At 62.5% G+C, this 84,672-nt stretch carries 78 protein-coding genes, 2 tRNA genes and 2 pseudogenes; 47 read left to right on the top strand and 35 right to left on the bottom strand.

The genetic code is table 11. From position 1 onward, the window contains the following. Both Q8O35_RS12220 and Q8O35_RS12215 read right to left on the bottom strand, forming a co-directional pair. A pseudogene (locus Q8O35_RS12220) lies at positions 1-257 on the bottom strand (transcriptional repressor); the annotation flags it as partial. Between the two features lie 15 nt (positions 258-272). Further along, positions 273-1,166: a metal ABC transporter solute-binding protein, Zn/Mn family gene (locus Q8O35_RS12215; protein ID WP_305573696.1), complete on the bottom strand. Its 894-nt coding sequence runs from the start codon at positions 1,164-1,166 to the stop codon at positions 273-275. A gap of 114 nt (positions 1,167-1,280) precedes the next feature. On the opposite strand from Q8O35_RS12215, the gene Q8O35_RS12210 reads away from it, so the two are divergent. Continuing rightward, positions 1,281-2,225: a permease gene (locus tag Q8O35_RS12210; protein ID WP_305573694.1), complete on the top strand. Its 945-nt coding sequence runs from the start codon at positions 1,281-1,283 to the stop codon at positions 2,223-2,225. Continuing rightward, positions 2,225-3,076, top strand: coding sequence for a hypothetical protein (locus Q8O35_RS12205; RefSeq protein ID WP_371133128.1), 852 nt, complete (start codon positions 2,225-2,227; stop codon positions 3,074-3,076). Before Q8O35_RS12210 ends, Q8O35_RS12205 begins: the two co-directional genes overlap by 1 nt. A gap of 72 nt (positions 3,077-3,148) precedes the next feature. On the opposite strand, the gene leuB is transcribed toward Q8O35_RS12205, so the two are convergent. From leuB to Q8O35_RS12135, 14 genes are all read right to left on the bottom strand, one after another. Beyond that, positions 3,149-4,219 carry a 3-isopropylmalate dehydrogenase gene (gene leuB / locus Q8O35_RS12200; RefSeq protein WP_305573690.1) on the bottom strand — a complete coding sequence of 357 codons (1,071 nt, stop codon included), beginning with the start codon at positions 4,217-4,219 and terminating at the stop codon, positions 3,149-3,151. Between the two features lie 23 nt (positions 4,220-4,242). After that, positions 4,243-4,743, bottom strand: a complete 501-nt coding sequence (locus Q8O35_RS12195) for a 3-isopropylmalate dehydratase small subunit (RefSeq protein ID WP_305573688.1) — start codon at positions 4,741-4,743, stop codon at positions 4,243-4,245. A gap of 24 nt (positions 4,744-4,767) precedes the next feature. After that, positions 4,768-6,027: a 3-isopropylmalate dehydratase large subunit gene (gene leuC, locus Q8O35_RS12190; RefSeq protein WP_305573686.1), complete on the bottom strand. Its 1,260-nt coding sequence runs from the start codon at positions 6,025-6,027 to the stop codon at positions 4,768-4,770. After that, positions 6,012-7,565, bottom strand: a complete 1,554-nt coding sequence (locus Q8O35_RS12185) for a 2-isopropylmalate synthase (protein WP_305573684.1) — start codon at positions 7,563-7,565, stop codon at positions 6,012-6,014. Before Q8O35_RS12185 ends, leuC begins: the two co-directional genes overlap by 16 nt. Before the next feature lie 482 nt (positions 7,566-8,047). Next, positions 8,048-9,283 carry a phenylacetate--CoA ligase family protein gene (locus tag Q8O35_RS12180; RefSeq protein WP_305573682.1) on the bottom strand — a complete coding sequence of 412 codons (1,236 nt, stop codon included), beginning with the start codon at positions 9,281-9,283 and terminating at the stop codon, positions 8,048-8,050. Between the two features lie 24 nt (positions 9,284-9,307). Then, positions 9,308-10,126: an ABC transporter ATP-binding protein gene (locus Q8O35_RS12175; RefSeq protein ID WP_305573680.1), complete on the bottom strand. Its 819-nt coding sequence runs from the start codon at positions 10,124-10,126 to the stop codon at positions 9,308-9,310. A gap of 2 nt (positions 10,127-10,128) precedes the next feature. Then, positions 10,129-11,337 carry an ABC transporter substrate-binding protein gene (locus tag Q8O35_RS12170; protein WP_305573678.1) on the bottom strand — a complete coding sequence of 403 codons (1,209 nt, stop codon included), beginning with the start codon at positions 11,335-11,337 and terminating at the stop codon, positions 10,129-10,131. 43 nt (positions 11,338-11,380) lie between these two features. After that, complete coding sequence (locus tag Q8O35_RS12165) at positions 11,381-12,427, bottom strand: branched-chain amino acid ABC transporter permease (protein ID WP_305573676.1); 1,047 nt, start codon at positions 12,425-12,427, stop codon at positions 11,381-11,383. A 2-nt stretch (positions 12,428-12,429) separates the two neighbouring features. Beyond that, positions 12,430-13,317 carry a branched-chain amino acid ABC transporter permease gene (locus Q8O35_RS12160; protein ID WP_305573674.1) on the bottom strand — a complete coding sequence of 296 codons (888 nt, stop codon included), beginning with the start codon at positions 13,315-13,317 and terminating at the stop codon, positions 12,430-12,432. 6 nt (positions 13,318-13,323) lie between these two features. After that, the gene (locus tag Q8O35_RS12155; protein ID WP_305573672.1) at positions 13,324-15,228 is read right to left on the bottom strand and encodes an AMP-binding protein; all 1,905 of its coding nucleotides are present in this window, start codon (positions 15,226-15,228) and stop codon (positions 13,324-13,326) included. Between the two features lie 23 nt (positions 15,229-15,251). Beyond that, positions 15,252-16,046 (bottom strand): ABC transporter ATP-binding protein, encoded by a 795-nt coding sequence (locus Q8O35_RS12150; protein ID WP_305573670.1) that lies wholly within the window; start codon positions 16,044-16,046, stop codon positions 15,252-15,254. Further along, positions 16,046-16,699: a CBS domain-containing protein gene (locus Q8O35_RS12145; protein WP_305573668.1), complete on the bottom strand. Its 654-nt coding sequence runs from the start codon at positions 16,697-16,699 to the stop codon at positions 16,046-16,048. The genes Q8O35_RS12150 and Q8O35_RS12145 overlap by 1 nt, the downstream gene beginning before the upstream one ends. 457 nt (positions 16,700-17,156) lie before the next feature. After that, entirely contained in the window at positions 17,157-17,930 is a 774-nt protein-coding gene (pssA, locus tag Q8O35_RS12140; protein ID WP_305573666.1) for a CDP-diacylglycerol--serine O-phosphatidyltransferase, read from the bottom strand. Positions 17,931-17,957: 27 nt separating this feature from the next. Beyond that, on the bottom strand, positions 17,958-18,596 hold the full coding sequence (locus tag Q8O35_RS12135) for a phosphatidylserine decarboxylase family protein (RefSeq protein ID WP_305573664.1): 639 nt from the start codon (positions 18,594-18,596) through the stop codon (positions 17,958-17,960). A 152-nt stretch (positions 18,597-18,748) separates the two neighbouring features. On the opposite strand from Q8O35_RS12135, the gene Q8O35_RS12130 reads away from it, so the two are divergent. Next, a complete protein-coding gene (locus Q8O35_RS12130) occupies positions 18,749-19,840 on the top strand; it encodes a metal-dependent hydrolase (RefSeq protein WP_305573662.1) in 1,092 nt (363 codons plus the stop codon). A gap of 20 nt (positions 19,841-19,860) precedes the next feature. Next, positions 19,861-20,370, top strand: a complete 510-nt coding sequence (locus Q8O35_RS12125; protein ID WP_305573660.1) for a nitroreductase family protein — start codon at positions 19,861-19,863, stop codon at positions 20,368-20,370. Positions 20,371-20,379: 9 nt separating this feature from the next. Here the strand turns inward: Q8O35_RS12125 and nhaA are convergent, their stop codons facing one another. Both nhaA and Q8O35_RS12115 read right to left on the bottom strand, forming a co-directional pair. Further along, complete coding sequence (nhaA, locus tag Q8O35_RS12120) at positions 20,380-21,708, bottom strand: Na+/H+ antiporter NhaA (RefSeq protein ID WP_305573658.1); 1,329 nt, start codon at positions 21,706-21,708, stop codon at positions 20,380-20,382. 66 nt (positions 21,709-21,774) lie between these two features. Next, the gene (locus Q8O35_RS12115; RefSeq protein WP_305573655.1) at positions 21,775-23,112 is read right to left on the bottom strand and encodes a UDP-glucose/GDP-mannose dehydrogenase family protein; all 1,338 of its coding nucleotides are present in this window, start codon (positions 23,110-23,112) and stop codon (positions 21,775-21,777) included. A gap of 220 nt (positions 23,113-23,332) precedes the next feature. On the opposite strand from Q8O35_RS12115, the gene Q8O35_RS12110 reads away from it, so the two are divergent. The 10 genes from Q8O35_RS12110 (at position 23,333) to Q8O35_RS12065 (ending at position 34,590) form a co-directional block, all read left to right on the top strand. Beyond that, a complete protein-coding gene (locus tag Q8O35_RS12110) occupies positions 23,333-24,058 on the top strand; it encodes a pyridoxine 5'-phosphate synthase (RefSeq protein ID WP_305573653.1) in 726 nt (241 codons plus the stop codon). Between the two features lie 10 nt (positions 24,059-24,068). Further along, positions 24,069-24,452 carry a holo-[acyl-carrier-protein] synthase gene (locus Q8O35_RS12105; protein WP_305573651.1) on the top strand — a complete coding sequence of 128 codons (384 nt, stop codon included), beginning with the start codon at positions 24,069-24,071 and terminating at the stop codon, positions 24,450-24,452. Positions 24,453-24,487: 35 nt separating this feature from the next. After that, entirely contained in the window at positions 24,488-26,080 is a 1,593-nt protein-coding gene (locus tag Q8O35_RS12100; RefSeq protein ID WP_305573649.1) for an NAD(P)H-hydrate dehydratase, read from the top strand. Continuing rightward, positions 26,074-26,532: a CBS domain-containing protein gene (locus Q8O35_RS12095; protein ID WP_305573647.1), complete on the top strand. Its 459-nt coding sequence runs from the start codon at positions 26,074-26,076 to the stop codon at positions 26,530-26,532. Before Q8O35_RS12100 ends, Q8O35_RS12095 begins: the two co-directional genes overlap by 7 nt. An 8-nt stretch (positions 26,533-26,540) precedes the next feature. Continuing rightward, positions 26,541-27,047 carry a tRNA (adenosine(37)-N6)-threonylcarbamoyltransferase complex ATPase subunit type 1 TsaE gene (locus tag Q8O35_RS12090; RefSeq protein ID WP_305573645.1) on the top strand — a complete coding sequence of 169 codons (507 nt, stop codon included), beginning with the start codon at positions 26,541-26,543 and terminating at the stop codon, positions 27,045-27,047. After that, positions 27,023-28,255, top strand: a complete 1,233-nt coding sequence (locus tag Q8O35_RS12085; RefSeq protein ID WP_305573642.1) for an aspartate kinase — start codon at positions 27,023-27,025, stop codon at positions 28,253-28,255. Before Q8O35_RS12090 ends, Q8O35_RS12085 begins: the two co-directional genes overlap by 25 nt. A gap of 21 nt (positions 28,256-28,276) precedes the next feature. Beyond that, positions 28,277-29,905 (top strand): citramalate synthase, encoded by a 1,629-nt coding sequence (gene cimA / locus Q8O35_RS12080; RefSeq protein ID WP_305573640.1) that lies wholly within the window; start codon positions 28,277-28,279, stop codon positions 29,903-29,905. A 5-nt stretch (positions 29,906-29,910) separates the two neighbouring features. Continuing rightward, complete coding sequence (locus Q8O35_RS12075; RefSeq protein ID WP_305573638.1) at positions 29,911-30,726, top strand: MBL fold metallo-hydrolase; 816 nt, start codon at positions 29,911-29,913, stop codon at positions 30,724-30,726. A gap of 110 nt (positions 30,727-30,836) precedes the next feature. Next, positions 30,837-32,006, top strand: coding sequence for an alcohol dehydrogenase-like regulatory protein ErcA (gene ercA / locus Q8O35_RS12070; RefSeq protein WP_305573636.1), 1,170 nt, complete (start codon positions 30,837-30,839; stop codon positions 32,004-32,006). Further along, positions 31,996-34,590, top strand: coding sequence for an EAL domain-containing protein (locus Q8O35_RS12065; protein WP_305573633.1), 2,595 nt, complete (start codon positions 31,996-31,998; stop codon positions 34,588-34,590). Before ercA ends, Q8O35_RS12065 begins: the two co-directional genes overlap by 11 nt. Here the strand turns inward: Q8O35_RS12065 and Q8O35_RS12060 are convergent. After that, positions 34,565-37,084 carry a DNA internalization-related competence protein ComEC/Rec2 gene (locus tag Q8O35_RS12060; protein ID WP_305573631.1) on the bottom strand — a complete coding sequence of 840 codons (2,520 nt, stop codon included), beginning with the start codon at positions 37,082-37,084 and terminating at the stop codon, positions 34,565-34,567. The genes Q8O35_RS12065 and Q8O35_RS12060 overlap by 26 nt on opposite strands. Positions 37,085-37,119: 35 nt before the next feature. Beyond that, a complete protein-coding gene (murA, locus tag Q8O35_RS12055; protein WP_305573629.1) occupies positions 37,120-38,373 on the bottom strand; it encodes a UDP-N-acetylglucosamine 1-carboxyvinyltransferase in 1,254 nt (417 codons plus the stop codon). A 109-nt stretch (positions 38,374-38,482) separates the two neighbouring features. On the opposite strand from murA, the gene Q8O35_RS12050 reads away from it, so the two are divergent. Next, positions 38,483-38,558: transfer RNA gene (locus Q8O35_RS12050), tRNA-His, on the top strand. A 156-nt stretch (positions 38,559-38,714) separates the two neighbouring features. On the opposite strand, the gene selB is transcribed toward Q8O35_RS12050, so the two are convergent. The 4 genes and pseudogenes from selB to Q8O35_RS12030 form a co-directional block, all read right to left on the bottom strand. Next, the gene (gene selB, locus Q8O35_RS12045; RefSeq protein WP_305573627.1) at positions 38,715-40,640 is read right to left on the bottom strand and encodes a selenocysteine-specific translation elongation factor; all 1,926 of its coding nucleotides are present in this window, start codon (positions 40,638-40,640) and stop codon (positions 38,715-38,717) included. A 10-nt stretch (positions 40,641-40,650) separates the two neighbouring features. Further along, on the bottom strand, positions 40,651-42,045 hold the full coding sequence (locus Q8O35_RS12040; RefSeq protein WP_305573625.1) for an aminopeptidase: 1,395 nt from the start codon (positions 42,043-42,045) through the stop codon (positions 40,651-40,653). A 36-nt stretch (positions 42,046-42,081) separates the two neighbouring features. Further along, positions 42,082-43,497, bottom strand: a pseudogene (selA, locus tag Q8O35_RS12035) (L-seryl-tRNA(Sec) selenium transferase). A 3-nt stretch (positions 43,498-43,500) separates the two neighbouring features. Further along, positions 43,501-44,850, bottom strand: a complete 1,350-nt coding sequence (locus Q8O35_RS12030) for a folylpolyglutamate synthase/dihydrofolate synthase family protein (protein ID WP_305573623.1) — start codon at positions 44,848-44,850, stop codon at positions 43,501-43,503. A gap of 67 nt (positions 44,851-44,917) precedes the next feature. Here Q8O35_RS12030 and Q8O35_RS12025 point away from each other — a divergent pair. The 5 genes from Q8O35_RS12025 (at position 44,918) to Q8O35_RS12005 (ending at position 49,240) form a co-directional block, all read left to right on the top strand. Further along, positions 44,918-44,994, top strand: a tRNA-Arg gene (locus Q8O35_RS12025). An 841-nt stretch (positions 44,995-45,835) separates the two neighbouring features. Further along, the gene (locus tag Q8O35_RS12020; RefSeq protein ID WP_305573621.1) at positions 45,836-46,912 is read left to right on the top strand and encodes an ABC transporter permease; all 1,077 of its coding nucleotides are present in this window, start codon (positions 45,836-45,838) and stop codon (positions 46,910-46,912) included. Further along, positions 46,909-47,709 carry an ABC transporter ATP-binding protein gene (locus Q8O35_RS12015; RefSeq protein ID WP_305573619.1) on the top strand — a complete coding sequence of 267 codons (801 nt, stop codon included), beginning with the start codon at positions 46,909-46,911 and terminating at the stop codon, positions 47,707-47,709. Before Q8O35_RS12020 ends, Q8O35_RS12015 begins: the two co-directional genes overlap by 4 nt. Next, positions 47,706-48,608: an MlaD family protein gene (locus tag Q8O35_RS12010; protein WP_305573617.1), complete on the top strand. Its 903-nt coding sequence runs from the start codon at positions 47,706-47,708 to the stop codon at positions 48,606-48,608. The genes Q8O35_RS12015 and Q8O35_RS12010 overlap by 4 nt, the downstream gene beginning before the upstream one ends. Beyond that, positions 48,608-49,240, top strand: a complete 633-nt coding sequence (locus Q8O35_RS12005; RefSeq protein ID WP_305573615.1) for a membrane integrity-associated transporter subunit PqiC — start codon at positions 48,608-48,610, stop codon at positions 49,238-49,240. The genes Q8O35_RS12010 and Q8O35_RS12005 overlap by 1 nt, the downstream gene beginning before the upstream one ends. A 296-nt stretch (positions 49,241-49,536) precedes the next feature. Here Q8O35_RS12005 and Q8O35_RS12000 read toward each other — a convergent pair whose 3' ends face one another. The 7 genes from Q8O35_RS12000 to Q8O35_RS11970 all read right to left on the bottom strand — a co-directional run bounded on the left by Q8O35_RS12000 (position 49,537) and on the right by Q8O35_RS11970 (position 54,091). Beyond that, positions 49,537-50,211: a hypothetical protein gene (locus Q8O35_RS12000; protein ID WP_305573613.1), complete on the bottom strand. Its 675-nt coding sequence runs from the start codon at positions 50,209-50,211 to the stop codon at positions 49,537-49,539. Between the two features lie 103 nt (positions 50,212-50,314). Next, positions 50,315-51,274, bottom strand: a complete 960-nt coding sequence (locus Q8O35_RS11995; protein ID WP_305573611.1) for a peptidoglycan-binding protein — start codon at positions 51,272-51,274, stop codon at positions 50,315-50,317. 69 nt (positions 51,275-51,343) lie between these two features. After that, on the bottom strand, positions 51,344-51,853 hold the full coding sequence (locus Q8O35_RS11990; protein WP_305573609.1) for a DUF2589 domain-containing protein: 510 nt from the start codon (positions 51,851-51,853) through the stop codon (positions 51,344-51,346). Between the two features lie 81 nt (positions 51,854-51,934). After that, a complete protein-coding gene (locus tag Q8O35_RS11985; protein ID WP_305573607.1) occupies positions 51,935-52,378 on the bottom strand; it encodes a hypothetical protein in 444 nt (147 codons plus the stop codon). Positions 52,379-52,412: 34 nt separating this feature from the next. Further along, positions 52,413-53,060, bottom strand: a complete 648-nt coding sequence (locus Q8O35_RS11980; RefSeq protein ID WP_305573605.1) for a hypothetical protein — start codon at positions 53,058-53,060, stop codon at positions 52,413-52,415. A gap of 16 nt (positions 53,061-53,076) precedes the next feature. Further along, positions 53,077-53,334: a hypothetical protein gene (locus tag Q8O35_RS11975; RefSeq protein ID WP_305573602.1), complete on the bottom strand. Its 258-nt coding sequence runs from the start codon at positions 53,332-53,334 to the stop codon at positions 53,077-53,079. Positions 53,335-53,443: 109 nt separating this feature from the next. Then, entirely contained in the window at positions 53,444-54,091 is a 648-nt protein-coding gene (locus tag Q8O35_RS11970) for a DUF2589 domain-containing protein (protein WP_305573600.1), read from the bottom strand. Between the two features lie 517 nt (positions 54,092-54,608). On the opposite strand from Q8O35_RS11970, the gene Q8O35_RS11965 reads away from it, so the two are divergent. From Q8O35_RS11965 to Q8O35_RS11955, 3 genes are all read left to right on the top strand, one after another. Further along, on the top strand, positions 54,609-55,598 hold the full coding sequence (locus tag Q8O35_RS11965) for a chemotaxis protein (RefSeq protein ID WP_305573598.1): 990 nt from the start codon (positions 54,609-54,611) through the stop codon (positions 55,596-55,598). Continuing rightward, positions 55,591-55,974 carry an Hpt domain-containing protein gene (locus Q8O35_RS11960; RefSeq protein WP_305573595.1) on the top strand — a complete coding sequence of 128 codons (384 nt, stop codon included), beginning with the start codon at positions 55,591-55,593 and terminating at the stop codon, positions 55,972-55,974. Before Q8O35_RS11965 ends, Q8O35_RS11960 begins: the two co-directional genes overlap by 8 nt. Positions 55,975-56,121: 147 nt before the next feature. Next, the gene (locus Q8O35_RS11955) at positions 56,122-56,763 is read left to right on the top strand and encodes a lipid-binding SYLF domain-containing protein (protein WP_305573593.1); all 642 of its coding nucleotides are present in this window, start codon (positions 56,122-56,124) and stop codon (positions 56,761-56,763) included. 7 nt (positions 56,764-56,770) lie between these two features. On the opposite strand, the gene Q8O35_RS11950 is transcribed toward Q8O35_RS11955, so the two are convergent. Then, entirely contained in the window at positions 56,771-57,331 is a 561-nt protein-coding gene (locus tag Q8O35_RS11950) for a DedA family protein (protein ID WP_305573591.1), read from the bottom strand. A gap of 125 nt (positions 57,332-57,456) precedes the next feature. Continuing rightward, positions 57,457-57,747 (bottom strand): twin-arginine translocase TatA/TatE family subunit, encoded by a 291-nt coding sequence (gene tatA, locus Q8O35_RS11945; protein ID WP_305573589.1) that lies wholly within the window; start codon positions 57,745-57,747, stop codon positions 57,457-57,459. A gap of 930 nt (positions 57,748-58,677) precedes the next feature. Between tatA and Q8O35_RS11940 the strand changes: the two genes are divergently transcribed. After that, on the top strand, positions 58,678-60,252 hold the full coding sequence (locus Q8O35_RS11940) for an ammonium transporter (protein ID WP_305573587.1): 1,575 nt from the start codon (positions 58,678-58,680) through the stop codon (positions 60,250-60,252). Positions 60,253-60,269: 17 nt separating this feature from the next. After that, complete coding sequence (locus Q8O35_RS11935; RefSeq protein WP_305573585.1) at positions 60,270-60,608, top strand: P-II family nitrogen regulator; 339 nt, start codon at positions 60,270-60,272, stop codon at positions 60,606-60,608. A gap of 133 nt (positions 60,609-60,741) precedes the next feature. Here the strand turns inward: Q8O35_RS11935 and Q8O35_RS11930 are convergent, their stop codons facing one another. After that, a complete protein-coding gene (locus tag Q8O35_RS11930; protein WP_305573583.1) occupies positions 60,742-61,380 on the bottom strand; it encodes a CerR family C-terminal domain-containing protein in 639 nt (212 codons plus the stop codon). A gap of 173 nt (positions 61,381-61,553) precedes the next feature. On the opposite strand from Q8O35_RS11930, the gene Q8O35_RS11925 reads away from it, so the two are divergent. The 4 genes from Q8O35_RS11925 to Q8O35_RS11910 all read left to right on the top strand — a co-directional run bounded on the left by Q8O35_RS11925 (position 61,554) and on the right by Q8O35_RS11910 (position 65,447). Beyond that, positions 61,554-62,999 carry a menaquinone biosynthesis decarboxylase gene (locus Q8O35_RS11925; RefSeq protein WP_305573581.1) on the top strand — a complete coding sequence of 482 codons (1,446 nt, stop codon included), beginning with the start codon at positions 61,554-61,556 and terminating at the stop codon, positions 62,997-62,999. Positions 63,000-63,234: 235 nt separating this feature from the next. Then, the gene (locus tag Q8O35_RS11920) at positions 63,235-64,062 is read left to right on the top strand and encodes an endonuclease (protein WP_305573579.1); all 828 of its coding nucleotides are present in this window, start codon (positions 63,235-63,237) and stop codon (positions 64,060-64,062) included. Between the two features lie 124 nt (positions 64,063-64,186). Beyond that, positions 64,187-64,753: a UbiX family flavin prenyltransferase gene (locus Q8O35_RS11915; RefSeq protein ID WP_305573577.1), complete on the top strand. Its 567-nt coding sequence runs from the start codon at positions 64,187-64,189 to the stop codon at positions 64,751-64,753. 13 nt (positions 64,754-64,766) lie between these two features. After that, positions 64,767-65,447, top strand: a complete 681-nt coding sequence (locus tag Q8O35_RS11910) for a metal-dependent hydrolase (protein WP_305573575.1) — start codon at positions 64,767-64,769, stop codon at positions 65,445-65,447. A 238-nt stretch (positions 65,448-65,685) separates the two neighbouring features. On the opposite strand, the gene uvrC is transcribed toward Q8O35_RS11910, so the two are convergent. Next, entirely contained in the window at positions 65,686-67,521 is a 1,836-nt protein-coding gene (gene uvrC / locus Q8O35_RS11905; RefSeq protein WP_305573573.1) for an excinuclease ABC subunit UvrC, read from the bottom strand. Between the two features lie 248 nt (positions 67,522-67,769). On the opposite strand from uvrC, the gene Q8O35_RS11900 reads away from it, so the two are divergent. From Q8O35_RS11900 to Q8O35_RS11815, 18 genes are all read left to right on the top strand, one after another. Next, positions 67,770-69,215 carry an outer membrane homotrimeric porin gene (locus Q8O35_RS11900; RefSeq protein WP_305573571.1) on the top strand — a complete coding sequence of 482 codons (1,446 nt, stop codon included), beginning with the start codon at positions 67,770-67,772 and terminating at the stop codon, positions 69,213-69,215. A gap of 271 nt (positions 69,216-69,486) precedes the next feature. Continuing rightward, entirely contained in the window at positions 69,487-70,974 is a 1,488-nt protein-coding gene (locus tag Q8O35_RS11895; RefSeq protein ID WP_305573569.1) for an outer membrane homotrimeric porin, read from the top strand. 181 nt (positions 70,975-71,155) lie between these two features. Beyond that, the gene (locus Q8O35_RS11890; RefSeq protein ID WP_305573567.1) at positions 71,156-72,634 is read left to right on the top strand and encodes an outer membrane homotrimeric porin; all 1,479 of its coding nucleotides are present in this window, start codon (positions 71,156-71,158) and stop codon (positions 72,632-72,634) included. Positions 72,635-72,808: 174 nt separating this feature from the next. Next, positions 72,809-74,122, top strand: a complete 1,314-nt coding sequence (gene hisD / locus Q8O35_RS11885; protein WP_305573565.1) for a histidinol dehydrogenase — start codon at positions 72,809-72,811, stop codon at positions 74,120-74,122. 21 nt (positions 74,123-74,143) lie between these two features. After that, positions 74,144-75,052 (top strand): phosphoribosylaminoimidazolesuccinocarboxamide synthase, encoded by a 909-nt coding sequence (locus Q8O35_RS11880; RefSeq protein ID WP_305573563.1) that lies wholly within the window; start codon positions 74,144-74,146, stop codon positions 75,050-75,052. Between the two features lie 442 nt (positions 75,053-75,494). After that, a complete protein-coding gene (gene rpsF, locus Q8O35_RS11875; RefSeq protein ID WP_305573561.1) occupies positions 75,495-75,818 on the top strand; it encodes a 30S ribosomal protein S6 in 324 nt (107 codons plus the stop codon). Between the two features lie 3 nt (positions 75,819-75,821). Further along, positions 75,822-76,082, top strand: coding sequence for a 30S ribosomal protein S18 (gene rpsR / locus Q8O35_RS11870; protein ID WP_305573559.1), 261 nt, complete (start codon positions 75,822-75,824; stop codon positions 76,080-76,082). A gap of 14 nt (positions 76,083-76,096) precedes the next feature. Continuing rightward, on the top strand, positions 76,097-76,579 hold the full coding sequence (gene rplI / locus Q8O35_RS11865; RefSeq protein WP_305573698.1) for a 50S ribosomal protein L9: 483 nt from the start codon (positions 76,097-76,099) through the stop codon (positions 76,577-76,579). Next, a complete protein-coding gene (gene dnaB / locus Q8O35_RS11860) occupies positions 76,536-77,993 on the top strand; it encodes a replicative DNA helicase (protein ID WP_305573557.1) in 1,458 nt (485 codons plus the stop codon). Before rplI ends, dnaB begins: the two co-directional genes overlap by 44 nt. Positions 77,994-78,048: 55 nt before the next feature. Next, a complete protein-coding gene (locus tag Q8O35_RS11855; protein ID WP_305573555.1) occupies positions 78,049-79,344 on the top strand; it encodes a phenylacetate--CoA ligase family protein in 1,296 nt (431 codons plus the stop codon). After that, positions 79,341-79,853, top strand: a complete 513-nt coding sequence (locus tag Q8O35_RS11850) for a DUF456 domain-containing protein (protein WP_305573554.1) — start codon at positions 79,341-79,343, stop codon at positions 79,851-79,853. The genes Q8O35_RS11855 and Q8O35_RS11850 overlap by 4 nt, the downstream gene beginning before the upstream one ends. Positions 79,854-79,886: 33 nt before the next feature. Then, positions 79,887-81,332 carry a threonine synthase gene (gene thrC, locus Q8O35_RS11845; protein WP_305573553.1) on the top strand — a complete coding sequence of 482 codons (1,446 nt, stop codon included), beginning with the start codon at positions 79,887-79,889 and terminating at the stop codon, positions 81,330-81,332. A gap of 13 nt (positions 81,333-81,345) precedes the next feature. Further along, a complete protein-coding gene (locus Q8O35_RS11840; RefSeq protein ID WP_305573551.1) occupies positions 81,346-82,104 on the top strand; it encodes a TlyA family RNA methyltransferase in 759 nt (252 codons plus the stop codon). Between the two features lie 159 nt (positions 82,105-82,263). Further along, entirely contained in the window at positions 82,264-82,590 is a 327-nt protein-coding gene (locus Q8O35_RS11835; protein ID WP_305573549.1) for a hypothetical protein, read from the top strand. 250 nt (positions 82,591-82,840) lie between these two features. Then, a complete protein-coding gene (locus tag Q8O35_RS11830; protein ID WP_305573547.1) occupies positions 82,841-83,284 on the top strand; it encodes a YqaA family protein in 444 nt (147 codons plus the stop codon). 115 nt (positions 83,285-83,399) lie between these two features. Continuing rightward, positions 83,400-83,978, top strand: coding sequence for a dihem cytochrome c (locus Q8O35_RS11825; RefSeq protein ID WP_305573545.1), 579 nt, complete (start codon positions 83,400-83,402; stop codon positions 83,976-83,978). A gap of 37 nt (positions 83,979-84,015) precedes the next feature. After that, positions 84,016-84,318, top strand: a complete 303-nt coding sequence (locus tag Q8O35_RS11820; RefSeq protein ID WP_305573543.1) for a zf-TFIIB domain-containing protein — start codon at positions 84,016-84,018, stop codon at positions 84,316-84,318. 83 nt (positions 84,319-84,401) lie between these two features. Beyond that, on the top strand, positions 84,402-84,672 hold a 271-nt coding region (locus Q8O35_RS11815; RefSeq protein WP_305573541.1), incomplete at its 3' end, for a cation-transporting P-type ATPase.

Genomic DNA, 84,672 nt, shown 5'->3' with positions numbered 1-84,672 from the left:
TGGGCGTGCCCCGCTGCGCCCGAACGCAGGCAGTAGCGGAAGGCGCGTTCGCCTGCGTTGTGCCTGGTGGCGGCCTTGTGCTCCACCAGCAGGTCAAGAATCCGGTACAGCGTCACGCGGTTCAAATGCGCGCCAAGCTTCGCCAACAGTTCCTGCGGCGTTGCCGGCCCCCCGGCCTCGGCCAAGGCCTGAACCACGAGCACGCGCTTGCCCGTGGGCGCAAGGCCCGCGCGCGTCAAAATATCCTGTCCGTTCATGCGGTCTCCCGGCGGCTACTGCAACGCTTCACGGAACCCCGTGGCGACCTTCAGGAGATTGGTTTCCCAATCTTCGGCCAGGGGATCGGCGATGACCAGCTTCGCGCCAACGGCCTTGGCGATGGTGCCGGCGGTGCGATGACTCATCTGCGGCTGCACAAAGATGACCTTGGCCCCCTTGGCCTTGGCTTGGCTGACTATGGCGGCCAGACGCCGAGGCGCAGGCTCCTTGCCCTCGAACTCGATGGATGTCTGGGTCAGGCCATAGTCCCTCGCAAAGTATCCCCAGGCGGGGTGAAAGACCAGGAAGGTGCGCTTGTCTGCGGGGATGCCTGCGAACAGGCCCTTCAACTGCACGTCCAGGGCGTCGATCTCCTTCAGGAAGGCCGCAAGGTTGGCGGCATAAACCTTTGCGTGCACAGGGTCGGCCTTTGAGAACGCCTCGGCGATCCTGGCGCTCATCTGACGAACCTGCGCTGGAGAGACCCAAACATGCGGGTCCATGTCCGCCTCGTGCCCATGATGGCCCTTGGCGCCAGCCTTGTGGGCATCGGCGTGGCCTTCGGGCATGGGCAGCTTTTTCAAATCCGCGTCCGTATGCACGAAGAGCAGCTTGGGGTTCGCCCCCTTGAGCCGAGGCTCCCAGGCTTCCTCAAACTCCAGCCCGGCGGAAAGGTACAGGGTCGCGCCCGCTATGGCGCGCATCTGTGATGGCTTGGGCTCATAGGTGTGCGCGTCGGCTCCGGCAGGCACCAGCACCGTGGTGGCGATGAGCTCACCGCCTATCTTTTTGGCAAAATGATCGACTGGCGCAACCCCTACGGCCACCTGCACTTTCCCGGCAAAAGCCAGAACCGGCAAGGCGCAAACAACCAGGACAACACACAAAAGTCCAAGCACTTTTCTCATTGCGGGTACTCCATGTTTCAGCTAAACCCCAAGGCGATGCAACTCTGTTGCACACCAACTGCAACAAAGTTGCATCACTGTCAATACGGGCCTACTCAAGGGTTCAAGGAAACCATGGACCAGAGCGCTTTCGCCATCTTCTCGGCCATCGTCACCTCCATCGTACTGGAGGCCGCGCCGTTTTTGCTGCTGGGCTCTCTGCTGTCGTCCATTCTGGCCGTATATCTGAGCGACGACGCCCTGGGGCGGCTGGGCCGCAAGCACCTTTCCGCCCAGATCGGCCTGGGCCTTGTGGCCGGGCTCATCCTGCCCACCTGCGAATGCGGAGTGGTGCCGGTGACGCGCAGGCTGCTGAAAAAAGGCGTTCCCGCCGGGGCGGCCATTCCCTTCATGCTGGCGGCTCCGGTCGTGAACCCAGTATCGCTGGCCTCCACCTGGGTGGCCTTCCAAGGCGATTGGCAGATGGTGGCCGGTCGCGTGGCTTTGGTGGTTTTGCCCGCTGCCGCCCTTGGCTGGGCTCTGGGCAACAGCAAGGGCCTGGATCTTCTGCGGCCCGCCGCTGGCAATGGCCTTGTCATGGCGCATGAAGCTCCCCACGACGCCGGGTGCGGCTGCGGTTGCGGGCACAAGGGCAAGCGCCCCGGCCTGGCCCAAGGCGTGCTCGACGTGCTGCGCGGCACGGGGCGGGAATTCTTGGACATGAGCCTGTTCCTGATCGTTGGAGCATGCGCCGCCGGACTGTTCAAGGTCTTCCTGCCGCAGGAATGGCTCACCCTGGTTTCCGCCAACCTCTGGCTGGCTGTGCCCGCCATGATGCTCCTGGCCGTGCTCATGAGCATCTGCTCCGAGGCCGACGCCTTCGTGGCCGCCAGCCTGTCCATGTTCCCGCGCCCGGCGCTCCTGGCCTTCCTGGCCCTCGGCCCCATGCTGGACTTGAAGCTGCTGCCCGCGTTCCTCTCTGTGTTCCAACGGCGCGTGGCGCTGGCGGTCATCCTGGTCCCAGCTGCTACGGTGTACGTGCTGGCCATGAGCCTGGGGCTGACCGGGGTGTTCAAGTGATGTCTCTGGCGGACTTCCGCGCCAACTTCCAGGTCCGCGTACAGGACCGCGTGGACGGGCTGTGCCTGCTCTCGCTCGGCGGACTCATGTTCGCCTTGGCGCGCTCCGGCCTGTACTGGTATTTCCTGAACCCGAGGTTCAGCACCATCACCCTCGCCGCTGGCGCGCTGCTGGCCCTCACCGGGCTTGTGCTGATTGTGCGGCCAGCACCCGGCAAGCCCACCACTGCGCGGCTGTGTCGGCAGGCTGTGCTTTTAGGCTTTCTGTCCCTGGCTGCAACCTCATGGGGCCAGGCGGCCAGCGAGCCCTTGCCAGGGGCCATGAGCCCCGCCGCGTCCGACAACATAGGCGCAGCGCCTGAGGCAGAGACCACGGTGGACCCGCGGCCCATCAAAAACGGCTCGGCTTACCTACGCCTGAATCTGGCCGAGCTGTATATCATGCTGGACAAAGGCCGCACTGACTATCCGCCACGCTTCGCCCTGCGCGCCGTGGTGGTGCGGACCCCGGAGCTGGATGCACGCGGATATGTGCTGCTCAAGCGCACGGCCATGGTCTGCTGCCTGGCCGACAGCATGGAGCTGAGCTTCGTCACTCGTGGGCCAGACCTGGACGCCCTTCAAACCGGCGACTGGGTGGAGGTGTTCGGACGCCTGGAGCCGCTGGATGTCTGGGATGACGGGAAAGGCGCGGACCAGGGCCTGGTGAAGGCTACGCCAAAAAGCGAAGGGCCGTCCCTTTCGCTGACCAATCCGAAATTGCGCATCCAGGCCGAAGCCGTGACGCCTATCCAGATGCCGGCCTTCCCCTATCTCTTCGAGTTCCGCGAACAGGAGCCCTTTGCCTGGTAAAAACCAGTCGGACGCAAAAACGGGGGACCGGTCGCCCGATCCCCCGCCTCAATCGCGTGATGCTCTGACCCGCTACATGTTCGCCAGCACGGCGTCGCCCATGGCCACGCAGCCCACGAGCTTGCAGCCTTCCTCGCGGATGTCGCCGGTGCGGTAGCCCTGCGAAAGGGTCTTCTGCACCGCGGCCTCGATGGCTGCGGCCTGCTGGTCCATGTCGCCCGCGCTGTAGCGCAGCATCATGGCCACCGAGAGGATGGTGGCCAGAGGATTGGCCTTGTCCTGCCCGGCGATGTCCGGGGCGGAGCCGTGAATGGGCTCGAACAGGCCGGGGTTCTTCTCGCCCAGGCTGGCCGAGGGCAGCATTCCGATGGACCCGGTGATGACCGAAGCCTCGTCGGACAGGATGTCGCCGAAGAGGTTCTCGGTGACGATGACGTCGAACTGCGAGGGGTCGCGCACAAGCTGCATGGCCGCGTTGTCCACGTACATGTGGCTCAGTTCGATGTCCGGGTAGTCCTGGGCCACCTCCAGCACGATCTCGCGCCACAGGCGGGACACATCCAGCACGTTGGCCTTGTCCACGCTGCACAGCTTCTTGCGGCGCTTGCGCGCGGCCTCGAAGCCCACCTTGGCGATGCGCCGGATCTCATGCTCGGCGTAGATCATGTTGTTGAAGCCCACGCGCTCGCCATCGCGCACCTCCACGCCCTTGGGCGTGCCGAAGTACGCGCCGCCGGTAAGCTCGCGCACCACCAGCAGGTCAATGCCCTTAGCGACGATGTCCGGGCGCAGGTAGCAGGCGTGCTTGAGCTCCGGAAACAGGCTGGCCGGGCGCAGGTTGGCGAAGAGCCCCAAAGCCTTGCGGATGCCGAGCAGACCGCGCTCCGGGCGGATTGCCGGATCGATGGTGTCCCATTTGGGGCCGCCCACCGCGCCCAGCAGCACGGCATCTGCCGCCTGGCACAGCCGCACCGTGGCATCAGGAAGAGGACCTCCCGTGGCGTCGATGGCGCTGCCACCGATGAGGGCTTCCTCGATCTCAAAGCCGGTGCCGAACTTTTCCGTCACCTTGGCCAGCACGCGCAGGGCCTGGCCGATGATTTCCTTGCCGATGCCGTCGCCGGGCATGACACAAATTTTCATATTCTTTCCCATCCTCGCCGCCCTTACTGCCTGTCCGCCAGGCGTTTTTTCACGTAGGGCACCAGTCCGCCAGCGTCGAGGAGCTCCTGCATGAAGGCGGGCACCTTGGCGCAGATGATGGTCTCACCCGTGGTCAGGTTCCTGATCTGCCCATTGCCGGTGTCCACCTCAAGCTTGTCGCCGTCGCTCAACTTGGCGATGTCGTCGCCCACTTCCAGAAGCACCAGGCCCATGTTGAACCCGTTGCGGTAGAAGATGCGGGCGAAACTTTTGGCCACAACCACGGGGATGCCCGCGCCCAAAATGGCGATGGGCGCGTGTTCGCGGCTGGAGCCGCAGCCGAAGTTCTCCTCGGCCACCATGATGTCGTTCTTGCTCACGCGTTTGACCCAGCCGGGCTCAAGCCCTTCCATGCAATTGCTTCCCAGAACCTCGGAATCCGTGGTCACCAGAAACCTGGCCGGGATGATGGCGTCGGTGTCGATATGCGCCCCGACCTTGTGCGCCTTGCCTGTGACGAGCATGTGTGTCTCCTTGTGGTTCGAGGCTTACAGCTTCGCGGGGTTCATGATCTCGCCAGCGATGGCGCTGGCTGCGGCCACAGCCGGACCGGCCAGGTAGACCTCGCTTTCCAGGCTGCCCATGCGGCCCCGGAAATTGCGGTTGGTGGTGGCGATGCAGCGCTCCCCCCCGGCCAGAATGCCCATGTGGCCGCCCAGGCACGGGCCGCAGGTGGGCGGGCCGACCACGGCGCCTGAGTCCATGAAGATGCTGAACAGGCCTTCATCCATGGCCTGCCGCCAGATTTTCGGCGTGGCGGGCAGGATGATGAGCCGCACGTTCTTGTGGGCCTTGCGGCCCTTGAGGATGGCTGCGGCTTCGCGCAGGTCCTCAATGCGGCCATTGGTGCAGGAGCCGATGACCACCTGGTCCACGCGCAGGCCCTTGAGCTCATCCACACCGCGAACGTTGTCGGGCAGGTGCGGGCAGGCCACCTGGGGCGGCATGCCGGTAACGGACAGAGTAAAGTCCTGCTCGTACACAGCGCCGGCATCGGCCTTGAGGAGCGTGTCGCCGTTTCTACCAGCGGCTTTGCAGTAGGCCAAAGTCTTTTCGTCCACCGGGAACAGGCCGGCCTTGCCGCCCGCCTCGATGGCCATGTTGGCCATGGTCATGCGGCCTTCGATGGACAGGGCGTCGATGACCGGCCCGCCGAACTCCAGCGCACGATAAAGTGCGCCGGAAACGCCGAGGCGGCCAATGAGGTGCAGGATCAGGTCCTTGGCTCCCACGAAAGGCTCAAGGGTTCCTTCAAAGGCCGCGCGGATGGTGGGCGGCACCTTGAACCAGGTTTCGCCCAGGGCCATGGCTCCAGCGATGTCCGTGGAGCCCATGCCAGTAGCGAAAGCGCCAAGGCCGCCGTAGGTGCAGGTGTGGCTGTCCGCGCCAACGACGATGTCGCCGGGGCCAACCAGGCCGAGCTCGGGCAGGAGCGCGTGCTCAACGCCCACGTTGCCGCCCTCGTAGTAGTGGGTCACCCCCATCTGCTGGGCGAACTCGCGCACCACCTTCACCTGTTCGGCGGAGTCAATGTCCTTATTCGGCGTGAAGTGGTCGCACACGAGCGCCACCTTGTCCTTGTCGAACACCTTGCCCGCGCCCATGGCCTTGAAGGACTTGATGGCCAGGGGGGCGGTGATGTCGTTGGCGAGGACCAGCGACACGCGACAGTTGACTATCTGCCCGGCGCGGGTGATTTCCTCGTCCGTGTGCGCCTGCAGGATTTTTTCGGCTAAATTGTGGGACATTCGTCTTTCTCCTCTCTCATTTTCTCCAAACGGTTGAGCGCGTTCAGGAAGGCCATCGCGCTGGCCACGAGGATGTCCTCGTTGGTGCCCCGGCCTACGGATTTCTTCGATTCGTGCGCAATGCGCACGGTCACAGTGGCCTGGGCGTCGGTTCCGCCTGTGACGGCGTTTATCTGGAAGCGATCAAGGGCGGGCGCGTAGCCCACCATCTCGCCAATGCACTTGAACAACGCATCCACCGGGCCTTCACCAAAGGCGGAGTGGCGCTTCTCCTCCACGATCTTCTCGCCGTCCAACACTTCCAGCACCATGGCCGCATGCGGCGGCACGCCGTGGGTGCCGGAGAAGATGCTCATGTCCTTCATGCGGTACTTATCGCGACGGCGGTAGACCTTCTCAAGGACAAGCGCCTCCACGTCCTCGTCGAACACGCGCTCCTTCTTGTCCGCCAGCTCCTTCACAGCCGCGAAGACCACGGCGAGCTGCTGCTCGTCCAGCGGATAGCCCAGCTCCACAAGCTTTGACTTGATGGCATGGCTGCCGGAGTGCTTGCCGATGATCATCTCCGTGCCCTTGCGGCCCACGGATTCGGGCGTCATAATCTCGTAGGTCAGCGGGTTCTTGAGCATGCCGTCCTGGTGGATGCCGGACTCGTGCGCGAAGGAATTGGTGCCCACGATGGCCTTATACGGCGGGATAGGCTGGCCGATGATCTGCGAAAGCCTGCGGCAGGACGGATAAAGCTGCCGGGTGTTGATCCCGCAGTCGATCTGGTACAGTTCGCGGCGAGTGTGCAGGGCCATGACCAGCTCTTCCAGGGAGGCGTTGCCCGCGCGCTCGCCGATGCCGCACAGGGTGACCTCGGCCTGCCTCGCACCAGCGCGGATTGCGGACAAACTGTTGGCCACGGCCAGGCCCAGGTCGTTGTGGCAGTGCACGCTGAACACGGCGTCCTTGGCGTTGGGCACGGTCTTGAGCAGATAGGCGATGAGCTCGCCGAACTCGAAGGGCTGGGCGTAGCCCACGGTGTCCGGGATGTTCACGGTGGTGGCGCCGGCGCGAATGACGGTCTCGCACACCTGGGCCAGAAACGCCCAGTCGGAGCGCGAGGCGTCCTCTGCGCTGAACTCCACGTTGGGGCACAGGCTCGCGGCGTGCTTCACCGCGGCCTCGGCCATTGTGAGCACCTCCTCGCGCGATTTGCGCAGCTTGTGCGCCATGTGGATCTCGCTGGTGGCCAGAAAGGTGTGGATGCGGGGGTGGGCGGCGTCTTTGATGGCCTCCCAGCCGCGGTCGATGTCCTTGTTCAGGGCGCGGCACAGGGCGGCCACCTGCACGTTCTTCACAGCGCCGGCGATGGCCTTGACGGCCTCGAAGTCGCCATGACTGGCGGCGGGAAAGCCCGCCTCGATAACGTCGACGCCGAGAGTCTCCAGCTGCTGCGCCAGGCCGACTTTTTCCTCAAGGCTCATGGTGGCGCCGGGAGACTGCTCTCCGTCGCGGAGGGTGGTGTCGAAAATATATACGCGGTCAGACATGATATCCTCCTCGCTCGAATTTGTGAACCTATCCGGTTCATGGATGGCTTGCAAGAATGCCAAAAAGCGCACTGCGGGCGCATGCCCGCGCAGGGGATGCCGTCCCAGAAGGGATGCTCTTTCAGCCGAAGAAGGGAAAAGTGGAAAGAATCGGCTTACAAGTGCCCCGTCTGGGACTCTCGTAGGCTCGCTAGGGCGAGGAAAAGCGAAAGGTTCGCTATGGCGGAAGGCTGGATACGGGTCATCCTGTCGTCTCCTGCATTCTGGCACGGCCTTGAGGCAACGTCACCTCTGGTCGAGGGAGCAAGCTGCCGTGGCTTTCCAGGACGCATTATCAAAACCTAAAAACTCTGAAATGGAGTTTGCCATTTCATGCCCCGGCTTGTCTAGTGCATGAGCACAGATTTCATGAGCCAAAGCCGCAAACCGCCCGCAACACTGTGGCACAAGCCAAAGCGCACACCTGCGTTTGCGCCAGATGGCTAGAACTCCCGGTTGTCCACAAGGCGCTTGGCCTCCGGTGCGATGCCCTCCGCCCCCACCAGCTCAACAACGGGCCTGAGTTTGAGCACAGCCTGGAACGCGGTTCCAAAGGCCCCAGTGTCCAGATCACCGGAAACGGCAAGCCGCACGGTGAGCTTGTCCTTGCCGCCGGGGTTGCTCACCACTATCTGCCAGGCGCGGATTTGCGGGAACTGGCCAGCCACCTGCGCAGCCTGCGCCGGGTATATGAACTGCCCCTTGACCTTGGCCGTATCGTCGGCGCGTCCAAGAATGCCCTCCAGCCTTGCCGAAGTGCGCCCGCATGCGCAGGACGACACGTTCAGCCGCGACAAATCTCCCGTGGCCAGCCGGATGAGGGGGTATTCGCGCGCAAATGGCGTCACCACAACCTCCCCCACTTCCCCCGCAGGCAAGGCACAGCCGGTCTGCGGATCACAGATTTCCACCAGGGCGCGGGAGGACAGATGCATTCCTTCTGCCTCTGCGCATTCATAGGCGATGCAGCCCACATCCGCCGTGCCGTAGCCCTGGCGCACCGTGCAGCCGAACATATCCTCAACCTCGGCGCGCAGCGCAGGAGAAAGGCGCTCCGCAGCCACAAAGGCCTTGCGCAGGCTCAGGTCCTTGCTGGGGTCCAGGCCCAGGCTCCGCACCTTTTCGCCAATCACCTTGAGATAACTGGCCATGCCCACAAAGCCCGTAACGGGCAGCCGCCGCATGAGCTCCACCTGAACCTCAGTATTGCCAGGACCGGCGGGAATCACCGCGCAGCCCAGTTCGCGCAGGGGCTCCTCAAGCATGAGCCCCGCCGGGGTCAGATGGTAGCTGAATGTCATCTGGGCCAGGTCGCCCTTCGCAAAACCTGCGGCATGAAAAGCCTCGGTCCAGCCCCAGTAGTCGCGCCGGGCGCCTTCAGGATCGAAAAGCGGGCCAGGGGATTGGTAGATGCGGCGCAACTCCCCCGGGCGGCAGGTGAGCAGCCAGTCGAGGCCGCGCTCCTCCTGGAGCGCCATGAGTTCCTTCTTGTGCAGGGGCGGCAGTGAGGCAAAGCCCTCAGGGGTAGCTGCAGCGCGGGCGGAGAGCCCCGCAAGGGCCAGCCGCGCCCGGAACTCTTGAGAATGCCTGGCGGCTTTGGCCACAAGACTGCGCACAGCCTTCCATTGCGCCTCCCGGCGCTTGTCCGGGGCTGCGCCCTCCAGATGATTATGGAACATCGCGTCTCTCCTTGCCCCTGCGGGCTAGCCCAGCCAGCGTTTGCGCCGCCTGTAGTGCTTCACGTCCCGGTAGCTGCGCTTGTGGCCGCTAGAGCCCATGCCCAGGTAGAACTCCTGCACGTCCGGATTGTCCAGCAGACTCTTTGCCTGCCCCTCCATGACGATGCGGCCATTCTCCATGATGTAGCCCTGCCCGCTCACTGTAAGCGCGGCGCGGGCGTTCTGCTCCACCAGCAGCACGGTCACGCCCTCATTGGCGTTGATGCGCATGACGATCTCGAAGATTTCCTCCACCAGCAAAGGGGCAAGCCCCAGGCTCGGCTCGTCGAGCAGCAGCAGCCGGGGCCGAGCCATCACCGCGCGGCCGATGGCCAGCATCTGCTGCTCGCCGCCGGACATGTACCCGGCCTGCTGCTTGCGGCGCTCCTTCAAGCGCGGGAAGTAGGCGTAGACCTTCTCCAGGCTTTCCGGGATCTCGCCGCGGGGCCTGGTGTGCGCTCCGCAGCGCAGGTTCTCTTCAACCGTGATGTCCACAAAGATGCGCCGACCCTCCATGACCTGGAAGATACCCTGGCGCACGATGCGCTCCGGCGCCAGGGTGTGGATTGGCGCACCGTCGAACAGCACCGACCCGGCTGTGACCTCTCCGTTTTCCGAGCGCAGGAGCCCGGAAATGGCCTTGAGCGTAGACGACTTGCCTGCGCCGTTGGCGCCGAGCAGGGCCGTGATGCCGCCCTCGCGCACGTTGAGGGAAAGCCCCTTGAGCACGAGGACGACGTCGTTGTACACGACCTCCAGGTTCTCCACCCGGAGCAGATCTTTTGCGGGCGCAGTTTCCGTCATTGTTACTTACCGAGCCACTCCGCCTTGCGTTCCAGGCTCTCCTGCGCCACGAAGGCGAGTTTGCCACCGCTGATCTTGTAAAGGAACACGGCCATGCTGGGGCGGTGGTCCGCAGGCAGGAAGCTGACCTTGGGCGCCAGGCCCATGGGATCAAAGTCCGTCATGCCCTCAAGGGCGGCCTTGATGCTCTTTCCGGTGAGGGGGCCCTTGGCTGCGGCCTGACGCAGGCCCTCGCCCATGACCAGCATGGAGACGAAGCCGCGCACGTAGTGGGTCATCTGCGGCTGATTCTTGGCGGTCTCCATCAAGGCCTTCATGCCCGGCACGTCCTGACCATACACAGCGGCGGCCTGAAGGCTGTACGCACCCTCGCAGGCATCGCCCGCCATCTTGATCAGGTTCTCGTCGGAACCCCAGATGTTGGTGAGGAAGGTGGCCTTGAGCCCGATTTTCTTGGCGTCCTTGAGGATGACCGCTGTGGAGGGCGTGGTGCCGCCGATCCAGATGAAGTCCGGCTTCTTGTCCTTCAGGGGCAGAAGCTGGGTGGTGGCGTCAATGGCCTTCAGATCCACGGCGGCCTCGCCCACGATCTCGAAGCCAAGCTCGGCGGCATACTCCTTGGCGGCGGGAATGGGCGCCAGGCCATAGGGATGATCGGGATACAGGAACGCCAGTTTGGGCGCGCGCGCCTCCTTCCAGTTGGCCTTGAAGTGCTTGAGTCCGGCACGCACCTGGGTGGAGTAGTCCGCCGAGGTGAAGAAGTTGTAGGGTGCAGTCTTGGGATCCGTCAGGTGCGCGGAATAGGACGCCGAGAAGTAGGGGATCTCGTCCTTGGCCGCCATGCGGGTCAGGGCCTCGGTAACGGCGGTGCCGTAGCCCTGTATGGCCGCCACCTTCTCTTGGGCGAACTTTTTGTAGATGGAGAGGCCCTGCTGCACGTTGTACGCGTCGTCCTGCACATCGAGCACGATCTTGGCCCCGCCGATGCCGCCGTTGGCGTTGATGTACGCGGCTCCGGCCTTTACGCCCTCGGCGTAGGGCACGCCCACGGACGAAGTGGGGCCGGAAAGGTCGATGATGCCGCCGATGCGGATATCGCCGCCCGGCTTGACCGCAGCCGCGTCATCCTTCTTCTCGCCGCCGCAGCCGCCTGCAGCCAGGGCCAGGCTCAAGCCAAGGCCCAGAAGCATCGTCACGAATGTCTTTTTCATAATGTCCCCCCCTTGATGCGAAACGTGGTTCTCCCCGGCCCCCCTAGTGGGCGAAGGGGTACAATTTCCAGTATGACTTGACGAGCCGCCAGCGGTTGGCAAGGCCTTCCGGCTCAAAGATCAGGAAAAGCATGAGGGTGAGGCCGAACACGCCCTCCCGCAGGGCCGCCAACTGGCTGCTGATGTCCGGAAACACGCCGGTGAGCGAACGAGTCGCCGCCGTGAGCACCTCAGGCAGAAGGGTCATGAACACTGCGCCCATGACCGAGCCGACAATGCTGCCCAAGCCCCCGATGACGATCATGGCCAGATAGGTGATGGACAGCCCGATGCCGAACTGCTCACCGGAGAGGAACAGGGTGTAATGCGCCCAGAGCCCCCCGGCCACGCCAGCCAGGAACGACGACAGGCCGAAAGCGACCAGCTTGTAGGCGAAGAGGTTCACCCCAGCTATTTCGGCGGAAAGGTAGAAGTCGCGGATGGACACGAAGGCCCGGCCATGACGCGTGCGCATGACGTTGGCGACGACGGCGAGGGTGCAGGCGGCCACCGCGAACAACAGGTAGAACATGCGGCGCTCGCCCTCGAAGGAGAAGCCCAGAATCTTCGGAGGCTCAAGCATAAGCCCGCGCGAGCCGCCCGTGGCGGTCTCCCAGTGCAGGAACACGTATTCGAGGATGAGCTGCGCCGCCAGGGTGGCGATGGCCAGGTAAATGCCCTTGAGCCGCAGCGAAGGCACGCCGAAGAACATTCCCACTAAGGCCGACGCGCCGCCGCCCAGAAGAAGCGCGGCCAGGAAGGGCACGCCGTTCAGCGTGGCCTGTGCCGCCGCATAGGCTCCCACCCCGATGAACGCCCCGTGGCCCAGGGATATCTGGCCGCAGATTCCGGTGAGCAGATTGAGCGACACCGCGCCGATGACCGCGATGCACATGAGGTTAAGGACGGAGAGAAGATAAGTGTCCAGCACCAGCGGGCACAGCAGCAGCAAAGCAACAAAAAGGCCCAGGCTCCAGCGCTGGAAGCCGGTATTGAACAACCCGGCCTCGGCCCGGTAGCTTTCAAAAAAGAGTCCGCAATTGCCTTGCATGCCTACACCCGCTCGATGTCTTTGGTGCCGAAGAGCCCATAGGGGCGGATCATGAGGATAATCACCAGCACCACGAATGCCGCCACGTCACGGAAGCCGCCAAGGCCCAGGAGATCTTTGGCCAGACCGTCGCAGACGTTCTCAAGCACGCCGATGATGAGCCCGCCCAGGGCCGCGCCCAGGAGGCTGTCCAGGCCGCCCAGGATCACCGCCGGAAAGACCTTGAGGCCAAGCACGCCCAGATGGGAGTTGATGCCGTTGATGTTCCCGAGGATGACGCCGCCGACCGTGGACACCACGCTGGCGATGCACCAGGACAGGGCGAAGATGCCCCGGATGCCGATGCCCATGCTCTGGGCGGCCTGCTGGTCATGGGCCGTGGCCCGCATGGCAATGCCCATGCGCGAATACTTGAAAAACAAAGTGAACAGGCCAAAGAGCACAGCAGAGAGCGCGAAGGCCGCAATGTACACCGGCGCAACAGGCAGCCCGGCGATCATCACCGGCGTGCTGGGCAGCACCTCCGGGTACACGCGTATCTGCGTGCCCCAAATGAGCTGGACGATGCTCTTCAGCACCGAGGACAGGCCGATGGTCACCATGATCACGCAGATGTGCGCCTCCCCGATGAGGGGCCGCAGGGCCAGGCGCTCAACCAGCAGGCCCAGCACCACGGAGAAGCCCAGCGTCATGAAGAACGCCCACACGAAGGGGATGGAGAGCTGCACAGTGAGGCCGAAGCAAACGTAGGCCCCGACCATGACCATCTCGCCCTGGGCGAAGTTGACGACCTTGGTGGCCTTGTAGATGACCACGAAGCCCAGGGCCACGAGACTGTAAATCCCGCCCACCACCAGGCCGTTGATGAAAAGTTGCAGATAGTATTCCACGCGGCTTCAGCCTCCCGCTGTTTCTATGCGGATGTCGCCGCACATCTGGCGCACGCGTCCGTCCTGGTACTGGATCTCCATCTCAAGGTTCAGGGCGCAGGCCTCGGTGTACAGGGCCTCTATGAGCGCGCCATAGCGCTCGTTGATAGTGCCCCGGCGCACCTTGCGGGTGCGGGTCAACTCGCCGTCATCGGCGTCCAGCTCCTTGTAGAGCAAGGCAAAGCGGCGGATGCGGGTGGCCTCGGGCAGGCTGGCGTTGATGCGCTCGATCTCGTCTCGCACCAGTGCGTACACCTGCTCCTTGGCGGCAAGATCCTGGTAGGTGGTGAAGGTGATCATGCGCCCTTCCGCCCAGTGCCCAACGATGCTCATGTCTATGCAGACGATGGCGGTCACGTGCTCCCGCCCCTGACCCAGGACCACGGCCTCGCGCACGTAGGGAGAAAACTTGAGCTTGTTCTCGAGAAACTGCGGGGAAAAGCGCGTGCCGCAGGCCAGGTGCATCACATCCTTCAGACGGTCGATGACCACCAGCCGCCCGGTGTTGTCAAAGAACCCCGCATCGCCGGAGAGCAGCCAGCCATCGCTCAGGGTCTCCGCCGTGGCCTTTTCGTTCTTGTAGTAGCCCATGAACACCGCCGGGCTTTTGGAGAGGATCTCGCCGCCCTCGGAAATGCGCACCTCGGTCTCTGGAATGGGCAGGCCCACGGAATCGAAGTCGATGGCTCCGTCGCGGTGGATGCAAGAGATGCCCGCGATCTCGGTCTGGCCATAAATCTGCTTCAGGTTGACGCCGAGGGCGTGGAAGAATCGGATGGTGTCCGGCCCAAGGGCGGCGCCGCCAGTGGAGGCGCTGCGGATGCGCGAGAAACCAAGCCTGTCGCGCAGGGCGCGGAACAGGCACAGATCGGCCAGCTTGTAGCCAAGCGTGACCGCCAGTCCAGGCTTTTTGCCAGCGAAGCGTTCGTCCACATACTTGAGCCCCAAGGGCATGAAGAAGTTGTAAAGCAGGCGCTTGCCCGGCGTTGTCTCCAGAATGTCGCCGCGCACCTTGGCGGACAGCCCCTCCCACACGCGCGGAGGCGAAAAGATCAGGTGCGGGCCGATCTCGCGGATGTTGGCCTGCACAGTGTCCGGCTCTTCCGGGAAGTTGACGCAGAACCCGAAGAGCAGGCTTGAGGCCACGGCCATCATCTGCTCACCCATCCAGGCCAGAGGCAGGAAGGACACGAATTCGTCCGACTGGTGCTTGCGGTCCACCTGACCAAGGTTGGCGGCCATGGACAAGAGGTTGCGGTGGGAGAGAACGGCCAGCTTGGGCCGGCCCGTGGTGCCGGAGGTTGTGGCCACAAGGGCCGCGTCGCCGGGCTTGATGCGTCCGAGCATGGCCGTGAACTCGGCCACGGAGTCAGTCACAGCTTTGCGGCCAAGCTCGCACACGGCCTCGAAACTCAAGAGCCCTGGCTCCTTGCAGCCGGCAAGCCCCTTCGGATCGTGGTACACGATGTGCTTGAGCAGCGGCAGATCTGGCCGCAGGGTGAGCATCTTGTCCACCTGCTCCTGGTCCTCGGCCACAACCAGCCGCGCCTCGGAAAGCTCGAAGATGTAGCGGATCTCCTCTGGCGGGGAGTCCTGGTACAGGCCAAGGGCCATGCCGCCCAAGGCCTGGATGCCAAGCTCGGCGAAAAGCCATTCCGGCCTGTTGTCGCCGATGATGATGACCATGTCGCCGCGGCCAAGGCCCAGCTCGCGCAGGCCGCAGGCGAACTCCGCGGTGAGCCCCAGGTAGTCGCGCCAGGAAAATGGCTGCCAGACGCCCCACTGCTTTTCGCGCAGGGCGGCCTTGCGTGGGCGCTCACTTGCCTGCCGGAGCAGCAGTGCTGGCAGGGTGGTCTCGTGTGCTTTGGTCAAAAGCGTTTCCTTTTCGGGGGATGTTAGCGGCCCATGAAGGTGGCGTCTTCCGTGCCCAGATAAGCGGAAATGACAGCCTGGTCGGCGCTGATCTCGTCGGGCCGCCCCTGCGCCAGGACAGAGCCGAAGTCCAGCACCACGATCTTGTCGGAGATGTCCATGACCACGCCCATGTCGTGTTCGATGAGCAGCACTGTTGCGCCCCACTCCTCGCAGATGTCGAGGATGTAGCGGGCCATGTCCTCGGTTTCTTCCAGGTTCATGCCGGCCATGGGCTCGTCCAGCAGAATGAGCTTCGGCTCAGCCGCCAGGGCCCGGCCCAGCTCCACTCGCTTCTGCACGCCATAGGGCAGATGTCCAGCGGCCTGGTGGCGGTAGGGTGAAAGCCCGAGGAAATCGATGACATCCTCAACGCGGCGACGGTGAACGCTCTCATCCGCCACTGCGCGGCCATGATAGAAAATGGCGGACAATAGCCCGTAGTGGATGAGGTGGTGTCGGCCAACCATCAGGTTGTCGAGCACGGACAGCCCCTTGAACAGCGCGATGTTCTGAAAAGTGCGCGAGAGACCCATGGCGGCGCGCTTATGCGCGGCCAGTCGCAGCATGTCTTGGCCGTCGAGATAGATTTCTCCAGAGTCCGGCGTGTAGCGACCGCTGATGCAGTTGAGGATGCTGGTCTTGCCCGCGCCGTTGGGGCCGATGAGCGAGACGATGCGCCCCTTCTCGACGGAAAAGGACACATCGGTGAGCGCGGCGATGCCCTTGAAGGTCAGCGTCACGCCCTTCACTTCAAGGAGCGGTGTCGTCTTGGTCATCACTGCCACTCGTGCATGAAGTCCATGGGACCCATGACCTTGTAGCCGCGATCCTGCAGGGCCGCAGCAATGGGGGAGGCGTCGCGCGTATCCACGCGAACCACAACGATGCGTTTTCCGCCGTGAAAGAAGGTGCCTGTTGAGATGATGGAAAGGCCCATGCCCGCGATGATCCCGGCAACCTCGTGCAGCACGCCGGGGCGGTCGTTGGCCTCGAAGGTGATGCGCGAGCCTCCCTCTCGGTGGCCCATCTCCTCCACCAGCACATCAAGCATGACGCTGCGGTTGATGTATCCGATCAACTGGCCCTGATGGTCCACTACCGCAAGCCCGGCGAGGTTGCGTTCGAACATCATGTCCGCAGCAGCCTCGACCTCGGTTTCCGGCGGTATGGTCTTGATGTCCTTTCGGATTATGCGTTCAACCGTGAGGCGGCTCATGAGGTACTTGATCTCGTGCTTGTCGAGAGAGGTCATGATGCTCGGCAAAGATGCAGAGAGATCCTCAGGCCGCACATAGCCCAGAAGCTTGCCGCCATCCACCACCAGCAACATGCCCAAGCGGCTCTCATCAAGAAGCTTCTGAGCCTCAAGCACCGGGGTCTTGGGCGTAACTGTGACGAAGTTGCGCAGCATCTTCAGACCTACGTACATCATCCCTCCTCGAAGTTCTCATGTTGTCCGAACCTGTGGCACGGGCTCCAAAAAACCTGTTTGCGCCACTTGAGTCAAGAAAAAAGTGAGCGCTCAACTACATTGAATGCGAAACAAGTCCTTGAGACGCCAGCAAGAGCTGACGCGCTGCATTCACTGCGTCCCGATGGGGAGGAAACGGACCCTCTGAGCGGAAAAGAAGCGCCCTTTCAGCAATGGGGCAAAGAAAAGGTGGAGGCGGAGTTCCTCGTACGAGGAGGCGAAATCATCTCGGCCAGCCAGAGTGACGGAACACCTGGATTCGCTAGGCCCAACGCGACAGGCATGAGATCCGCAACCAGAGCAGATCAACAGATTCCGCACCTGAAGAGCAGGTGTTGTCTCATCCCCTGCGCAACGCGCGCATCAAGACTCAAGGGCCTGCGTTCGAAACAGCCGGGCCTCTCGGCGTATGGTTCTAGCTGGCTTGCGGCCCCTTCTGCGAGTCTCGCTGAAGCTTGGAGCTGCGGGGGGAGAGGATGAAAAGAGTGTAGAGCGGGCCGCTGATGATATAGGCCATGAAGAAGACGAAGCCCAGCATCTTTGGCCTGGAGGCAACCATGACGAAGAGCAGGATGACGGTGACCATGGAGCTGAAGGGGTGGGCCTTGATGAACCCGTATTCCTTGAAGGAGGCGTAGCGCATGGTGCTGACCATAAGAAAGGACAACACGTACACGAGCACCAGACTGGCGGTGGGCAATACGTCGGCGGCCCAAGACTCGGGCAGATGCGGCGCAAAGATCACCAACGAAGCCAGCGTGCTGGCCTGGGCCGGAATGGGCAGACCGATGAAGAACTTCTTGCTGGTGACCGCAGCCTGCACGTTGAACCGCGCGAGACGAAGGGCGCCGCAGGTCAGAAGCAGGAACGAGGCCATAAGGCCCAGGGTGCCGAACTCAGAGAGGTGCCACTGGTACATCATGAGCCCCGGCGTTGCGCCAAAGGCCACAAGGTCGGCCAGGGAGTCGAACTGCACGCCGAATTCGCTGGTGGTGTTGGTCAGCCGGGCAACCTTGCCGTCCAGGCCGTCGAAGAGGCACGACCCAAGGATGCACAACGCCGTGTACTCAAACTTGCCCTCAATGGACCATATCATGCCCAGGAAACCCAGAAACAGGCTCGCCGTGGTGAACAGGTTCGGAAGTATGTACACGCCCTTATGACGGGGCAAAGCCTTATCCTTGGCCATTATTTCTCCCGGCTGATTCCGGCAATATTATTTGCGGACGGCGAGGGCCGTCTCGCCCGCGCGGACAGTCTCGCCCACGTAGACCTTAACAGCATAGTCGTCGGGCAGATAGAGGTCAACTCTGGACCCGAACTTGATAAGGCCAAAGCGCTCGCCCCGGCGCAGGATGTCGCCCGGCTCGGCCCAGCACACGATGCGCCGCGCGATGAGTCCGGCGATCTGCACCATGGTGAAACGGTCCTTGCCGCGGCCCATGACGACGATATTGCGCTCGTTGTCGGTGCTGGCCTTATCCAGGCTGGCGTTGAAGAACTTGCCGGGGATGTAGCGGATCAGCTCCACGCTGCCCTCCACCGGGGCGCGGTTCACATGCACGTCGAACACGTTCATGAACACGCAGACCACCTGGCGAATCTGGCCGCTCACGGGGTCCGGAGCGAAGTCCACCTTGATGATGCGCCCGTCCGCCGGGGAAATCACGGCATCCAGATCCTCCGGCGCCACGCGCTCGGGATCGCGGAAAAAATGCACCACGAAGCAGGTGACGAAGAGGAGGATGAGGGCCAGAAGCCACCAGCCCAGGGCCGCGAAGACCAGGGTGGCGAAGGCCGAAAGGCCGATGGACGGCAAGCCTTCGAGGCTGAGTCCGATGGTCGGTTTGCGCATTGGCGGCTGCTCCTGAAAGGTTGAAGTCACGGCGGTGCCGGACCAGAATTACTACTCGCCATTGGGGCGCAGGTCAACCGTAGCCTAGGGCGGCCAGAGAAGCACTGCGGGATGCTTTGCTTTTCGCTTTTGGCTGAAGTATGGAAGAAAGCATGGAGCCCGTCACCCATCTTGCTGCGGGCCTGCTTACCGCCCAGGCCCTGCGCCCGGCGCTTCTGCCGGGAAAAGCCGCTGCGCGCGGCTTCACCCTGCTCTGCTGCGTCGCGGCCACCATCCCCGACGTAGACAGCCTTTCGGGCCTGCTCGGCCCGGAATCTTACCTGCTGCACCACCGGGGCCTCACGCACTCGATATTCTTCCTGCCGTTTTTCGCCCTCTTGCTGGCCTGGGCCGCACGCAGGCTGGGCGCAGATGCGCCCCTGCGCCATGGCTTCATGGCTGCCGCTCTGGCCCTTATGACGCACCTGTTTCTGGATGTGGCGACAACCTTCGGCACCCAACTCTTCACGCCCTTCTCCAACACACGCATAAGCTTCGAGGGCGTGTTCATTGTGGACCCGATCTTCACCCTGGCGCTCCTGAGCTTCGCCCTTGCCGCCCGGCTTTCGCCCCGGCAAAGCCAAACACTGGCTCTGTGCGGCCTTGGCCTCCTGCTGGGCTATCCCATGCTCGGCAACGCGCTGCGCCTGGACATGCAGGCCCGCTACGAGGCACTGCTCACCGCGCGCGGCACCTCAGTGGAGCGAGTGAGCATAACGCCCGACGCATTTTCTCCCTACTATTGGAAGGTGGTTCTAGAGGACGGCCAGGAAGTGCGCGTGACCACGGCGACGATCTTTGACCTTGCCGCGCCCCACCCTGTTCTGCGCTTCCTACGCTTAGAGCGTTCAGAGTTGCTTCGCCTGAGCCAACAGGCCAGCTTCTTCGGCACCTATGCCTGGTTCGCAATCCATCCGGCGGAATGGCCCGCCCAGGCCGACGGATCCGCGCCCCCTCACGCACGCCGTTTTCTCGATGCGGCCTACGTCAACGCCAGCCCGGTAATGGCGGCGCTGTTCAGACAAAAGACAGGTTTTGCGGAATGTGCGGCATATTTTGACGACACCGGGCGGCTGGTGGCCTGGAGTGACTGGAGCGGCCGCACTCATCCGGTTCCCGAGGCCGGAGCTGGTCCGGCGAGCGCGAAGGCAAGCTCCGGGACCGCCACAGCAACTGACGTCAGAAATTCGAACATGAGGCCATAAAACATGCACAGGAGGACCGCATGGACACACTAGACGCTATCCTGAGCCGCCGCAGCATCCGCAAGTATACGGACCAGCCTGTGGGCGAGGAGCAGGTCAAGGAACTGCTTGTGGCGGCCATGGCCGCGCCGAGCGCAGGCAACCAGCAGCCCTGGCAGTTTGTTGTGGTGCGGGACAAGGCCCGGCTTGAAGAGATCGCCCGCATTCATCCCCACGCGACCATGGCCGCGAAGGCCCAGTTGGGCATTCTGGTCTGCGGCGACACGCGGGTGGAGAAGTATGCGGGCTATTGGGTCATCGACTGCGCAGCGGCGGTGGAGAACCTGCTGCTGGCGGCCCACAGCCTGGGCCTGGGCGCGGTGTGGACGGGTGTCCACCCCATGCCGGAGCGGGTGGAGGCCTTTGCAAAGCTCTTTGGCGCTCCCGAAGGCGTCATCCCCCACTCCTTCATCCCCGTGGGATACCCGGCGGAAGAAAAGAAGCGCGAGGACAGGTACCGCCCGGAGCGCGTGCACCTGGAGCGTTTTTAGCCGCGCGCGCTAGCTTTCATCTGCTATTTCCGGCAAACCGCGCAGCACGGCCCACCCAGCCAGGGCCGAGATGAGCGATCCGGACAGGATGCCGAGCTTGGCCAGGTCCGTCTGCTGCGGGCCAGGAAAGGCCAGGCCCGCCACGAAGATGGACATGGTGAAGCCGATGCCGGCCAGACAGCCTGCGCCCAGCAGGTGGCGCGAGGTCACGCCCGGCAGCTTCGGGCTCAGCCCCAGGCGGATCATGGCCAGGGTAGCCAGGCAGACGCCCACGGGCTTGCCCAGGGCCAAGCCAAGCCCAACTCCCAACGACAAGGGGCTGGACAAAGCAGAGAGCACATCGCCTGAAAGCGCCACCCCGCCATTGGCCAGAGCGAAGACGGGCATGATGGCGAAGGCCACCCAGGGATGCAGCCGGGCGTCGAGTCGCTGCAACGGAGTCTCGGCGTCTTGGCAGGCTTTGCGCAGGGTCAAAACGATCTTGTGCAGCCGGTCGCTGCCCAGCATGTTGCCGCCATGGTGCTCGTTCTTCAACTGATCCAGCAGGCGGCGGCTCTTCTCAAGCATTTCCCCCACGCCCATGCGCGACCGCGCGGGAATGGTCATGGCCGCCAGCACCCCGGCCACGGTGGCGTGAACGCCGGAGTTGTAGAAGCACAGCCAAGCCGCAGCGCCAAGAAGGAAATAAACCACGGTTCTGCGCACGCCCAGCGCGTTGGCCCCGGCCATGCCCGCCAGCAGCGCCAAACCCAGCGCCAAGGCGGGAAGATTGAGCTGCCCGCCATAGAACAGCGCGATGATCAGCACCGCGCCGATGTCGTCGGCAATGGCCAGAGCCGTAAGAAAGACCTTGAGGCTGGCCGGGATGCGCCTGCCCAAAAGCGACAGCACGCCCAGGGTGAAGGCGATGTCCGTGGCCATGGGGACGCCCCAACCGCGCTCGTTGCCCGTGCCCCAGGTGAAGGCCAGATACACCGCAGCAGGCACCACCATGCCGCCCACGGCGGCGGCGATGGGCAAGAGCGCCTTGCGGGCGCTGGAAAGCTCGCCCGCCAGGATCTCGCGCTTGATCTCCAGCCCCACGACGAAGAAGAACACCGCCATGAGCCCGTCGTTCACCCAGTGCAGCAACGACAGGGAAAGCTCAGACTTACCCGCGCCAACAGTGAGGTGGACATCCTGCAGCCGGGCGTAGGAGTCGCCAAAGGGCGAGTTGGCCCAGATCATGGCTGCGGCGGTGCAGGCCATAAGAAGCAGGCCGCCCGCAGCGCTGGTTTTGAAAAAACGGTTGAAGGGACTGAGGATTATCTCAATCGGAGCCTGTTTCTTGATGCGCATGGTCCTCCCGGTGCATTCCGTTCGGGCCGTAACCGCAGGAGCACGGGGTGCAGAACCCCGGCGCCGTTAACGGCCGATGCCGTAATGTTTGAGGCCGAACCGGGCAAGCAGCTCCGGCTGGTAGAGGTTGCGGCCATCGAAGATCACACGCCCGGCCAGCTTGCGGGCCATACCAGCGAAGTCCGGGTTGCGAAACTGATTCCAATCCGTCACCACAGCCAGTGCGTCGGCTCCATCCAGAGCTTCATACTGGTTGGCGACCAGCTCGACCAGGGCATTGCCAGAAAGCTCGCCTGCAGCGCGTTCTCGGGCCACCGGATCAAAGGCGCGCACGCGCATGCCGCGCGCGGACAGTTCATTGATGATGGCCAAGGCCGGGGCCTCGCGGATGTCGTCCGTATTGGCCTTGAAAGCCAGGCCCCAAACAGCCAGCGTCTTGCCCGCCACGCCGCCAAGCGGCTCGAAATGCTTGATCACCTTTTCGGCCAGCACCTGTTTCTGGCGGGTGTTCACCTGGTCCACGGCGTCGATGAGCGCAGCCTCGTACCCGGCCTCACGCGCAGTGCCCAGAAAAGCCTTCACGTCCTTGGGGAAGCACGAGCCGCCGTAGCCCACGCCGGGGTAGATGAAGTCGTAGCCGATGCGGTGGTCGCTGCCTATCCCGAGGCGCACCTCGGAAACGTCGGCCCCCACGCGCTCGCAGATGTTGGCCACCTCGTTGATGAAGGAAATCTTGGTGGCCAGCATGCAGTTGGCCGCATACTTGGTCATCTCCGCGCTGCGCACGCCCATGATGATGAGCTTTTCGCGGCTGCGGGCGAAGGGGGCGTAAAGCGCCTTGAGCATCTCCGCGCTCTTCTGGTTCTCCGTGCCCACGATGACGCGATCAGGCTTCATGAAGTCCTTCACCGCGTCGCCTTCTTTGAGAAATTCCGGGTTGGACACCACGTCCACGTCAAGGGTCAGACCGCGCGCAGCCAGCTCGCGGTCCAGTATGCCGCGCACGCGGTCAGCCGTGCCCACGGGCACAGTGGATTTGTTCACCACGATGAGCGGGCGGCTCACCGTGCGGCCGATCTCCTCGGCCACGGCATCCACGAAGCAAAGATCACACACGCCGTCCTCGCCGGAGGGCGTACCAACGCAGATGAAGGCGAACTCCGCCCCGTCGCCGTCAAAGGAGAGTCCATCGTCCAGGCTTGTTGTGAAGGTCAGGCGGCCCTCGGCGGTGTTGCGACGCACCAGTTCCTCAAGTCCGGGCTCGAATATATGGATGCGACCGGCGCGGAGGGTTTCCACCACCTGCGCGCTCTTGTCCACGCAGCGCACGTGGTTGCCCATTTCCGAGAGGCAGGCCGCAGTGACCAGGCCGACATATCCGGTGCCGACGATGCAGACATTCATGAACTGGCTCCTGACGTGAAACGTGCGTTGTGGTTGCTCTTTGAGTGCGTAGGGGTACCTTCCCGGGGAGGTGATGTCAACGCGCGGGCCAGCTCGCAGCCACAGCGCAACCAGCGAAGAGCAGCACCCGGTCCATGTGCGCCAAGGAACTGGCGCTGTTGCCTTTGCCCCTGGGAAAGCGTACAAAAAAAGTGAACGCCCCCCCAAATTGGAGGTACCTATGCCCCTTCTCTCCGTCAACGTCGATCACGTCGCCACTCTGCGCCAAGCCCGCCTGGGCCAGGAGCCCGATCCCGTGCTGGGCGCACATGAGGCGGAGCTTGGCGGCGCCTCGGGCATCATCGTGCACCTGCGCGAGGACAGAAGGCACATTCAGGACCGCGACGTGGAAATTTTGCGGCGCACAGTGAACACAAGGTTGAACCTGGAAATGGCCGCCACGCGGGAAATGCAGCAGATCGCCCTGGCCGTCGGCCCGGACACAGTGTGCCTGGTGCCCGAGAAACGCCAGGAGCTCACAACCGAGGGCGGGCTCAACTGCCTGGGCCGCGAGGGCGAGCTCTCGGCCTTCCTGGCGCCGCTGCTTGAGCGCGAGATCCAGGCCAGCCTGTTCATCGACGCCGACCTTGACCAGATCGACGCAGCCAGCCAGACCGGGGCGCAGTTCATCGAGCTGCACACCGGCCACTACGCCGATGCGCGCACCCCGGCTGAGCGCCAGGCCGAGCTGGACAAGATCCTTGCAGGCATCCGACATGCGCAAGGTCTGGGTCTCAAGGTGAATCTGGGGCACGGCCTCAACTACGTCAACGTGCTGCCCTTTGCGCGCGTGCCCGGCATCCACGAGTACTCCATCGGCCACAGCATCATGGCCCGGGCCATTTACACCGGCCTGCGCCAAGCCACCCGCGACATGGTGGATATCCTGCGCGGGTTCGCGGACTAGGGAGCGGCCTATGATCCTGGGCGTGGGACTTGACGTGGCTGAAATCAGCCGCATTCGCGACAGCTTGTCGCGCTTCGGCGCGCGCTTCACGTCCCGCGTGCTCACCCCAGGGGAAACCGCCGCCATGCCCGAAAACGATCCGGCTCCCTTTGTCGCCGCGCGCTTCGCCGCCAAGGAGGCCTGCGCCAAGGCCCTGGGCACCGGATTCGCCAACGGCGTCACCATGAAGAGCATCGAGGTGCGCTCCCTGCCTTCGGGCGCGCCCACCCTGCTGCTCTCTGGCAGGGCGCAAGAGCTGGCAAACGCCATGGGGGCCGAGCGGCTGCACCTTTCCCTGACCCATGGTCGCGACGTTGCCGCCGCAGTCGTCATTCTGGAGGGCGCTCCCCTGTAAGGTCCGCTGTTCCGCACCGTTTCCCAGGAGGATACATGTTTCAACCCTTGCCAACCCCTGCCGAAATGGCCGCCTGGGATCAGGCAGCCATCAAGGACTACGGCCTGAAGGCCGAACTGCTCATGGAAAACGCCGGGGCCGAGGCCCTGACCGTGCTTGAGCAGGATTTCGGCCCCCTCGCCGGAGCCAGCGCCGTGCTCATCGCCGGGGGAGGCAACAATGGCGGAGACGCCTTTGTGCTGGCCCGCAGGCTGCTGGACGAAGGGGCCATCCCCCTCGTTCTGCATACCAAGCCGAGAAGCGCCTACCGCGCCGAGGCCAAGTATCACCTGGACCTTGCCCGTCGCGCGGGCGTGGAGTTCCGGCACCTGCCCCTGGAGCGCGCCGGACAGATCCTGGGCGCGCTGGACCGCCCGGACATCCTGGTAGACGGCTTCCTGGGCACCGGATTCAACGGGGCGCTTTCCCCAGAAGGCGCGCAGCTGGTCACAGCCATGAACGCCCTTGGCGCGGAATCTTTTGTGCTGGCCCTGGACATCCCTTCCGGCCTGTGCGGCACAACAGGGCTGCCCAAGCCAGTGGCCGTGCACGCGGACACCACCGTGGCTTTTCATGCTGGCAAGATCGGCACCGCCCTGCCCCACGCCGCGCCTTATGTCGGCATTCTCACGCCCCGGCACATCGGCATCCCGCGCGCCGTCACCCTGGCCGCGCCCGCTGGCCAGCAAGCCATAGGCGACGATATTCTGGACCTTCTGAAAGCTCCTGTCCTTGATCTTCACAAGGGCAAGGCCGGGCATGTGCTCGTCATCGGCGGCAGCGAAGGCCTCACCGGCGCGGCGCAGCTCTGCGGTCTTGGCGCCTTGCGCGCCGGAGCCGGGCTGGTCACCCTGGCCTGCCCGCGTGGCGTGCTTTCAGAAATCAAGGCAGGCATGGCGGATCTCATGGCCTTGCCCCTTGGCCCCTCCGACTCGGCGCAGTGGTCTCCCGAGTGCCTGGCGGAGCTTCTGCCGCACCTGAGCCGCTTCGACGCCATCGTCCTGGGGCCGGGCCTTGGGCGCGATGTCGGCGCAGCAGCCTTTCTGGCCAGCTTCGCCCAGGCTTTCACCCAGCACTTCAGCGTGGACATGGGCAAGGCCTGGGCTCCTCCGTGCATCTTCGACGCCGACGCCCTGTTCCATCTGGCCCAGTCGCCTAAACTCATGGCCGACCTGCCGAAGGATGCGGTGCTCACCCCGCATCCCGGTGAAATGGCGCGCATCCTGGGCATGGGCATGGGCGAACTCCAGGCCGACCGGCCGGGAGCGGCGCGGCGCTTCACCCAGGCGCACCCGCAGGTGCTTACCCTCAAAGGCGCAGGAACCCTTGTGGGCCAGAACGGCCTGCTGCACCTCTGCCCCATCGCCGCGCCGAATCTGGCCGTGGGCGGCTCGGGCGACGTGCTCGCGGGCGTCATGGCCGCCTGCCTGGCGCGCGGCATTCCGCCCCTTATGGCCGCCTGCCTTGGCGTCTATTGGCATGCCCTATGCGGCGCGATCCTGGCCCGCGACTTTCCCGGACGTGGCAACCTTCCGACTGAAATCGCCCACACCCTCCCACTCGTTTTGAAGGAGCGTACACAATGCTGAAGGCCATCGACATAATGACCCCGGAACCCGTGACCCTTTCGCCCGACACCGACATCCGCACCGCCGTGGCCCTGCTCATCGACCGCAAGATCAACGGCGCGCCCGTGCTGGACGCCAGCGGCAAGCTGGTGGGCGTGCTCTGCCAGAGCGACCTCGTGGCCCAGCAGAAGCAGGTCACAATGCCCTCGTTGTTCTCCATGCTTGACGGGTTCATCGCCCTCTCAAGCCGCGAGGACTTCGAGCGCGAAATCCAGAAGATAGCAGCCAGCACTGTCTCCCAGGCCATGACACCGCACCCGAAGTTCGTCACTCCGCAGACGGCCATCGACGAGATCGCCACGGTCATGGTGAACGAGAAGCTCTACACCCTGCCCGTGATGGACGGAGGCAAGCTGGTTGGCGTGGTAGGCAAGGAAGACATCCTGCGCACCCTTCTGGAGCACCACAAGTAGGCCAACCCGTGCAGCTTCATCTTAACGACGCAGAGAGCACGCTGGCCCTTGGCGCTGCGCTTGGCCAGGCCTTGACCCGCGCCAGGAGCGCAGTTGGCGGGCCTTTGCCGCTGCTGCTCTCTGGACCGCTGGGCGCCGGAAAGACCACCCTGGTGCGGGGGCTGGTGGCCGCCCTGCCCGGCGCGCACGAGGCCGAGGTCTCTAGCCCCAGCTTCAACATCGTGAACATGTACCCCACCAGGCCGCAGGTCGCCCACTTCGACTTGTATCGCGTCATCGGGGCCGCGCCCGAAGAATTCCTGGACGCCCTGGATGCGAAGGATGTTCTGGTGGTGGCCGAATGGATAGAGAACCTGCCCCGCCGGGATTGGCCCGAAGAGGCCTTGCACCTTCTTTGGTCGCCGGTTGCCTCTGGACGGGCGCTCGAAATCAGGGCATGGGGAAAGGCGGCCGACGGCCTGCTTGAGGCCCTGGCTCCCACGCTTAACCAATGGCAGAAGGATTTCTCAAGATGAAGAACATCGTGGTGCAGAAATTCGGCGGCACCTCCGTACGCAATCTGGAGTGCATGAAGCAGGTGCTGAACAATGTTCGCCGCCCGCTGGCCAACGGCGACAAAGTCATCGTGGTGCTTTCGGCCATGGCGGGAGAGACCAACCGTCTCATCGCCCTGTCGAAGCAGTGGTCCCAAACCCCGGACCCGGCGGAGATGGACAGCCTCGTCTCCACTGGAGAGCAGATTTCCGTGGCGCTGTTCGCCATGATGGCCAAGGACGAGGGCATCAACTGCCGCTCCGTGCTCGGCTTCCAGATCCCCATCATCAGCGACGACTCCTACGGACGCGCCAGAATCGAGAGCATAGACGACCAGAAGCTGGTTGGGATGCTGGAGGACTACGACGTTCTCGTGGTGGCGGGTTTCCAAGGCGTGGACGCCCACGGACGCATCACCACCCTGGGCCGCGGCGGGTCCGACACCTCGGCTGTAGCCGTTGCTGCGGCGCTCAAGGCCGAGATGTGCGAGATCTACACCGACGTGCCCGGCGTGTTCACCACCGACCCCAATATTTGCGCGGACGCGAAGAAGCTCGAGCGCATCTCCTACGAAGAGATGCTCGAGATGGCCAGCATGGGCGCGAAAGTGCTCCAGATCCGCTCTGTGGAATTCGCCAAGAAATACAACGTTGCGGTGCATGTGCGCTCGACCTTCAGCGACGAGCCCGGCACCATCGTCACCCAGGAGGATAAGATAATGGAAGCAGTGCAGGTTTCGGGAGTCGCCTACGACAAGGACCAGGCCCAGGTCACGCTGGTGGGCGTCATCGACGAACCCGGCGTCTGCGCCTCCATCTTCACGCCCATCGCGGAGAAGAAGATCCTGGTGGACATGATCGTGCAGAACCCCAGCCGCGAGGGCCGCACGGACATCACCTTCACCGTCACCCGCGCCGACCTGGATGCCACCCTGAAGCTCCTTGAGGGCCTCAAGGGCGAGATCGGCTACAAGGCCCTTTTGTCCGACAAGAACGTGGCCAAGGTCTCGGTCATCGGCGTGGGCATGCGCAACCATTCCGGCGTTGCGGCCCAGGCCTTCCGCGCCATGCGCGACGAGAACATCAACATTCTGATGATCAGCACCTCAGAAATCAAGCTCTCCTGCCTCATCGAGGACAAATACACGGAACTCGCGGTGCGAACCCTGCACCAGGTTTTTGTCGGCTAACTCCATAGCACAAGGATGACCATGCGCCAGGCCAGCATCTACGACACCACTCTCCGGGACGGCACACAGGCGGAAGAACTACACCTCACCACCGAGGACAAGATCCGCATTGCGCACAAACTGGACGAGCTAGGCGTGCACTACATTGAGGGCGGCTGGCCCGGATCAAACCCGACGGACAGGCAGTTCTTCAAGGAAATCACGAATTACGAAATGAAGAACGCCGTAATCTCGGCCTTTGGCAGCACCCACAGCGCCAAGACATCGCCCGAGAGCGATCCGAACCTCAAGGCCATCATCGAGGCCCAGGTCACGGCTGCCGCCATCTTCGGCAAGACCTGGGACTTCCACGTGACCCACGCCCTGCGCGTGAGCCTGCCGCGCAACCTGGAGCTCATCTCCGGCAGCCTGGCCTTTTTGCGGCCAAGCCTGAAGGAGCTGTTCTTCGACGCGGAGCACTTCTTCGACGGTTTCAAGGCCAACCCTGAGTATGCCATCGCCTGCCTCAAAGCCGCGCGCGAGGCCGGGACCGACGTGCTGGTGCTCTGCGACACCAACGGCGGAACAATGCCCATGGAGGTCTCGGAGATCATCCAGAAGGTCCAAGCGGCGCTTCCCGGCGCGGCCCTGGGCATCCACACCCACAACGACGCAGAACTGGCCGTGGCCAACAGCATTGAGGCGGTGCGCCTGGGCGCGGTGCAGGTGCAGGGCACCATGAACGGCTATGGCGAACGCTGCGGCAACGCCAACCTCTGCTCCATCATCCCCAACCTGGAGCTGAAGCTCGGCGTGCGCACCATCGGGCCGGAGAACATGAAGAAGCTCGCCCGGGTGGCCAACTACGTGGCGGAGACCGCCAACCAGCGGCCTTTCCCGCGCCAGCCCTACGTGGGCGGCTCGGCCTTCGCCCACAAGGGCGGCATCCACGTGAGCGCAGTTGTGAAGAACCCGCAAACCTACGAGCACATCGACCCGGCCCATGTAGGCAATGCGAGCCGCGTGCTGCTTTCCGACCTTGCGGGCCGCAGCAACATCCTGTTCAAGGCCCGGCAGTACGGCTACGACCTGGACAAGGACGATCCAGCGGTGCTGGACCTCCTGGCCGAACTCAAGCGCCGGGAATCCACGGGCTACGACTATTCCGTGGCCGAGGCCAGCTACGAGATCCTGTTCTTCCGCATGATGGGCTGGAGCAAACGCTACTTCCAGCTGGTGAACTTCCGCGTGCTGGACGCCATGAGCGTGGACGCGGAGCCGTTCTCCGAGGCCACGGTGATGTTGCAGGTGCGCGGCGAGGTGGCCCACACGGCGGCCACGGGCCGAGGCCCGGTGAACGCGCTGGACATGGCCCTGCGCCGCGCCCTGGAGCCCTCCTACCCCAACCTGGCGCAGATGCGCCTCCTTGACTTCAAGGTGCGCGTCATGTCCCTGGTGGACAAGAACGGCGGCGGCACGGCCTCCTACGTACGCGTGCTCATCGAGTCCGGCGACAAGCTGGACCGCTGGACCACCGTTGGCGTCTCGCACAACATCATCGAGGCCAGTTGGCAGGCTCTGGTTGATTCCATCAACTACAAGCTCTTCAAGGACGACCCGCAGAAGTGGCCCAAGCCCGGCGGCAAGCACGACGCCCCGGCGGCCAAATAGAACCAATGCCCGCCCGGCGCGTCGTCGTCCTGTGCGACAACGAAACATCAGACCCCGCTTGCGGCTGCGAGTGGGGTCTTTCTCTCGCCATTGATCTGGGCGATAGCGACGGCCTGTGGCTCTGGGACACCGGCCAGACCGCCTTGTTCCTGCAGAACGCCGCCGCCCTGGGCGTCGATGCGACCTCGGCGCGCGGCTTGGCTTTGAGCCACGGGCACTTCGACCACACTGGCGGGCTCGAAGCACTCATGTCCGCAGGCTTCACCGGCGCCGTCCACGCCCACCCCGCCTGCGCCAGCGCGCGGTATGCCAAGGAAAAAGGCAAAGCCCGGCATATCGGCCCGCCCGCACCCTTGCCTGCCTTCGTCCCCGCAGGGCCAGTTACACAACTTGCGCCCGGCCTGACGCTCATCACGGACATCCCACGCGAGCCCGGTCGCTTCCAGGCCGTGCAGGGCTTCTCCCTCGACCCTGCCGGCAGCCAGCCCGACACAGTGCCTGATGATTCCTTCCTTGTACTGGAAACGGACAAAGGCCCTGTGGTGATTCTTGGCTGCTGCCACAGCGGGCTGGCCAACTCCCTGGCCTGCGCGGCAGAGCGCCTGGGTAGCCGGTCGTTCCACGCGGTGCTGGGCGGATTGCACCTGTACAAGGCCGCACCGGAGGCAGTGGCGGAAACCGCCCAGGCTCTTACGCAATACGCAGTCAATAACCTCATAGCTGGGCATTGCACTGGCCCAGACCGCGTTGAAGCGCTTCGAAGCCTTCTGCCTGGGCGCTGCGTGCATAATCTCTGCGCTGGTCAAACCTGGCGCTACTAATCACTTTGCGAGAATTATCCAAACCCTCTTCCATTCGTCATAATGCTGGAGTAGAAGGTGATGTAAACTCAGCACATGATACGTACAGAACTTCCGGACGGAGGAGCGCCATGCATACAGCGTCACTGCTTGAACTGCGCAAGTTTCTTGCTCCGGAATCAGTATTTGGCGCTGGCGCCGCCTCCCTTGCGGGCAGGTACGTGCAAAACCTTGGCGCGCGCAGGGTGCTGCTCGTCACAGACCCAGGCATCCTAGAACTGCCCTGGTTTCCCGGCGTCTTGGACAGCATCCACACTGCGGGCGTCAAATTGGAGCTGTTCTCGGACGTGCACGCCAACCCGCGCGACTTCGAGGTCATGCACGGAGCGGAGATGTTCCGGGCCAAGGCCTGCGACTCCATCGTGGCCGTGGGCGGCGGCAGCCCCATGGACTGCGCCAAGGGCATCGGCATCGTGGTGTCCAACGATTGTAATGTGCTGGAGTTTGAGGGTGTTGACAATGTGGCAAACCCCGGCCCCCCCCTCATCTGCGTCCCCACAACGGCGGGCAGCTCCGCCGATGTATCTCAATTCGCCATCATCAACGACACCACGCGCAAGGTTAAAATCGCCATCGTCAGCAAGGCCATGGTGCCGGATGTTGCGCTCATCGACCCCCTGCTGACCCTGAGCATGCCGCCGAATCTTACGGCCCATACCGGCGTGGACGCGCTGACACACGCCATAGAAGCCTACGTGTCCAACGCCCACGGCCCCACCACCGACCTCTTCGCCCTGGAGGCCGTAAAGCGCATTGCGCGGCACCTGCCGCGGGCGATCACCCGGCCAGAAGACGCCGAGGCCCGCGCGGGCATGATGCTCGGGAGCATGTACGCTGGCCTGGCGTTCTCAAACGCCATCCTGGGCGCTGTGCACGCCATGGCCCATAGTCTGGGCGGACTCATGGACCTGCCCCACGGCCAGTGCAACGCCATGCTGCTTGACCACGTCATCGCCTACAACTTCGACTCCGCGCCGGACCGGTACGCAGACATCGCCCAGGCCATGGGCGCGCGACTATCACCCTCGGCCAGCCACGACGACAAACTTCAGGCCGTGCTGGCCCAGGTGCGCGCCCTCAAGGCCGCCGTCGGCACCACCGAAGGCCTGGCCTCCCTGGGCGTCACCCCGGCCCACCTGGATGGGCTCACGGCATTTGCCATGAACGACCCCTGCATGGTTACCAACCCCAAGGCCCCCACGGCGGGAGACATACGCGCCGTGTACCAAAATGCCCTCTGAGAACCAGAAGAACGGGCACTCCCTGCGCGACAGGCTCATCGGCCTGGGCGAGCGCTCCATGGCCAAGAGCTATTACCCGGAGCTGCGCCGCAAACTGGATGAGCTGGAGCGTTTCCGCGCTGTGGTTGACCACGCCAACGACGCCATCTTCATGTTTCTCACCGACGATTGGACCGTGGCCGACGTCAACGAAACCGCGCTCATGATGCTGGGCCTTTCACGGGACCAAGTGCTGGGCGAGGGCATTTCGCGCTTCTTTCCGCAGGAGATCGCCGCGCGCTACGCCGGGGCGTTGGAAACTGAAGGCGTAGCCACAGGGCAGGTGCAGTTCCGCAACGGGCACATCATCACTGCCCTTTCCGGCGGTGCAGGCCGCAGCGTGCCCATCGAAATCACGGTCACCCTGCACTCCTTTGCGGGCAAGGGTTATGCCGTGGTCATCGCCCGCGACGTAACCGTGCGGCTGATGATCGAAGCGGAACTGAACAAAAGCCGCCAACTTTTCACCATGTTTATAGACAATTCGCCCGCCCTAACCTTCGCCAAGGATGCGCAGGGCCGTTTCCTGTTCTGCAACCCCGCCTTCGCCCGAGTCCTTAACCGCCCCATCTCGGAGATCGTTGGCAAGACCGACTGGGAGCTGTGGCCAGAAAAGGTGGCGAATTCGCTGAACGAAAATGACAGTTATGTTCTCAGGGAGGGACAACCACTCCTGACACTGGAGACGGCCCACCATGGACATGGCGAAACCATCCATTTTCAAACCACAAAGTTCCCGCTCATGGAAAACGGCAAGCCCTTCGCGGTGGGCGGCATCGCCGTTGACATAACCCGCCAGGTGCAGACCGAACTGGCCCTGCATGAGAGCGAGGACCGCCACCGCATCGTGGCCGAGTACACCCACGGCATGGAGTGCTGGATCAGCCCCACGGGGGCGATGCTCTACGTAAGTCCCTCGTGCGAGCGCATCACCGGCTACCCGCGCGACTATTTCCTGTCCAGGCCGCTGGGCCTTGAAGAACTGGTCCATGAGGCCGACCTGACATCCTGGCGGCAGTTCCACGCCCTCAGCATCGACGACGAATCCCTGGACTACCGCATCCACCACAAGAACGGCTCCCTGCGCTGGGTAAACGAGGTGAAGCGCGAGGTCATGGGAGGCAACGGCGGATCCCTCGGCAGCCGCATTTCCCTGCGCGACATCACCGACCGAAAAGAGATGGAGATCCAGCTGCGCCACCTGGCCCTGCACGACCCTCTCACAGGACTCGCCAACCGCACCCTGTGCCTGGACCGCATCCAGCAGGCCATGGAGCGCAGCCGTCGCCGCAAACCATCCTGTTTCTCCGTCATCTTCCTCGACCTGGACCGCTTCAAGGTGCTGAATGACAGCCTGGGCCATGCCTTCGGCGACCAGGTGCTCATCGCCGTGGCCGATATGCTGCGCAGCAGCATTCGCTCCTTTGACACAGTGTCGCGTTTCGGCGGCGATGAGTTCGTCATCATCCTGGAGGAGCTTGCCTCCCCGCGCGAGACCATCCAGGCCGTGCAGCGCATCCGCCAGACCCTCCGCCAGCCCTTCATGCTGGGCGGACACGAGATCCAGCTCACCGCCAGCCTGGGCATAACACTGGGCATGCAGGGCGCGGAAACACCCGCAGACCTCTTGCGCAACGCCAACGTGGCCATGCACCAGGCAAAAAAGGCAGGGCGAAACCGCTTCAAGGCATTCACCCAGGGCATGCTGGACCGCGCCAGCAGACTTCTTGTTCTGGAGACAGACCTGCGCCGGGCCATTGGTCGTGGCGAATTTTTCCTTGTCTACCAGCCCATTGTGCAGATGAACGGCAAGGCAACCTTGCAGGGCTTTGAGGCGTTGATCCGCTGGAACCACCCGCTCAAGGGGCTGATCTCGCCCGCAGAGTTCATCCCCGTTGCAGAGGACACCGGCCTCATCGTGGACATCGGCATGATGGTGTTGCGTGAGGCCAGCCAGACCCTTCATGAATGGCGCGAGAACTTGCCACAAGCCCGCAATCTGGTCATGAGCGTCAACCTTTCGCCCCGGCAGTTCTCGGACCCGACCCTGGTTGAGACAGTAAAAACCGTGCTGGCCGAAACCGGCCTGCCGCCCAACGCCCTGAAGCTCGAAATCACGGAATCGGCCATTATGGACAACGCCGCCAGCGCGGTGGACAAGCTTCGCAGACTCAAGGCCCTGGGCATCGCCCTGTCCCTGGACGACTTCGGCACGGGCTATTCGTCCATGAGCAGCCTGCAGCAATTCCCCCTCGACACCCTCAAGATCGACCTGTCCTTCATCAAGCGCATCGAACTCGGCCCGGAAGGGCTGGAGATAGTCAAGGCCATCATCAGCCTGGCCCACTCCCTCCAACTTCAGGTCATCGCCGAGGGCGTGGAGCGCGTGGGCCAGAGCGAACTGCTGCGCAGCCTGCACTGCGAATTTGCCCAGGGCTACCTGTATTCCAAGCCACTGCCCGCGCAGCAAGCCTGGGAATACCTGGTCAGCAGCGCCCAGACTCCGGCAGAGCCACGCCTCAAGGGCGAACTGCCCGCAAGTTGAAATCCCGTCCAGGCGCCCGCCAGACCAGCTCCATCATGCCGTTCTCCGGCGTTCCAGATACTTCGACGCCGCGCCCTGCCAGCTCCTCCACCACATCTTTGTTGGGGAAGCGGTGCTGGTTCTGAAATCCGCAGCTCACCAGCGCCCTATCCGGGCCGACGGCCTCGTAGAGCAGACCCGACAGACTGGACTTCGAGCCATGGTGCGGCAGCAGCAGCACGCCTGCGCGCATGTTGCTTCCCCGCGCAAGCATGTCCTCAATGCCATCGCGCTGGACATCGCCCGGCAACAACGCAAGGGGCACGCCGCGCCAGACCAGGCGCAAAACCAGTGAATTGTCGTTGGCGCCCCTGCCCTCGTATCCCAGAGCAGGGTGCAGGGCCTCCAGCACCACGCCAGAACCAAGATCAAGCCTGTCGCCCGCAGACATGACCTCGGCCTTCAGCGCACCGCCAGAAACCCCTTCAACCAGCGCTGCGTCCATAGCCTCAGCCAACTGGCCTCCGGGCCACCGCCCGTTGGTCAAAAAACGCTGCACGGAAAATTGCCGCAGAATCCAGGCCAGCCCTTGCGCGTGGTCCGCGTCCGGGTGGCTCATGACAACGGCGTCGAGCCTGGGAGCCCTTCCCCAGGCCAGCGCGGGTCCGACCACGGAGCGCCCAATGTCAAAGGTGCGGCTCATGGCCCCGCCTCCGTCCACCAGCACCCGGCGTCCGCCCGGCGCTGTCACCAGCACAGCCTGGGACTGGCCCACGTCGAGCACGGTCAGGCGCACCTCGTCGCGAGCGTCATCAAACAGCAAAGCCGCGTGCGGCCAAGCCATGAGCAGAAGCCCGCCCAGCAGCAAGGCCAGGGGCAAGGTACGCTGCCTGGGCCAGCAGAACGGGGCCAAGGCCAGCACCGCCGAAGCGCCCAGAAGCTCCGGCCACAGGGGCCGCAAAAGCGCCCAAGTAGGGAACCAGCCGTCCACGATCAATGCGTGCAAGACCGCCAGCATCCAGTCCTGCACACCAGAAGCAGCCGTAAGCAGCCACCCGGCCACGCCATCCAGGCCCGGCACGGGCGCAAGCCCCAGGCCCGCCATGGCCAGCACCTGCACCACCAGCCCCTGCACTGGCAGCCAGGGCAGATTAAGCAGGAAGTTTGGCGGATAGGAGCCGAAGTACCAGATGCTGACCGGCAGGAGCGCCAGATTGGCTGAAAGGGTCAAGGCAAAGGCGTCCCACGCCAGGCGAAGGCAGCGCGCCAAAGCCCCGTGCGCATGAGGCACAAAGCCGTTCAGCCAGGGATACAGAAACGCCAGCCCGGCCACGGCCACGGCGGACATCTGCAGGCTCACGTCATACACGGAAAGGGGATCCCAGACCACGATGAGCACCAGAGCCAGAAACAGCCCATCCACCAAAGCGCGGCCCCGGTCCAGCAGCAGAAGCAGACCCCAAAAGCCGAACATCCAGGCCGAACGCACCAGGGACGGGCTGCCCTGTCCCAGCCACACGTAGGCCGCCACAAGCGGAAAAGACAAAAGGATCGCCAGCTTCTGGCGCGGGATGCGCAGGAAAAGTCCGGGCCAGGCCAACCCAAGAGCCCATGCCAACCCCAGGCCCAGCACAGCCACGTAGACCACGTTCAGGCCGGACAAGGCCAGAGTGTGCGAGAGCCCGGCAGTGCGCAATTCCTCGGTAACGCCCTGGTTGATGCGCGAGCGGTCGCCCAGCAGCAGACCCAGCACTATGGCCGAGCCCTGGGTGTCCGGCAGATGCGAAAGGAGCCGGTCCCGCAGGCCCTCGCGCAGGTCCCACCAGAAACTCGCAGGGCGCGGCCCCCATGCGGCCTCCACCTCCGGGCCGCGCGTGTAGGCGCGGAAGAAAACCCCGCGCAAGCGCTGCTGCCATTCGAAATCCGGCCCACCCGCGTTGGCGAAGCCGTGCACGGGCCGCAGCCGCAGCACGGCGTCCACCGTTTGCCCTGGCGCGGGCCGGTAAGTCGGCTCGTCCCAGTCCCAGGCGACGCGCCCCGGCACGGCCAGGGGCTGCGCCATTGGCTGAACAACCGCCGGAGTATCCTCGTCCGCGCCGCGCTCAGGTTTTGGGATAACGGTTGCGCTGGCGTCCTCCAGCAGCACCTCGATGCGGCCATAAGCCTTGTCCGCCACGGCAGCCACACGCCCGGAGAGCCGCACCTTTGCAGCCTCGCCGACCTGGGAGGGCACAGAGGCGGGGACATCTGGCAGGACAAGGCGGGCGTGGGCGTGGCCGCCGACGAAGCAGGCGGCGGCAAAGGTCAGCGAAACGAGGCCGGGCAGAATGCCCGGCCTACGGAAAAGCATGAGGCCGAGCCACAAGAAGGCTGTGGCGGCCAAGGCGGGCTCCGGGTGCCTGAGCGCCCAGATGCCCGCCACATAGGCCAAAAAGTAAATCTGCCAGGCCAGCAGGCCGGGCGGGGTCGCACCTGCTCCCCCCACACCGGCGTTCTGTAGCTGGCTGGCCCGCACTGAATATCCGGCTGGCTGGGTTCAGACCTGGCGGATTATTCCTTTTCCCGGCGGATGCGCGCGCCCACGGCGGAGAGCTTCTCCTCCATGCGCTCGTAACCACGATCCAGGTGATAGATGCGCTGAATTTCCGTGGTGCCCTTGGCCACCAGCCCGGCGAGCACCAGGGAGGCGCTGGCGCGCAGGTCGGAGGCCATGACCGGAGCGCCTTCCAGCTGCTCCACGCCTCGCACCATGGCCGTGCGGTCCTTCAGGGTGATGCGCGCGCCCATGCGGCCCAGCTCGGACACGTGCATGAAGCGGTTCTCGAAGATCTTCTCCTGAATGGAGCCTGCGCCCTCGGCCACGCACATGAGGGCCATGACCTGGGCCTGCATGTCCGTGGGAAAGCCGGGGTGCGGCTGGGTGACGACATCCACGCCCATGAGCGGGCCGTTGCGCCGCACCAACACGCTGCCGTCGGTCTGGTCCTCCACGGACACATTCATTTCGCGCAGCTTGGCGATGAGGGCGTCCAGGTCGGCGGTAGGGCAGTCGATGAGCTTGAGCTCGCCGTCGGTGATGGCCCCGGCCACCAGATAGGTGCCCGCCTCGATACGGTCGGGCATGACCCGATACTCGCAGCCCTTCAGTTCGCGCACGCCTTCGACCTCGATGACGCTGGTGCCAGCGCCCTTGATCTTCGCGCCCATGGCGATGAGGAAATTCGCCAGATCGACCACTTCGGGCTCGCGGGCGCAGTTTTCCAGAATGGTGCAGCCCTTGGCCACGCTGGCGGCCATGAGCAGGTTCTCGGTGCCGCCCACGGTGGGAAAGTCGAACATAATGCGCGCGCCGATGAGCCCGCCGCAAATGCCGTGGATATATCCGGAATCAAGGATGAACTTGGCGCCCATGCGCTCCAGCGCCTTCAAGTGCAGGTCGACGGGACGCGCGCCAATGGCGCAGCCGCCGGGCAGGGCCACCTTGGCCTCTCCCAGCAGGCCCAGAAGCGGCCCCAGGCACAGCACAGAGGCGCGCATGGTCTTCACCAGTTCATAGGGGGCCTCGGGCTTCAGCTCGCGCACATGGGCGGTCACCACGTTGTCCTCGAAGGTGGTCTCGCAACCAAGGATATTCAGGAGCTTCAAGGTGGTGTTGATGTCGCGCAGCCGCGGCACGTTGGTGAGCCGCACCGGCCCCTTGGCCAGCAGGCAGGCGGTGAGGATGGGCAGAGCCGCATTTTTTGAGCCGCTGACCTGGATGGTGCCTTTCAGGGGCACGCCGCCTTCGATGATGAGCTTGTCCATGGTGTTTCCTTTGGGCTTCGGCCAGAGTTTTTTGCCCCTGTCCGTAATATTCTGGATTTAGTTCTTGACCGCCGGGCCAGCCTTCATATAAACGATTCTTCCTCTTGCGGTGAATGTAGCTCAGTTGGCAGAGCACCAGGTTGTGGCCCTGGGGGCCGAGGGTTCAAGCCCCTTCATTCACCCCACCGAGTAGTCAGAGGCCCTGCGCATGCGCGGGGCCTTTTTCTTTTGCCCGCCAACCCCAACGGATGCAGCCCCGGCAAAAGCGCAGATACCGCGTTCGCGCGGCACTCTGCGCAAGTCCGCACCGAAAAGCAACTAAGATTAATATTCATTGATTCCTACCGCTTGCGCCAGCGGCGATTATCGCCCACGCGCACGGTGAGCTTCTCTTTGTCGAAGTGCTCCAAAAGCGGAATGGCGTACTTGCGCGAAAGCTTGGACACCTCGCGGAAGTCCTGGGGCGTCATCTCCTCATGGTCGACAAAGAACGCCCGCGTGCGCTCGATGACCGCGTCGAGGGCCGCCTTGGCGAAATACATCTCTTCCTTCACCTTCACCAGCCGCCCCTCGTCGAGCAGCACCTTGAACACAGGCGCAGCCTCCTTGAAGGTCAGATTCAGCGGCTCAAGCACGTCCTTGAGATTCGGCGGAGTCTCGCCGCCCGCCTCGTAAGCGTCCAAAAGCTTCTGGCGCAAGGACGCGGCATCTCCCGCCAGGGACACCTTGTGTCCGGGCAGGCGCAGGATCTCAGCCTCGGCGGCGATGGCCCCCTTGCGAAGCAGGCTCTCCAGCACCAGATGGAAAAGCTTGGGCGAGAGCTTGCGGCCCCAGGTTGAGGCCAGTCCGCCGCGCGCCACGCCGGGCTTCATGGGCTCGCGGACGTGATAGTCGGCCAGATGCGCCAGAAGGCCGTCAGACAGCTGCTGCGCCACCTGGCCAGAAACATAAGCCCGGGCCTCACGATCAACGAGATAGGCCTCCTGGCGCCCCCCCATGAGCTGCAAGGCCTTGTCCAGAGCCTTGGACTCCATGCTCGTGGCCACCAACAGCTCCGCAAAGGTCAGGCCCGCTGTCCCAGCCAGGCTGAGCTGGCCCAGCACGATGCCCTCTGGCGCGCTCTGGCCCAGGCTGCGCAGTGTCTCCACTGCAGGGCTGAAGCGCTTCACCCTGTGCGGCAGGGGGTTCAACAGCCGCCCGCCGGCGATGGTGCGCAATGGCGAAAACGAGCGCGCCACCACGCGGTCTCCATAAACTCCAGCCAGGGGTTCCGTGAAGCGGATGCGGCACATGGCGGTCTGCCCGGGCTCCAGGGCTTCGCCCTCTAGCATGTACACGCGGGCCATGACCTCGCGCGCGCCATGGTGGAAGTGCACCTCCTTGCGGTGCTTGATGGAGCGCGGCGAACTCTTGAGGCAGGTAAGCTCCACGTCCCAGAACAGGCTGGGGAAAAGCGTGCCGGGCCGGGCCAGCACATCGCCGCGGGAGAGCTGCTCCACTTCGAGGCCCGTGAGGTTCACCGCCGTGCGACTGCCCGCGTGAACATCCTCAACCTGGGCCCCGTGGGATTGCAGGGTGCGCACCTTTGAGGGCAAGCCGCCAGGATATACGGTGATATCGTCGCCCACCTTGACCTTGCCGGACACCAGGGTGCCGGTGACAACGGTGCCGTAGCCCTTCATGGTGAACACGCGATCCACTGGCAGGCGGAACAGGTCCGTGCGCCGGTGCGGCTGAAAGGCGTCCGCCAGCTTGGCCAGCTCGTCTTTGAGTTCGGGAAGCCCGGCCCCGGTGTGGGCGGAAACGGGAACCATTGGCGCGCCCTCCAGGAAACTGCCCTGAAGGTAGCCCGCCACTTCCTCCTTCACCATGGCCAGCCAGTCCGGCTCAACCATGTCAACTTTCGTCAGGGCCACCACGCCAGTCTTGATGCCCAGCAGCGAGCAAATTTCCAAGTGCTCACGCGTCTGGGGCATGATGCCCTCGTCCGCGGCGATGACCAGAACCACGAAATCGATGCCCGCAGCGCCCGCCACCATGTTCTTCACAAAGCGCTCATGGCCTGGAACGTCCACCACGCCGAGCCTTCGCGGCCCCCCCTTGCCCCCCTTGGCCGGGGGCAGGTCCATGAAGGCGAAGCCCAGCTCGATGGTGATGCCGCGTTTCTTCTCCTCGGCCAGGCGGTCGCAGTCGATGCCGGTGAGGGCCTTCACCAGCGTGGTCTTGCCGTGGTCGATGTGACCGGCTGTGCCCATAATGACCGGCATGCGCTGCTCCCTAGCTCTTGAGGAAGGCGCGGAAGGCCTGGACCGTGGCGTAGAGGTCGGACTTGCCCAGCACCTCGAAGGGGCTGTGCATGGACAGCACTGCCGGGCCCATGTCGATGACGTCCATGCCGTACACGGCCAAGAACTTGGCCACGGTGCCGCCGCCGCCCAGGTCCACCTTGCCCAGCTCGGCCATCTGCCAGGGCACGTTCGCCTTGTCCAAAAGATTGCGCAGATAGGCCACGAATTCAGGGTGGGCGTCGTTGGCCCCCACCTTGCCTCTGTGGCCGGTGAACTTGTTGAAGCAGGGCCCATAGCCCATGTAGGCCGCGTTCAGCTTCTCGAACACGTCCAGGTGGTCCGGGTCCACGGCGGCGTTCACGTCGGCGCTGATGGCCATGCCGCGCTCGAACACACGGGAGAGGCGCAGGCCCGGCGACCAGGCGTCCACCAGATCCTGCAGGGCGTACTCGAAGAAGAGGGACTGCGCGCCCGTGGCGCCCTCTGACCCAATCTCCTCCTTATCCCAAAACAGCACCAGCTGCGTGTGCTCCGGGGTCTTCTCGGCCAGCAGGGCCTCAAAGGCCGCGAACACGCAGGAACGGTCATCGTGGCCGTAGCCGCCGATCATGGAGCTGTCGAGCCCCACGCTGCGGGCTGGGCCGGCGGGCACAAGCTGAAGCTCGGCGCTGAACAGGTCGGACTCCGTGATGCCGTAGCGGGCGTGCAGAATCTCAAGCACATGGCGCTTTACGCGGTCCTTGTCCTTGGCCTTCTTCTCGTCGCCGCGGCCAGCGGGCTCATGCCCCACAACCGCATTCAATTTCTCGGCCTCGAAGGCGTCGGACACCTTCTGCTCCACCTGCTTGTAGGCCAGGTGCGGCAAAAGGTCGGTAATGGTCAGCACGGGGTCGCTCGGGTCCTCGCCCACAAGAACCTTGACCATGGTGCCGTCCTTCTTGACCACCACCCCGTGCAGGGCCAGAGCCCGCGCCAGCCACTGGTACTTGCGGATGCCGCCATAGTAGTGGGTCTTCATGAGACCCAGGTCGGAGTCCTCGTACAACGGGTGCTGCTTCAGGTCGATGCGCGGGGTGTCGGCGTGGGCGCCGATGAGGCGAAAGCCCTCGCTCAGCGGCTTTTTGCCGCGCCGGGCCAGCAGCACGGTCTTGCCGCGCTGGGCGTGAACGTAGGCCTTGGTCTTGGCGTTCAGGGTCTCGCTGAAGCCTGCGGCCTTGGCCGCGGCCAGCACGAAGTCCACGGTCTCGCGCTCGGTCTTGCAGCGGGTGATGAAATCCATGTAGCCCTTGGCGCAGGCCTCGACGGCCTTCTTGTCCGAGGCGCTGGAATAAACATCCCAGCAGTTGCGGGACTGATGCTCAAGCTCGATATTTTTTTTGCTCACAGGGAACTCCAATGGGGTTCAAGGGGTCGTTGGGATTCAGATGCCGCCAAGAGCCTGGCGCAAGGCGGAAAGGACAAGGGGGTGCTCGCTGGCGTCCAGGGTGCGCGGGTCCAGGCACAGGGCGTCGTCCTCAACCCGGCCAACGAGCGGCGGGTCCGTGGACAGGAGCGCCACGCGAAGCGCATCCACGCTCAACGCCGTGGGCTTAAGACACACGAGGGCCGTGGGCAGGTCGGCCTCGGGAAAAGCCCCGCCGCCCACGCGGGAGGAACCAGCGCGCACGCCGACCTCCAGTGACCCGGAAAGATGCTTGCGCAAGAGCCCAGCCAGGCGCGACGCTTGGGCGCGCAGGGACACGAGGCTCCTGGTCATCATGGCCAGGGTGGGCACGCGTTCGCGCGCCAGGTCCGGGTCCAGGTACAGGCGCAGGGTGGCCTCAAGGGCGGCCAGGGTCAGCTTGTCGATGCGCAGGGCGCGGTTCAGCTGGTTCTTCTTGATGCGCTCGATGATCTCGCGCCGCCCCACGATGATTCCCGCCTGCGGGCCGCCCAGGACCTTGTCGCCGGAAAAGGTTACTATGTCCGCGCCCTCGGCTACGGACTCCTGGGCCGTGGGCTCGCCGGGCAGGCCGTCGGCCTCGAAGCGCAGCAGACTGCCGCTTCCCAAGTCCTCAATGACCGGCAGGCCGTAGCTCCCGGCCAGGGTTTTGAGCTCGCAGAGCGGCACTTCCTTCACAAAGCCGGTCATGCGGTAATTGCTGGTGTGCACCTTCATGATGGCCGCGGTGTCCGAGGTGATGGCGGCTTCATAATCGCGCAGGTGCGTGCGATTGGTGGCCCCCACCTCGCGCTAGACCGCCCCGCTCTTGGCCATGACCTCGGGGATGCGGAAACTTCCGCCGATCTCCACCAATTGCCCGCGCGACACGATGACGTCGCGGCCCTTGCAGAGCGTATCCAGCACGATGAGCACTGCGGCGGCGTTGTTGTTCACCACCAGCGCGGCCTCGGCCCCGGTGAGGCGGCAGAGCAGACCCTCCACGTGCGCATAGCGGCTGCCGCGCTCGCCCGTGGCCAGATCAAACTCCAGGTTGGAATAGTGCGCTGCGGCGCTCGCAACCGCCGCAACCGCCTCAGGGGCCAAAAGCGACCGGCCCATATTGGTGTGGATGACCACGCCCGTGGCGTTGAGCACCCTACGGAAGCGCGGGCGCAGTCCCTGGCGCACATAGGCGGTCAGGCGCGGCGTCAGGGCGGGCAGGGTCAACTGTTCGGCGTCCGTGAAGGCTCCGGCGCGGATTTCCTCACGCAGGAGGTCCAGAAAGGCGTTCACGAGATCTTTTATAAGCGGGCGCGGCGCGGCGCGAAAGGCCCCGCCTGCGCCGCTCTGGTCGGCGGTCAAGGCGGCCAGAACCTGATCCACGGCAGGAATGTGACGAAAAAGCGTGCTCACGGGCTATGACCTCCGGGGGCTGCCGCCGCGTTCCTCGCGCTCAGGGCGTTCAGGGCGTTCCAGCAGCCGAGGGTGCTTTGTATAAAACTCGCCCAGCAAATACAAGGAACCACAGACCAGCACAGGGTCTGCCGCGCCGCCCAGCAGATTCAGAGCCGCGTGCACGTCCGCAGCCGGGAGCACGTCCGGCCCCAGCAGCTCGGCCAGCTCGCCCGGCTCGCAGGCGCGCGGGCAGGACGGAATGCCCACGGCGTAGACCGGGGCGTCCCCGGCGATTTCGCGCACAAGCGGAAGCATTTTGTCCAGAGGCTTGTCGCGCAGGCAGCCGAAAACAACGGCGGCAGGGCGGATGCCGTCGGCCTCCAGCGCTGCTTTGAGAGCCGCCAAGCCGTGAGCGTTGTGTCCGCCATCCAGGATCAACTGCGGAGGCAGGCCCGGCGCATCGGCAATGATCTGCATGCGGCCAGGGATAAAGGCCCGCGCAAAGGCCTCGCGGCAGGCGTCCTCAATGATGGGCAGGCGAAGGGATGTAGCCCAGACATGGAACGCGGCCAGGGCCACGCGGGCGTTCAGTTCCTGGTGCGCGCCCGGCAGCGAGAGCCACATGCCGGTCATGGGCCGCACGAAGCGCTTCTTTCCCCGGGTCGCCAGGGGGCCGGGCTGCACGCGGCCATTGGCGCGTGAATAGAACAGCACCTCGGCGGCGGCGATGAGATCCGCCCCCACTTCCCGGGCCCTGCCGCGCAACACCCGCCACGCCTCGGCTTCCTGGGGAGCGGCAACGGCCACGCCCCCCTGCCGCAAGGCCCCGGCCTTGTCCATGGCGATAAGCTCCAGGCTGTCGCCCAGCACATGCATGTGGTCCATGCCGATGGGCGTAAACACGGTAAGCGCAGGATTCAGAACATTTGTGGCGTCATAGCGGCCGCCCAGGCCCGCCTCCATCACCGCCACGTCCACGCCCGCGTCCTCAAAGGCCAGCACCGACAGGGCGGTAAGCACCTCGAAATACGTCAGTTCCAGGCCGTCCGCCTCCTCGAAGACCCTGGAGCCGAGTCGGGCCCAGGTCTCCTCGGGCAGCATGGCCCCGTCCACCAGAATACGCTCGCGGGGGGTGATGAAATGCGGGCTGACACAGAGGCCCACGCGCAGGCCGTGAGCGCGCAGCAATTCGGCCAGGACCGTGGCCGTGGAGCCCTTGCCGTTGGTGCCCACAACGTGCAGCACCGGGAAGCGCGGCTGGCCGTGCCGGGCCACGAAAGCGGCCATGCGGTCCAGGGTCAGGTCCATGTGAAACAGGCCCAGGCCTTCCAGCCGGGCAAGAAAATCGGAGTATGAAAAGATGTTCGTCACTGCGGCCTTATTGACGCGGCCACTTGACCACGCCCTTGAGCTTGATTACTGAAGGGATCCCTAATGCGCGCCAGTAGCTCAGGTGGATAGAGCAACGGCCTTCTAAGCCGTTGGCCGAGGGTTCGAATCCTTCCTGGCGCACCAATAATATCGGCCTGTTGCAGGCTTCTTGATAGCACTCTACTTGTTTCGTGAGGGAATCCTCACCATTGAAGGCTCTCGGAAAACCTCTGGGGGCCTTTATTTTTGCCGTCCCGATGCGTGTCGTCGGTGAAGCTTGATGACTCGCCAACGGCCCGAAAGGGTCGTCGTCATCCGGCCCGTAGACCAGCTTGAGCTCTCAGGGCCGCAGACAAAGCTGCCCGCGCCACAAAAGCATCTGCCGCTCGTATCCCTACGCTGTTGGCGCGTCAACGGTCCTGCCCGTACCGTTGCCGATATTGTTACCTTGCAGGGAAGCGGTAACGCCCTCGGCTCTGCGCACCACGGCGGGAACAGGTGCGCTCGCCACTGCCAATGCTGTGAACGGCTTCGCACCACCGTATCAGCGCCCAGACGCGGCATGGATGCAGAATACCAACGGATGCCGGGCTCATCGGCTTGGCTGGACCACAGGGCGCTGTTTTTTTTATACCAGAACATTCCGCAGCGACAAATAATAATAGACAATAACCTTTGCGCTGACGTAAACTCTGTACGCATAGTAGCATCATCTTTTCAGTCACGGCCAGACACTGCCCACACTGTCTCATGAATGCTCCAGCCGCTTTCCATACGACGAAAAGGAGCCCGTGATGAATAAACCGTTCGCCACGGGTTTGCCATCGAACGCCGCCGCTGCAACGTACTGGCAGAGTTCCATCCCGCACTCCTTGATCACTGCCCCCCCCTGCCCGGCCCTCACCGCCGGGCCTGCCGGGAGAACGGCCCTATGAATTCGCACTCTCCTCCAAGCATATCCTTGGACCAGCCCACCCCCGATCGCATGCGCATCACAGTTGGCGGACGCTGGAGCCTTGGGGCAAGCCCAGACACGGCCAAGGCCCACGCGGCCCTCTCCGCAGGGTGCTCCGCCCTGGATTTCTCGGCGGAGGCGCTCGATGAATGGGACAGCAGTCTTGTCATCTTTCTGCTGGGAGTCATCCGTCGTGCGCGGCAAAGCAATATGGAAGTGGACCAGTCCGGCCTGCCTGCCGGCCTGAACCGTCTCATCGCCCTGGCCTTCGCCGTTCCCGAGCGCGAGGGCGCAGCTCGCAACGCCATCCGCGCCTCCTTGCTGGAACGCGTGGGCGAGGCCTCCTTGAGCATTCCTCGTAAGCTCGGCGATATTCTGGAGTTCCTGGGCGAGGCCACCATCTCCCTCAGCCGCTTTCTGCGTGGCCGGGCCAACTTCCGCTGGCGGGACCTGCTGCTGATGATGCAGCAGACCGGCGCCTCGGCCCTGCCCATCGTCACCCTCATAAGCCTGCTGCTCGGTCTCATCCTCGCCTTTGTCGGCGCGGTGCAGTTGCGCGTGTTTGGCGCACAGATTTATGTGGCCAGCCTGGTGGGCATCGCCATGGTGCGCGTCATGGGCGCGGTGATGACCGGCATCGCCATGGCCGGCCGGACAGGGGCTTCCTACGCTGCGGTGCTCGGCACCATGCAGGTGAACGAGGAGGTGGACGCCCTCGTCACCCTTGGCGTTTCGCCCATGGATTTCCTGGTGCTGCCGCGCACACTGGCCCTGGTGCTCATGATGCCTCTGCTTACCATCTATGCCAACGTCATGGGTATCGCTGGCGGCTATATCGTTGGGGTCACAGTGCTCGGCCTGAACCCCATGGAGTACCTCATGGCCACCAAGGCGGCGCTCAGTCTCGCCAACGTATGGATTGGCCTCATCCACAGCGTGGTTTTCGGCGTGGTCATCGCCCTGTCCGGCTGCTTTTTCGGCATGCGCTGCGGCCGCAGCTCCTCCGCCGTGGGCGACGCCACCACCTCTGCCGTGGTCAGCGGCATCATCGGAATCATCGTGGTCACCGCCCTCATCACCGTGATGTGCGAGGTCATCGGCGTATGAGCGTGCAAGTCACAGGTTCCCAGCCGCACATCGAAGTACGCGGGCTCACCGTCTCGTATGGCTCCTTCGTGCTCATGCGGGACTTGAATTTCACCATCGGCCGCGGCGAAGTGTTCATCATCATGGGCGGCAGCGGGTGCGGCAAGAGCACCCTGCTCAAAGTGCTGGTGGGCTTGAAGCGCCCCTCCGCCGGGCAGGTGCTGTACGGCCCGGTGAGCTTCTGGGACGTCTCGCCCGAGGAGCGCGACAAGGTCATGCGCAGGGCGGGCATCCTCTACCAGAGCGGAGCGCTCTGGAGCTCCATGACCCTAGCCGAAAACGTGGCCCTGCCCCTTGAGCAGTACACCAAACTCAAGCCAGCGGAGATCCGCGACATGGTGGCCTACAAAATGGCCCTCGTGGGTCTGGCGGGGTTCGAAGACTTCTACCCGTCGGAGATCAGCGGCGGCATGCGCAAACGGGCGGGCCTTGCCCGCGCCATGGCCCTGGACCCCGAGATCGTGTTTTTCGACGAACCATCGGCAGGCCTTGATCCGGTGAGCGCAAAACTCTTGGACGACCTCATCATCGAGCTGAGCCAGAATCTGGGCACAACCATCGTCATCGTAACGCACGAACTCGCAAGCATCTTCGCCATTGGCACCAATTCCATTTATCTCGATGTGGAAACGCGCACCATGACCGCCAAGGGGAACCCCAACGAGCTCCTCAAAAGCTCGACCGATCCCAAGGTGGTCCGTTTCCTCACCCGAGGCGGCTCTGACCAACCCGACGGCCTTAAAGGGGAGAGGATATGAGCATTCAGGCAAACAAAACAGTGGTGGGCGCCTTCGTACTGGGGGCGCTGGGCCTGCTGGTGGGAGCCATTCTGCTGCTTGGCTCCGGCCGGCTCTTCCGAACCCCGGATGCATACGTGCTCTACTTCGACGGCTCGGTGAAGGGGCTCAACCTTGGCGCGCCTGTCGTTTTCCGCGGCGTGGAGGTGGGCTCGGTGACCAAGATAACGCTCATTGGCGATCCCAGAACGCTGAGCTTCATCATCCCGGTGGAGGTGGAAATCGACCGCAGCAAGATCCTGGTGCCCGAGGAATGGCGCAAATCGGTGAACAGAGGGGAGATGGTGAGCAAGCTGATCGAAAACGGCCTGCGCGCCCAGCTTGGCCTGCAAAGCTTCGTCACCGGCCAGCTCATGATCGAACTGGACCTGCACCCGGGCTCCGAGCTTCGCATGCGGGGCAAGAGCCATGAACGCGAGATCCCCACCCTGGCCTCTCCGATGGACAAGCTTTCAAGAACACTCCAAAATATCCCGATTGAACAGATCATGGGGCAGGTGCTGCAAGCGGTGGAAGGCCTGAACAAGGTCATCAACTCGCCGGTTCTGGCCAATACGGCCACCGAACTCAACGGTACCCTGCGCGAGCTGCAAGTGCTGGCGCGCGGCATCAACACCCAGGTGACCCCGGTTGGGAACTCGCTGGAAAAGGCGATGACCTCCATCTCAGGAGCTGCCGCCAGCGCGGAGCGCGTTCTCAAGCACGCGGACAACGTAGTGGCCCCGGACTCCCAGACCATGACGGACCTGAGAAAAGCCATCAACGAGTTGAGCAATGCGGCCCGCGCCCTGCGCATCATGGCCGATTACATGGAGCGCCACCCCGAGGCCCTGATCAAGGGGAAAGGAGAATACCGCTAATGAACGCCACTTTGCTTCGCGCCTTTGGACTGCTTGCCCTGACGGCGCTCTCGCTGGGGCTGACCGGGTGCATCGCCGGCAATAGCGCGTCCTCATCCTTCTATGTGTTGGCCCCGTCGCAGGAAGCGCGCCCGGCTCCCTCCGCCAAGGCGGACGGCGGCAAAAAACCGGTGATCGCAATGGGGCCAGTCTACGTGGCCCAGTATTTGGACCGGCCCCAAATCGTGAGCCGCAGCAAAGGCGTGCGCGTCTCCCTGGCCGAGTTCGACCGCTGGGCCGAACCGCTGGACCAGAGCTTGACCAGAATCCTCGCCGAGGACGTTGCCCGTCTTGCCGCAGGTTCAGCCATGGTGGTCCCCGGACGGGCTGAAGAGGACGCCGATGCGCGGGTGATTGTGGATGTTGTGCGCTTTGACGGCGCCTTGGGCGGCGAGGCGGTTCTGGTGGCCTGGTGGAACATCCGCGACCACGAGAGCCGGACCTTGAACCGAGGCCGGGCCGATTACCGGCAAAGCGCAGGCTCCACCTACGAGTCGCTGGTGGAAGCGCAGAGCATGCTGGTCGGGAAGCTGGCCCAAGACATCGCCACGGGAGTGAACGGCCTCGGGGCAATCAAGCTGAAGAACAAATAGCCAGTCATGCGGCAGCGCACGCAAAGACGGATGCCCTCCCTCGCCTCGGCAGTGTTGACGCTTCCGCCAGTCCCCCTGAAGAGCGCCGCTCTCCGGGGAATGTGATGACCAAAGCCCCGCTACGGCAATGTGAATAGCAAGAGCAAGGCCCCGGCGTCATACCGGGGCTTTGCTTTTTCGCGCAACTGACCGCCTGGGCTAATTGCTCTAGAAGGGGCGCCGCTCGCAATGGACCGGCTCAGGAGCAATCGCACTGCCGCCAGCACATGCCGACACCAACGTTGACGCTGGACGACTCAGCCCCCGGAGATGAAGCCTTTGAGGGCCGTTTCCGTGATGCCAAGGAAGGTCGCCATTGCCGTCCGATGTTCCGCTGTCTTCAGCAACAGAACCTCCCGAGGTTCCTGTACAAGGAAGTCGAAAACGGCTGGGTTGATTGCGTTCTGAACGACCGAATAACCCCAAACCACGCCCTGATTGAAGATGACGCCGTCCTTGTTGCTCAGCTCCACCACATAATTGGCGAATTTGGTGTTGGTTACGCCGGAGAAAACGCCTGCGGCGAAGCGGGCGTTGATTTCACGCGGCGTGTCGATGAGCCAGCATTCGTTCTCCGCGACGCTGCGCATGTGCTCGCCATTGTAGTAGGCGGAGTGTACACCGACAAGATGCTCATCATCGCCGTAGAGACACTGCCCCATCGTAATGGGGGCCACGGCCAGGGCATGCTTGTCGACGTTCCAGGCACCCACGACGGTTGCTGGAAAGATTTGCGTTTGTGGAAAAATAAGCTGCACCAGACCGAGCTTGTCGGAATGCGTTCCCAGTCTGCTGAAGCGCACCTTGAAGTCCGCCCCATACTGAAGCGCGCTCCCTTGTTCGAAACGGTTCTCCGGTTCAGCGACGTATGGGTACAAATCCATCTGGAACTTGCCCACTGTGTACGATTGCTTGGCTCTGTAATTCGGCATTTTGCAGCTCCTCACGGTTTAGCCGCGCCACTGTCAGAGGCGGCAGCAATATGAATGGTCCGACTGCTTGAGCAGTGAAAGGCAAACGTGCAAAACCAGGACATTAGGCTTTGCGCAGCGCCAGTCCGAACTGTGCTTCAAGATCGTAAACCAGGCCATGAACAGTCCCCTTGCCTTCGGCGATGCAAAGTTTGCGGGTCCGCACGTCCTCCACAAACTTAGGATTTGCGGCCTCGGCCCGTCGGTTCGCCACAATCCGCATTTTCGCAAGCTCGGCCTGCTCCGGCGAAAGCGAAGGATCAAGTTTTCCGAAGTCCGCCAAGATCAACCCTTTGGTGCTGTCGGAAATGCTCCCGTTCTGCACGCTGATGTCGAACATCAGCGCCCTGCCCCTTTCGCTCCAGAGCCCGTACGCTTGGCAGAGCCGAAGGCCCCTGCCGTAGTAGTCCGCAGCCCCCTTGACCTCTATGGCTTGAAACTCCGGCGTGAGCCCAAGAGTCTGAAACATCTGCCTCCAAGGATTGGCGATTACCTTCTTGGCCGGATCCTGGATTGAAACGGCGAAGGCGACCGCAGCGTCCTTGCTCCCGTTTATCGCCCCCTGCAAAGCAGCAAGGTTGCTTCCAAAAATCGAAGACGCAACCTCCGGGTGATCAGAGAGCATCTCTTTGAGCAACGGCTGGAGCGTCCCTTGCCCGAAGTTCCACTGGAGCGCCCCGAAGCTCAGGCCCTGACCGTCAAAGTTGCCGGTCAACCCTGCAAAGCAGTCCGGGGCAAGGCGGCTCGTCTCGAATGATCCGGTAAGCGCCAAGCAGCGCGTGGTAAGATCGCCCGAAGGCACCTGTGGTTGCGCTGTGGACGTAGGAAACAACTTCGCCCAGGTGGCAGGTCCGACCTTGCCGTCCGCCTGCAAGCCCACCTGTGCTTGAAAGACCTTCACCGCCGATTCAGTCTGAGGCCCAAACAACCCGTCCACCGAGCCGGCGAAAAGCCCCGCGTCCTTGAGCGCCCGCTGTATCAGTCCAACCTCGTTGCCATTCGAGCCAACCGCAAACACAGCCATAGGTTTGCCGCCTTCATTTCATGAGTTTTGTTGCACGTTTCAAATCTGCCGAACGCTGCCGTTATTGCCTCAATCCGCCTTGAACGTTTTGTAAACGCCCTGGGTTTGCGACAAATGATTCATGAGCCTGGAGGCGCCGTCCGTCGGCTCCGTGCTTTCCACGCGCAAAACGACGTGGATGCTGCCGGACTTGCTCTGCTTGCTGCCAGCAATATCGACGAAGATGCCTTTCCGCGAGGCCTCATCATCCTGACCGCCCGAGTCAACCCGCTTGGGGTCTGGGGCTGGCTCTTCGGTGAACTGACCGAGGTCCACATCGAAAGTTATCTCAACATCTTTTATTTTCAGCATATTTGAAGACACAAGAGGCAGCAGCGGTGCACGGTACAAGTCCTCCGACCCCTCCTCGGCCTGGGGGTGGATCGACGGCAGCCTCACAACCAAGCTTTTGGGCCGATTGTTTTCATCGAAATATCCCAGCAAATTAGAGATCTGATGCTGCTCAATGCTATCTTGGGCTTCTATGACCGCTCCGGCCAACGCCTCGATCAGATCGTTCAGTTGTATGTTGCTGGCCATGCCTTCTCCTGTCTTTTCGTTGGACCCCGACCTGGAAGCTTCGTCTGGATCAATCTGATCGCCCGGCCCTGGCGCTCCGGGCTATCTTCCACTCCGCTTCAAATCCCCCTGCTCCGCGTTCTTCTTGTCCGTGCCAATCACTTCGTAGCGCAATGCATCAGGAACTCCACCAGTCTTCAACACAAGCTTGCCCTGGTCGTACTTGTTGCAGTACCCGCCTGTTGACTTGGTGATGGAATAGCGCAGCACGCCTTGGCCTACGTCGACCGGATCGTTCAGCGTCAGCACGCAGCCCCGCGGACTTCCATAGCGCAACGTTTGCGTTGCGGGCTGAAGCGTCAGCGTGATGGCCGACCCCGTTTCGCCAGCAGTCACGCCAGACCAGACACCCTCGAAGCTGCTGCTTGATTCTTTGGAGTTCCCCACGCCCGCGTAACACTTTGATCCAATCGAAGCCGAGGACGCAATGATCGTGATGGCGGCGAGAACAGTAATCAAGCCCAAAAGGATACTATGCCTCTTCATGAAGCTCCTCCATATGGTATGGTTGGTTTGCTGGCTACAATACCGCAAGTTCATCTTCAAGGAACGATTCGGCCCTGTCCTGCTTCATAATTTCCTTGATCCGCCTGGACTGCTCCGGGGTCATGGTGAAACCGCGTGATGGCCAAAGACAGCGCAACAAGCGAAGCAGCCACGAAAACACAAGCCACTTCTGTTCAATGCTGGCAGGGCGAACCAATGCCGTCTTCAAGCTGGGGATATCGACAAACAGCTCACCGTTGACCATCACTTGGCCGACAGGATCCTCGGTTCCGTAAAAGACAATCTGCATTCTCTGCGGCTGCATGCGCCCCCACGCTCCGTCGGGTTTATCCACTATGACCAGAGAGCAGCCTTGTTTTGACCCAAAAAGACTATGTTCCTGAAGCTCGCATCCAAACGACAGCGTCAATCTTGAGATATTTGGACGGCAAGGCTGGTGAAAACTCGAAACCGGCAATGTAAACTGATCATACTTGTTTGCATCGCCACCCATCTGCGGGATGGAGAAGGTAAAGACAGGTGCCAGCGAATCATCGACCCCTGAAGCTCCCTTCAGGTTGCGCAGCGCCTCCTCATGCCGCCTGCGAAGCGTGCTCTGTGCAGCGACAAGAGACGACTGAAGCGCCTGAAGCAGGTCGTCAAAGGTTGCCCTATTGTCCATGCGCCCTCCTGCAGAATCAGTCATCAAGCCAGATTGGCTTGCGCGGGAACCCGACATGGTAGACGATCCACTGAAGCACTACCTGGTGCTCCCCCATCTGCAATACGGCGAAGCTCTTCTCGGTGGCGAGGATGTGCCCTTTTGGCGTGTCGTTCAAACACCTGTTGAGCAACGCAGTGGCGGCGTCGATCTCTTCAGGCGTGCACATACGCGCGGGGTTATCACTCCCCACTTTGATGCGCTTAACGTATTTGACTTCCGTCAGGTCGAACATTTCGCCTCTATTGCAACGGCGCCGGGTGCGCCTTAAAGCGCCCCCGGGCCGTGTCTCGTTCGGGTTGTCAGGTGCCTCTGGCTCCACTCATCAGCGCAATACCCTGGCTCTACGCCAGCGCCGCAACCGGCTTCGCCGCGCCGATGGCCCTGGGGGCACACGCGGTCTGCAGAATGTCCATCACCCTGGCAAGGCCTTCAGGCATTCCCTTGTCCTCGGCGTGAACAGAAACGTGATACTTGGCCGAGTTGTCCGAGGACCGGGTGTTCTCCTTGTGGCTCGCCACGGATCCGTGGATCTTCGCAGTGGCTTTGAAGCAGCCCCATCCGACGGACATTTCGGCGTCAAGCGAGGCTTCGGTATCTGTGGATTCCTTTGAGGCGAAGGAGGATTTGACCTCCATGTCAAAGGTCACGTCCACCATCGTGATGCTTAAATTGGGCACCTTGACGATGGCGAGAAGAGGCACGCAGAGTTCGACCTCCTCTTCCATTGTTGATCCAGGCTCCCCAGGCTTGACTGCCGGATTGTCCACAGGTCTCTTGAACCTGAAAGTCGCGGTCCTCGTGCCGCCGCTGTAGGGATCGGTGGAGCCTTTGTCCGCCGGTGGCAGAAAGCCTATAACTTTGATGAAGTCTGCCGTAGCCTGAGCCAGCTTGACCTGAGCTTCACAGGCTGCGTTAAGGGGGCCCCCAATGAGCTCCCCCATGGGCAAGCCTTTGAATTGATCCGACATGTTCACAAGATCGCCTGGCATATCCTGTTCCTCCTTTCTGAAGTTATGCAATGCTGTGGTGACATCCCCTGTTCCAGCGCCAGCATGGCGCCAAGACTCTGGGCTGGCGACACGTACCCAGCCGGAGGGCAGAGCGTTAAGCCAAGGTATACCGACAAACAAACAATAGCAATACAGGTATCGCATATTTTCTAGCGGAAAAAGACAGAAGTAGCAGAACCACTGCATGCGCAAATACCAGAGCCTGACTTTCAACATGACGAGGCAGCGCACAGCCTAGATTACATTGAGAACCTAAAGTTGAAATACTCCCACCAACCAACGCGCTGCCTGCCGAGCTTGCGCAGCGCCTATGATCGGCACTGCGCTTCGGAACCCGCCAAGCGCAGAAACAAGGTTGATCCTGGGCATCCCTTCCGAAGCCCTTCTCACCGGTTGCTTGTCTGTCTGGTTAGGCCTGCGGACGTGCCCCTATGCGACAGACGTGATGCTTTACAGCTGCGTTGGGGCAGCGTACAAAGTTGCAAGATCAACCTTCATGACCCCAACACGGGAGCCCACCATGGACACCGGAATCCTGCTGGAAACCGGCACCAACGAGCTGGAAATCCTTGAGTTCCATATCGATGGCGATTCCGGCCAAAACAACGGCGAGCAACGCCACTCCTTCGGCGTCAACGTCGCCAAGGTCATGGAGGTCATCGAGAGCCCGCACCTGGAGCCCCAGCCAGGAGCCTCACATCCCAGCTTCCGGGGCCTCATCCCGTTGCGCAGCCACATACTGCCCGTCATCGACCTCTCTGTATGGCTCGGCATCAAGAAGGCTGCAGCCCCACGCGACAACATCATCGTCACCGAGTTCAGCAAGACCGTCACAGGCTTCGTGGTCTCCGGAGTCACTGGCATTCACCGCGTTGGCTGGCCGGAAGTAATCCCGCCGAGCGGCTACATGCCCCAGGCCTGCACCCAAGCCATCATCGGCCTCGTGGAGCGCGAGGGGCACTTCATACAGCTCCTCGACCTTGAAACCATCATCGCCGACCTTTCACCCGACGACATCGACTTCACCGCGCCGGCGGAGTTCATGGCCCCGCGCGAACTCAAGGCCCTGGTGGCAGATGACTCCGCCACCATCCGCCTGATGCTCAAAAAAACATTGGAGCGCTCCGGCATCACGCCCACAGTGGTGGGCAACGGCCAAGAAGCCCAAACCTCCCTGCGTGAACTGGCCGCCCGCGCCCAGGCAGAGAACCGGCCAGTCTCGGACTTTCTGGACATCCTCATCTCGGACATCGAGATGCCCCTCATGGACGGCTTCAGCCTCACCAAGTTCCTCAAACGCGATCCGATACTGCGCGATGTGCCCGTGATCCTCTATTCTTCCATCATCACCGACGAGCTTCGCCACAAGGGCGACAGCGTGGGCGCGGACATGCAGGTGGCCAAGCCAGACCTGGAGCGCCTGCCGGAAATGGCAATGCAGTTGGTTGCTGCCCGCGAAGCCAAACGGGGCCTGAACAATGTTTGACCACGACCCGGAAGTGCTGGCCGCCTTTGCCGAGGAAAGCGCGGTGCGCATCAGCTCCCTGGAAAAGGGGCTGCTGGAGCTGGAGCGCGAACCGGCCACCCCTTCCACAAATTTGCTGAACGCAGTGTTCCGCGACGCCCACTCCGTGAAGGCCGGGGCAAACCTGCTTGGGCTGCGCCAGGTGGAGACCGCCGCGCACCGGCTCGAAAATGTGCTGGACATGTTGCGGTCTGGCCGCTTGTCCGCCGAACCGGAGGTCTGCCAGAGCCTGCTGGACGGGGTGGATCTGCTGCGGGAAATCCTGGAAGCCCCGCAATCCGCAAGAAACATTGAAGCCGACCACCGCTTGACCGCCCTGGCCAACCTTACGACGTAACCCAGGAGGAGAACCGCCGTGCGCAGCCTGCTGCCCCTGGCCCTCTGCGGATTTGCCGCTCTTTCCGCATGTGCAGTCCAACGCCAGGCGCCTCCCTCTTCCTCTTCGCAAACACCCCCTGCCCACATCTCGCAAGCGGCCTCAATCTTGGAAAACTCTGCACAAGCACTGCGCGAGCTTCGCCAGAGCACGAACGACAAGATGCTCGACGCAGCAATAGATGGCGCGCGCGCCATCATCGTGTTGCCGAACCTGTATCAGGCCGGATTCGTCTATTCCGTGCATGGCGGCAATGGCGTGCTGGTTGCCCGCAGAGCGGACGGAGGCTGGGGAGCGCCGGTATTCGTAACCGTTGGAGGAGCGGGCTATGGCTTCCAGGCCGGACTCGAAAAGTCTCGGCTGGTGCTGACCATAATGGAGGACGAGATGCTGGAGCGCCTGCTGGACAGCGGGCTGAATTTCGATGCCTCGGCCAAATACGACATTCTTGGCGTGCGCGAAGAGACCAGTCGGGGATCGCTCACCGAGGAGCGGCCCGTCATGGCTTTTACCGATGGAGTCGGGCTTATGGCTGGTGTGGCGTTACGCGGAGGCGTTCTGACGACAAACAGGAGCCTCACGCAGTCGTATCACGGCGCGGCGTCGGGAAGCGTAGAAGAGATAATGAAAGGAATAAGCGCGCCAAGCCTGGAGACGTTCTCCCTGTGGGCGGCCCTCGGCGTGGTTCCGGAGGCCCCGGCCCACAAGGGCGGCGGCAGCATCGGCCCAGGCCGCTCGGACAAGCCCTGAACGCCTGCTAGCAACGAGACTTGCGCAACCGGCTTCTTACGGTCTTAATAATCCAGAAAGCTGCCAGAATTCCGAGCAGACCGCCCGCGACATACCACTTCGCATCTTGAAGAAAGCGTTCCAGCACGTCGCCAAGATAGTAGCCGCCAACGCCGAAGGACACGGCCCAGATAGCCGCGCCAATGCCATTCAAACAAAAGAAGCGCAGCGGCGAAATATTGCTGGTGCCCACGGCAAAGGGCGTGACATTTCGGAAGCCGTAGAAGAAACGGAATGAAATCAGTACCAGCACCTGGTGCTTTTCCAGCAGCCGGTGCACCTTTTCAATGCGGCATTCCCATTTCTTGAGCCGCGTCTCCAGGAACTTTTTATTGTAGCGCCCCACGTAGAAGGCCGTCTGGTCACCCGCAAAGCTGCCGACAAACGCCACCAGAATAGCCAGGGGCAACGACATGTGCCCGTTATAGGCAGCGAACCCCGCAATAATGAGTATGGTCTCACCTTCGAGAAATGTGCCGATGAACAGGGCCAGGTAACCGTAGGTGGAAAGCAGAGATGTCAGATCCACGCGGCGGCTCCAGGCTTTAAGAAACAGACGTTGCAATCAAGTGACCCGGGCCAGCCGTGACTCACGGTTGTCTGGCCCGGGTTTTTTCCTACGGGAACCCATAAACTCGAAAGGTCGTAAGCCACTTACGCGCTCTTCTGCTCCTGCTTCGGAGCCTCTGCCTGTGCAGCTGCCTGAGGGGGCTGCACGGGCTGAGCAGCAGCCTGCGCAGGCTGTGCCGCTTGAGGCTGGGCCTCTGCCTGCTGAGGCGGAGCCGCAACCTTCACTTCATCGGGCGCTGAAAGCGCGGATTTGAACTCACGAATGCTTTTGCCCATATTGGCGGCGATCTGCGGCAGCTTGCCGGGACCGAACAGCAACAAGGCGATGACCAGGATCAAAAGCAGATGCATGGGCTGAAAGAGTTCGCCAAGCATGATGTCCTCCAGAGGGTTTGGCTGACTTTTTAAATATCCTACCCAAAGGGTTTTGTAAAACCCCAAGAAACAGGCTAGCGCAAAATACGTGAGACACATCCAACCAGCGCGACGCTCAGCGCGTCAAAGAATATCGAAAAACAAATCTCAGCAATTCGATACCCGTAACAATCCGGCGAGGCCCACAATCAAAGCACACCATGCCCCTGGCGGCACAGAGTTGCTGCATCTCTATGGGAAAATGATGCTCAGGGCGCAGAAGTCAAGCCCGCGCCCCGCTTTCAGGGCTGATAGCCTAGATCTCGCGGCGAGGGAACAAAAATCGGGGCATTGCGGCAGGCGCACTCCTTACCGTTCGAACGGAACAGACAAATGTCGCCACACGCTTAAACGATGACGACGAGCGCAGACAACACGAATCAGACAAAAGACAGATTTCGAGGTATTCAAAGCAACAGATCTCGCACATTACACATTTACGTAATAGTCACAAAAAATATCAACAGGAAAATCACCCCTGCATATTCGAGACAATCCACAAGGCAGGCTCTCAATATTCCTTTTAATTATGGACATTAACCGACACACACCATTCGGAAGCAGGAAAAGCAGCCCAACATCAAAATATACCAAAAAAAGGAGAGAAACCTTGAACCAGCGTACTACTCTTAGTGTGCACAATTAATAACTAGAACATAAAATCGAACTATATAAGTGCATTATCTTTGTCTGTTAAGCGTGACACCAAACATAGTGAGCAAGAACATATCTACAGAAAAGTACAAAAAACAACAATAATGTAATTTTTTGTGACAGGAGAGTTTTCCAAATTATCAAACATAACCTATGATTTCTCATAATTACATCATTGGCTCAGTTCTTGCCCTAGACATGCAAAGGCCGTTTCAATCCAATCTCATCGGAGGCAGCATGTTTAAGAACTTTGTCATGACACTTACCCTCGCACTGGTCATCCTGGCCGGATCAGGCACGGTCTTCGCGGCAGAAGCCCCGGCGCCAGATCCAACCGGCGCAACCATCGGCACAGCAGCCGACGTGGTCAACGCCACAGCTGGCGCTCCCACGGAAGTGGACATGGAAATGTACAAGGACAGCGAACCGCTGGCCATCAAGCTCGCTGATGTCGTGGGCCACAACCGTATTGCCATCAACATGGTTTGGACGCTCGTGTGCGGCTTCCTGGTCATGTTCATGCAGGCCGGATTCGCCCTGGCGGAGACCGGCTTCACCCGCGCCAAGAATGCAGGCCACACCATGGGCATGAACATGATGGTGTACGGCATCGGCATGCTGGGCTTCTGGCTCACCGGCTTCGCCCTGCAGATGGGCGGCAGCGGCGGCGCTGCGGCCCTGGGCGGCGGCGCGCTGCTCAACCAGGAGTTCACCATCACACTGTTCGGAAAGGACTTCGGTCTGTTCGGCATGAAGGGTTTCTTGCTGGGCGAGGACGTCTACGACACCACAGTGCTGACCATGTTCCTCTTCCAGATGGTATTCATGGATACCACGGCCACCATTCCCACAGGCGCAATGGCTGAACGCTGGACCTTCAAGAACTTCGTCATCTACGGATTCTTCATCTCCATGTTCGTGTACCCCCTGTATGCCAACTGGATGTGGGGCGCAGGCTGGCTCTCCACCCTGGGCAGCAACTTCAGCCTGGGCCACGGCGCCCTCGACTTCGCGGGATCCTCCGTCGTGCACATGACCGGCGGCGTGGCCGCCCTGGCAGGCGCCATCGTCATCGGCCCCCGCCTTGGCAAGTTCCGCGCCGACGGCACGGCCAACGCCCTGCCCGGCCACCATATCCCCATGGCCATCGCGGGCTGCCTCATTCTGGCCTTCGGCTGGTTCGGCTTCAACGCCGGCTCCACCCTGTCCGGCGGCGACATGCGCACCAGCGTCGTGGCGGTGAACACCATGCTGGCCTCTGCTGGCGGCTCCATGTCCGCCCTGATGTACATGTGGCTGCGCTATGGCAAGCCGGACGTCTCCATGGCCGCCAACGGCCTGCTCGCAGGATTGGTCGCCATCACCGCCCCTTGCGCCTTCGTTAACCCCATCGCTTCTGTCGGCATCGGCTTCATCGCTGGCCTGCTGCTCTGCGTCAGCGTGCTCTTTGTGGAGAACACCCTGAAGATCGACGATCCCGTAGGCGCCATCTCGGTCCACGGCGTCAACGGCGCCTGGGGCATGATAGCTCTCGGCCTCTTCGCGGACGGCACCTACGGCGACAAGCTGAACGGAGTGGAAGGCACGGTGCGGGGCCTCTTATACGGCGATGCCAGCCAGCTCTACGCCCAGCTCATAGCTGTCAGCGTGAACATCGTCTTCGTCTTCGTGGTCATGTTCATCTTCTTCAAGCTTTCCGACAAGATCGCAAAGATTCGCGTTCCCGCCGACATTGAGCAGGAAGGCCTGGACATGGCTGAAGTGGCCGTCATCGGCTACCCCGAGTTCTCCATCAACAAGACCCACCGCTAAAGGGTGCGGAGGAAGCCATGAAGAAGATTGAAGCCATCATCAAGCCCCACAAGCTCGACGACGTGAAGGACGCCCTGGACAAGGCCGGAGTGCACGGCATGACCGTCACTGAGGTTAAGGGGTATGGCCGCCAGAAGGGCCACGTGGAGATGTACCGCGGCGCAGAGTACCAGGTGGTGTTCAAGGCCAAGGTGAAGGTCGAAGTCGTGGTCAACGACGCCATCGCCGCAGATGTGGTGGAGGCCATGCGCAACGCCGCCAACACCGGCAGCATCGGCGACGGAAAGATCTTCGTAACCAACATAGAGGACGCTGTCCGCATCCGCACCAACGAGCGCGGGGAGGCGGCCGTCTAGAAAACTCTCCCCTCCCTTGCGGCGCGGGCGTCCGGGAAGAGGGACCTGCACGCCCGCCCAAACTCAAGACCCCCCTGCCTGAAACGCCCAGGCAGGGGGGTCGCTTTTGCGAAACATTCAACACGCATGTTTTTTAGGTGGGTTCGCCCATACGGGAGATGCCTGCCTGGGCATAGCGAAACACGAAGTCCGCCACCAGTTCAACGCCAAGCTTCTCCAGCGCAATTTCGGGGTACAGGGTGCGTATGACCTGCTTAGCGTTGTCAAAAAGCAGGCAATGCCCCACCACCCCGGCTGCGCACAGATGAATGGTGCGCCCCTCCGCATCAGGCAAGAGTTCGCGCAGAATGCCGAGAAGGGCCTCATGATGGGGGGCTACGTGGCGCTCGGTGACAATCTCAAAATGTTCAGAGGGCTCGATGAATTCCGCGCTCAAAAGCTGCCCCAGCCTCTCGTTCACCGGATCGCCATCGCCCATGAGGCGGTACAGCAAGGAGCGGATGTAGGCCTTGAGGCGCTCCTGGGGCGAAGCATCCGGCCCAAGCCCCATATGCACCGGGTACTTGGCCTGGGCTTCGTCCAGAAAGGCCATGAGCACCGCCATGAACAGCTTTTCCTTGCCGCCGAAGTGGTAATTTACAGCGGCGACATTGGCCCCGGCCTGGGCGCAGATGTCACGCACCGTGGCCTCCTTGCCGCCGTGCAGGGCGAACTGCACCCGAGCGGCCGCAAGCAGCCGCGCCTTGGTTCCAGAATCAGACTGCATGGTCATGGCGTTCTCCATCTTTGGCATAAAAAGGGCCGTTAAGGGATCACACACCCGTTAAACATTGTTTAAATTTTTGTTTTTACACTGTCAAGGGGCATCTCGGTTGCAGCCTGCTCCCTTGTCAGACTGGGTTCGCCTTTGATAGTGTGCGAGAAACATAAACCTACGAGGACTCCATGCCCTACAAGGATTTACAGGAATTTCTCAAGCATCTTGACCGCAAAGGCGAACTGAAGCGCATCGATGCCGAGCTGGACCCCAACCTCGAGATAGCTGAGGTGACAGACCGCGTAAGCAAGAAATTCGGCCCGGCCCTGCTGTTCGAAAAGGCGAAGGGTTCGAAATTTCCGGTTCTTACCAACATGTACGGCTCCTATGTGCGCATGAACATGGCGCTGGATTCCGAGAATCTGGACGCCCTGGGTGAACGAATCCACGAGTACCTGGAGATCGAGCGGCCTGACGGCATCATCAAAAAGCTGCAGATGATCCCCAAGCTCTCCAAGCTCACGAACATCTTCCCAGACCACGTGAAGAAGGGCTGCTGCCAGGATGTCGTCTACACCGGCGACCAGGTGGACCTGTCCATCATGCCCGTGCTGACCACCTGGCCGGGCGATGCCGGCCCGTTCATCACCCTGCCCGTGGTGTTCACAAAGAATCCGGAAACCGGGGTGCGCAACGCAGGCATGTACCGCATGCAGGTGTTCGACAAAAACACAACCGGAATGCACTGGCACCGCCACAAGGGCGGGGCCTATCACTACCACTTGGCCGAGAAGGCTGGCAAACGCCTTGAGGTCGCCGTGGCCATCGGCCCGGATCCGGCAGTGACCTACGCAGCAACCGCGCCCATCCCCGACGAGATCGACGAGATGCTCTTCGCCGGGTTCCTGCGCAACCAGCCGGTGGAGCTGGTGAAGTGCAAGACCGTGGACCTCGAAGTGCCCGCCACCAGCCAGTTCGTGCTGGAAGGCTACGTTGATCCGGGCGAGCGCCGCCGCGAAGGCCCCTTCGGTGACCACACGGGCTACTACTCCCTGGCCGACAACTACCCGGTGTTCCACGTCACCGCCCTGACCCACAGGCACGACGCCATCTACCCGGCCACCCTCGTCGGCCCCCCGCCCATGGAGGACTGCTTCATGGGCAAGGCCACGGAGCGCCTGTTCCTGCCGCTCATCAAGAAGCAGCTGCCGGAAATCGTGGACATGAACCTGCCCCTGGAGGGCGTGTTCCACAACCTCTGCTTCGTCTCCATCGACAAGCGCTACCCCGGCCAAGCCCGCAAGGTCATGTACGCCCTGTGGGGCATGGGCCAGATGATGTTCACCAAGATCATCGTGGTGGTGGACAAGAACATCAACGTGCAGAACGTGTCCGAGGTGCTCTGGCGCATCGGCAACAACGTGGACCCCAGGCGCGACATCGCCATCCTCGACGGCCCGCTGGACGCCCTGGACCATGCTTCTCCCCTGGCCTTCTACGGCGGAAAGATGGGCATCGACGCCACCAAGAAAGGCCCGGAGGACGGACACCACCGCGAGTGGCCGGACACCCTGCACATGGACGAGGGCGTCAAGTCCCGCATCGACGCGCTGTGGAAGGATCTGGGGCTGTAACGGGAAGAGAAGAGAATACCCTCCGGGGGCCAAAGGGCATTCGCCCTTTGGGATCCCATTAGGGGGGGGCGTGCCCATTTAAACACGGCATCACCCCCTGCCGCCATGACCTGACCTGTCCCATCGTTCCGGGGCCTTGCCCCGGAACGATGGCCTGCGGGTCCAGGGGGCGCATGCCCCCTGGCCGCCGGAGGCATCCCCTCCTCCCCAACCCACTCACCAGCCGGAGCCCCAGATGACGCCAAACGCAGCCGCCCAAGCCGCGAGACGCCTCGCCACGCTGCTGGCGTGCCTGCTGGCGGCCCTCGCCCTGTTGTCCTGCGGCGACACGGACAAGGAGCGCAAAGCCAAGCAGAAGCCTCAGGAGATCGCCCAGCCCAGGGGCAACACGCGCGAGGACTCTTTCCAAGACGCCAAGCGGAAGCTTGAGCGCCTCGTTTACCACGACCACCGCACCACCCTGTATTGCCAGGCTTCCTTTGATGCGGACGGCGCCGTAAGCCTTCCGCCTGGGTTCACCGCGGCAAAGCACAAGGCCCGGGCCTCCCGGATCGAGTGGGAGCACGTGGTTCCAGCGGAAAACTTTGGCCGCACGTTTTCGGAATGGCGCGATGGCGCCCCAGAATGTCAAGACAAGCGCGGCCCGTTCAAGGGCAGAAAATGCGCGGAGAGGGTCAGCAAGGAATACCGGCTGATGCAGGCGGACATGTACAATCTCTACCCGGCCATCGGCGCGGTGAACGCCATGCGCAGCAACTTCAACTATGCGATGCTTCCCGGAACGCCGAACACCTTCGGTTCTTGCGCGGTGAAGATCGAAGGGAACAAGGTCGAACCACCAGAGCACGCACGGGGCACAATCGCCCGCAGCGTAAAGTACATGGCCTGGGCCTACCCGCGATTTGAGATGAGCCGCCAGCAAGAGCAGTTGATGGACGCCTGGGACCGGATGCACCCCGTGGACCAGTGGGAATGCACCCGCGCCAAACGCATCGAAGCCTTGCAGAGCAACGAGAATCCCATGGTCAAGCAGAAGTGCGAGCAGGCCGGGCTCTGGCAATAACAGCCACGCTGCGCCGGAAACACACCGAATCACCGTACCTCAATCGCCGCCACGCATTGCAAATCACGCAGAGTTTTCTTACTCTGTAAATTGCCGGAAAATGAAAGACCGGCGAAAGGGAACCATGACCACACGACGCATTCTCCTCGCTGTGACCGGAGCCAGCGGCCCGCAGTACGCCATGGCCATCGCCCGCGCCCTGAGTGCGAGCCCGGACGTCGAACTGCACCTGATCCTTTCGGAAGCAGCGAAAAAAGTCATCGCTCTGGAGTCGGACTTCCGGCCTGAGGATCTGACGGCCTTAGCGCACACGTCGTACTCTGAGAAAGACATCGCGGCTGGTCCGGCCAGCGGCTCCTGGCGTCATGCAGGCATGATCGTCTGCCCCTGCTCCATGGCGAGCCTAGCGGCCATCGCCCAGGGCTTCGGCACCAACCTCATCCACCGCGCAGCGGACGTGACGCTTAAGGAAGGCAAGCGCCTGATCCTGGTCACACGCGAGACCCCCTTAAGCCTCATCCACATCAAGAACATGCTCGCGGCCAAAGAGGCCGGCGCGGACATCGTGCCAGCCAGCCCCGGCTTCTACCATAAGCCCAAGACCATTGAGGACATGGTGAACCAACTGGCCGGGCGCGTGCTCGACCAGATGGACATCGGCCACGATCTGTTCAAGCGCTGGGGAGAATAAGGGGGACACGGCCATGAAGCTTACCTGGTTCGGCCATTCCAATTTCCTGTTTGAAGCGGACGGCGTGCGGGTGCTCATCGACCCGTTCTTTGAGGGCAACCCAAAGGCCCCTTCGGACTGGCAGGCCGTGGGCAAGATCGACGCGGTGCTGCTGACCCACGACCATGGCGACCACATCGGCCAGACCGTGGTCATCTGCAAGGCCACAGGCGCCAAGCTGGTGTGCATTTTCGACCTTGCGGCGAAAATGCAGGAGCAGGGAGTGCCCGGCGCGCAGATCCTGGGCATGAATATTGGCGGCACAGTGGTGGCAGCCGGAGTGCATGTGAAGATGGTCCAGGCCATCCATTCCGCGCCAACGGGCTCGCCCGCAGGCTACATCATGACCTTCCCCGGCGGATTCTGCGCCTATCATTCCGGCGACACAGCCCTGTTCTCGGACATGAAGCTGTTCCGCCGCTTCTTCGACATCGACCTGGCCGTTTTGCCCATCGGCGGCTGGTTCACCATGGACGCAGCCGAGGCTGCAGTAGCCTGTTCGTTCCTAGGCTGCCGAAACGTCGCGCCCATGCACTGGGGCACCTTTCCCGTCCTTGCGCAAAATACCGAAGCCTTTGCAACGGCCCTCAAGGAGCACGCGCCGGGAGTCAACCTCGTGAGCATTCAGCCCGGCGAAAGCGTCGACGTGGAATAAGCGCCCCAGTGCGCTTCGCGGCATGCAGCCCCGCTGCGCCCTGAATCCGGCCACGTTGTCGTGAACCAGGCTTTCAGACAGTTCCTATATATAATGATAGGGGCCAGGCCAGAAAGTTGCGTGGCATGCTCTTGCTGGGCCAGATTCAAGCCCTGGCTTCCATGTGGACATGATGCACCGTCAGAAGCGGTGCAAAGCCCGAACCTTACGGATCGAACTGGCTGAAGCAGCAGGCGCATCAAGTCGCGCGAGGCTTCGCTGTTGCGGCAAGGGCATCCAGCGCCTGGCGCAACTTTTCCGCACGCTTGAGCCCAAGGCCTGGCACGGCGGAAAGCGCTGAAACATCCGCAGCCTTGATGGCCGCGATGGTGCCGAAATGATCAAAGAGCTGGCGCACGGTCTTCTGCCCCACGCCCGGCAGGGAGATAAGCTCTCCAGCCAGGGAGCGCTTGCGGGTGGCCGCCCTGCCCCGACCGATAACGAAGCGGTGGGCCGCATCGCGCACGCGCTGCAAAAACAGCAAGGCCGGACTGCCGGGCTTGAGCGCCACGGGATTGCGTCGGCCTGGGCGAAACACACGGTCCTCCAGCTCGCCCGCGCGGCGGCTTGGTCCTTTGGCGATAGAGGCACACTCAATTGACGCGCGTTCCTGGGCGGCATCGTGCTGGGCCTGAGCAAGGGCCGTTGTCACTGCGGCCAACTGGCCGCGTCCGCCGTCGATGAGCAACAGGTCCGGCCAAGGCGGACCGGAATCGACCCGGCGTTGCGCCCACTGGGCAAGGGCCGCGTAGTCGTCGCCGGTTCCCTCCGCCGCCGGGAGAGCGTAGGCGCGATAGGCCTCCTTGCGCTCCTCGCCGTTCTCGAAAACCACCAACCCGGCGCGCACGCCATGGCCGGAGAGGTGCGAAATGTCCACGCACTCGATGCGCAGCGGCGGGCCTGGCAAATCAAGGGCCTGCTCCAACGCCGAGGCCACGTCCTGCGCGCCGTCCTTGCGGTGGGCCGTGCGCGCCAGGTTGGCTGCCATGTCCATGAGCCTGCGCTCATCCGGCCCACGCGGAGCGGCCAGTCGGCACTGTCCGCCCCGGCGCTCGGCAAGAACCTCCGCCAAGGATCCTGTCTCAGGCGGATGCGAAAGCACCACGCGTCCGGGGATGTACCGTTGCGCGCCATAAAACTGCGCCAAAAAGCTCTCCAGCGCATCCGTGGCTTCGGCGATGCGAAGGCCGGGCCAGTGATAGGTCTTCTGCTCAAGCAACTTTCCGCCGCGCACGAAAAGAACGCCAACGCCAAGGCCGTCCTCGGCAAGCTGGACCACGGCGATTACATCCCGGTCGAGGGTGTCGCGAAGCACTGAGGCCTGAGTTTCCAGCGTGGACTCGATGGCCCGGACCTGATCGCGCAGCAGAGCGGCCTGCTCGTAGCGCAGATCATGCGCCGCCTCGTCCATTCTACGGCGCAAGGATCGAACCAGGGAGCGCGAGCGCCCCGACAGAAACTGCTCCACCTGCGCCACCAACTGCCTGTAGCTCTCGCGATCAACCGGGAGCACGCAGGGAGCCAGACACTGACCAAGCTGATGATACAGGCAGGGCCTGACGCGGTTCCTGAACACTCGATCAGCACACTTCCGCAGGGGAAAGATGAGACCAGCCAGTTTTTGCGTGGCCCGCGCCGCAGTGGCCGAGGCAAAGGGACCAAAATACGCGGAGCCGTCGCGCACCACGTTGCGGGTCATGGTCAGCCGAGGGAAGTCGGACGCCTTATCCAAGCGGAACAGCAAGGAGCGCTTGTCGTCACGCAGCACGATATTATAACGCGGCCTGTGCTGCTTAATCAGACTTTCCTCAAGGAGCAGGGCCTCCTTCTCAGTGGATACCAGGAGGAAATCGATGTGGCTGATCTTCGCCACCAGGGCTCTGGTCTTGGGCCCGTGGTCGGCGCTGGCGCGAAAATATGAACTCAGCCGCTTGCGCAGACTGATCGCCTTGCCGACATAGATGATCCTGCCGGAGGCATCTTTCATGAGGTAGACGCCTGGTGCATCAGGAAAGTTTTTTGCCAAGAATTCCATAGCGCTCCGTAAACATGTACCGCGCAAAGATGACGCCAAGATGACGCTGAAGTGACGCGTTGACTCTTGCTCAGGCTACTCAATGGTTGGACGTGGTGCAAAGAAAAAAAACTGGACGGTAAAGTTTTTTTAACTTTCTAACAAAAACTACCCCCAAAGCACTTGCAATGGCCACCAAACGAGACTAGAAAAATATCCGAACGAAGTGGAAAAGGCTCGCTCGCAACGTTTAAGCAAAGGAAGGAACCATGAAAAAGATTGCATCTCTGATGCTGCTGGCAGGCCTCGTCATGGGCGCCACCAGCGCCAATGCGGCCACCATCAAAGCCACCGGCGCTTGGCAGATCGACGCTGCCATGCGCTCCCAGAACGACTTCAACGGCAGCACCGCCAATGATGACAACACGTTCTCCATCGGTCAGCGCATGCGCACCAAGTTCGAGTTCATCGCCAACGAGAACCTGAAAGGCGTGCTCGAGACCCAGATCGGCACCAACTCCTGGGGCAATGGCCAGTACCAGATCAGCGCCGGCCGCACCCCGAACACCACCGCCACCGGCGCCAACGGCACCGGCAACGGCAACCTGATCCTGCGCAAGGGCTACATTGACTTCAAATGGCCCAACACCAAGGTCAACTTCCTCGTCGGCTACCAGAGCCTGACCCTGCCCTCCGCCTTCGGCGGCGGCAGCGCCATCCTTGACGAACACGTTGCCGGCGCCGCCGCCGTCGTGCCCGTCACCGAGAACCTGTCCCTGGTTGGCGGCTATGTTCGTCCCTACGACGCCAACAACTTCGGCTCCACCTCTTCCAACAACTTCAACGGCACCCAGACCGACGCTGCGTTCCTGTACGCCAACGTCGACTACTCTGGTTTCAACGTGAAGCCCTTCTTCGCTTACGGCTACGCTGGTGGCAACACCGGCGGCAACAGCGTCGGCGGCAACATGCTGGGCGGCTTGGCTGCTCCTAACACCGCCACCGGCTACGGCACCCGCGCTTACTGGGGCGGCGCCGCCTTCACCATGACCGCCTTTGATCCCTTCAAGGTCATGGCTGACTTCAACTACGGTAAGGCCACCTACGACACCGCTGGCGCTCAGGACTCCGGTCGCGGCGGCTGGTTGTTCGACCTGGCCGTTGACTACACCGGCCTGTCCATGATGACCCCCCAGGTGTTCTTCGCGTACAGCTCCGGCGAGAACAAGGACGGCACCAAGTCTGAGCGTATGCCTTCCCTGGCCGCTGAGAACTGGGCCTACGGTTCCTTCTGGATGCAGGGCGGCGACACCCTGAATTCTTCCTACACCACCCCCGGCAGCACCCTTGCTCAGGGCAACCCCCAGAGCAACCTGGGCTTCTGGGCCGTTGGCCTCTCCCTGAAGGACATCAAGCTCATCGACAAGCTGAGCCACACCTTCAACGTCATCTACTTCAAGGGCACCAACGCCAAGGAAGTCGCCACCATGGGCGACGTGACCAAGAACTACGGCAACCTCCTGACCAACAAGGACTCCCTGGTTGAAGTTGACCTGAACAGCAAGTACCAGATCTACGAAGAACTGTCCCTCGGCCTCGACCTCGGCTACATCAACGCCGACTTCGACAAGACCGTTTGGGCCACCGCTGGCCAGCAGGACAAGCTGAGCAAGGACGCCTACAAGGCCGTCTTCATGCTCAACTACAGCTTCTAAGACCACCTCTTCGAGCCTAAGCCACTTCAGGGCCAGCGCAGCAATGCGCTGGCCCTTCTTTTTGGTTCCTCATTAAAAGCCTTGAACCCCTGAGTCATTAGCCATCCCGCCAGGCTTGGAGACCCGCAGTGAGAAGTATAAAAAAATGCACGATAAAAAAAATTGAACTGGAGTCAATTTTTCTCTTGCATGTAGCCAAAACAATCAGATATTAAAAGCCGTAAGCAAGCGTCAGTGTGGTAAGAACAACCGCAAAAGAGGGAAGGAAAACATGAAAAAGATGAGCTTCTTTAGCATCTTGGCCCTGCTCGTCCTGGGCATCGCCAGTGTTGCTCAGGCCGCCGACATCAAGGCCACCGGCAAATGGCAGATTGATTCCTACTGGAACAACTCCATGAATTTCGAGTCCATGAACAAGGACCAGGCTTTCCGCATTGAACAGCGGATCCGCACCAAGTTCGAGTTCATCGCCAACGAGAACCTGAAAGCCGTCCTCGACACCCAGATCGGCTCCAACACCTGGGGCAATGGCCAGTACCAGATCAGCGCCGGCCGCACCCCGAACGACACTGCTCGTGGCGCCAACGGCCTTGGCAACGGCAACATCATGCTGCGCCAGGGCTACATCGACTTCAAATGGCCCAGCACCCCGGTGAACTTCAAGGTCGGCTTCCAGACCCTGAGCCTGCCCGCGGCCTTCGGCGGCGGCAGCGCCATTCTGGACGACCAGGTCGGCGCCGCTGTGATGAGCACCCCGATCGTTGACGGCGTCAAGCTGCTGGCCGGTTACGCCCGCCCTTACGACGGTAACAACTTCGGCTCCACCTCTTCCATCAATAACACCGGAACCTCCGCTGACATGGGCTTCGTGGCCGTGCCTGTGGACTACTTCAAGGGCTTCAGCATCGTGCCCTTCGGCGCCTTCATGTACGCTGGCAACTCTGCTGCCGGCTCTTTCTCCGGCGCCACCAGCCAGATCGGCTTCGGCAGCGCCGGCGCCAACAACTCCGTCGGCGTGCGCAGCTACTGGGCTGGCGCCGCTTTCACCATGACCGCTTTCGAGCCCTTCAAGGTCATGGCTGACGTCAACTACGGCCGCGCCACCTACAGCAACTACACCCTGGCCGACTCCTCTGACGGCGGCCGTCAGGGCTGGTTGTTCGACTTGGCCGTTGACTACACCGGCCTGTCCATGATGACCCCTGAAGTGTACTACGTGTACACCTCTGGCGTCAGAAACAATTCCAGCAAAGACGGTCGCATGCCTATCGCTGGCAACCCGCAGAGCTGGACAATCAACAACTCCTTCTTCTTCGGCGATCGCAACATGATCACCGGCTTCAACACTGCCAGCACTGGCGGCTCCAACGGCGCCGGCACCCGCAACAGCATGGGCTTCTGGGCCACCGGCTTTGCGCTGAAGGACATCAAGGTCCTCGACGGCTTCACCCACACCTTCAACGTCATGTACGCGAAGGGCACCAACGACTCCGACGCCGTTCTCAACTCCGCCAAAAGGGCCAACGGCATCTCCACCGGCTACGGCGTGTTCCTGACCGACAAGGACAGCCTGGTTGAAGTCGATCTGCAGACCAAGTACAAGATCTACGACGAACTGTCCCTGCAGCTGGACCTCGGTTACATCAACGCCGACATCGACAAGGACACCTGGCGTTCGGTTAACGCCAGCTACGGCAACGATGAAATGCTGGTCAAGAACGCCTACCGCGTTGCGATGGGCCTCTCTTACAGCTTCTAAGACTTTGATCTGACCACCTGACGCTCTCCTGGGGCCGAGGTTTATGCCTCGGCCCCTTTTCTTTGCATTGCACAAACCTGCCAGGAAAATCTCCTGCTTGATTTTCCGTGAAATTCCAGATAGGAGTGTTCACTTACATCGATATGTATTTTAAATATTCAGGGAGAAGAGGAGCTTACTAATGGCACGAGTAAAGTTGTTGGCAATGGCCGCGCTGCTGGTTGTTAGCATGGCTGGAGCAGCCCAAGCCGCTGAGGTAACCGCCCGTGGCTATTGGTGGATGGAAGGCGTAAGCCGCACAAACTGGAATTTCAATGCTGGGCAGGACAACCACTTCTCCATTGAGCAAAAGTTGCGCACGGCCTTCACCTTTACGGCCAACGAGAACCTGCGCGGCGTCCTCGACACCCAGATCGGCACCAACAACTGGGGCAATGGCCTCTACCAGGTCAGCTCCGGCCGTACCCCGAACTCCACCCAGGGCGGCGCGAACGGCTCAGGCAACGGCAACATCATGCTGCGCCAGGGCTTCATCGAGTACAAATGGCCTCAGACCCAGGTGAACATTAAAGCTGGCTTCCAGATCATGTCTCTGCCTGCGGCCTTTGGCGGCGGCAGCCCTATCTTTGACGACCAGGCGGCAGGCCTAGTGGTCAGCGCCCCCCTCACCGACAGCGTAAGCTTGGTGGCGGGTTACGCCCGCCCAGCCGATAGCAACAACTTCGGCTCCACCTCGCAGATTGACGGCACAGGGACCTCAACAGACCTTGTGTTCGCAACCCTGCCGATTAAGACCGGATCCATGAGCATCACGCCCTTCGCCATGTACATGTACTCCGGAGCCCAGTCCGCTGGCGCCAATTCCAATCTGAACTCCGCCACCCTCCTCGGCCTGAACGGCCCCAACAGCTCCACTTCAGAGGGCATTCGCGGCTACTGGACCGGTGCGGCCTTCACCATGAGTCCTGAGGCATTGCCCATCAAGATCATGGCCGACTTCAACTACGGCAAGGCCACTTACAACAACTACTTCAACAATACCAACAATGGCGGCCGTTCCGGCTGGATGGCCGACATCGCCGTTGACTACACCGGCCTGTCCAACATGACGCCGGAAGCCTACTTCGTGTACTCCTCCGGCGAAACAGGTCAGAATACAAACAAATCCAACCGTATGCCCGTCATCGGCGTGCCGCAGAACTGGTCCCTCGGCAGCGGCTCCATGTTCTTCGGCGAACGCTATGAGCTTGCGGGATCCATAAACAACCCCGCCGGCTACACACTGTTCACCCTGGGCTACTGGGCGGGCGGAATCGCTCTCAAGAACATGACCTTCTTTGACAGGCTGTCCCATGACTTCAACCTGTTGTATGCGCGTGGCACCAACGACCCTGAATACTTGCGCAATAGCGTGAACATCCGCGGAGTGAACTACGCAGGCTTCCTCACCACCAAGGATTCCCTGTGGGAGGTGGACTTCAACACCCGCTACAAGATCTACGACGAGCTCACCGCGTACCTGAACCTGGGCTACATCAAGTCCAATTTTGATATCAACTCCTGGGGCGCCTCCGCTGTTACGAACGGCGAAGCCATCCGCCGCGCTCACAGCAGCGGCGACGCCGCAAAGGTCGGCCTTGGCTTGAACTACTTCTTCTAGGCCTCTCGGCAAACTCCAATAGCGACACAGGGGGCCGGGGTTTACGCCCTGGCCCCTTTGCGTTCAGACTCCTGCCCTTTTCGCACAGTGTCACACCTCGACTTTTCATGGTGGTTCAGCTATTCTCAGCATGTTCAAGCAACCCCCATACATCTCGCAGCCCTGAGGTTCACCATGCCCTGCCGCATTGTCCGCGTTCCCGCAGAACTCACCGCCGAGGGCCTGCTCGCCTGGCTTTCCGGCCGCAAGGATCCCGGGAACGACATCAGCGCCACCGTGCGCGCAATCCTTGCCGCTGTTAAGAAAGACGGCGACAAGGCCCTGCGCTCCTACACCCGCAAATTCGATGCCCCGGACCTGCCCGACCGCTTCCGGGTGCCCGTGCGCGACCTCAAGGCTGCCTTGTCCAGCGTTCCAAAGGACGACCTGGTAATTCTGCGCGAAGCGATAGAACACGTGCGCGACTTTCACGCCCGCCAAGTAGAACAGTCCTGGTGGACCACCAGCCCCGACGGCACAGTGCTGGGGCAGATGGTTCGCCCGGTTGACCGCGTTGGCCTCTACGTGCCCGGCGGACAGGGCGGCGAAACCCCGCTCATCTCAAGCCTCATCATGAACGCCGTGCCCGCCCAGGTGGCTGGCGTAATCGACATCGCCGTCATCTCCCCGCCGCGCAAGGACTCGACCCTCAATCCGTATATTCTGGCCACCGCAGCGCTGCTCGGCCTCACCGAAGTCCACCGCGCAGGCAGCGCTTGGGGCATCGCGGCCCTGGCGTATGGAACCAAGAGCATCCGCCCCTGCGATGTCATCGCTGGTCCTGGCAACATCTATGTCGCCACGGCCAAGGCCATCCTGGTGGGCGAGGTCGGCATCGACATGATCGCCGGACCGAGCGAGATCACCATTCTGGCCGACGAATCGGCCAACGCAGACTACATCGCCGCAGATATGCTCTCCCAGGCCGAGCACGACCCGCTGGCCGCCTCTTTGTGCATCACAACCTCGACCTCCCTGGCTGAAAAGCTGCGCCAAAGCCTGGCCCGGCAACTGGAAAAGCTGCCGCGCCGCGACTTGGCCGCACGCGCCCTCAAGGATTGGGGCGGCGTGCTGCTGGTGGACACCATTGACCAGGGAATCGATCTGGTGAACCGCATCGCGCCGGAGCACCTGGAGCTGGCTGTGAACGAGCCCTTCACGCTCCTGGGCAAGATCAGAAACGCCGGCGCCATCTTCCTGGGCCACCACTGCCCGGAGCCCGTTGGCGACTACTTTGCCGGCCCCAACCATGTGCTGCCCACGCTGGGCACAGCGCGCTTTTCCTCCGCCCTTTCGGTGCAAAGCTTCTGCAAGAAGTCCAGCATCATTGCCACTTCCCCGGACTACCTCGCGCGCCATGGCGGCAAGATCGCCCGGCTGGCGCGGCTGGAGGGCCTGGAGGCCCATGCCAGGAGCGTTGAAGTCCGTCTGGAAAAGAACACTAAATAACCGCAAGTTACGGAGAACATCATGGACTGCGTCACCACTACGGACATCAAGGAACTTCCGCTTCTTTCGCGCGGCAAGGTGCGCGACATCTACGAGGCCGGCCCTGATTCATTGCTCATCATCACCACGGACCGCATCTCCGCCTTCGACGTCATCATGGACGACCCCATCCCGCACAAGGGCGTGGTGCTCAACCAGATCACCCTGTTCTGGATGGAGATGTTCAAGGATCTGGTGCCCAACCACCTGCTCGCCACCGACGTGAAGGACTTCCCAAAGGTTCTCGCTCCGCATGCATCCATGCTGGAAGGCCGCAGCGTGCTGGTGAAGCGCGCCAAGCCGCTGGCCATCGAGTGCATCGTGCGCGGGTACATCACCGGCTCCGGCTGGAAGGACTACCTGAAGACCGGCAGCGTCTGCGGCCATAAGCTGCCCGAAGGGCTGCGCGAGAGCGACAAACTTGAGAAGCCCCTGTTCACGCCCTCCACCAAGGCCGAACTGGGCGCGCACGACGAAAATATCTCCGTGGCCGAGGCCATGCGCATCACGGGCGAGTCCCTGGCCACCCAGGCGCAGGACCTGACCATCGGCATCTATTCCGCCGCCCGCGAATATGCAGAGAAGCGCGGCATCATCATCGCAGACACCAAGTTCGAATTCGGCACGGTGAACGAAGGCGGCCAGGAAAAACTCATCCTCATCGATGAAGTGCTCACCCCGGATTCCTCCCGTTTCTGGCCCATGAGCGACTACGCCCCTGGCCGCGGCCAGCAGAGCTTCGACAAGCAGTTCCTGCGCGACTGGCTGGAAGAGATAAAATTCGACAAGCGTCCGCCCGCGCCAAAGATTCCCCAGGAGATAATCGATCAAACACGCGCCAAGTACCTGGAGGCCTATCGCCTGCTCACCGGGCGCGACCTCGGCGTGTAACTCGGCCCAAGGCCGGAGGACAGCATGGACAGCAGCATCTGGATTCTTCTTGCGGTGGTGGTGGGCTGGGTGGTTCTTTCCCGGTTCGTACCCGGAGCGGGCTGAGGCCCCAAGAAACAGTGCGGCTGGACGCCGCCTACCCCTGGCAAGGATGACAAGAACGGAACAAAGTCCGAGGACAAGCCCTCATAGGATGGTCCCATGTGGGAAAACATCGGACTCTTGTTCACCATTCCGGCAGCGGGCTAAACGTATCTGCGGATCATCCTGCCATAATTCGGTATGCGAGGCTGAATGCCCAGCCCGACGGATATCCGCGAGACGTCCAAGAAGCGCAAGAAAATCGACGACGCTTGACAGAGGGCGCTCTTGCAAGTAAGAGCACCCCTCTACCTTGCTCTTCCCCTGTGCGGGAAGGGCCAATGACCAAAAGGAGCACCACATGCTGAATCACTACGAGACTCTTGTGCTCATGAGTCCGGAGCTTGCCGAGGAGAACCGCAAGGAGATCCTCGCCAACCTCACCGGAATCATCGAGCGCGACGGGGGCACCATCGGCCTCGTCGACGACTGGGGCATCCGCACCCTGGCCTACCCGGTCCGCAAACTGACCCGCGGACACTACGTGCGCCTCGACTACGTCGCCCCCGGCGCGCTGGTGGCCGAGCTTGAGCGCAACATCCGCATCACCGACGGCCTGTTCAAGTTCGTCACTGTCCGCCTGGACGACGCGCCTGCCGCCGCGCCCAGCGCAGAGGAGGCCTAACCCATGGCGTTCCGCAAGAAATTCACCCCCAAGAGGAAGTTCTGCCGCTTCTGCGCGGACAAGAACCTTCCCCTCGACTACAAGCGCCCGGACGTCCTGCGCGACTACATCACCGAGCGCGGCAAGATCATCGCCCGCCGCATCACTGGCACCTGCGCCAAGCATCAGCGCAGCCTGACCACTGAGATCAAGCGCGCCAGGCAGATGGCTTTGTTGTTCTACACCACCGTGCATAGCACGGACGTCAAGAAGAAGACGGTCTAGGAGGGCGCATGACCATGAAACTCATCCTGCGCGCCGACGTTGACACCCTGGGCCGCCTCGGGGACATCGTCGCGGTTAAGCCCGGCTTCGGGCGTAACTTCCTGATTCCTCAAGGCCTTGCCATGAAGGCCACCGACGCCAACCTGAAACAGTTTGAGCTGGAGCGCAAAAAGCTGGCCGCCCAGGCCGATGGCCTGCGCGCCGCCGCCACCGACCTTGCCTCCAAAATCGCCGCCGCCAGCGTGGCCATCACGGTGCGCGTGGGCGAAGGCGACAAGATGTACGGCTCCGTTACCGCCCAGAACATTGCCGACGCTCTGGCCGCGCAGGGGATCGAAGTCGACCGCCGCAAAATCGAGCTGCCTGAGGCCATCCGCGCCCTGGGCGAGTTCGAGGTCGCTGTCCACCTGCACCCCGATGTCACCGGCGAACTCAAACTCCGCGTGATCAAGCATGGCCAGCCGGAAAAAGAACCCGAACAGCAGCCCGAGGCGTAGCCCCGGCGATGCTCGAGACGATGGCGCGGAGGCTCTTGAACGAGCCTCCGCCGCCCTCTCTCGGAATGTACCCCCCCAGAATCTGGAAGCCGAACAGGCGGTTCTCGGGGGGGTTTTTCTGCGCAATACGCTGTTTCACTCCCTTGTGGACGTGATTCGCTCTGACGATTTCTACTCCCCAGCCCACAGACTCATCTTCCGGTCCTTTGAGGACCTTTACTCGCGCAACGCGCCCATCGATCTCATCACCGTTACCGAATACCTGAGCCAGGGCCAGACCCTGGACTCCATCGGCGGGCCTGTGTACCTGGCCGAACTCGCCAGCTCGCCGGTAAGCGCTGCCAACGCCCTGTACCACGCAAGCATCGTGCGCGACAAAGCCGTTGCCCGCCGCCTCATCGAAGCAGCCAGCGAAATCATTGGCAACTGCTACGATTCGCAAGACGTTGAGGGGCTGCTCGACCAGAGCGAGCAATCCATCTTCAAAATTTCCGACGTGCGCTCCAAGACCACGGTACACACCGGCAAAGAGCTGGTGGACCGCGTGTTCAAGGAGCTTGAGAAGCGCGTAGGCCGTCAGGCCATGGTCACGGGAATCACCACGGGCTACGAGAAGCTCGACGAGATGACGGCGGGCATGCAGAATTCCGACCTCATCATCGTGGCGGCCCGCCCCAGCATGGGCAAAACCGCGTTTGCGCTGAACCTCGCGCTCAACGCCGCCACCAAGGGCGAAACCCAGGTGCCCACGGCCATATTCTCGCTGGAAATGTCCATGGATCAAATCATGATGCGCCTTCTGTGCTGCCAGGGCCGGGTGGACCAGACCAACCTCAGGCGCGGCAGCATCGACGACCAGGACTGGGCCAAACTCTACGAGGCGGCCAACATCATCTCCACCGCCCCGATTTTCGTGGACGACACGGCGGCGCTTTCCACCATGGAACTGCGCGCCCGCTGCAGGCGCCTGAAAAGCGAGCACAACCTCGGCCTCGTGGTGGTGGACTACCTTCAGCTCATGCGCGCCAGCCGCGACATCGACTCCCGCGAGCAGGAAATCTCCGACATTTCGCGCAACCTGAAGGCCCTGGCCAAGGAGCTGAACATCCCGGTCATCGCCCTCTCGCAGCTCAACCGCAAGGTGGAGGAGCGCAGCGACAAGCGCCCCATGCTCTCCGACTTGCGCGAATCGGGCGCCATCGAGCAGGACGCCGACGTGATCATGTTCATCTACCGCGACGATGTTTACAACAAGAAGGAAGGCAACCCCAAAGCCGGGGTGGCCGAGATCATCATCGGCAAGCAGCGCAACGGTCCCGTTGGCGAGGTGGAGCTCTTCTTCAAGAAGCAGTACAGCCGATTTGAAAATCTGAACCAGATCGCATATCCTTCGGAGTACTTCACGTCGAGCTAGACAGCCTCGACACCGGCCGCAGCTTACCTATGAAATAGCTTCACGAGGGGGAGACATGTACTACGAAGCCGCAGAGGCCCTTGCCCGCGAGTCCCTGGAACGTTTGCAGACCGAGCGTCTGAAACGCACCATCACCACCTGCCTGCGCTCCCCGTTCTACTCCGGCCGCCTGGGCGCCCTTGGCCTTTCCCCGGACGATTTCAATTCTCCGGACGACATCCGCAAGATCCCCTTCACCACCAAGGAAGACCTGCGCGGGAACTACCCTTACGGCCTCCTCTGCCAGCCCATGGACCAATACGTGCGCCTGCACGCGTCCAGCGGCACCACTGGCACGCCCACGGCGATTTTCTACACCCAGAACGACATCGACTCCTGGGCCGGGCTTGTGGCGCGCTGCATGTACGCCGTCGGCCTGCGCAAGGGCGACGTGTTCCAGAACATGAGCGGCTACGGCCTGTTCACCGGCGGCCTGGGCATCCATTACGGAGCAGAGCGCCTGGGCCTCTTGACCGTGCCTGCGGGCGCGGGCAACTCCAAGCGTCAGCTCAAGCTTCTGCGAGATTTCCACGTGGACGGCGTGCACATCATCCCCTCCTATGCGCTTCATTTCGCCAGCTTCCTGCAACAGGAGGGAGTGGATCCCAAGAGTCTCAACTGGCGCTTCGCGCTCATCGGCGCGGAACCCCACACCGAGGAAGCCCGCCAGCGCATTCAGGACCTCTTGGGGCTGAAGGCCTTCAACTCCTACGGCCTCTCCGAGATGAACGGTCCCGGCGTTGCCTTCGAGTGCGAAAAGCAGTGCGGCATGCACCTCTGGGAAGACGCCTACATCGCCGAGATCATCAATCCCGAGACAGGCGATCCCGTGCCCGACGGCGAAGTTGGCGAGCTGGTCATGACCACCCTGTGCCGCGACGGCATGCCGATCCTGCGCTACCGCACCCGCGACCTGACCCGCTTCATCCCCGGCGAATGCGCCTGCGGCCGCACCCACCGCAGACTTGACCGCATCACCGGCCGCGCGGACGACATGCTCATCATCAAGGGCTGCAACATCTACCCCATGCAGGTGGAGCAGGCGCTCATGAGCATGCCCGAGGTGGCGCAGAACTACCTCATCGAGCTCTTCCAGGAGGGCGAAATGGACCAGCTGCGCGTGAAGGTCGAGATCAAGGACGACTATTTCGTCGAGGACATGCGTGTCCTCACCGCGTTGCAGAAGAAGATAGCAGCCCGCCTGCGCGATGAAATCCTGGTGACTCCGCGCGTAGAGCTGGTGCAGCACGATTCCATACCCAAGAGCGAAGGCAAGGCCGTACGCGTGGTTGATCTGCGCGACAAGAAATGAGTCTGGTTCTCGGGATCGGCCTCGGCCTGATCCTGTTCTGCCTGCTCTGGCTCAACCTGCTCTCCCTGCCGGGCAACTGGCTCATGCTTGGCGTCCTGGCCCTTGTGGTCTGGCTCGGGCCTGCGGGAGGCCTCACCTGGGGGTTCGTGGGCCTCATGGGCCTTTTGGCGCTCTTGGGCGAGGTCATCGAGTTCATGGCCCAGATCATCGGCGGCAAACGCGGCGGGGCCAGCAAGTCCGGGAATTTCGGCGGCATTGTGGGGTCCATCGCCGGGGCCATTCTGGGCGCACCCTTTGGACTAGGCCTGGGCAGCATCATCGGGGCGCTTTTCGGCGCCTGGATCGGCTGCTTCATCGTGGAGCGCATCCGCCAGGAATCGCACCAAAAGGCTGCAGAGGCCGCCTGGGGAGCCTTCTGGGGCCGCAGCCTTGGCCTCGTAGGCAAGGCCGCAACCGGGGCCGTCATCATCGTCATGAGCGTCACCAAAGTCATCAGTCAGGCCGCCTAGCGCGCCACAAGACCTTCAGAAGGAGCCTTCCGCATGTCCACCAGCACTTTCCCCTCCTATCGCGGCCACATGGAGTACGTTTGCCTGGGCTGCGGCGCGCGCTTCAACATCGAGGAATTGCACTACACCTGCCCGTCTTGCGGCGGGGTGTTCCTCCTGACCGACAACAGCTTCGATGAGCTGAAGAAGACCAGCGCCGAGCAGTGGCGGGCCATATTCGATGCTCGCGCGGCCAGCAAGAACCCGGCTCTGCGCGGCGTCTTCCGCTTCTACGAGCTCATGGCCCCGGTGCTTGAGGAAGAAGACATCCTGTACCTGGGCGAGGGCAATACGCCCATCGTGGACTCCCCCCCGGCCCTGCGCAAAATCCTGGGCCTCAAGACCGCCTACAAGAACGACGGGCAGAACCCCAGCGCCAGCTTCAAGGACCGGGGCATGGCCTGCGCCTTCAGCTTCCTGAAGTCCCTCATCCGCACCAAAGGCTGGACCGAAGTCCTGGCCATCTGCGCCAGCACGGGCGACACTTCCGCTGCGGCCTCGCTGTACGCCTCCTACGTGGGCGGCGCGGTGAAAAGCGCCGTGATCCTGCCCGCAGGCAAGGTGACCCCCCAGCAGCTGGCCCAGCCCCTGGGCAGCGGCGCCGTGGTGCTGGAAGTACCCGGAGTGTTCGACGACTGCATGAAGGTTGTGGAGCACCTGGCCGACAACTACCGCGTGGCCCTGCTCAACTCCAAGAACGCCTGGCGCATCCTGGGCCAGGAGTCCTACGCCTTCGAGGTGGCCCAGTGGTACGACTGGGACATGGCGGGCAAGAGCGTGTTCGTGCCCATCGGCAACGCGGGCAACATCACGGCCATCATGGGCGGATTCTTGAAGCTGCACGCCCTGGGCATCATCACCACCCTGCCGCGCGTGTTCGGCGTGCAGTCGCACCACGCGGATCCGGTGTACCGCTACTACGCCGCCGATGCGGGCAAGCGCGAATTCAAGGCCGTGGCCGTCACCCCCAGCGTGGCCCAGGCGGCCATGATCGGCAACCCGGTCTCCTTCCCGCGCGTGCGCCACTTTGCCGAAAAATACGAGGCCATCGGAGGCGCCGGCTCCTTCCAGGTCATCCAGGTGACGGAGCAGCAGATCATGGACTCCATGATCGAAGCCAACCGCCACGGCCACATTGCCTGCACCCAGGGCGGCGAGTGCCTGGCCGGGGCCAAGCGCGCCAAGGAGCTGGGCCTGGTTTCCCCCGAGGAAATCCTGGTGCTGGACGCCACGGCCCACCACCTGAAGTTCATCGGCTTCCAGGAAATGTACTTCGAGAACACTTTCCCGGCCGAGTTCGGCGTGACGCCGAAGCCGGAGCTGGCCAACCGCCCGGAGCTCGTCATCACCCAGGCGGAAAAGACCGCCTTGGCCGAGAAGGACTACGTGGTCAAGGCCGCGCAGAACGTGGTTTCGCGCCTGGGCCTGGCCAAGAAATAGCGCGGCGGCTCCGGTGGCCAAGAAAGACAGAGCCGACAGGCTCATGTTCGAGCAAGGCCTGGCCGAGTCCCAGGATGCGGCCATGCGGCTCATCATGGCCGGGGATGCGCACTTCCTCAAGAACGGCGCGAAGCTGCCCGTGGAAACGCCCGGGCAGCAGCTGCCCATTGACACGGAATTCACTCTGCGCGGCCAAGACCGCTTCGCCAGCCGGGGCGGGTACAAGCTGCTCACGGCCATCGAAAAGCTCGGCTTCGACCCCGCGGGCAAAGTCTGCCTGGACGCCGGGGCCTCCACTGGCGGCTTCACCGACTGCCTGCTGCAGCACGGCGCGGCCCGAGTGTATGCTGCGGACGTCGGCTACGGCCAGCTGCACTGGAAGCTCCAGAGCGATCCGCGCGTCATCGTCCTTGAACGCATGAACCTGCGCACTCCGCCGACCGTCGCGATCGGCGGCCCCTTTCCCGAGCCCTTTGACGTGCTTACCGCTGATGTGTCCTTCATCTCGCTCACGGCCATACTGCCAGGCTGCCTTTCGCTCCTCAAACCAACCTGCGAGTTGGTGCTGCTGGTCAAGCCGCAATTCGAGCTGCCTGCCGGACGCACTGACAAGGGCGTGGTGCGCGATGATGCGGACCGCCAGGAGGCGCTCAGCATCGTGCTCGACTTCTGCCGCGACAGCCTCGGCCTGCGCCTCGTGGGCGTCGTCCCCTCGGATCTCCTCGGCCCCAAGGGCAATCAGGAGTATCTGGCGTATTTGAAGCGAGGCTGAGCCAGCCGATGCCGCAGCGGCCAGCAGGAAGCGGCGGTGACGTGTTCGCCTGGCCAGCGCCCCCCTCGCCACCATCGGGATACCAACGGTGCTGGCCGACGCAAAGCGCCTTGCGCACCCACTGGGGGGCTCATTGACAGGGGCAAGGGAACAACGTAATTGGACACCATGCCACAGCGAGAAAACTCATCCTGCAATGTCATTTGCATACTGCTTGTCGCAGTGGTGCTGATGATGTCTTTTGCGAGCTTTTCTCATGATCGGAGTGAGGTTTACGCCCCCCTCTTCTCGGAGCACACCCACACCAGCAGCGTTGCGCATAGTCACCTGGAGCATCAGGACGGCACCTTCGAGCATACCAACCTCTTCGTCACCAACAGGCAAGAAGCCGCCCGCCCCCTTGCCGACGGTTATGCCTTTGGCATCCGCTCACGCCACGGGCTACCTCTTGAACGCCCACCCGAATCCGCTCCGCCTTTCTCGTAACAAAGGCGCTTAGCGTTTAGCAACTTCTCTCAACCAAAGGCTTTATCATGTCCATTCCCCATGCTTTCAGCGGGGGGTTCCGGGCTGGCGCGTTCTCTGCGGGCATTCGGTGTTCAGCCATGCTGAGCCCCTGGTTTCTGACGCGCTGTTTCGACGCCTTCGTTCATGGAGCCCCCGCTGGCGACCGGGAACACACCCAGAAGCAGTCAGGCAGCCCTTTGCGCGCAATGCCCGTGGGCGGATAACAGCAATGGACTCGCAGCTGCCTGTCTATCTCGGCCTGTTTTTCTCTGCCTTCATCTCCGCAACGGTATTGCCGGCGCAGTCAGAGCTCGTCCTTGCGGGGCTCCTGTTCGCAGAGAAGCATCCCGTCTGGACCCTGATAATCGTGGCCTGCGCCGGAAACAGCCTGGGGGCTGCTTTGAATTGGCTCCTGGGGCGCTATAGTCAACGCTTTCAGGACCGCCGGTGGTTCCCTGTAAAGGCTGAAACCTTGCGGAAGACCGAAACCTGGTACCGGAAGTATGGGCGCTGGACGTTGCTCATGAGCTGGGTTCCGGTCATCGGCGACCCGCTGACCGTGGTGGCGGGCGTTCTTCGTGAACCATTCGTCTCATTCATCGTAATTGTCGCCTTTGCTAAAATGTTTCGTTATCTCGTTGTAGCTGGGCTCACGCTTCACTGGGTCGGCTAGAGATCCTCGCGAACAGGGGCCAAAGCTCCGCAGCGAGGCCAGGCACAGGCTTCCTGCACGCCAACCCCGAGAGAGACGAACGCCATGAACGGTCGACGCAATCAAAGGAGAACAGATGAAAACACGATACGCGGTTCTTATCCTGTTACTGGTTGCCGCTTCCGTCTCCATTGCGGCCCACAGCATCGCGGATGAAGCCGTTGACCACCGCGAAAAACGGCATCACGCAAAGCAAAATGGACACGACAACAAAGAGGGCCACGAAGCAGCACCACGGGAGCTGGCAGCCAACAATGGCGTGTATGAAGGCCTTTGCGGGAGTTGCCACTGGGCCTATGCCCCGCAACTGCTCCCTAAGAAGTCCTGGGAGAACATGCTGGCATCCCTTGGCGACCACTTCGGTGCCGAAGTTACGCTTTCAGAACAGGACAAACGCGCTGTGGCGAACCATCTGTTTAGCAATGCGGCGGACGTGTCCGCCACGGAAATTGGCCGAAAGGTGATGCGCAGTCTGCGCGGAGCCACGCCGTCCCGAGTGGTTGAGGTTCCCTGCATTCAGAAAAAGCATCACGAACTCGCTCCGGAAGTATTCGCCAGAAAAGGCGTGGGCGGATTGGCGAATTGCATCGCCTGCCACCCCGGAGCGGGAAGCCTTGATTTTGAAGACGACAGAGTCAGAATTCCGGCCCAATAGGCTTAACCTTAACTTAATTACCCCCAGGAGGCTTCTTATGAATTGCCCACATTGCAACGTAAATCTCGTGATGACGGAACGCAGCGGCGTCGAGATCGACTACTGCCCCCAGTGCCGCGGCGTCTGGCTTGATCGTGGAAAACTCGACAAAATTATTGAAAAGGCGGCAGCCGTGGCCCCCGCAGCCGCTCCGCAGCCTGCCCCTCAGCAGGTCTATGCTCCGCAGCAGCCTGTGTACCAGCAGCCCCCTGTCCACCACCAGCACAGCGGGTACGACAAGCACCACCACGGCGGTTATCACAAAAAGAAATCCATCCTCGGCGAGCTGTTCGACTTTTAGCTCCTTGAGCAACAGGGGGGAGCAGGTGAGAGCTGCCCCCCTCGTCCCACCAGCAACACAACGCCCCCGGCGACAGGATGTCCATGATGCCGCAGCCATACCATCCCACGCAAACCTCGGGCCTCAGCGAGGCCGAAGCCATCCAACGCCAGCAGGCCGAGGGCTTCAACGAGATCCCCCAAGGCTCCAAGCGCGGGGTGCTCACCATCGCTTTTGAGGTCATGCGCGAGCCCATGTTCCTGTTGCTGGTGGCCTGTGGCAGCCTCTACCTGCTCAAGGGAGAGCTATCTGACGCGCTCATGCTCCTAGGCTTCGTCTTCGTGGTCATGGGCATCACCATTGTGCAGGAACGCC

The organism is Humidesulfovibrio sp., assembly GCF_030689645.1.
Lineage (GTDB): Bacteria > Desulfobacterota > Desulfovibrionia > Desulfovibrionales > Desulfovibrionaceae > Humidesulfovibrio.
The sequence above is the reverse complement of the archived record's forward strand: the minus strand, read 5'-3'. Positions and strand labels throughout refer to the sequence as shown.

Bases quoted from the DNA above. Each gene is read 5' to 3' on its own strand.
- Q8O35_RS11830 (WP_305573547.1), top strand. From the start codon at position 82,841: ATGGACTCGCAGCTGCCTGTCTATCTCGGCCTGTTTTTCTCTGCCTTC.
- Q8O35_RS12205 (WP_371133128.1), top strand. From the start codon at position 2,225: ATGTCTCTGGCGGACTTCCGCGCCAACTTCCAGGTCCGCGTACAGGAC.
- Q8O35_RS12005 (WP_305573615.1), top strand. From the start codon at position 48,608: ATGAACGCCACTTTGCTTCGCGCCTTTGGACTGCTTGCCCTGACGGCG.
- dnaB (WP_305573557.1), top strand. From the start codon at position 76,536: ATGGCCAGCCGGAAAAAGAACCCGAACAGCAGCCCGAGGCGTAGCCCC.
- Q8O35_RS12000 (WP_305573613.1), bottom strand. From the start codon at position 50,211: ATGCCGAATTACAGAGCCAAGCAATCGTACACAGTGGGCAAGTTCCAG.
- Q8O35_RS11895 (WP_305573569.1), top strand. From the start codon at position 69,487: ATGAAAAAGATGAGCTTCTTTAGCATCTTGGCCCTGCTCGTCCTGGGC.
- Q8O35_RS11925 (WP_305573581.1), top strand. From the start codon at position 61,554: ATGCCCTACAAGGATTTACAGGAATTTCTCAAGCATCTTGACCGCAAA.
- Q8O35_RS12130 (WP_305573662.1), top strand. From the start codon at position 18,749: ATGGAGCCCGTCACCCATCTTGCTGCGGGCCTGCTTACCGCCCAGGCC.
- Q8O35_RS12100 (WP_305573649.1), top strand. From the start codon at position 24,488: ATGTTTCAACCCTTGCCAACCCCTGCCGAAATGGCCGCCTGGGATCAG.
- pssA (WP_305573666.1), bottom strand. From the start codon at position 17,930: ATGGCCAAGGATAAGGCTTTGCCCCGTCATAAGGGCGTGTACATACTT.
- Q8O35_RS12150 (WP_305573670.1), bottom strand. From the start codon at position 16,046: ATGACCAAGACGACACCGCTCCTTGAAGTGAAGGGCGTGACGCTGACC.
- Q8O35_RS12185 (WP_305573684.1), bottom strand. From the start codon at position 7,565: ATGTCTGACCGCGTATATATTTTCGACACCACCCTCCGCGACGGAGAG.
- Q8O35_RS11965 (WP_305573598.1), top strand. From the start codon at position 54,609: ATGACCCCAACACGGGAGCCCACCATGGACACCGGAATCCTGCTGGAA.
- Q8O35_RS12075 (WP_305573638.1), top strand. From the start codon at position 29,911: ATGCCCGCCCGGCGCGTCGTCGTCCTGTGCGACAACGAAACATCAGAC.
- Q8O35_RS11825 (WP_305573545.1), top strand. From the start codon at position 83,400: ATGAAAACACGATACGCGGTTCTTATCCTGTTACTGGTTGCCGCTTCC.
- Q8O35_RS11850 (WP_305573554.1), top strand. From the start codon at position 79,341: ATGAGTCTGGTTCTCGGGATCGGCCTCGGCCTGATCCTGTTCTGCCTG.
- Q8O35_RS12115 (WP_305573655.1), bottom strand. From the start codon at position 23,112: ATGAATGTCTGCATCGTCGGCACCGGATATGTCGGCCTGGTCACTGCG.
- Q8O35_RS12065 (WP_305573633.1), top strand. From the start codon at position 31,996: ATGCCCTCTGAGAACCAGAAGAACGGGCACTCCCTGCGCGACAGGCTC.
- ercA (WP_305573636.1), top strand. From the start codon at position 30,837: ATGCATACAGCGTCACTGCTTGAACTGCGCAAGTTTCTTGCTCCGGAA.
- uvrC (WP_305573573.1), bottom strand. From the start codon at position 67,521: ATGGAATTCTTGGCAAAAAACTTTCCTGATGCACCAGGCGTCTACCTC.
- Q8O35_RS11980 (WP_305573605.1), bottom strand. From the start codon at position 53,060: ATGGACAATAGGGCAACCTTTGACGACCTGCTTCAGGCGCTTCAGTCG.
- Q8O35_RS11990 (WP_305573609.1), bottom strand. From the start codon at position 51,853: ATGGCCAGCAACATACAACTGAACGATCTGATCGAGGCGTTGGCCGGA.
- Q8O35_RS11985 (WP_305573607.1), bottom strand. From the start codon at position 52,378: ATGAAGAGGCATAGTATCCTTTTGGGCTTGATTACTGTTCTCGCCGCC.
- Q8O35_RS11890 (WP_305573567.1), top strand. From the start codon at position 71,156: ATGGCACGAGTAAAGTTGTTGGCAATGGCCGCGCTGCTGGTTGTTAGC.
- Q8O35_RS11970 (WP_305573600.1), bottom strand. From the start codon at position 54,091: ATGCCAGGCGATCTTGTGAACATGTCGGATCAATTCAAAGGCTTGCCC.
- Q8O35_RS12165 (WP_305573676.1), bottom strand. From the start codon at position 12,427: ATGCAAGGCAATTGCGGACTCTTTTTTGAAAGCTACCGGGCCGAGGCC.
- rplI (WP_305573698.1), top strand. From the start codon at position 76,097: ATGAAACTCATCCTGCGCGCCGACGTTGACACCCTGGGCCGCCTCGGG.
- Q8O35_RS12110 (WP_305573653.1), top strand. From the start codon at position 23,333: ATGCCCCTTCTCTCCGTCAACGTCGATCACGTCGCCACTCTGCGCCAA.
- Q8O35_RS11900 (WP_305573571.1), top strand. From the start codon at position 67,770: ATGAAAAAGATTGCATCTCTGATGCTGCTGGCAGGCCTCGTCATGGGC.
- murA (WP_305573629.1), bottom strand. From the start codon at position 38,373: ATGGACAAGCTCATCATCGAAGGCGGCGTGCCCCTGAAAGGCACCATC.
- Q8O35_RS12085 (WP_305573642.1), top strand. From the start codon at position 27,023: ATGGCAGAAGGATTTCTCAAGATGAAGAACATCGTGGTGCAGAAATTC.
- Q8O35_RS12195 (WP_305573688.1), bottom strand. From the start codon at position 4,743: ATGCTCGTCACAGGCAAGGCGCACAAGGTCGGGGCGCATATCGACACC.
- Q8O35_RS11935 (WP_305573585.1), top strand. From the start codon at position 60,270: ATGAAGAAGATTGAAGCCATCATCAAGCCCCACAAGCTCGACGACGTG.
- Q8O35_RS12210 (WP_305573694.1), top strand. From the start codon at position 1,281: ATGGACCAGAGCGCTTTCGCCATCTTCTCGGCCATCGTCACCTCCATC.
- Q8O35_RS12020 (WP_305573621.1), top strand. From the start codon at position 45,836: ATGCGCATCACAGTTGGCGGACGCTGGAGCCTTGGGGCAAGCCCAGAC.
- Q8O35_RS12170 (WP_305573678.1), bottom strand. From the start codon at position 11,337: ATGAAAAAGACATTCGTGACGATGCTTCTGGGCCTTGGCTTGAGCCTG.
- leuC (WP_305573686.1), bottom strand. From the start codon at position 6,027: ATGTCCCACAATTTAGCCGAAAAAATCCTGCAGGCGCACACGGACGAG.
- Q8O35_RS11930 (WP_305573583.1), bottom strand. From the start codon at position 61,380: ATGACCATGCAGTCTGATTCTGGAACCAAGGCGCGGCTGCTTGCGGCC.
- Q8O35_RS11855 (WP_305573555.1), top strand. From the start codon at position 78,049: ATGTACTACGAAGCCGCAGAGGCCCTTGCCCGCGAGTCCCTGGAACGT.
- nhaA (WP_305573658.1), bottom strand. From the start codon at position 21,708: ATGCGCATCAAGAAACAGGCTCCGATTGAGATAATCCTCAGTCCCTTC.
- hisD (WP_305573565.1), top strand. From the start codon at position 72,809: ATGCCCTGCCGCATTGTCCGCGTTCCCGCAGAACTCACCGCCGAGGGC.
- thrC (WP_305573553.1), top strand. From the start codon at position 79,887: ATGTCCACCAGCACTTTCCCCTCCTATCGCGGCCACATGGAGTACGTT.
- cimA (WP_305573640.1), top strand. From the start codon at position 28,277: ATGCGCCAGGCCAGCATCTACGACACCACTCTCCGGGACGGCACACAG.
- leuB (WP_305573690.1), bottom strand. From the start codon at position 4,219: ATGAAAATTTGTGTCATGCCCGGCGACGGCATCGGCAAGGAAATCATC.
- Q8O35_RS11820 (WP_305573543.1), top strand. From the start codon at position 84,016: ATGAATTGCCCACATTGCAACGTAAATCTCGTGATGACGGAACGCAGC.
- Q8O35_RS11880 (WP_305573563.1), top strand. From the start codon at position 74,144: ATGGACTGCGTCACCACTACGGACATCAAGGAACTTCCGCTTCTTTCG.
- Q8O35_RS12010 (WP_305573617.1), top strand. From the start codon at position 47,706: ATGAGCATTCAGGCAAACAAAACAGTGGTGGGCGCCTTCGTACTGGGG.
- Q8O35_RS11940 (WP_305573587.1), top strand. From the start codon at position 58,678: ATGTTTAAGAACTTTGTCATGACACTTACCCTCGCACTGGTCATCCTG.
- Q8O35_RS12095 (WP_305573647.1), top strand. From the start codon at position 26,074: ATGCTGAAGGCCATCGACATAATGACCCCGGAACCCGTGACCCTTTCG.
- Q8O35_RS11995 (WP_305573611.1), bottom strand. From the start codon at position 51,274: ATGGCTGTGTTTGCGGTTGGCTCGAATGGCAACGAGGTTGGACTGATA.
- Q8O35_RS11975 (WP_305573602.1), bottom strand. From the start codon at position 53,334: ATGTTCGACCTGACGGAAGTCAAATACGTTAAGCGCATCAAAGTGGGG.
- tatA (WP_305573589.1), bottom strand. From the start codon at position 57,747: ATGCTTGGCGAACTCTTTCAGCCCATGCATCTGCTTTTGATCCTGGTC.
- Q8O35_RS12135 (WP_305573664.1), bottom strand. From the start codon at position 18,596: ATGCGCAAACCGACCATCGGACTCAGCCTCGAAGGCTTGCCGTCCATC.
- rpsF (WP_305573561.1), top strand. From the start codon at position 75,495: ATGCTGAATCACTACGAGACTCTTGTGCTCATGAGTCCGGAGCTTGCC.
- selB (WP_305573627.1), bottom strand. From the start codon at position 40,640: ATGCCGGTCATTATGGGCACAGCCGGTCACATCGACCACGGCAAGACC.
- Q8O35_RS12145 (WP_305573668.1), bottom strand. From the start codon at position 16,699: ATGTACGTAGGTCTGAAGATGCTGCGCAACTTCGTCACAGTTACGCCC.
- Q8O35_RS11920 (WP_305573579.1), top strand. From the start codon at position 63,235: ATGACGCCAAACGCAGCCGCCCAAGCCGCGAGACGCCTCGCCACGCTG.
- Q8O35_RS12180 (WP_305573682.1), bottom strand. From the start codon at position 9,283: ATGTTCCATAATCATCTGGAGGGCGCAGCCCCGGACAAGCGCCGGGAG.
- Q8O35_RS11915 (WP_305573577.1), top strand. From the start codon at position 64,187: ATGACCACACGACGCATTCTCCTCGCTGTGACCGGAGCCAGCGGCCCG.
- Q8O35_RS11910 (WP_305573575.1), top strand. From the start codon at position 64,767: ATGAAGCTTACCTGGTTCGGCCATTCCAATTTCCTGTTTGAAGCGGAC.
- Q8O35_RS12125 (WP_305573660.1), top strand. From the start codon at position 19,861: ATGGACACACTAGACGCTATCCTGAGCCGCCGCAGCATCCGCAAGTAT.
- Q8O35_RS12105 (WP_305573651.1), top strand. From the start codon at position 24,069: ATGATCCTGGGCGTGGGACTTGACGTGGCTGAAATCAGCCGCATTCGC.
- rpsR (WP_305573559.1), top strand. From the start codon at position 75,822: ATGGCGTTCCGCAAGAAATTCACCCCCAAGAGGAAGTTCTGCCGCTTC.
- Q8O35_RS12015 (WP_305573619.1), top strand. From the start codon at position 46,909: ATGAGCGTGCAAGTCACAGGTTCCCAGCCGCACATCGAAGTACGCGGG.
- Q8O35_RS12215 (WP_305573696.1), bottom strand. From the start codon at position 1,166: ATGAGAAAAGTGCTTGGACTTTTGTGTGTTGTCCTGGTTGTTTGCGCC.
- Q8O35_RS12175 (WP_305573680.1), bottom strand. From the start codon at position 10,126: ATGACGGAAACTGCGCCCGCAAAAGATCTGCTCCGGGTGGAGAACCTG.
- Q8O35_RS11960 (WP_305573595.1), top strand. From the start codon at position 55,591: ATGTTTGACCACGACCCGGAAGTGCTGGCCGCCTTTGCCGAGGAAAGC.